The sequence below is a fragment of the Streptomyces sp. NPDC101110 genome, from assembly GCF_044759525.1.
GTDB lineage: Bacteria > Actinomycetota > Actinomycetes > Streptomycetales > Streptomycetaceae > Streptomyces.
Genome location: NZ_JBIVZM010000012.1, coordinates 115,344 through 227,623, shown reverse-complemented (window position 1 = coordinate 227,623; position 112,280 = coordinate 115,344). Strand labels below are relative to the sequence as shown.

At 70.8% G+C, this 112,280-nt stretch carries 109 protein-coding genes, 5 tRNA genes, 1 pseudogene and 1 riboswitch (2 of these 116 cut by a window edge); of the genes and pseudogenes, 34 read left to right on the top strand and 81 right to left on the bottom strand.

Features of this window, described 5'->3' with window-relative positions; genetic code table 11:
• Positions 1–364 carry the 3' portion of a 4-aminobutyrate--2-oxoglutarate transaminase gene (gene gabT, locus ACIQU3_RS26915; RefSeq protein WP_403928105.1) on the top strand. It extends 971 nt beyond the left edge of the window, so 364 of the gene's 1,335 nt are visible here — the last part of the coding sequence; its start codon lies beyond the left edge, outside the window; it ends in the stop codon at positions 362–364.
• 555 nt (positions 365–919) lie between these two features.
• Positions 920–1,591 carry a phosphatase PAP2 family protein gene (locus tag ACIQU3_RS26910; protein ID WP_403928102.1) on the top strand — a complete coding sequence of 224 codons (672 nt, stop codon included), beginning with the start codon at positions 920–922 and terminating at the stop codon, positions 1,589–1,591.
• On the opposite strand, the gene ACIQU3_RS26905 is transcribed toward ACIQU3_RS26910, so the two are convergent.
• The 7 genes from ACIQU3_RS26905 to ACIQU3_RS26875 form a co-directional block, all read right to left on the bottom strand.
• Positions 1,573–2,043: a hypothetical protein gene (locus tag ACIQU3_RS26905; protein ID WP_403736481.1), complete on the bottom strand. Its 471-nt coding sequence runs from the start codon at positions 2,041–2,043 to the stop codon at positions 1,573–1,575. The two genes, ACIQU3_RS26910 and ACIQU3_RS26905, sit on opposite strands and share 19 nt — an antisense overlap.
• Before the next feature lie 141 nt (positions 2,044–2,184).
• A complete protein-coding gene (locus ACIQU3_RS26900) occupies positions 2,185–3,603 on the bottom strand; it encodes an NAD(P)/FAD-dependent oxidoreductase (protein WP_403928100.1) in 1,419 nt (472 codons plus the stop codon).
• 18 nt (positions 3,604–3,621) lie between these two features.
• Positions 3,622–4,422, bottom strand: a complete 801-nt coding sequence (locus tag ACIQU3_RS26895) for an ABC transporter permease (RefSeq protein ID WP_403736487.1) — start codon at positions 4,420–4,422, stop codon at positions 3,622–3,624.
• The gene (locus ACIQU3_RS26890; RefSeq protein WP_403736490.1) at positions 4,423–5,352 is read right to left on the bottom strand and encodes an ABC transporter permease; all 930 of its coding nucleotides are present in this window, start codon (positions 5,350–5,352) and stop codon (positions 4,423–4,425) included.
• Positions 5,352–6,497, bottom strand: a complete 1,146-nt coding sequence (locus tag ACIQU3_RS26885) for an ABC transporter ATP-binding protein (RefSeq protein WP_403928134.1) — start codon at positions 6,495–6,497, stop codon at positions 5,352–5,354. Before ACIQU3_RS26885 ends, ACIQU3_RS26890 begins: the two co-directional genes overlap by 1 nt.
• Before the next feature lie 5 nt (positions 6,498–6,502).
• Positions 6,503–7,750 carry a spermidine/putrescine ABC transporter substrate-binding protein gene (locus tag ACIQU3_RS26880; RefSeq protein ID WP_403736493.1) on the bottom strand — a complete coding sequence of 416 codons (1,248 nt, stop codon included), beginning with the start codon at positions 7,748–7,750 and terminating at the stop codon, positions 6,503–6,505.
• Positions 7,751–7,806: 56 nt separating this feature from the next.
• Complete coding sequence (locus ACIQU3_RS26875) at positions 7,807–9,342, bottom strand: gamma-aminobutyraldehyde dehydrogenase (RefSeq protein ID WP_403736496.1); 1,536 nt, start codon at positions 9,340–9,342, stop codon at positions 7,807–7,809.
• A 199-nt stretch (positions 9,343–9,541) separates the two neighbouring features.
• On the opposite strand from ACIQU3_RS26875, the gene ACIQU3_RS26870 reads away from it, so the two are divergent.
• A complete protein-coding gene (locus tag ACIQU3_RS26870; protein ID WP_403736499.1) occupies positions 9,542–10,117 on the top strand; it encodes an NADAR family protein in 576 nt (191 codons plus the stop codon).
• A gap of 45 nt (positions 10,118–10,162) precedes the next feature.
• On the opposite strand, the gene ACIQU3_RS26865 is transcribed toward ACIQU3_RS26870, so the two are convergent.
• Together ACIQU3_RS26865 and ACIQU3_RS26860 are read right to left on the bottom strand one after the other, a co-directional pair.
• Positions 10,163–10,639 carry a DUF4190 domain-containing protein gene (locus ACIQU3_RS26865; RefSeq protein ID WP_403736502.1) on the bottom strand — a complete coding sequence of 159 codons (477 nt, stop codon included), beginning with the start codon at positions 10,637–10,639 and terminating at the stop codon, positions 10,163–10,165.
• Between the two features lie 69 nt (positions 10,640–10,708).
• A complete protein-coding gene (locus ACIQU3_RS26860; protein ID WP_403736505.1) occupies positions 10,709–11,353 on the bottom strand; it encodes a DUF4190 domain-containing protein in 645 nt (214 codons plus the stop codon).
• Positions 11,354–11,567: 214 nt separating this feature from the next.
• Here ACIQU3_RS26860 and ACIQU3_RS26855 point away from each other — a divergent pair, with 214 nt between their 5' ends.
• Together ACIQU3_RS26855 and ACIQU3_RS26850 are read left to right on the top strand one after the other, a co-directional pair.
• The gene (locus ACIQU3_RS26855; RefSeq protein WP_403736509.1) at positions 11,568–12,629 is read left to right on the top strand and encodes an adenosine deaminase; all 1,062 of its coding nucleotides are present in this window, start codon (positions 11,568–11,570) and stop codon (positions 12,627–12,629) included.
• Positions 12,626–13,348 (top strand): glycerophosphodiester phosphodiesterase, encoded by a 723-nt coding sequence (locus tag ACIQU3_RS26850; protein WP_403736513.1) that lies wholly within the window; start codon positions 12,626–12,628, stop codon positions 13,346–13,348. Before ACIQU3_RS26855 ends, ACIQU3_RS26850 begins: the two co-directional genes overlap by 4 nt.
• A 191-nt stretch (positions 13,349–13,539) precedes the next feature.
• Here ACIQU3_RS26850 and ACIQU3_RS26845 read toward each other — a convergent pair.
• The 3 genes and pseudogenes from ACIQU3_RS26845 to ACIQU3_RS26835 all read right to left on the bottom strand — a co-directional run.
• Positions 13,540–14,077: pseudogene (locus ACIQU3_RS26845) on the bottom strand (RNA polymerase sigma factor); the annotation flags it as partial.
• Between the two features lie 125 nt (positions 14,078–14,202).
• On the bottom strand, positions 14,203–14,727 hold the full coding sequence (locus ACIQU3_RS26840; protein ID WP_403736520.1) for a hypothetical protein: 525 nt from the start codon (positions 14,725–14,727) through the stop codon (positions 14,203–14,205).
• A 121-nt stretch (positions 14,728–14,848) separates the two neighbouring features.
• Positions 14,849–16,288, bottom strand: a complete 1,440-nt coding sequence (locus ACIQU3_RS26835) for a gamma-aminobutyraldehyde dehydrogenase (protein ID WP_403736523.1) — start codon at positions 16,286–16,288, stop codon at positions 14,849–14,851.
• A 163-nt stretch (positions 16,289–16,451) separates the two neighbouring features.
• On the opposite strand from ACIQU3_RS26835, the gene ACIQU3_RS26830 reads away from it, so the two are divergent.
• The 7 genes from ACIQU3_RS26830 to ACIQU3_RS26800 all read left to right on the top strand — a co-directional run bounded on the left by ACIQU3_RS26830 (position 16,452) and on the right by ACIQU3_RS26800 (position 23,474).
• Positions 16,452–16,991: an Lrp/AsnC family transcriptional regulator gene (locus ACIQU3_RS26830; protein WP_062929334.1), complete on the top strand. Its 540-nt coding sequence runs from the start codon at positions 16,452–16,454 to the stop codon at positions 16,989–16,991.
• Positions 16,992–17,010: 19 nt separating this feature from the next.
• The gene (locus ACIQU3_RS26825) at positions 17,011–18,372 is read left to right on the top strand and encodes an aspartate aminotransferase family protein (protein ID WP_403928098.1); all 1,362 of its coding nucleotides are present in this window, start codon (positions 17,011–17,013) and stop codon (positions 18,370–18,372) included.
• Positions 18,373–18,577: 205 nt separating this feature from the next.
• Positions 18,578–19,327, top strand: a complete 750-nt coding sequence (locus ACIQU3_RS26820; protein ID WP_403736533.1) for an ABC transporter ATP-binding protein — start codon at positions 18,578–18,580, stop codon at positions 19,325–19,327.
• Positions 19,309–20,943, top strand: a complete 1,635-nt coding sequence (locus ACIQU3_RS26815) for a hypothetical protein (RefSeq protein ID WP_403736535.1) — start codon at positions 19,309–19,311, stop codon at positions 20,941–20,943. Before ACIQU3_RS26820 ends, ACIQU3_RS26815 begins: the two co-directional genes overlap by 19 nt.
• Before the next feature lie 132 nt (positions 20,944–21,075).
• Entirely contained in the window at positions 21,076–21,483 is a 408-nt protein-coding gene (locus tag ACIQU3_RS26810) for a VOC family protein (protein WP_403736539.1), read from the top strand.
• Positions 21,484–21,507: 24 nt separating this feature from the next.
• The gene (locus ACIQU3_RS26805) at positions 21,508–22,629 is read left to right on the top strand and encodes an LOG family protein (RefSeq protein ID WP_403736542.1); all 1,122 of its coding nucleotides are present in this window, start codon (positions 21,508–21,510) and stop codon (positions 22,627–22,629) included.
• Positions 22,630–22,775: 146 nt separating this feature from the next.
• Positions 22,776–23,474, top strand: a complete 699-nt coding sequence (locus ACIQU3_RS26800; protein WP_403736547.1) for an LAETG motif-containing sortase-dependent surface protein — start codon at positions 22,776–22,778, stop codon at positions 23,472–23,474.
• 59 nt (positions 23,475–23,533) lie between these two features.
• Here the strand turns inward: ACIQU3_RS26800 and ACIQU3_RS26795 are convergent, their stop codons facing one another.
• The 7 genes from ACIQU3_RS26795 to ACIQU3_RS26765 form a co-directional block, all read right to left on the bottom strand.
• Positions 23,534–24,334, bottom strand: coding sequence for a maleylpyruvate isomerase family mycothiol-dependent enzyme (locus ACIQU3_RS26795; RefSeq protein ID WP_403736550.1), 801 nt, complete (start codon positions 24,332–24,334; stop codon positions 23,534–23,536).
• Positions 24,335–24,358: 24 nt separating this feature from the next.
• Positions 24,359–25,378 (bottom strand): ABC transporter ATP-binding protein, encoded by a 1,020-nt coding sequence (locus ACIQU3_RS26790; protein WP_403736553.1) that lies wholly within the window; start codon positions 25,376–25,378, stop codon positions 24,359–24,361.
• On the bottom strand, positions 25,379–26,995 hold the full coding sequence (locus ACIQU3_RS26785; protein ID WP_403928095.1) for an ABC transporter permease: 1,617 nt from the start codon (positions 26,993–26,995) through the stop codon (positions 25,379–25,381).
• Between the two features lie 23 nt (positions 26,996–27,018).
• Positions 27,019–28,083 (bottom strand): thiamine ABC transporter substrate binding subunit, encoded by a 1,065-nt coding sequence (locus ACIQU3_RS26780; RefSeq protein ID WP_403928131.1) that lies wholly within the window; start codon positions 28,081–28,083, stop codon positions 27,019–27,021.
• A 94-nt stretch (positions 28,084–28,177) separates the two neighbouring features.
• Positions 28,178–28,284: riboswitch (TPP riboswitch) on the bottom strand.
• A 67-nt stretch (positions 28,285–28,351) separates the two neighbouring features.
• The gene (gene rlmN / locus ACIQU3_RS26775; RefSeq protein WP_403928093.1) at positions 28,352–29,458 is read right to left on the bottom strand and encodes a 23S rRNA (adenine(2503)-C(2))-methyltransferase RlmN; all 1,107 of its coding nucleotides are present in this window, start codon (positions 29,456–29,458) and stop codon (positions 28,352–28,354) included.
• Positions 29,459–29,582: 124 nt separating this feature from the next.
• Entirely contained in the window at positions 29,583–29,900 is a 318-nt protein-coding gene (locus tag ACIQU3_RS26770; RefSeq protein ID WP_403928090.1) for a hypothetical protein, read from the bottom strand.
• 98 nt (positions 29,901–29,998) lie between these two features.
• On the bottom strand, positions 29,999–30,208 hold the full coding sequence (locus tag ACIQU3_RS26765; RefSeq protein WP_403928088.1) for an e9imm peptide: 210 nt from the start codon (positions 30,206–30,208) through the stop codon (positions 29,999–30,001).
• A 234-nt stretch (positions 30,209–30,442) separates the two neighbouring features.
• On the opposite strand from ACIQU3_RS26765, the gene ACIQU3_RS26760 reads away from it, so the two are divergent.
• On the top strand, positions 30,443–30,634 hold the full coding sequence (locus tag ACIQU3_RS26760; protein WP_403736578.1) for a hypothetical protein: 192 nt from the start codon (positions 30,443–30,445) through the stop codon (positions 30,632–30,634).
• 177 nt (positions 30,635–30,811) lie between these two features.
• Here ACIQU3_RS26760 and ACIQU3_RS26755 read toward each other — a convergent pair whose 3' ends face one another.
• The 6 genes from ACIQU3_RS26755 to rpsB form a co-directional block, all read right to left on the bottom strand.
• Entirely contained in the window at positions 30,812–31,261 is a 450-nt protein-coding gene (locus ACIQU3_RS26755; protein ID WP_403736584.1) for an SRPBCC family protein, read from the bottom strand.
• A 146-nt stretch (positions 31,262–31,407) separates the two neighbouring features.
• Positions 31,408–32,535 (bottom strand): phosphatidate cytidylyltransferase, encoded by a 1,128-nt coding sequence (locus ACIQU3_RS26750; RefSeq protein WP_403736587.1) that lies wholly within the window; start codon positions 32,533–32,535, stop codon positions 31,408–31,410.
• Positions 32,535–33,092, bottom strand: a complete 558-nt coding sequence (frr, locus tag ACIQU3_RS26745; RefSeq protein WP_006136598.1) for a ribosome recycling factor — start codon at positions 33,090–33,092, stop codon at positions 32,535–32,537. The genes ACIQU3_RS26750 and frr overlap by 1 nt, the downstream gene beginning before the upstream one ends.
• A gap of 162 nt (positions 33,093–33,254) precedes the next feature.
• Positions 33,255–34,013, bottom strand: a complete 759-nt coding sequence (gene pyrH, locus ACIQU3_RS26740; protein WP_234847494.1) for a UMP kinase — start codon at positions 34,011–34,013, stop codon at positions 33,255–33,257.
• Positions 34,014–34,197: 184 nt separating this feature from the next.
• On the bottom strand, positions 34,198–35,034 hold the full coding sequence (gene tsf, locus ACIQU3_RS26735; protein ID WP_403736590.1) for a translation elongation factor Ts: 837 nt from the start codon (positions 35,032–35,034) through the stop codon (positions 34,198–34,200).
• Between the two features lie 177 nt (positions 35,035–35,211).
• Positions 35,212–36,114, bottom strand: coding sequence for a 30S ribosomal protein S2 (gene rpsB / locus ACIQU3_RS26730; protein ID WP_403736593.1), 903 nt, complete (start codon positions 36,112–36,114; stop codon positions 35,212–35,214).
• Positions 36,115–36,387: 273 nt separating this feature from the next.
• Between rpsB and ACIQU3_RS26725 the strand changes: the two genes are divergently transcribed.
• A complete protein-coding gene (locus tag ACIQU3_RS26725) occupies positions 36,388–36,957 on the top strand; it encodes a murein hydrolase activator EnvC family protein (protein ID WP_403736597.1) in 570 nt (189 codons plus the stop codon).
• A 177-nt stretch (positions 36,958–37,134) separates the two neighbouring features.
• On the opposite strand, the gene ACIQU3_RS26720 is transcribed toward ACIQU3_RS26725, so the two are convergent.
• The 18 genes from ACIQU3_RS26720 to proS form a co-directional block, all read right to left on the bottom strand.
• Positions 37,135–37,692: a TetR/AcrR family transcriptional regulator gene (locus ACIQU3_RS26720; protein ID WP_403737100.1), complete on the bottom strand. Its 558-nt coding sequence runs from the start codon at positions 37,690–37,692 to the stop codon at positions 37,135–37,137.
• Positions 37,693–37,785: 93 nt separating this feature from the next.
• A complete protein-coding gene (gene whiG / locus ACIQU3_RS26715; RefSeq protein ID WP_403736600.1) occupies positions 37,786–38,628 on the bottom strand; it encodes an RNA polymerase sigma factor WhiG in 843 nt (280 codons plus the stop codon).
• A 273-nt stretch (positions 38,629–38,901) separates the two neighbouring features.
• On the bottom strand, positions 38,902–40,047 hold the full coding sequence (gene dprA / locus ACIQU3_RS26710) for a DNA-processing protein DprA (protein WP_403736603.1): 1,146 nt from the start codon (positions 40,045–40,047) through the stop codon (positions 38,902–38,904).
• The gene (locus ACIQU3_RS26705; protein ID WP_403736606.1) at positions 40,044–41,648 is read right to left on the bottom strand and encodes a YifB family Mg chelatase-like AAA ATPase; all 1,605 of its coding nucleotides are present in this window, start codon (positions 41,646–41,648) and stop codon (positions 40,044–40,046) included. The genes dprA and ACIQU3_RS26705 overlap by 4 nt, the downstream gene beginning before the upstream one ends.
• A complete protein-coding gene (locus ACIQU3_RS26700; RefSeq protein WP_403736608.1) occupies positions 41,649–42,050 on the bottom strand; it encodes a YraN family protein in 402 nt (133 codons plus the stop codon).
• A 76-nt stretch (positions 42,051–42,126) separates the two neighbouring features.
• The gene (locus ACIQU3_RS26695) at positions 42,127–42,435 is read right to left on the bottom strand and encodes a DUF2469 domain-containing protein (protein ID WP_003993268.1); all 309 of its coding nucleotides are present in this window, start codon (positions 42,433–42,435) and stop codon (positions 42,127–42,129) included.
• Positions 42,436–42,491: 56 nt separating this feature from the next.
• A complete protein-coding gene (locus ACIQU3_RS26690; RefSeq protein WP_403736612.1) occupies positions 42,492–43,016 on the bottom strand; it encodes an NUDIX hydrolase in 525 nt (174 codons plus the stop codon).
• Entirely contained in the window at positions 43,006–43,785 is a 780-nt protein-coding gene (lepB, locus tag ACIQU3_RS26685) for a signal peptidase I (protein WP_403736617.1), read from the bottom strand. The genes ACIQU3_RS26690 and lepB (ACIQU3_RS26685) overlap by 11 nt, the downstream gene beginning before the upstream one ends.
• Positions 43,786–43,836: 51 nt before the next feature.
• Positions 43,837–44,799 (bottom strand): signal peptidase I, encoded by a 963-nt coding sequence (gene lepB, locus ACIQU3_RS26680; protein ID WP_403928085.1) that lies wholly within the window; start codon positions 44,797–44,799, stop codon positions 43,837–43,839.
• Positions 44,687–45,781: a signal peptidase I gene (gene lepB / locus ACIQU3_RS26675; protein ID WP_403736624.1), complete on the bottom strand. Its 1,095-nt coding sequence runs from the start codon at positions 45,779–45,781 to the stop codon at positions 44,687–44,689. The genes lepB (ACIQU3_RS26680) and lepB (ACIQU3_RS26675) overlap by 113 nt, the downstream gene beginning before the upstream one ends.
• Entirely contained in the window at positions 45,774–46,496 is a 723-nt protein-coding gene (gene lepB, locus ACIQU3_RS26670) for a signal peptidase I (RefSeq protein WP_403928083.1), read from the bottom strand. Before lepB (ACIQU3_RS26670) ends, lepB (ACIQU3_RS26675) begins: the two co-directional genes overlap by 8 nt.
• A gap of 45 nt (positions 46,497–46,541) precedes the next feature.
• Positions 46,542–46,892 carry a 50S ribosomal protein L19 gene (rplS, locus tag ACIQU3_RS26665; protein ID WP_053668736.1) on the bottom strand — a complete coding sequence of 117 codons (351 nt, stop codon included), beginning with the start codon at positions 46,890–46,892 and terminating at the stop codon, positions 46,542–46,544.
• Positions 46,893–47,027: 135 nt separating this feature from the next.
• Entirely contained in the window at positions 47,028–47,861 is an 834-nt protein-coding gene (gene trmD, locus ACIQU3_RS26660; protein WP_403928081.1) for a tRNA (guanosine(37)-N1)-methyltransferase TrmD, read from the bottom strand.
• Positions 47,861–48,403, bottom strand: a complete 543-nt coding sequence (gene rimM / locus ACIQU3_RS26655) for a ribosome maturation factor RimM (RefSeq protein ID WP_403736636.1) — start codon at positions 48,401–48,403, stop codon at positions 47,861–47,863. The genes trmD and rimM overlap by 1 nt, the downstream gene beginning before the upstream one ends.
• A gap of 84 nt (positions 48,404–48,487) precedes the next feature.
• Positions 48,488–48,727, bottom strand: a complete 240-nt coding sequence (locus ACIQU3_RS26650; RefSeq protein WP_003973401.1) for an RNA-binding protein — start codon at positions 48,725–48,727, stop codon at positions 48,488–48,490.
• Positions 48,728–48,729: 2 nt separating this feature from the next.
• Positions 48,730–49,146 (bottom strand): 30S ribosomal protein S16, encoded by a 417-nt coding sequence (gene rpsP / locus ACIQU3_RS26645; protein WP_234847509.1) that lies wholly within the window; start codon positions 49,144–49,146, stop codon positions 48,730–48,732.
• A 292-nt stretch (positions 49,147–49,438) separates the two neighbouring features.
• The gene (locus tag ACIQU3_RS26640; RefSeq protein WP_104781425.1) at positions 49,439–50,041 is read right to left on the bottom strand and encodes a hypothetical protein; all 603 of its coding nucleotides are present in this window, start codon (positions 50,039–50,041) and stop codon (positions 49,439–49,441) included.
• Between the two features lie 299 nt (positions 50,042–50,340).
• Positions 50,341–51,756 (bottom strand): proline--tRNA ligase, encoded by a 1,416-nt coding sequence (gene proS / locus ACIQU3_RS26635; RefSeq protein WP_403736646.1) that lies wholly within the window; start codon positions 51,754–51,756, stop codon positions 50,341–50,343.
• Between the two features lie 199 nt (positions 51,757–51,955).
• On the opposite strand from proS, the gene ACIQU3_RS26630 reads away from it, so the two are divergent.
• Positions 51,956–52,810 (top strand): class I SAM-dependent methyltransferase, encoded by an 855-nt coding sequence (locus ACIQU3_RS26630; protein ID WP_403736649.1) that lies wholly within the window; start codon positions 51,956–51,958, stop codon positions 52,808–52,810.
• Between the two features lie 136 nt (positions 52,811–52,946).
• Entirely contained in the window at positions 52,947–53,549 is a 603-nt protein-coding gene (locus ACIQU3_RS26625) for a hypothetical protein (protein WP_403928078.1), read from the top strand.
• A 76-nt stretch (positions 53,550–53,625) separates the two neighbouring features.
• Here ACIQU3_RS26625 and ffh read toward each other — a convergent pair whose 3' ends face one another.
• From ffh to ACIQU3_RS26600, 5 genes are all read right to left on the bottom strand, one after another.
• A complete protein-coding gene (ffh, locus tag ACIQU3_RS26620) occupies positions 53,626–55,176 on the bottom strand; it encodes a signal recognition particle protein (RefSeq protein ID WP_389973782.1) in 1,551 nt (516 codons plus the stop codon).
• An 81-nt stretch (positions 55,177–55,257) separates the two neighbouring features.
• Complete coding sequence (locus ACIQU3_RS26615; RefSeq protein ID WP_403928075.1) at positions 55,258–57,705, bottom strand: [protein-PII] uridylyltransferase; 2,448 nt, start codon at positions 57,703–57,705, stop codon at positions 55,258–55,260.
• A gap of 23 nt (positions 57,706–57,728) precedes the next feature.
• Positions 57,729–58,067 carry a P-II family nitrogen regulator gene (locus tag ACIQU3_RS26610; RefSeq protein ID WP_102907163.1) on the bottom strand — a complete coding sequence of 113 codons (339 nt, stop codon included), beginning with the start codon at positions 58,065–58,067 and terminating at the stop codon, positions 57,729–57,731.
• Positions 58,064–59,404, bottom strand: coding sequence for an ammonium transporter (locus tag ACIQU3_RS26605; protein ID WP_403736668.1), 1,341 nt, complete (start codon positions 59,402–59,404; stop codon positions 58,064–58,066). The genes ACIQU3_RS26610 and ACIQU3_RS26605 overlap by 4 nt, the downstream gene beginning before the upstream one ends.
• A gap of 340 nt (positions 59,405–59,744) precedes the next feature.
• Positions 59,745–61,241 carry a hypothetical protein gene (locus ACIQU3_RS26600; RefSeq protein ID WP_403736672.1) on the bottom strand — a complete coding sequence of 499 codons (1,497 nt, stop codon included), beginning with the start codon at positions 61,239–61,241 and terminating at the stop codon, positions 59,745–59,747.
• 444 nt (positions 61,242–61,685) lie between these two features.
• On the opposite strand from ACIQU3_RS26600, the gene ACIQU3_RS26595 reads away from it, so the two are divergent.
• Positions 61,686–62,348 (top strand): bifunctional DNA primase/polymerase, encoded by a 663-nt coding sequence (locus ACIQU3_RS26595; RefSeq protein ID WP_403928073.1) that lies wholly within the window; start codon positions 61,686–61,688, stop codon positions 62,346–62,348.
• A 126-nt stretch (positions 62,349–62,474) separates the two neighbouring features.
• Here ACIQU3_RS26595 and ftsY read toward each other — a convergent pair whose 3' ends face one another.
• Complete coding sequence (gene ftsY, locus ACIQU3_RS26590; RefSeq protein WP_403736682.1) at positions 62,475–63,674, bottom strand: signal recognition particle-docking protein FtsY; 1,200 nt, start codon at positions 63,672–63,674, stop codon at positions 62,475–62,477.
• A gap of 150 nt (positions 63,675–63,824) precedes the next feature.
• Here ftsY and ACIQU3_RS26585 point away from each other — a divergent pair, with 150 nt between their 5' ends.
• On the top strand, positions 63,825–64,796 hold the full coding sequence (locus ACIQU3_RS26585; RefSeq protein ID WP_403736685.1) for an LLM class flavin-dependent oxidoreductase: 972 nt from the start codon (positions 63,825–63,827) through the stop codon (positions 64,794–64,796).
• Positions 64,797–64,932: 136 nt separating this feature from the next.
• Here ACIQU3_RS26585 and ACIQU3_RS26580 read toward each other — a convergent pair whose 3' ends face one another.
• The 4 genes from ACIQU3_RS26580 to ACIQU3_RS26565 all read right to left on the bottom strand — a co-directional run bounded on the left by ACIQU3_RS26580 (position 64,933) and on the right by ACIQU3_RS26565 (position 71,228).
• Positions 64,933–66,351, bottom strand: a complete 1,419-nt coding sequence (locus ACIQU3_RS26580) for a sugar porter family MFS transporter (RefSeq protein ID WP_403736689.1) — start codon at positions 66,349–66,351, stop codon at positions 64,933–64,935.
• A 222-nt stretch (positions 66,352–66,573) separates the two neighbouring features.
• A complete protein-coding gene (smc, locus tag ACIQU3_RS26575) occupies positions 66,574–70,152 on the bottom strand; it encodes a chromosome segregation protein SMC (protein WP_403928070.1) in 3,579 nt (1,192 codons plus the stop codon).
• Between the two features lie 212 nt (positions 70,153–70,364).
• Positions 70,365–70,568: a hypothetical protein gene (locus ACIQU3_RS26570; RefSeq protein ID WP_030852030.1), complete on the bottom strand. Its 204-nt coding sequence runs from the start codon at positions 70,566–70,568 to the stop codon at positions 70,365–70,367.
• 378 nt (positions 70,569–70,946) lie between these two features.
• Complete coding sequence (locus ACIQU3_RS26565) at positions 70,947–71,228, bottom strand: acylphosphatase (protein WP_234847521.1); 282 nt, start codon at positions 71,226–71,228, stop codon at positions 70,947–70,949.
• A 161-nt stretch (positions 71,229–71,389) separates the two neighbouring features.
• Between ACIQU3_RS26565 and ACIQU3_RS26560 the strand changes: the two genes are divergently transcribed.
• Positions 71,390–72,529, top strand: coding sequence for a CAP domain-containing protein (locus ACIQU3_RS26560; protein ID WP_403736702.1), 1,140 nt, complete (start codon positions 71,390–71,392; stop codon positions 72,527–72,529).
• Between the two features lie 383 nt (positions 72,530–72,912).
• Complete coding sequence (locus ACIQU3_RS26555; protein ID WP_403736705.1) at positions 72,913–73,269, top strand: carboxymuconolactone decarboxylase; 357 nt, start codon at positions 72,913–72,915, stop codon at positions 73,267–73,269.
• Positions 73,270–73,501: 232 nt separating this feature from the next.
• On the opposite strand, the gene ACIQU3_RS26550 is transcribed toward ACIQU3_RS26555, so the two are convergent.
• Positions 73,502–74,086 (bottom strand): flavodoxin family protein, encoded by a 585-nt coding sequence (locus ACIQU3_RS26550; protein ID WP_403736708.1) that lies wholly within the window; start codon positions 74,084–74,086, stop codon positions 73,502–73,504.
• A 107-nt stretch (positions 74,087–74,193) separates the two neighbouring features.
• Here ACIQU3_RS26550 and ACIQU3_RS26545 point away from each other — a divergent pair, with 107 nt between their 5' ends.
• The gene (locus ACIQU3_RS26545; protein ID WP_403736711.1) at positions 74,194–74,592 is read left to right on the top strand and encodes a winged helix-turn-helix transcriptional regulator; all 399 of its coding nucleotides are present in this window, start codon (positions 74,194–74,196) and stop codon (positions 74,590–74,592) included.
• On the opposite strand, the gene mutM is transcribed toward ACIQU3_RS26545, so the two are convergent.
• From mutM to recG, 8 genes are all read right to left on the bottom strand, one after another.
• Positions 74,582–75,442 (bottom strand): bifunctional DNA-formamidopyrimidine glycosylase/DNA-(apurinic or apyrimidinic site) lyase, encoded by an 861-nt coding sequence (gene mutM, locus ACIQU3_RS26540; RefSeq protein ID WP_234847526.1) that lies wholly within the window; start codon positions 75,440–75,442, stop codon positions 74,582–74,584. The two genes, ACIQU3_RS26545 and mutM, sit on opposite strands and share 11 nt — an antisense overlap.
• 102 nt (positions 75,443–75,544) lie before the next feature.
• On the bottom strand, positions 75,545–76,393 hold the full coding sequence (gene rnc, locus ACIQU3_RS26535; RefSeq protein WP_403928067.1) for a ribonuclease III: 849 nt from the start codon (positions 76,391–76,393) through the stop codon (positions 75,545–75,547).
• A gap of 7 nt (positions 76,394–76,400) precedes the next feature.
• A complete protein-coding gene (rpmF, locus tag ACIQU3_RS26530; RefSeq protein WP_003951102.1) occupies positions 76,401–76,574 on the bottom strand; it encodes a 50S ribosomal protein L32 in 174 nt (57 codons plus the stop codon).
• Positions 76,575–76,576: 2 nt separating this feature from the next.
• Entirely contained in the window at positions 76,577–77,227 is a 651-nt protein-coding gene (locus ACIQU3_RS26525) for a YceD family protein (RefSeq protein WP_403928065.1), read from the bottom strand.
• 127 nt (positions 77,228–77,354) lie between these two features.
• Entirely contained in the window at positions 77,355–78,470 is a 1,116-nt protein-coding gene (locus ACIQU3_RS26520; RefSeq protein WP_403928062.1) for a cell division initiation protein, read from the bottom strand.
• Between the two features lie 121 nt (positions 78,471–78,591).
• Positions 78,592–79,071 (bottom strand): pantetheine-phosphate adenylyltransferase, encoded by a 480-nt coding sequence (coaD, locus tag ACIQU3_RS26515; protein ID WP_234847533.1) that lies wholly within the window; start codon positions 79,069–79,071, stop codon positions 78,592–78,594.
• A 26-nt stretch (positions 79,072–79,097) separates the two neighbouring features.
• Positions 79,098–79,685 carry a 16S rRNA (guanine(966)-N(2))-methyltransferase RsmD gene (rsmD, locus tag ACIQU3_RS26510; protein WP_403736730.1) on the bottom strand — a complete coding sequence of 196 codons (588 nt, stop codon included), beginning with the start codon at positions 79,683–79,685 and terminating at the stop codon, positions 79,098–79,100.
• A 108-nt stretch (positions 79,686–79,793) separates the two neighbouring features.
• Positions 79,794–82,013, bottom strand: coding sequence for an ATP-dependent DNA helicase RecG (recG, locus tag ACIQU3_RS26505; protein WP_403928061.1), 2,220 nt, complete (start codon positions 82,011–82,013; stop codon positions 79,794–79,796).
• Between the two features lie 186 nt (positions 82,014–82,199).
• On the opposite strand from recG, the gene ACIQU3_RS26500 reads away from it, so the two are divergent.
• Positions 82,200–84,038 carry an HSP90 family protein gene (locus ACIQU3_RS26500; protein ID WP_403928128.1) on the top strand — a complete coding sequence of 613 codons (1,839 nt, stop codon included), beginning with the start codon at positions 82,200–82,202 and terminating at the stop codon, positions 84,036–84,038.
• Positions 84,035–86,974: a tetratricopeptide repeat protein gene (locus ACIQU3_RS26495; protein ID WP_403928059.1), complete on the top strand. Its 2,940-nt coding sequence runs from the start codon at positions 84,035–84,037 to the stop codon at positions 86,972–86,974. Before ACIQU3_RS26500 ends, ACIQU3_RS26495 begins: the two co-directional genes overlap by 4 nt.
• A gap of 225 nt (positions 86,975–87,199) precedes the next feature.
• Here ACIQU3_RS26495 and ACIQU3_RS26490 read toward each other — a convergent pair whose 3' ends face one another.
• Positions 87,200–88,999: a DAK2 domain-containing protein gene (locus ACIQU3_RS26490; RefSeq protein ID WP_403928058.1), complete on the bottom strand. Its 1,800-nt coding sequence runs from the start codon at positions 88,997–88,999 to the stop codon at positions 87,200–87,202.
• 269 nt (positions 89,000–89,268) lie between these two features.
• Here ACIQU3_RS26490 and rpmB point away from each other — a divergent pair, with 269 nt between their 5' ends.
• Complete coding sequence (gene rpmB, locus ACIQU3_RS26485; RefSeq protein WP_003993230.1) at positions 89,269–89,454, top strand: 50S ribosomal protein L28; 186 nt, start codon at positions 89,269–89,271, stop codon at positions 89,452–89,454.
• A 244-nt stretch (positions 89,455–89,698) separates the two neighbouring features.
• Here rpmB and thiD read toward each other — a convergent pair whose 3' ends face one another.
• Together thiD and ACIQU3_RS26475 are read right to left on the bottom strand one after the other, a co-directional pair.
• Entirely contained in the window at positions 89,699–90,496 is a 798-nt protein-coding gene (thiD, locus tag ACIQU3_RS26480) for a bifunctional hydroxymethylpyrimidine kinase/phosphomethylpyrimidine kinase (RefSeq protein WP_403736744.1), read from the bottom strand.
• Positions 90,493–91,458 (bottom strand): thiamine-phosphate kinase, encoded by a 966-nt coding sequence (locus ACIQU3_RS26475; RefSeq protein WP_366711291.1) that lies wholly within the window; start codon positions 91,456–91,458, stop codon positions 90,493–90,495. The genes thiD and ACIQU3_RS26475 overlap by 4 nt, the downstream gene beginning before the upstream one ends.
• Positions 91,459–91,664: 206 nt before the next feature.
• On the opposite strand from ACIQU3_RS26475, the gene ACIQU3_RS26470 reads away from it, so the two are divergent.
• Both ACIQU3_RS26470 and ACIQU3_RS26465 read left to right on the top strand, forming a co-directional pair.
• Complete coding sequence (locus tag ACIQU3_RS26470) at positions 91,665–91,898, top strand: Lrp/AsnC family transcriptional regulator (protein WP_298559621.1); 234 nt, start codon at positions 91,665–91,667, stop codon at positions 91,896–91,898.
• A gap of 20 nt (positions 91,899–91,918) precedes the next feature.
• Positions 91,919–92,437: a DUF3515 domain-containing protein gene (locus ACIQU3_RS26465; RefSeq protein ID WP_403736752.1), complete on the top strand. Its 519-nt coding sequence runs from the start codon at positions 91,919–91,921 to the stop codon at positions 92,435–92,437.
• Between the two features lie 21 nt (positions 92,438–92,458).
• On the opposite strand, the gene ACIQU3_RS26460 is transcribed toward ACIQU3_RS26465, so the two are convergent.
• The 3 genes from ACIQU3_RS26460 to ACIQU3_RS26450 are packed head-to-tail and all read right to left on the bottom strand — an operon-like array spanning position 92,459 to position 95,473.
• On the bottom strand, positions 92,459–93,616 hold the full coding sequence (locus tag ACIQU3_RS26460; RefSeq protein WP_403928055.1) for a D-alanine--D-alanine ligase family protein: 1,158 nt from the start codon (positions 93,614–93,616) through the stop codon (positions 92,459–92,461).
• A 58-nt stretch (positions 93,617–93,674) separates the two neighbouring features.
• Positions 93,675–94,685 (bottom strand): NAD(P)H-dependent glycerol-3-phosphate dehydrogenase, encoded by a 1,011-nt coding sequence (locus ACIQU3_RS26455; protein WP_366711296.1) that lies wholly within the window; start codon positions 94,683–94,685, stop codon positions 93,675–93,677.
• Entirely contained in the window at positions 94,682–95,473 is a 792-nt protein-coding gene (locus tag ACIQU3_RS26450) for a lysophospholipid acyltransferase family protein (RefSeq protein ID WP_403736759.1), read from the bottom strand. The genes ACIQU3_RS26455 and ACIQU3_RS26450 overlap by 4 nt, the downstream gene beginning before the upstream one ends.
• A gap of 158 nt (positions 95,474–95,631) precedes the next feature.
• On the opposite strand from ACIQU3_RS26450, the gene cofC reads away from it, so the two are divergent.
• Both cofC and ACIQU3_RS26440 read left to right on the top strand, forming a co-directional pair.
• Positions 95,632–96,270: a 2-phospho-L-lactate guanylyltransferase gene (gene cofC / locus ACIQU3_RS26445; protein ID WP_403928052.1), complete on the top strand. Its 639-nt coding sequence runs from the start codon at positions 95,632–95,634 to the stop codon at positions 96,268–96,270.
• Between the two features lie 9 nt (positions 96,271–96,279).
• Positions 96,280–96,483, top strand: coding sequence for a hypothetical protein (locus ACIQU3_RS26440; RefSeq protein ID WP_033313194.1), 204 nt, complete (start codon positions 96,280–96,282; stop codon positions 96,481–96,483).
• Positions 96,484–96,554: 71 nt separating this feature from the next.
• Here ACIQU3_RS26440 and ACIQU3_RS26435 read toward each other — a convergent pair whose 3' ends face one another.
• The 4 genes from ACIQU3_RS26435 to leuC all read right to left on the bottom strand — a co-directional run bounded on the left by ACIQU3_RS26435 (position 96,555) and on the right by leuC (position 99,867).
• Positions 96,555–97,196, bottom strand: a complete 642-nt coding sequence (locus ACIQU3_RS26435) for an HU family DNA-binding protein (RefSeq protein WP_030851950.1) — start codon at positions 97,194–97,196, stop codon at positions 96,555–96,557.
• 136 nt (positions 97,197–97,332) lie between these two features.
• Positions 97,333–97,563, bottom strand: a complete 231-nt coding sequence (locus tag ACIQU3_RS26430) for a hypothetical protein (protein WP_234848395.1) — start codon at positions 97,561–97,563, stop codon at positions 97,333–97,335.
• 276 nt (positions 97,564–97,839) lie between these two features.
• Entirely contained in the window at positions 97,840–98,433 is a 594-nt protein-coding gene (leuD, locus tag ACIQU3_RS26425) for a 3-isopropylmalate dehydratase small subunit (RefSeq protein WP_403736769.1), read from the bottom strand.
• 6 nt (positions 98,434–98,439) lie between these two features.
• A complete protein-coding gene (gene leuC / locus ACIQU3_RS26420; RefSeq protein ID WP_403736772.1) occupies positions 98,440–99,867 on the bottom strand; it encodes a 3-isopropylmalate dehydratase large subunit in 1,428 nt (475 codons plus the stop codon).
• Positions 99,868–100,062: 195 nt separating this feature from the next.
• Between leuC and ndgR the strand changes: the two genes are divergently transcribed.
• Entirely contained in the window at positions 100,063–100,779 is a 717-nt protein-coding gene (ndgR, locus tag ACIQU3_RS26415) for an IclR family transcriptional regulator NdgR (protein WP_403736778.1), read from the top strand.
• Positions 100,780–100,962: 183 nt separating this feature from the next.
• On the opposite strand, the gene ACIQU3_RS26410 is transcribed toward ndgR, so the two are convergent.
• From ACIQU3_RS26410 to ACIQU3_RS26370, 9 genes are all read right to left on the bottom strand, one after another.
• Positions 100,963–101,035, bottom strand: a tRNA-Glu gene (locus ACIQU3_RS26410).
• A gap of 28 nt (positions 101,036–101,063) precedes the next feature.
• A tRNA-Gln gene (locus ACIQU3_RS26405) sits at positions 101,064–101,135 on the bottom strand.
• 20 nt (positions 101,136–101,155) lie between these two features.
• Positions 101,156–101,228 (bottom strand) — tRNA-Glu (locus ACIQU3_RS26400).
• A 47-nt stretch (positions 101,229–101,275) separates the two neighbouring features.
• Positions 101,276–101,348, bottom strand: a tRNA-Glu gene (locus tag ACIQU3_RS26395).
• A 21-nt stretch (positions 101,349–101,369) separates the two neighbouring features.
• Positions 101,370–101,441: transfer RNA gene (locus ACIQU3_RS26390), tRNA-Gln, on the bottom strand.
• Positions 101,442–101,531: 90 nt separating this feature from the next.
• Positions 101,532–102,263, bottom strand: coding sequence for an HAD family hydrolase (locus ACIQU3_RS26385; protein WP_403736781.1), 732 nt, complete (start codon positions 102,261–102,263; stop codon positions 101,532–101,534).
• A 389-nt stretch (positions 102,264–102,652) separates the two neighbouring features.
• Positions 102,653–104,137: a glutamate--tRNA ligase gene (gene gltX / locus ACIQU3_RS26380; protein WP_403736784.1), complete on the bottom strand. Its 1,485-nt coding sequence runs from the start codon at positions 104,135–104,137 to the stop codon at positions 102,653–102,655.
• Positions 104,130–104,906, bottom strand: a complete 777-nt coding sequence (locus tag ACIQU3_RS26375; RefSeq protein ID WP_403736787.1) for a fumarylacetoacetate hydrolase family protein — start codon at positions 104,904–104,906, stop codon at positions 104,130–104,132. The genes gltX and ACIQU3_RS26375 overlap by 8 nt, the downstream gene beginning before the upstream one ends.
• A gap of 217 nt (positions 104,907–105,123) precedes the next feature.
• Positions 105,124–105,315 (bottom strand): hypothetical protein, encoded by a 192-nt coding sequence (locus ACIQU3_RS26370; protein ID WP_403737109.1) that lies wholly within the window; start codon positions 105,313–105,315, stop codon positions 105,124–105,126.
• Positions 105,316–105,921: 606 nt separating this feature from the next.
• Between ACIQU3_RS26370 and ACIQU3_RS26365 the strand changes: the two genes are divergently transcribed.
• The 5 genes from ACIQU3_RS26365 to ACIQU3_RS26345 all read left to right on the top strand — a co-directional run.
• Positions 105,922–109,749 carry a nitrate- and nitrite sensing domain-containing protein gene (locus ACIQU3_RS26365; protein ID WP_403736790.1) on the top strand — a complete coding sequence of 1,276 codons (3,828 nt, stop codon included), beginning with the start codon at positions 105,922–105,924 and terminating at the stop codon, positions 109,747–109,749.
• 9 nt (positions 109,750–109,758) lie between these two features.
• Entirely contained in the window at positions 109,759–110,172 is a 414-nt protein-coding gene (locus tag ACIQU3_RS26360; protein ID WP_031138073.1) for a roadblock/LC7 domain-containing protein, read from the top strand.
• 110 nt (positions 110,173–110,282) lie between these two features.
• Positions 110,283–110,678: a DUF742 domain-containing protein gene (locus ACIQU3_RS26355; protein WP_030851927.1), complete on the top strand. Its 396-nt coding sequence runs from the start codon at positions 110,283–110,285 to the stop codon at positions 110,676–110,678.
• Positions 110,659–111,234 carry an ATP/GTP-binding protein gene (locus ACIQU3_RS26350; RefSeq protein WP_352096868.1) on the top strand — a complete coding sequence of 192 codons (576 nt, stop codon included), beginning with the start codon at positions 110,659–110,661 and terminating at the stop codon, positions 111,232–111,234. Before ACIQU3_RS26355 ends, ACIQU3_RS26350 begins: the two co-directional genes overlap by 20 nt.
• A 376-nt stretch (positions 111,235–111,610) precedes the next feature.
• A protein-coding gene (locus ACIQU3_RS26345; protein ID WP_403928049.1) for a nitrate- and nitrite sensing domain-containing protein crosses the window boundary here: on the top strand, positions 111,611–112,280 show its 5' end (the start). Its footprint extends 2,627 nt past the window's final position; the window shows 670 of its 3,297 coding nt (coding positions 1–670); its start codon is at positions 111,611–111,613; its stop codon lies beyond the right edge, outside the window.

The following is a 112,280-nucleotide window of genomic DNA, read 5'->3' as shown; positions in this document are numbered from 1 at the left end:
CTGCGCGGGTGCGCTGGGCTCGATCGAGACGATGAAGGAGCTCGACCTCAACGCCAAGGCGAAGAACATCGAGGCGGTCATGAAGGCCCGCCTCGGTGCCATGGCCGAGAAGTTCGAGATCATCGGCGACGTCCGCGGCCGGGGCGCCATGATCGCCATCGAGCTGGTCAAGGACCGCGCCACCAAGGAGCCGAACCCGGAGGCGACCGCCGCGCTCGCCAAGGCGTGCCACGCCGAGGGCCTGCTGGTCCTGACCTGTGGCACCTACGGCAACGTGCTCCGCTTCCTGCCCCCGCTGGTCATCGGGGACGACCTGCTGAACGAGGGCCTCGACATCATCGAGCAGGCGTTCCCCCGCGTCTGAGCGCTCGGCACGCGCATCCGGGCCGCCGTCCGGGCAGGTGCGCCGCCCCGGTTCCGCTACCGGGGCGGTCGGCGGCAGAGCGTGTGAAGAAGGTGTGCGAGGTGCATGGCAGGGGGCCCCACGGTCTGTCCTGCACCCCGCCCCTGCCGTAGGTTCTACCCAGATGAGAGATACACCCCGCCCGCAGGGGACTGTGGGTGACATCAGGCCGGGGCCTCCCCAGCTTCGACCTGGTCGTGCCCTCGCGCACACAACCGGAGCCTGACGCTCCGGATCTCCTCACCGATCGGACGGTCGCCCGCCCCAAACCCCCCGGGGCGCGCGACGTTCCGGTCCTGACGGCCGCCCCGGAACTCCCCCCCCTGTTCCGGGGCGGCCGTCTTCCCTCTTCTCACCCCTGTGTCTCACCCCTGTACGACTTCGCGAGTCGCGGTCAGCCCGGCGTGCGGGGCGCGGGCTCCGTGGGGTGGATCCCCCGCGGACGGCAGCCCCGGGCGTCGGCCAGGCCGAGCAGGGCCGCGAGCGGGTGTTCGTGCTCGTGCCAAGCTGGGCCCCATGCCGATCTCCGCGAACCGGGGCCGCACCGTTCTCCCGGGCTCCGCCGCTCCCCTGCTCGCCGTTCCGGCTCTCCTGTTCGCCCTGATCACCTGGCAGGTCGTCACCGGCGGACCGCTGGTCCGGCTCGACGAACGCCTCAGCCGCGTCCTGGTGAATCCGGACCGCTGCTCCGAACTCCTCGCCGATCTGGGCAATGTCCAGGTCGCGGTCCCGCTCCTCGCCGTCGCGCTCGGGTACGTCGCCGTCCGTGGCCGGCGCGCCGGCGCGGACCGCTGGTGGCTGCCCGTCGCCGCGGTCGTCCTGCTCATGGTCCTGGTCCCGGCGCTGGTCGTCCCCCTGAAGGCGCTCATGGCCCGCCCGGGCACCCCGGCCGAACCGCCCGGCACCGGCTACTACCCCTCGGGCCACACCGCCACCGCCACCGTCGCCTACGGCTCCGCGGCCCTGCTCCTGTTCCCCTGGCTCCGCACCGCCCCGGCCCGCGGCGCCCTGCTCGCCCTCTGCGCCGCGCTCGTCCTCGGCACGAGCTACGGCCTGGTCCGCCGCGGCTACCACTGGCCCCTGGACGTGGTGGGCAGCTGGTGCCTGTGCACGGTGCTGCTCACGTCCCTGTGGCTTTTCGTCCGGACGGTGACGACGACGGATCGGTCTCAACGGCCAGGGCCCTGACCGCCGTTCCCCGTCACCAGCCCCGCCGCCGCCTCGTGCATCGCCAGTTCAAGCAGCGCCGGGTCCGTCAGCGTGCCCGAGCCGTCGGGCGGTACGAGCCAGCGGACGCCGCCGGGTGAGGAACGGCCCGGGTACGGCACGACGATCCAGGTCCCGGCGCCCGCCGTACGGATGCCCGTGCCGAGCCAGCGGGCCGCGGTGCCCGGCGCCACGAAGAACCCCATGCGGGCGTCGCCGAAGTCGACGAGGACGGGGCCGGGCCGGCCGAGGACACGGGTGAGCACGTCGAGCGTGGCGTACCCCAGTTCGCCGGGCAGGATGAGCACGTCCCAGGCACGGCCGGCCGGCAGCAGCGCGACGCCGAGCGGATTGCGCTCCCACTCCCAGCGGCACGCCTCGGGATCGGGTGTCACGGATGCGAGCCACTCGACCGCCGTCTTCGCACCGGTCATCGGAAAGACCCCCTTCTCTCTCGCGGACCTCGCGAACGCGCGGGGCGTCCGTGAGGGCATCACGAGGGAGAAGGGGGTGTCCCCCCGGCATTACGCGGGTTCCGGCACCCCGTTGGAGTGAACCGGATCACAGCCGGTCGGTCAGCTGTCGAATCCCAGCCCCAACCGGTCCATCGTGCGCAGCCACAGGTTGCGGCGGCCGCCCTGGGCGTCCGCGCGGGCCAGTGACCACTTGGTGAGGGCGATGCCGGTCCAGGCGAACGGCTCGGGCGGGAACGGCAGCGGCTTCTTGCGGACCATCTCCAGTTCCGTGCGCTCGGTGCGCTCCCCCGCCAGCAGGTCCAGCATCACGTCGGCGCCGAAGCGCGTGGCGCCGACCCCGAGCCCGGTGTATCCGGCCGCGTAGGCCACCTTGCCCTGGTGGGCGGTGCCGAAGAACGCCGAGAAGCGGGAGCAGGTGTCGATCGCGCCGCCCCACGCGTGGCTGAAGCGCACGCCCTCCAGCTGCGGGAAGCAGGTGAAGAAGTGCCCGGCGAGCTTGGCGTAGGTCTCGGGCCGGTCGTCGTACTCGGCGCGGACGCGGCCGCCGTAGGGGTAGATCGCGTCGTAGCCGCCCCAGAGGATCCGGTTGTCGGCGGACAGCCGGAAGTAGTGGAACTGGTTGGCGCTGTCGCCGAGGCCCTGGCGGTTCTTCCAGCCGATCGAGGCGAGCTGCTCGGCGGTGAGCGGCTCCGTCATCAGGGCGTAGTCGTAGACCGGGACGGTGTACGAGCGGACCCGCCGGACCAGGTTCGGGAAGATGTTGGTGCCGAGGGCGACCTGCCGGGCGCGGATCCGGCCGTAGGGGGTGCGGACGGCCATGCCGGCGCCGAAGGGCTTCAAGGTCAGGGCCGGGGTGTTCTCGTAGACGCGCACGCCCAGCTCCCGGCAGGCCCGCTTCAGGCCCCAGGCGAGCTTGGCGGGGTGCAGCATGGCGACGCCCCTGCGGTCCCACAGGCCGGCCTGGAAGGTGGGTGAGTCCACCTGCTCCCGCACGGCGTCGGCGTCCAGGAACTCGACGCCGTCGGCCAGGCCCCGGCGGGAGATCTCCTCGTGCCATTCACGCAGTTCGCGCGCCTGGTACGGCTCGGTGGCGACGTCGATCTCGCCGGTGCGCTCGAAGTCGCAGTCGAGGGAGTGCCGGGCGACGGCGGCCTCGATGGCGTCGAGGTTGCGGTCGCCCAGCTGCTGGAGGGTGTGGATCTCGTCGGGCCAGCGGGCGAGTCCGTTGGGCAGGCCGTGGGTGAGGGAGGCGGCGCAGAAACCTCCGTTGCGGCCGGAGGCCGCCCAGCCGACCTCGCGGCCCTCCACCAGCACCACGTCCCGCTGCGGATCGCGTTCCTTGGCGATCAGCGCCGTCCACAGCCCGCTGTAGCCGCCCCCGACGACCAGCAGGTCGCAGGTCTCGGAGATGGTGAGGGCGGGCTGGGGACGGGGCCTGCCGGGGTCGTCCAGCCAGTACGGGACCGGCTGGGCGTCGGAAAGCGAACGGGTCCACTGATTCATGGCGCTCGGGGCCATGATGTCAACTCCCTACGGTTATGCCTTTTGTCTGGTGCGACGGTTTCCGACGATCATGGAAACCAGCACGAACAGTACGGCGACGACGAACATGGTCGTGCCGATGACATTGATCTGAACGGGCGTTCCGCGCTGCGCCGACCCCCATACGAACATCGGGAAGGTGACGGTCGAGCCGGCGTTGAAATTGGTGATGATGAAGTCGTCGAAGGAGAGTGCGAAGGCGAGCAGTGCGCCCGCCGCGATTCCGGGTGCCGCGATCGGCAGCGTGACCCGGACGAAGGTCTGGAACGGGCCCGCGTACAGGTCCCGTGCCGCCTCCTCCAATTTCGGGTCCATCGACATCACACGCGCCTTGACGGCCGTGACGACGAAGCTCAGGCAGAACATGATGTGGGCGATGAGGATCGTCCAGAAGCCCAGCTGAGCGCCCATGTTGAGGAACAGGGTGAGCAGCGAGGCGGCCATGACGACCTCGGGCATCGCCATCGGCAGGAAGATCAGTGAGTTCACGGCGCCGCGGGCGCGGAACCGGTAGCGGACCAGGGCGAAGGCGATCAGAGTGCCGAGGAGGGTGGCGCCGAGGGTCGCCCAGACCGCGATCTGGAGGCTGAGCGACAGCGACCCGCACAGCCCGGAGACCCCGCACGGGTCCTTCCAGGCGTCCAGGGAGAACTGCTGCCACTCGTAGTTGAAGCGCCCCTTCGGTTTGTTGAAGGAGAACACCGTCACGACGACGTTCGGCAGGAGCAGATAACCGAGGGTCAGCAGTCCCGCGAGGACGACGAGATTTCTCCTGAGCCAGTTGACGAAAGGCATTTAGACCAGATCCTCCGTCCCCGACCTGCGGATGTAGAGGGTGACCATGAGGAGGATGGCCGCCATGAGGATGAAGGAGAGCGCCGCGGCCGTCGGATAGTCGAGGACTCTCAGGAACTGCGTCTGGATGACGTTTCCGACCATGCGGGTGTCGGTGGAGCCGAGCAGATCGGCGTTCACGTAGTCACCGGCGGCCGGAATGAAGGTCAGCAGCGTGCCGGAGACGACACCCGGCATCGACAGCGGGAAGGTGACCTTGCGGAACGTCGTCCAGGGCCTTGCGTACAGATCTCCCGCGGCTTCGTGGAGCCGTCCGTCGATGCGCTCCAGCGAGGTGTAGAGCGGAAGGATCATGAACGGCAGGAAGTTGTACGTCAGACCGCACACCACCGCGAGCGGGGTGGCGAGGACGCGGTCGCCGGCGGTCATGCCGAGCCAGTTGGTGACGTCCAGGACGTGCAGCGTGTTGAGGGCGCCGACGACCGGTCCGCCGTCCGCGAGGATCGTCTTCCAGGCCAGGGTGCGGATCAGGAAGCTGGTGAAGAACGGCGCGATCACCAGGATCATGATCAGGTTCTTCCAGCGGCCGGCGCGGAAGGCGATCAGATAGGCCAGCGGGTAGCCGAGCAGCAGGCACAGGATCGTCGCCGTGCCCGCGTAGAGCACCGAGCGGACGAACTGCGGCCAGTACGCGGACAGCGCGTCCCAGTACGTGGCGAAGTGCCAGGTGACCTTGTAGCCCTGCTCCAGGGAGCCCGTCTGCACGGACGTGGAGGCCTGGTAGATCATCGGCAGCGCGAAGAAGACGACCAGCCAAAGGATGCCGGGCAGCAGCAGCCAGTACGGCGTGAAGCGGCCCCGGCGCTTCGGGGGCTTGGACTCGGGCGCTGGCGGCGCGAGGGGCGGTGGCGCCTCGGTGAGTGTCGACATCAGGCCGCCTCTTCCACGCCCGCGTCGGCGTCCTGGGCGGCGTCCAGGCCGAAGGTGTGGGCCGGATTCCAGTGCAGGACGACCTCGGCGCCGGGGACCAGGCGGGGGTCGCGGTCGATGTTCTGGGCGTAGACCTCGAAGTCGGAGCAGACCGGGCTGTCGACGACGTACTGCGTGGAGACGCCGATGAAGCTGGAGTCGGCGATCCGGCCGGTGATGCGGTTGCGGCCCTCGGCTATCTCCCCGGCGTCGTCCGCGTGGGTGAGGGAGATCTTCTCGGGGCGCACGCCGACCAGCACCTTGCCGCCGGTTGTCGTGGGGGCGGAACATCGTGCCCCGGGCAGGACGAGCTTGCCACCGCCCGCCTTCAGCACGATCTCCTCGCCGCTCCTGGAGTCGACCTCGGCCTCGATGAAGTTGGAGGTGCCGAGGAAGTTCGCGACGAACGTGGTGCGCGGGTTCTCGTAGAGCTCGGTGGGCGCGCCCAGTTGCTCGACACGGCCACCGTTCATCACGGCGACCGTGTCGGCCATGGTCATGGCCTCCTCCTGGTCGTGGGTGACGTGGATGAAGGTGATGCCGACCTCGGTCTGGATGCGCTTGAGCTCCAGCTGCATCTGGCGGCGCAGCTTGAGGTCGAGGGCGCCGAGCGGCTCGTCGAGCAGGAGCACCTTGGGGTGGTTGATCAGGGCGCGGGCGACGGCGACGCGCTGCTGCTGGCCGCCGGAGAGCTGGTGCGGCTTCTTGCGGGCCTGCTCGCCGAGCTGCACGAGCTCCAGCATCTCCTCGACCTGCTTCTTCACCGACTTCAGACCGCGCCTGCGCAGGCCGAACGCGACGTTCTCGAAGATGTCGAGGTGCGGGAAGAGGGCGTAGGACTGGAAGACCGTGTTCACCGGCCGCTTGTACGGCGGGAGGGCGGTCACGTCCTGGTCACCCAGGTGCACGGTGCCGGCGGAGGGTTCCTCCAGGCCGGCGATCATGCGCAGGGTGGTGGTCTTGCCGCAGCCGGAGGCGCCGAGCAGGGCGAAGAACGAGCCCTGCGGCACGGTCAGGTCGAGCGGGTGGACGGCGGTGAAGGCGCCGTAGGTCTTGGCTATGCCCGTCAGGCGGACGTCGCCGCTGGGGTCGGTCTTGTTCGTCATGGTGGTCACGCCCCCGTCAGCTTCGCGAACTTCGCTTCGAACTCGGTCTCTTCCTTCGAGCTCAGCGAGCGGAAGGCATGGGACTTGGCGGCCATGGCCTTGTCGGGAATGATCAGCGGGTTGTTCGCCGCGTCCTCGTCGATCTTGGCGAGTTCGGCCTTCACGCCGTCGACCGGGCACACGTAGTTGATGTACGCGGCGAGTTCGGCGGCGGCCTTCGGCTCGTAGTAGAAGTCGATGAGCCGTTCGGCGTTGGTCTTGTGCCGGGCCTTGTTGGGGATCAGCAGGTTGTCGGTGGACGTCACGTAGCCGCTGTCCGGGATGAGGAAGTCGATGTCGGGACTGTCCGCCTTGAGCTGGACGACGTCCCCGGCCCAGGCGACACAGGCCGCGAAGTCGCCGCTGGTCAGGTCCGAGGTGTAGTCGTTGCCGGTGAAGCGGCGGATCTGGCCCTTGTCGACGGCCTTCTGCAGGCGGGCGATGGCCGCGTCGTAGTCGTCGGCGGTGAAGTCGGCCGGGTCCTTGCCCATGTCGAGCAGCGTCATGCCGATGCTGTCGCGCATCTCCGACAGGAAGCCCACCCGGCCCTTGAGCTTGGGGTTGTCGAGCAGGTCGGACACCGACTTCACCTCGACGCCGTCGAGGGCCTTCTTGTTGTACGCGATGACGGTCGAGATGCCCTGCCAGACGTACGAGTAGGCGCGGCCCGGGTCCCAGTCGGGGCTGCGGAACTGGCTGGACAGGTTGGCGTAGGCGTGCGGCAGGTTGCTCGGGTCGAGCTTCTGCGCCCAGCCGAGGCGGATGAGGCGGGCGGCCAGCCAGTCGGTGAGGACGATCAGGTCGCGGCCGGTGTCCTGGCCCGCGGCGAGCTGCGGCTTGATCTTGCCGAAGAACTCGTTGTTGTCGTTGATGTCCTCGGTGTACTTGACCTTGATGCCGGTCCGCTGGGCGAACCGGTCCAGGGTGGGGTGGTGCTTCCCGCTGTCGTCGACGTCCATGTACTCGGTCCAGTTGGAGAAGTTCACCGTCTTCTCCTTGGCCGAGTGGTCCTCTGCCGAGACGCCGCCCTGCGTCTGTCCGGCGGCGGGGATGCCGCAGGCGCTCAGCGTGCCGAGTCCGCCGGCCGCGAGCGCCCCGCCCGCCGAGGCGCGCAGCAGGGACCGCCGGGTGAGGGAGGCCCTGCCGTTCTTGAAACTGCGCCTCATGGCGGCCACTTGGGCCGCGGACAGGCGGTCGGGCTCGTACTGCTCCATGCGCGTGGTGCCCTTTCCGAGGGTGGACGGCCGTTGGTCAGGCGGCCTGCATACGGCTATCGATCCCCGAACACGGTGCGGTGCCAGTCCTTGGCGGCGACCGCGGTGTTGTCGAACATGACGTGCTTGATCTGGGTGTACTCCTCGAACGAGTACGCGGACATGTCCTTGCCGTAGCCGGAGGACTTGTAGCCGCCGTGCGGCATCTCGCTGATGATCGGGATGTGGTCGTTGATCCAGACGCAGCCGGCCTTGATCTCGCGCGTGGCCCGGTTGGCCCGGTACACGTCCCTGCTCCAGGCGGAGGCGGCCAGGCCGTAGGGGGTGTCGTTGGCGAGCGCGAGGCCCTCGTCGTCGGTGTCGAAGGGAAGCACGACCAGGACCGGGCCGAAGATCTCCGACTGGACGATCTCGCTGTCCTGGGCCGCGTCGGCGATCAGGGTGGGCCGGTAGTAGGCGCCCTTGGCGAGCTCTCCCTCGGGCGCCTCGCCGCCGGTGACCACGCGCGCGTAGGCCCGCGCCCGGTCCACGAACCCGGCGACCCGGTCGCGCTGCACGTGCGAGATCAGCGGGCCGAGGTCGGTTCCGGCGGCGAAGGGGTCGCCGAGCCGGACGCTCTCCATGAGCGCCGCGGTCCGCTCCACGAAGGCCTCGTACAGCGGCCGCTGCACGTACGCGCGCGTGGCGGCCGTGCAGTCCTGCCCGGTGTTGATGAGGGAACCCGCGACCGCGCCGTGGGCGGCGGCCTCCAGGTCGGCGTCGTCGAAGACCACGAAGGGCGCCTTGCCGCCGAGCTCCAGGTGGAGGCGCTTGACGGTGGCGGTGGCGACCTCGGCGACGCGCTTGCCGACCGCGGTGGAGCCGGTGAAGGAGGTCATGGCCACGTCGGGGTGGCCGACGAGGTGCTCGCCGGCCTCCTTGCCGGTGCCGGTGACGATGTTGATCACGCCGTCCGGGATCCCGGCATCGGTGGCCGCCTGCGCGAAGAGCAGCGAGGTCAGCGGGGTGAGCTCGGCGGGCTTCAGGACGATGGTGTTGCCCGCGGCGATCGCCGGGAGGATCTTCCAGGCGGCCATCTGGAGGGGGTAGTTCCAGGGCGCGATCGAGCCGACGACGCCGATGGGTTCGCGCCGGACGTAGGAGGTGTGGTCGCCGGAGTACTCACCGGCCGACTGGCCCTGCAGGTGCCGCGCGGCACCGGCGAAGAAGGCGGTGTTGTCGATGGTCCCGGGGACGTCGAACTCGCGGGTCAGTTTCAGCGGCTTGCCGCACTGGAGCGACTCGGCGCGGGCGAAGTCCTCGGCCCGGTCGGCGAGGACAGCGGCGAACCGGTGCAGGGCGTCGGACCGCTCGCCGGGGGTGGCTCCCGCCCAGCCGGGGAAGGCCGCGCGGGCGGCGGCGACGGCCCGGTCGACGTCGGCCGTGCCGGCCAGTTCGTAGGTGAGGACCTCCTCGCCCGACGCCGGGTCGACGACCGCGTGCGTGCGGCCGGAGGTGCCCCTGGTCAGGCGCCCCGCGATGAACTGCGCGCCCTCCGCGAAGCGCTCCTCGGCCGGAAATCGGTCCGGGGTGGCAATGCCCGGGTTGTGCATGTCGCTCTCCTCCGTGTCCCCTGACGGGGCCGGCGTGGCTCAGGCTCGATTTGAGTGCCGATCCTGACAGAGGTATGGGACTGCAACAAGTGATTCCGTTGTTGATTTTTGGTTACGCGACGGAATCTGTCGACCAGGTGTCGAGTTCGCCGCGAAAAGGCGGGACGCTGTGTCAGTGGTGCGTGCCAGACTCGCGTGCATGGAGAAGATCACGGGGGCGGTCGGCTCGCAGGAGGCCCTGATCAGGGCGGTCCGCGAGGGCGCGAAGATCAAGTATCTGCACTTCTGGGGGCACCGGCCGCGGTCGGACGGCCGGATCGGGGCGAGCTGTCTGAGCCAGTGGTGGCCGGCGCCGTTCACGGTCGGCGGCGTCGGCTACGCGACGGCCGAGCACTGGATGATGGCGGGCAAGGCGCGGCTCTTCGAGGATGCGGCGGCGGAGCGGACCGTGCTGGCCGCGGAGCATCCCGCCGAGGCGAAGAAGGCCGGGCGGCTGGTGCGCGGGTTCGACGAGGCGGTGTGGGCGCGGGAGCGGTTCCGGATCGTCGTGGAGGGCAGTGTCCACAAGTTCGGCGCGCACCCCGAGCTGCTGGGGTACCTGCTGGGCACGGGCGACCGGGTGCTGGTGGAGGCGAGCCCCGTGGACCGGGTGTGGGGCATCGGGCTGGCCGCGGACGACGAGGCGGCGGGTGATCCGCAGCGGTGGCGGGGGCCGAATCTGCTGGGGTTCGCGCTGATGGAGGCGCGGGAGCTGCTGCGTACGGCGGGAGCATGACGAAGGGGCCGCTCCCTCAGGACCGGCCCCGTCGCACCGCTTCGTTCAGGAGGCCGCGCCGAGTCCGCCCATGATGCTGGCGAACAGCAGGAACCCCAGCAGGGGGAGGATCACGGTGGCGATGATGCCGCAGACCAGTCCCGCGGTCGCCGCGCCCTTGTTGGTGGCCTCACCGCGGGTGGCCCTGCCGCGGCCGATGGCCCCGAAGATGATCGCGAGAATGCCCAGGATCACGCCGAAGAACCACATGATGAACGTCACGCTGCACACCACGCCGATGATGCCCAGCACCAGTCCCGTGGTGCCCATGCCGTTGCTCGGCTGTGCGGGCATCCCGTATCCGGGCGCCTGCGGGTAGCCCACGGGCGGCGCGGCCGGGTAGCCGGGACCGCCCTGGGGGTAGCCGTAGCCGGGGCCCGCGGGGGGCTGCTGCGGATAGCCGTAGCCGGGGGTGCCCGGGGGCTGCTGCGGGGGCTGCGCCGGCGGGCCGAAGCCACCGGGAGGCGGGTTGCTGTGGGACATGGACGTTCTCCCCTCCGTTGTCAGACCAAGGCATCGTAGTGGCCAAGTAGGCCTGGTAGAGCCTGAGTTTCAGCGGAGGGACGGGGCGGTGGCCACCGGACCGAGGGTGCCGTAGTACGGGTCGTCGTCGGAGCTGTCGCTGTTGATCGCGGCCGTGATGCCGACGGCGATCAGGACGATCACCACGATGCCGAGGATGATCCCGATGATGCCCATGATCAGACCGGCCTGTGCCTGCCCGTGGTTGGTGGCCACCCCGGCCTCGGCCCGCTTGCGGCCCTTGATGCCGAAGACCACGGCGAGGATGCCCGTGACCAGGGAGACCACGCCGTAGAGGCAGAAGAGGGTGCAGGAGATGATGCCGAGCACCATCGCGGCGACGCCCATGCCGTTCTGCGGGGCCGCGGGCATACCGGGCCAGCCGTAGCCTGCCTGGGTGTATCCGGACTGCGGGTAGCCGGGGTAGCCGTAGCCGCCGGTCGCTCCCGGGCCGGTGGGGGCCACGGGCGGGGGCGGGACGGCGCCGGTGCCGGAGCCGGACGGGTCGTACTGCGGCGTGCCCGTCGGCGGTGTGAAACCCGGCATGGAGGTGACCGTGGCCTGGTCGTGGACGGACGGCGGCTGCGGTGCCGGGTCCTTGTCGAGCGAGGGCCTGCTCTCCGGAGGCGCCCACGGGTCGTGGCTGCCTCCGTCGGGCTGCGTCGCGTCCGTCATCCTGCGGTCCCCCCTGGGTCGATCGTGCCGTCATGCTACGGGGCCGGTCGGTGCGTGCCACCGCGCGGGTGCGCCGAAGCCCGGCCGGGCGGTTCCCCGCGCCCCCCGAAGGGGCTTCGCCGCCACCGCATACGATGAAACCGAGTCATCGATCAGCCGATCACCCGCGCCCGCCCGCCCTGTGCCGGCCGGGGCGCCGTTCCGGGGAGGAACCTTGACCCAGCACCTCGTCGACCCCCACGCCCCGCGCGACCTCACGGCGTTCATCGCGGAACTGCCCAAAGCCGAACTGCACGTGCACCACGTGGGCTCCGCCTCTCCCCGGATCGTCTCCGAACTGGCCGCGCGGCACCCGGACTCGAAGGTGCCGACCGATCCCGAGGCCCTGGCCGACTACTTCACCTTCACCGACTTCGCGCACTTCATCGACGTGTACCTGTCGGTCGTGGACCTCGTCCGCACCCCCGAGGACGTCCGGCTGCTGACCTACGAGGTGGCCCGGGAGCTGGCGCGCCAGCGGGTGCGGTACGCCGAGCTGACGATCACCCCCTTCTCGTCCACCCGGCGCGGCATCGACGAACGCGCCTTCATGGACGCGATCGAGGACGCCCGCAAGGCCGCCGAGGCCGAGTTCGGGACCCTGCTGCGCTGGTGCTTCGACATCCCCGGCGAGGCGGGCCTGGAGGCCGCCGAGGAGACGACCCGGCTCGCCACCGACGACCGGCTGCGCCCGGAGGGCCTGGTCTCCTTCGGTCTCGGCGGTCCCGAGGTCGGCGTCGGGCGGCCGCAGTTCAAGCCTTACTTCGACCGGGCGATCGCCGCCGGGCTGCGCTCCGTACCGCACGCCGGCGAGACGACCGGCCCGCAGACGGTGTGGGACGCGCTGACCCACCTGCGGGCCGAGCGCATCGGGCACGGCACCAGCTCCGCGCAGGACCCGAAGCTGCTCGCGCACCTCGCCGAGCACCGGATCCCGCTGGAGGTGTGCCCGACCTCGAACATCGCCACCCGCGCGGTCCGCACCCTCGACGAGCACCCGATCAAGGAGTTCGTGCGCGCCGGGGTCCTCGTGACCGTCAACTCCGACGACCCGCCGATGTTCGGCACCGACCTCGCCAACGAGTACGCGGTCGCCGCCCGGCTCCTGGACCTCGACGAGCGGGGCCTGGCCGAACTGGCGAAGAACGCCGTCGAGGCGTCCTTCCTCGACGCGGCGGGCAAGGCCCGCATCGCCGGTGAGATCGACGCGTACACCGCGCAGTGGCTCGCCCGGTGACGTCCTCCCCTGTCGCCGTCGCCCACCGCGGCGACCCCTACCGGGTCCGCGAGAACACCGTCGCCTCGCTGCGTTCCGCCCTGCGCCGGGGCGCGGACGCGGTGGAGATCGACGTACGGCTCACCCGTGACGGCGTGCCGGTGCTGCTGCACGACGGGACGCTGAAGCGGCTGTGGGAGCACGAACGTCCGGTGTCGGCCCTGTCCTGCGAGGAGGTGCGCGGGCTGACCGGCGGCGGGGTGCCGACGCTGGCCGAGGCACTGGGGGCGACGGCGGGCCACCGGGTGATGGTCGACCTGCCCGGATCGCCCGACGTGCGGGCGGTGCGCCGGATCATGGACGTCGTGGCCGAGGCCGGGGCGGCGGAACGCGTCTACTACTGCGCGGGCGCCGACGCCATGCTCGCCGTGCGCGCGGCGGACCCCGGCGCCGAGATCGCCCTCACCTGGACGACGCTGGCCCCGCCCCGGCCGGTGCTGCTGGAGGCGATCCGCCCGCGCTGGCTGAACTACCGCTTCTCCCTGGTGGACCGGCCTCTCGCCGACCGCGTGCACCGCGACGGCCACCTGCTCTCCGTCTGGACTCCCGACACCCGCCGCTCCATGCGGCGGCTGCTGGAGGCGGGCGTGGACTCGATCACCACGAACCGTGTCGACGTGCTGTGCGCAACACGCGCGAGCGCTGCGGCACCGTCGCCGGATCCGGGGTCGCGCGCGTGAGGTACTGCGGCACCGGCGCGCCGTCCGTGCCGGTGTCGCGGACCAGCCCGTAGCGGATGGCCCCTCGGGGCGGGCCCTGGTCGATGTCCTCGACCACGGCGCCCCGGTCCGTCGGGAAGACGATGAGGCCGTAGTCGCAGCCGCGCTCGTTCTGGGTGAGGGTGGCTCGCCCGTCGAGGTAGAAGTACTCGTGCGCCGTCCAGGGCGCGGACGATGCCGCGCGAGGTCTCCAGGCGCTCCTTCATCCGCTGGACCGCACGGCGGCGTGCTGCCGGGTGATGCCGACGGCGGCGGCCAGTTCGCGCCGGGTCAGTTCGCCCGCCACCTCCAGCCACCGCAGGGACAGCAGGTGGCGGTCCTCCTCGTCGAGCCACCGGACCGCCTCGGCGGCCTCGCGCCGCTGCCCCTCCAACCGGAGCCGCAGCACGGTCAGTCCGCGGCCTCCGCCAGGCGCTCCGGTGTCCGGCGCCGGGCCCGGTCGCGGACCTGCCGCATGGCGATCGCCACCAGCCAGGACCCGAAGCTGTCGGGGGCGCGCAGGGAGTCGAGCCGGCCGACCGCGCGCAGCATGCTCTCCTGCACGACGTCGTCGACGTCGGCGTGCCCGTTCAGGGCCCGGCCCACGATGTTGTAGACCAGCGGCAGCCAGCCCGCGACCAGTTCGTCCAGCGCCCGCCGGTCGCCGGCCTGGGCCGCGGTGACGACGGCACGCCAGTGCTGACTGTCCACGGTGGCTCTTCACGCCTGTCACTGATGTTCCGCACGCGCCCTCTCAGCCGGTCCCGGGGTTCTCGCCATGTCGGGGGTCACACGCGAGGAGACGACGTGAAGGTTCTCCGGACAGCAGTTTCTCCTCAGACGCCCGGCACGGGCACGGCCACCGGCGCGGTCAGCGCCTCCAGCCGCTTGATCCGCTGCCGTACGACGTACAGCGGGATGACGCCGAACACGCCGAAGGCCATGTCGATCACCGACCACCAGAAGGGGATGCCGCGGATGGGCCCGCAGATCAGGGCGAGCGGGATGATGCCGGCGCAGGCGATCATCCCGAACTCGACGACCCAGATGTTGCGGACCGGGTCGCGGTAGGGCCCGTAGAAGGCGACCGCGATCACCAGGTGCGCGAAGGCCAGCCAGTCCGTGCCGTAGAGCAGGAAGGGGTGTTCGGCGTCGGTCTCGTCGAGACCGGCCCGCACCCGCCCGATCCAGTCCGTCAGTCCCGGCAGGTGGTCGCCGACGGACAGCGCCCGCAACAGGTCCTCGGTCCACCGCAGTTCGTGGACCAGGGGGAAGGCGGTGGCGCCGCTGAGCACCAGACACACCACGAAGAAGACCAGCCACGCACGGATGCCCTTCAGCAGGGCGGCTCTGTCGCTCATGAGGCGCACTCTACGCCCATTATTGAACACGTTCAAAAATGGAGGGCGGGAAGTCCCCCCGTACACGGACGGCCCCGGACGGAGAGGAACCGTCCGGGGCCGTTCAGCGGTGCGGAAAGGGCTACGCGTCCAGCGACGTCATCACGTGCTTGATCCGCGTGTAGTCCTCGAAGCCGTAGCCCGAGAGGTCCTTGCCGTAGCCGGACTTCTTGAAGCCGCCGTGCGGCATCTCGGCGACCAGCGGGATGTGGGTGTTGATCCACACGCAGCCGAAGTCGAGCTTCTTCGACATCCGCATGGCGCGACCGTGGTCCTTGGTCCACACGGAGGAGGCCAGCGCGTACTCGACGTCGTTGGCCCACTCCACGGCCTGCTCCTCGTCGGAGAAGGACTGGACGGTGATGACCGGCCCGAAGACCTCCTTCTGGATGATCTCGTCGGTCTGCTTCAGGCCCGAGACGACGGTCGGCGCATAGAAGTAGCCCTTGTCCCCGACCCGCTTGCCGCCGGCCTCCACGCGCGCGTGCGCGGGCAGCCGGTCGATGAAGCCCTCGACCTGCTTGAGCTGGTTCGGGTTGTTGAGCGGGCCGAACAGCACGTCCTCGTCGTCCGGCTGCCCGGTCTTGGTCTCGGAGGCGGCCTTCGCCAGCGCGGAGACGAACTCGTCGTGGATGGACTCGTGCACGAGCACGCGCGTGGCGGCGGTGCAGTCCTGGCCGGCGTTGAAGTAGCCCGCGACCGAGATGTCCTCGACGGCCTTGGCGATGTCGGTGTCCTCGAAGACGACGACCGGCGCCTTGCCACCCAGCTCCAGGTGCACGCGCTTGACGTCCTTGGAGGCGGACTCCGCGACCTGGATGCCGGCGCGCACCGAACCGGTGATGGAGGCCATCGCCGGCGTCTCGTGCTCGACCATCATGCGGCCGGTCTCGCGGTCGCCGCAGATGACGTTGAAGACACCCTTGGGGACGATCGAGCCGATGATCTCGGCGAGGAGGACCGTCGAGGCCGGGGTGGTGTCGGACGGCTTCAGCACGACGGTGTTGCCCGCCGCGATCGCCGGGGCGAACTTCCACACGGCCATCATCATCGGGTAGTTCCACGGCGCGACCTGCGCGCAGACGCCGACCGGCTCCCGGCGCACGATGGAGGTCAGGCCCTCCATGTACTCACCGGCCGAGCGGCCCTCCAGCATCCGCGCCGCACCCGCGAAGAAGCGGATCTGGTCGACCATCGGCGGGATCTCCTCGGAGCGGGTCAGCCCGGTCGGCTTGCCCGTGTTCTCCACCTCGGCCGCGATCAGCTCCTCGGCGCGCTCCTCGAAGGCGTCCGCGATCTTCAGCAGGGCCTTCTGGCGTTCGGCGGGCGTGGTGTCGCGCCAGCCGGGGAAGGCCTCGGCGGCCGCCGCCATGGCGGCGTCCACGTCGGCCTGCCCGGACAGCGGAGCGGTCGCGTACGCCTCGCCCGTCGCGGGATTGACCACCTCGGTGGTCCGTCCGTCGGCGGCGTCCCGGAACTCACCGCCGATGTAGTTGCGCAGACGACGCAGCTCGGTGCTCACTGCCGGCCCTCCAGTTCGGATGTCCATTACTTGAGACACCACCCTAGTCGGCGGGCCCACGTTTTCAACACCCCCGCTCCCTTCGATCGTGCGGAATCCGCAGGCTCAGGGCACTGAAACAACGAATTTCATCGATTGAGGCTTGCGGAAGTGTCGAGACCTCGTGCACAGTGACCTCGTGGCCAGTCGAAGCGCAGACCAGAAGGGCTCGCGGGAGCACCGCGAGCCCTCCCGCGAGTCCAGGAACGGCAGCTCGCCGCAGCTGGACGCCGTGTCCCTCGCCATCATCGAGCAGCTCCAGGAGGACGGCCGCCGGCCGTACGCCGCCATCGGCAAGGCCGTCGGCCTGTCCGAGGCGGCCGTGCGCCAGCGCGTCCAGAAGCTGCTCGACCAGGGCGTGATGCAGATCGTCGCCGTCACGGACCCGCTCACCGTGGGCTTCCGCAGACAGGCGATGGTCGGCGTCAACGTCGAGGGCGACGTGGAGGCGGTCGCGGACGCGCTGTCGGCCATGTCCGAGTGCGAGTACGTGGTGATGACCGCAGGCTCGTTCGACCTGATGGTGGAGATCGTCTGCGAGGACGACGACCACCTTCTGGACGTCATCAACAAACGCATACGGGCCGTGCCCGGAGTGCGCTCCACCGAGAGCTTCGTCTACCTCAAGCTCAAGAAGCAGACCTACATGTGGGGAACCCGATAACCGTGAGGACCCGATAGCCGTGAGCAAGGACCTCTCCCAGTCCGCGTACGACCACCTGTGGATGCACTTCACGCGCATGTCGTCGTACGAGAAGGCCCCCGTCCCCACCATCGTCCGGGGCGAGGGCACGTACATCTACGACGACCAGGGCAGGCGCTACCTGGACGGCCTCGCCGGCCTCTTCGTGGTGCAGGCCGGACACGGCCGGGTCGAGCTCGCCGATGCCGCCTTCAAGCAGGCGCAGGAGCTCGCGTTCTTCCCGGTGTGGTCCTACGCCCACCCCAAGGCGGTCGAGCTGGCCGAGCGCCTCGCCCACCACGCCCCGGGCGACCTGAACAAGGTCTTCTTCACCACCGGCGGCGGCGAGGCGGTCGAGACCGCCTGGAAGCTCGCCAAGCAGTACTTCAAGCTGACCGGCAAGCCCACCAAGCACAAGGTCATCTCCCGCGCGGTCGCCTACCACGGCACCCCGCAGGGCGCCCTGTCCATCACCGGCCTGCCGGCCCTGAAGGCCCCCTTCGAGCCGCTGGTGCCGGGCGCGCACAAGGTGCCCAACACCAACATCTACCGCGCCCCGATCTTCGGTGACGACCCGGAGGCCTTCGGCCGCTGGGCCGCCGACCAGATCGAGCAGCAGATCCTGTTCGAGGGCCCGGACACCGTCGCCGCGGTCTTCCTGGAGCCGGTGCAGAACGCCGGCGGCTGCTTCCCGCCTCCGCCCGGCTACTTCCAGCGGGTCCGCGAGATATGCGACCAGTACGACGTGCTGCTCGTCTCGGACGAGGTCATCTGCGCCTTCGGCCGTCTGGGCACGTACTTCGCCTGCGACAAGTTCGACTACGTGCCGGACATGATCACCTGCGCCAAGGGCATGACCTCGGGCTACTCCCCGATCGGCGCCTGCATCATCTCCGACCGCCTGGCCGAGCCGTTCTACAAGGGCGACAACACCTTCCTGCACGGCTACACCTTCGGCGGTCACCCGGTCTCCGCCGCCGTGGGCCTGGCCAACCTCGACCTGTTCGAGCGCGAGAACCTCAACCAGCACGTCCTGGACAACGAGGGCAACTTCCGCTCCACCCTGGAGAAGCTCCACGACCTGCCGATCGTCGGCGACGTCCGCGGCAACGGCTTCTTCTACGGCATCGAACTCGTCAAGGACAAGGCCACCAAGGAGTCCTTCAACGCCGACGAGACCGAGCGCGTCCTGTACGGCTTCCTCTCCAAGAAGCTGTACGAGAACGGCCTGTACTGCCGGGCCGACGACCGCGGCGACCCGGTCGTCCAGCTGGCGCCGCCGCTGATCTCCGACCAGTCGACGTTCGACGAGATCGAGCAGATCCTGCGCGCCACCCTCACGGAGGCCTGGACCAAGCTCTGACCCGCGTCGCTCCGATCGTCTGCCTGGATGATCAACACCGGCCCTGGTGCCGCCCGTTCGAGTGAGAAACGGCGGCCCGGGGCCGCGTGCTGTCCGGCGTCCCGCCGCCTTCTGCCTAGCGTGCCCAGTGACCGATCGGCCCTGCCTTCGTTCCCCCGCACGGGGGATGGCACGGGAACTACGGATCTGAACGAGGTGTACGCGCATGGAGGCACCGCCGGACAACGACGTGCTCTGGGCACGCGCCCTGCACTTCCAGCACGACGACGGCTCACCCGCGCTGTGCGGCATCTCGCTCGGCGTGCGCGAGGGCGAGATCCTCGCCATCGGCGGCCCGCGCGGCAGCGGCAAGACGACCCTGCTGCGGTGTCTGTCCGGTCTGGTGCCCGTGCAGCGCGGCGAGGTCTGGTTCAACAGCGTGCCCGTGCACACCATGGGCCCCCTCACCCGCGAGCGGCTGCGCCGCGACCGCTTCGGCTGGATCGACCCGGCCCCCTCCCTGGTCCCGGAGCTCAACGTCTGGGAGAACACCGCCCTGCCGCTGATGCTGCGCGGCACCGGCCGGCGTCGCGCCAAGACGGCGGCCCTGGAGTGGCTGGAGCGTCTCGACATCGGGGACAGCGCCCGCAAACGGCCGCACCAGCTGGTCCAGGCCGAGCGCCAGCGAGTCTGCATCGCCCGCGCGCTGGCCCCCGCGCCCTCGGTGCTGTTCGCCGACGAGCCCACGGCGCCCCTGCACCGCGCCGACCGTGCCCATGTGCTGCGCACCCTCACCACGGCGGCCCGCTCGCACCGCATCACGGTCGTCCTGGCCACCCATGACGCGGAGACCGCGGCCCTCGCCGACCGCACGGTCTCCCTGCTCGACGGGCGCCGCGTGCAGACGGTGCACCTCCCGCCGGTCGCCGAGACCAGCGAGCCGGAAGGCCGGGCCGCGTGCTCGCTCTCCGTCTGACCCGCGGCGCCCACCCGGCCGTCCAGCTGCGCCGTCTGCTGGTCGCGGCGGCCTCGGCGGGCACGGGCTTCCTGCTGCTCTGCGCCCTCGGCTACGCGCTGGGCCACCCCGGCTCCCCCGGTTCCGCCACGCTGCGACTGGCCTGGTGCGCGGCCCCGCTGGCCGCCACGGTGTATTTCGCGGTCGCGGTCGCCCGTACCGATCCCGCCACCACGCCACGCGCCGCTCTCTCGGCCATCGGTCTCGGCCCGGTGCGCATGATGGCCGTCTCGGCGACGACGACGGCCCTTTCCTGCACGCTCGGCTCGATGCTGGCCCTGCTCGTCTTCCTGCATCTGCGGGGCGACCTGACCGGCATGCCCTTCGACGGCGCCGCCGCCGAGTCCCTCGCCGCGGGCCGGTCCCTGCCGATGCCGGGCGCGCTGACCCTGCTGGCGCTCGTGCCCGTCGGCGCGTCGGTGGCGGCGGCAGTGGCCCTGCGGCCGCACGAGACGGGGCGGGGCAGACCCCGGGCGGCCCGGGCGTACGGCCGCTTCGGTGCGTACGGGCGCGCCGGCACCCGCGAGACCTTCTGGGTGTACGGCAGGTTCGGCCGGCAGATCGCGCGGCCCACGGACGGTGCGGACGCCGAGCCCGCCGGGAAAAGCGGCCCGCCCGCGGCCCGGACAAGCGAGTCGGCCTCGCCGGCGGTCGCCGCCTCCGGCGCAACGGTGAGCGCGGTCGCGGACCCCGCCCGGCCACAGGCGACGCCCCCGGGCGCCACGGCCCCGGCCTCGCCGCAGGCCGCTGCCGTGGATGCCGCCCCGGCGCACCCGGGCAGCACCCACCCGGCCTCACGGGAAGCGGGTGCCGCCCCGGCCGGCGATCCCGCCCAGTGGCTCAGCCCGCGCGCGGCGGAGCCGGACGCCGCCGGTGCCATCAGCCCGGCCGGTGCCCTGGCCATGCACCCGGACGCGCACACCGCGGCCCCCGGCCCCGACGGCTTCACCGCCCCCGACGCCGCCCTGCCGGACACCATCGCCGCCCCCTCCGGTCTGCCCTGGGGCATCACCTTGCTGGCCGCGGGTCTGGCCGTGGAGAGCTACACCAGCCGTACCTCCCCCACGCCCCCCGACCTCTCCTTCTCCGGTGCCGCCCCCGGTGTGATGGCGGGCTGGGCCCTGGCCGTCGTCGGCCTGGCCCTGGCCGGTCCGGGCCTGACCCACCTGTGCGGACGGCTGCTCCAGTCGGCCCGCCCGGGCGCCCTGCGGCTCCTGGCCGGCCGCATCCTCATGGCGGAGTCCTTGCGCATCGGACGTCCCCTGGGCGTCGTCTGTGCGGTGCTGTCCGCCGCGTGGGCCATGGCGCTGCTGCACGCCCCGGACGGGCTCGCGCTCGGACCGCTCACCGCCCTCGGTGTGGTCCTCGTGACCGGCTGCACCACGGCGACGCTCCTCACGGCCGCCGTCGAGGCCCGTCAGGCCCGCGCCACCACCACCGCCGCGCTGCTGCGCCTCGGCGCGCCCGCCACCATGCTGCGCAGCGCGGCCGCCCTGCGCGCGGGCGCGCTGCTCGCCCTGTTCGGCCCGCTGGCCCTGACGGTCGCCGAACTGGCGGCGCTGCCCCTGGCGCGCTGAGCTCCGCAGCCCGCTGAGCTTCGAGGCCCGCTGAAAACTCGTACGAGAAAAAATCTCCGTACGGCGATGAGTTCCGGACCGGCCCCCGGTCTATCCGGCGTAACGACACGGACTTGATGGGAGCGACCTCGCATGTACCAGCAGATGATCTTCGTGAACCTGTGCACCGGCGACCTCGGCGCCTCGAAGAAGTTCTTCACGGACCTGGGCTTCACGCTCAACGAGCAGTTCAGCGACGACACGACCGCCTCCGTCGTGATCAGCGAGACCATCGTGGTGATGGTGCACACCCCGGAGAAGTACTCCCAGTTCACCAAGAAGGAGATCGCGGACTCGACGAGGACCAGCGAGGTGCTGCTGGCGCTGAGCGCCGAGAGTCGCGAGAAGGTGGACGAGCTGGTCGAGAAGGCGGTCGCGGCGGGCGGTTCCGTCTCGGGCGAGACCCAGGACCACGGCTTCATGTACGGCCGCGCCTTCGACGACGTGGACGGCCACACCTTCGAGGTCGTGTGGATGGACCCCGCGGCCGTCCAGGGCTGAGGTGCGCTGTGCCAGCATGGGCGGGTGCAGACGATGCCCGCCCATGCGGCCCACCATGACGACCGTGAGATAGAGACCCTCGAGGAGTTCGACGCGACCGTGTCGGCGCGCGGCACGCTCGCCGGACACCGCGTCCAGGGGGTCGATCTGACGGACCGTACGCGGGAGTTGCTCACCACGGACACGTCGGGTGCGGTCTTCCTCGGCTGTGCGATGCGCGAGGACGTGGCGGCCAAGGTCCGCGCGGACGGCGCCCTGGTCTTCCCGCCGGTCCCGGACCTGCCGTTCGACCCGTACCGGGGCCTGGTCTACTCCCCGGACGAACTGTTCGCGTCGCTGGCCGACGGCTACGAGGCCACGCCCGACGCCCTCGCCTACGCCTGGTTCCAGCGCACCAAGACCGACCGGGACATCTACGCGTCCATGCTGCGCTCGGTCCACGACGACTCCGTCTCGGACGCACTCGACGAACTCCTGTCCGGCGCCCGGGTCGTGGGCGTCATGGGCGGCCACGCGATGGCCCGCGGCACCGAGGAGTACGCGGGCGCCGCACGGCTCGGCAGGGAACTGGCCCGCGCCGGCTTCACCATCGCCACCGGTGGTGGCCCGGGCGCCATGGAGGCGGCCAACCTCGGCGCGTACTCCGCCCCCTTCGACGACGAGATGCTCACTGAGTCGCTCGAACTCCTCGGCAAGGCACCACACTTCACTCCGTCGATCACCCAGTGGGCCTCGGCCGCCTTCGAGATACGCGCCCGCTGGCCCCGGGGCGGCCGCTCGGTGGGCATCCCCACCTGGTTCTACGGCCACGAGCCGCCGAACGCCTTCGCCTCCCACATCGCCAAGTACTTCGCCAACGCCACCCGCGAGGACGGCCTGCTGGCCCGGTCCAACGCGGGTGTGGTGTTCCTGCCGGGCGCCGCCGGGACGTTGCAGGAGATCTTCGACAACGCGACGCCCAACTACTACGAGTCGCGCGGCGAGCCGACCCCGATGGTGCTGGTGAACCGTGTGCACTGGACGGAGAAGCTGCCCGCGTGGCCGCTGCTGCGGTCGCTGGCCGCCGGGCGCTCCATGGAAACGCGGATCGCGCTCGTGGACCGGATCGAGGAGGCGCCGGAGGCGTTGAAACGTCTCGGTGGTTAATGAGAAGGCAAAGCAACTGCTTGCCGTCTGCATATGCGTTGACACTACTTATGCAGCGCTTATAGACCTGTGAGTCTCACGGTAGTGCTGATGTCCCGTCAGCACGGCCTCAGCCCCCCGCTTCAGCAATCCCGCAAAGGACAAACGTGGCAGTTCTGTCCGTATCCCTCCGCGCGCGTACCGTGCGCGTCCTCGGTGTCGTCTCCGCCTCGGCCGCGCTCGCGCTCGGCACCGCCGGCAACGCACTCGCCTGCGACATCAGCGAGTTCTCCGCCGAGGCGAAGTGTGACGGCGCCAAGGGCGTCATCACCGTCACCGACGTGGACCCCGCCGGCATCCCGGCGACGGTCACCGTGTACCTGGAGAACAACGGCGCCGACGTGAAGAAGGTCGGCGAGCAGGTGGTGAAGGGCTCGCGCGAGGGCACCACCGTCACCTTCGCCGAGAAGTGGAAGCCGAACGCCGAGTACCGCATCCACGTCAAGGCCGCCGGTTACGTCGACGAGGACATCAAGCCGAACCTCGTCACCCCGGCGACCGCCTGCAAGAAGAAGGAGGAAGAGGAGGAGCCCCCGGCTTCGACTCCCCCGGCGACTCCGAGCCCGTCGGCGTCCCCGTCCAAGCCCGCCGAGGAGAGCGCCAGCCCCGCTCCGGAGCCGTCGGAGAGCCAGAGCAGCTCGCCGGCCGGCAACGCGCCCGCCCCGGCCGGTGACTCCAACCTCGCCGAGACCGGTGCCAACTCCAACACCGGCCTCATCGTCGGCATCGCGGCGGCCCTGGTCGCCGTCGGTGGCGCTGCGGTGTTCTTCGGCATGCGCCGCCGCGGAACGAACAGCGACAGCTGACGCCCCCGCACCTCGTGACGTGGCCCGTCCCCCCACCCGGGGGCGGGCCACGTCCCGTCTCACCCGAAGGTCGCCCGCTCCAGCCAGAACTCCAGCAGCTCCCGCTCGCCCAGCACCTCCAGCTCAGGCGCGTCCAGCGGTAGTCGGCGGTAGAACGCCAGCAGGACGGAGGTGAGCGGCCCGCGCAGAGCCACGGTCGCCCTGCGATGGCCCCGGCGCCAGGCGACGCCGCCCTCGGTGAGTTCGACGAGCCACTCGGCGTTCACCTCCGGCCCGGTGTCGGTGGCGTGGAGATGGATGCTGCGGCCGGAGCCACGCAGTTCCCTCGCCGCGTCGTGGGGCATCGTCCGCTGCACGTACTCCACGATCTGCAGCCACTCGTCGATCGCGTCGGCGGCCACCTCGGGCGCGACCTCGTAGGGCAGCCCGGCCGCGAGCGTGGCGTCGGCACGGTGCACGGTGATCTCGTGCGTCATCCGGCGGGCCCAGAACCCCGCGTTGAGGATCCCCGCCCAGCTCCACATCTTCGTGTCCGGCCCGGCCTCCCGCAGGGCGGCGACGACCTGCTCGCCGCCCTGCGCCAGCCAGGCGTCCAGGACGGCGGCGTCCCCCCGGGTGCCGGGCCCGGCGAGACCCGGCACCCGCTCCTCGGGCACCTCCTCGTCGGCCCGGGTCCGCACGATGAACTCCACCCAGCGCAGGGCGCCGCCCATGTGCCGGACGAGGTCCTCCAGCGACCAGTCCGGGCAGGTCGGCACGGTGCCGGACAGATCGGCGCCGGAGGTCACCACGGACCTCAACAGGCCCACTTGGTGGGCGATCTCGTCGCAGTAGCGGTCGTGTGCGAGTAACGGCGTCATGCCCCGCACCCTAGGCGGCGGACATCAGCCGAGCACCACGATTTCGGTGGCGTCGAACTCCACTCCGACCTCGGTGCCGGTCTCCGGTGCGTCCCGCAGCGCGCATGCCGCCTCCAGGCGTGGGGCGTCCGGGGGCTGGAGGTGCACGGCGACATGGGTGCCCCGGAAGGTGCGCGCGGCCACGGTGCAGCGCAGGCCCGTGTCGGCGGGCACCAGCCGCACTCCGGCGGGCCGCACGAGCAGCGTGTGGGTGCCCTGCGGAGCGCCCTCCGGCACCGGCACCTTGCCCCAGGGCGTGTCCGCCGCCTCCGCCCCGACGGTCGCCTCGGCCACGTTCTCGAAGCCGAGGAAACGCGCGACGAAGGCGTCGGCGGGCCGCTGCCACACCTCGAGGGGCGTGCCGGACTGGGCGATCCGCCCGTCCCGCATCACCACGACCCGGTCGGCCAGCGCGAAGGCCTCCCCCTGGTCGTGCGTCACGGCGAGCACGGTCGTACCCAACCGGCCGAACAGTTCCTTCAGTTCGACGACCAGCCGCTCCCGCAGCGACCGGTCGAGCTGCCCCAGCGGCTCGTCCAGCATCAGCAGCCGAGGGCTCGGCGCGAGGGCCCGGGCCAGCGCCACCCGCTGCTGCTCCCCGCCGGACAGCGCGGCGACGGCCCTGCGGCCCGCGCCCGGCAGCCCCACGAGGTCCAGCAACTCCTGGACCCGTTCGGCCCGTTGCGGCTTCGACTCGCCACGCATCCGCAGCCCGAACGCCACGTTGGCGTCCACGTCCCGCTGCGGGAACAGCTGATGGTCCTGGAACATCAGCCCGACGCCCCGCCGGTGCGCGGGCACGCCCGCCTGGTCACGCCCGTCGAGCACCACCCGACCGGCGTCGAGCGGTTGCAGCCCGGCGACCGCCCGCAGCAGGGTCGACTTGCCGCTGCCGCTCGGCCCGAGCACACACACGATCTCGTGCTCGGCGACCTGCAGATCGACGGCGTCCAGCACGGCACGCCCGCCGAAACGGACCGTCGCAGCCTCCAGGCTCAGCAGCATCTAGAACTCCCCCGTCCGGTCCGTCCGCAGCCTCTCCAGCACCAGCAGGGCCACCGCGCACACCAGCATCAGCATCGTCGAAAGGGCCATCGCCTGGCCGTAGTTGAGATCACCGGGCCGCCCGAGGAGCCGGGCCACGGCCACCGGCAGGGTCGGCCGGTCGGGCCGTGCGATGAAGACCGTCGCGCCGAACTCCCCGAGGGACACGGCGAAGGCGAATCCGGCCGCGATCAGCAGCGCCCGCCGCACCATCGGCAGGTCCACCTCCCGCCACACCCGCCAGGGCGAGGCCCCGAGCACCGAGGCCGCCTCCCGCAGCCGCGCGTCCACCGCCCGCAGCACGGGCAGCATGGTCCGCACCACGAAGGGCACCCCGACCAGGGCCTGCGCGAGCGGCACCAGGATCCACGAGGACCTGAGGTCCAGCGGCGGCTCGTCGAGGGAGATCAGGAACCCGAAGCCGACGGTCACCGCGGACACCCCGAGCGGCAGCATCAGCAGTGCGTCGAAGCCGCGCACCAGCCGTCCGGCGTCCCGGCGGGTCAGCGCGGCCGCGGCGAGCCCGCCGATCAGCACGGCGATGAGCGTGGCGGCGACGGCATACGACAGGGAGTTGCCGATCGCCTCGATCGGCGGGACCAGGAACACTCCCCCGTCCTGCCTGGTCAGTGCCCGGTAGTAACCGAAGCCCGGGGCGTCCAGGGACCGCTGCACCAGCACGGCCAGCGGCAGCACGAGCAGCAGGGCCACGCTGGCGAGCACCCCGCCGAGCAGCACCCACTGTCCCGCGCCGCGCGGCCTGCGCGCCGTCACGGACGCGTCCACCAGCCGCAGCGCTGTCTCCCGCCGCCGCACGGTCCAGGCGTGCACGGCGAGGATCGCGCCCACCGCGACGAACTGGATGAGCGTCAGCACGGCCGCCGTGGACAGGTCGAAGATCTCCGACGTCTGCCGGTAGATCTCCACCTCCAGGGTGGAGAAGGTGGGCCCGCCGAGGATCTGCACGACACCGAAGGAGGTGAAGGTGAACAGGAAGACCATGAGCGCGGCGGCGGCCACGGCCGGGGCGAGGGCGGGCAGCGTGACCCGCCGCCAGGCCCGCAGCGGGGACGCCCCGAGCATCCGCGCCGCCTCCTCCTGCCGCGGGTCGAGCTGCGCCCAGAGCCCGCCGACGGTCCGGACGACGACCGCGTAGTTGAAGAAGACGTGTGCGAGCAGGATCGCCCACACGGTGGTGTCCAGCCGTACGCCCCACAGCTCGTCGAGCAGCCCGCCCCGGCCGACCAGGGCCAGGAACGCCGTGCCGACGACGACCGTGGGCAGCACGAACGGGACGGTCACGACCGCTCGCAGGACCTGTTTGCCGGGGAAGTCGAAGCGGGCGAAGACGTACGCGCCGGGGAGCGCGACCAGCAGGGTGAGCGTGGTGGAGACCAGCGCCTGCCAGGTGGTGAACCACAGGACGTGCCGGACGTCGGACTGACCCAGCACCTCCCCGATCCGCCCGAGATGCCAGACCCCGCCGGCCTTCAGACCGCGCGCGACGATCGCGGCGACGGGGTAGGCGAAGAAGACGGCGAAGAACGCGACGGGCACGGCCAGCAGACCGAGCCGCACCGCGCTCCCGCGCCTCCTGCGGGCTACTTCAGTACGAGTGAGGTCCACGACTTGACCCACTGGTCGCGGTGACCGGCGATCTTCGCCGGATCCATGGTCTCGGGGTCCTTCACCTGCGGCCCGTACTTCACGAACTCCGGCGGCACCTGCGCGCCCTCGGTCACCGGGTACACGAACATGTTGAGCGGCATGTCCTCCTGGAACTTCCTGCTGACGAGGAAGTCGAGGAATGCCTTGCCGCCCTTGGCGTTCTTGGCGTTGGCGAGCAGCCCCGCGTACTCGACCTGCCGGAAGCAGGTGCCCTCGGCGACGCCGGTCGGGGCCGTGCTCGGCTTCGGTTCGGCGTAGAGGACCTCGGCGGGCGGCGAGGAGGCGTACGACACGACGAGCGGCCGGTCCCCCTTGGCCTTCCTGCCGCTGGACGAACCGGAGAACTCCTGGTTGTAGGCCTGCTCCCAGCCGTCGACGACCTTCACGCCGTTGGCCTTGAGCTTCTTCCAGTAGCCCTCCCAGTCCCCGTCGCCGTACTCGGCGGCGGTGCCGAGCAGGAAGCCGAGCCCGGGCGAGGAGGACGAGGCGTTCTCGGTGACGAGCAGGTTCTTGTACTGCGGCTTGACGAGATCGTCGAAGCTGCGCGGCGGCTGGAGCTTGTGATCGGCGAAGTACTTCTTGTCGTAGTTGACGCAGATGTCGCCGGTGTCGACGGGCGTGACCCGGTGCTTGTCCCGGTCGACGCGGTACTCGGCCTTGACCTGGTCGGCCCCCTTCGCCTCGTACGACTGGAACAGGCCGTTGTCGAGGGCGCGGGACAGCAGGGTGTTGTCGACGCCGAAGAAGACGTCGCCCTGCGGGTTGTCCTTGGTCAGGATGGCCTTGTTCACGGCCTGGCCGGCGTCGCCGTCCTTCAGGACGTTCACCTTGTAGCCGGACTGCTTCTCGAAGGCCGCGATGACGTCCTCGGACGCGGCCCACGAGTCGTGGCTGACGAGGGTCACGGTCTTGGGGTCACCGGACCCCTGACCGCCGCCGGACGACCCGCAGCCGGCGAGCGTGCCGACCAGGCCGAGCCCGACGACCGCCGCCGTCATCCGCTTCTTGTTGTTGCTCACTGGATTCCTCCTGGAGGACCAGGAGAAGACGCGGCCCTGCCCGGGACTCCGGGTCCCGGGCAGGGCGCAACAGCTCGAGTGGTGACCGATCTCCCTACCCAGAATGACCTGGGCCAGGTTCGGAGGGTCTGCGGCCGTGTGCCGCACTCTCAGCGCTGTGGCGCTCCCCTGTCGGAATATGCAGGTGTGGATGTGAAGGTGCCGATTATGAAGCTGTACTTATGAAGCCGTACTGACGACAGTCAGACTACCGTTCGGTGGCGGCGAGCTGACCACACGCCCCGTCGATCTCCTGACCACGGGTGTCCCGGATCGTCACCGGCACACCATGGGCGGCGATGGCCTCCACGAACGCCTTCTCGTCCTCGGGCCGCGAGGCGGTCCACTTCGACCCGGGCGTCGGGTTCAGCGGGATGAGGTTGACGTGCACGGGCTTGCCCTTGAGCAGCCGCCCGAGCCGGTCACCGCGCCAGGCCTGGTCGTTGATGTCCCGGATCAGCGCGTACTCGATGGACAGCCGGCGCCCGGACTTGGCGCTGTACTCGAACCCGGCATCCAGCACCTCGCGCACCTGCCACCGGGTGTTCACCGGTACGAGGGTGTCGCGCAGCTCGTCGTCGGGGGCGTGCAGGGAGATCGCCAGCCGGCACTTGAGGCCCTCGTCGGCGAACCGGTGGATGGCCGGGACGAGTCCGACCGTCGAGACGGTGATGCCCCGCTGGGACAGGCCGAGGCCGTCGGGCTCGGGGTCGGTGAGCCGCCGGATGGAGCCGATGACCCGGTTGTAGTTCGCGAGGGGCTCGCCCATGCCCATGAAGACGATGTTGCTGAGCCGCGCGGGACCTCCGGGTACTTCTCCGTCCCGCAGCGCCCGCATACCGTCCACGATCTGGTGCACGATCTCGGCGGTGGACAGATTCCGGTCCAGTCCGGCCTGCCCGGTCGCACAGAACGGACAGTTCATCCCGCAGCCGGCCTGCGAGCTGATGCACATGGTCACCCGGTCCGGGTAGCGCATCAGCACGGATTCGACGAGCGTCCCGTCGAACAGCCGCCACAGGGTCTTGCGGGTGGTGCCCTGGTCGGTCGACAGATGCCGCACGACGGTCATCAGCTCGGGCAGCAGCGCTTCCCGGAGCTTGCCCCGGGCACCGGCCGGAATGTCCGTCCACTGCTCCGGATCATGCGCGTACCGCGCGAAGTAGTGCTGCGAGAGCTGCTTGGCACGAAACGGCTTCTCCCCGACGGCCGCGACGGCCTCCTTGCGCTCGGCAGGAGTGAGATCGGCAAGATGCCGCGGCGGCTTCTTGGCTCCGCGGGGGGCGACGAAAGTGAGTTCTCCGGGCTTAGGCATGGCCGTACCAGTGTCGCAGATCAACCGCGGCAGCCAGGGCCGGAGTGGGGTGGGGGCGGTCACCCTGCGGGTGGTACCCGTCGCCGCCGGTCGGCCTGGGACGACTCGGGGACGCCCCGCTCGATCACCCGTCTGCTCCCTGCCACTCGTCCAGCCGGACCCTGACCTGGTGGTTGCGGTCGTCGTGCCAGTAGACCTCACCAGCGGCCAAGGCTCCGAGGACCGGAAGCTCCATCCCCAGCGGCATGCGCGTGATCTCCGCCAGCGCTATGGCATCCGGCACGCCGTCTATCCGTATGAAGACCCCGAAAGGCCGGCGCCCGGTGACCGTTCCCGTGAGCCGGCTCCCCACAGGCACGGCCGCGACGGTCGCCGCCCAGCCCGCCCGCACCGCCTCCGCGGCCGGCATTCCGGGGTTCTCGGCCCATCCGTACTCGTCCATCGTCAGATCATGACGCAGCAAGCGCGCAGAAGACGCGGGCACGTCGTGACCTCGATGGACGCAGGGGACTCTCACCCGCAGCGGGGTCGCCTGTGTGTTTACAGGGCGAACGGCTCGTAGGACAGGGCTCGGTCGACGACCTTCTCCGGCGTCGGCTGAGGGTCGTGGTCCCAGAAGACGTAGTCGGTGATGTGTGGGCAGCCGAGTCCGCCTGCAAGTGCTGTGACGATCTCGTCGGCTTCGGCCTCGTCGGCGTACTCGGCGTTCAGGAGCCGCCGGACGAGGTGGACACCCTCCGCTCGGCTCATGTTGCGGCGCGTGCTCACCATCTCGCCTGCTGTCCGGTCGGCGTCATGCGGCCGAGGGTACTCAACTCGGGCTGCTGACCTTGAGCTGCGGCTGGCGTAGGCCTCTCGGCCACCCGCCCCGAGGGACGTGGGATGACGCGCCGGCCGCTCATGCGAGCCCAACTGCGCAACCGTCGCCCTGGGGAGTCCGCCTGACAGGATGGGGCGGACCATCACAAGAAGCGGGGGTCGAGCATGCTCGTGCTCATACTGTCGGTTGTCGTCCTGCTCGTCATCGGCGGCTGTGTCTGCGTGTACTGGACCGCCCGGGGCGACGCCCCGCGTTGGGCACGGGGCGTGGCCAGGGCGACGCTGCTCGGCAGTGAGATCGCCCGCAGTGCGAGCCGGAGTTCCCGCTCGCGGCAGCAGAGCAGCGGCGACGACTAGACGTTCCGCCGCGCCAACTCAGACGGCCCGCGCGAGCCCGCCCCCTGGCGGCGCTGAGCCAGCCATGGGAGCGAGGGGGCCGAACCCCCTACTCGGCCGCGTGCTCAACCGGTCCTTGAGGAGCTGCTCGTTCTACGCGGTCGTGTGCTCCAACCGGTCCTTGAGGAGCTGCTCGTTCTACGCGGTCGTGTGCTCCAACCGGTCCTTGAGGAGCTGCTCGTTGCGCGGGAGTTCCTTGCGGACCTGGGGGCGTACGACGAGCGGGACCAGGACCTTCCCCATGCCGTGGCCCTCGAAGTCGATGTCGATCGTGACGTGTGAGCGCCGGCCCTCGTCGTAGGGCTCGACCGCGCCGTGCACCTGCGCCCGGACCGGACCGTCCACACCGCGCATGCCCCAGCTGTGCGGCGGGTCGTACTCGGTGACCTCCATGGTCATCGGCATGACGCGACGGCCGACGTGCCGGGTCACCCGGACCTTGCTGCCGATGCCGACGGGCCCCTCGTCCAGGCGCTCCGCGGACACGGCGCTCAGCTGCCACTCCGGCATGTGGCCGGCGTCCATGACGTACTGGTAGACCTCCTCGGGACGGCAGTCGACGTCGATGCTCTCTCGGATGATGGCCATGATGGCCTCCTTTGGGAGGTACATCTGCATCGTCCCACTTCAGGCCCCCGGCTGCGCCCCGAGAACCTGCCCGGGACGGGACGGGCCCGAGACGCCAGGGAGCCCCCGCCCGGTCGGGCGGGGGCTCCCTGGCGAAGCCGGTCTTCTCAGCCGGATCCGACGAACAGCACGAACAGCAGCCACACCACCGGAGCCGTGGGCAGCAACGAGTCGAGCCGGTCCATGATGCCGCCGTGTCCCGGCAGCAGCGTGCCCATGTCCTTGATGCCGAGGTCCCGCTTGATCATGGACTCGCCGAGGTCGCCCAGCGTGGCCGTGACCGCGACCGCGAGACCCAGCACCAGCCCCTGCCACCAGGCACCGCCGTCGATGAGGAACTGCATGCACAGCGCTCCCGCGACCATGGCGAAGGACACCGCGCCCAGCAGACCCTCACGGGTCTTGCCGGGGCTGATGCGCGGGGCGAGCTTGTGCCGGCCGAACCGCCAGCCGACGGCGTAGGCACCGGTGTCGCTGACGACCGTCAGCAGCAGGAAGGTGAGTACCCGCTGCGGCCCGTCGTCCGCGGTCAGCATCATCGCGACGAAGGTCGCCAGGAACGGCACGTAGAACGCCGCGAAGACGCCGGCCGTGACGTCCCTGAGGTAGTTCTCGGGCGGTTCGGTCATGCGCCAGACGAGCACCGCCAGCGCCGTGAGCGCCATCGCCACCCACGCGCCCTCGGCGCCCCGGACGTACCCGGCGACGACCATCGCGGCACCGCCGAGCGCGAGCGGTACGAGCGGCGCCCGGATGCCCTTGCGTTCCTCCAGCCGCTTCGTCAGCTCCCACAGGCCCACCACCACGGCCACCGCGACGACGCCGACGAACACGGCCTTGACGACGAACAGCGACGCGACGATCACCGCGCCGAGCCCGACACCGACCCCTATCGCGGCACTCAGGTCGCGACCCGCGCTCTTCTTCGGCGGCTTGGGTGCCGGCTGCGAGGCGTCGGGCATGGGCTCCGGATTCGTGTCGTTTCGGACCGGGGCGCCGCTCAGCCGAGCTGCCCCCCGGTCGTCATCCTGGTTTCCGCCGAATTCGGTCACGTCGGGCACGATGGGCATGGGGCGAGTCTGAGGCGCTTCATACGCATCGTATGCGGGACCCGCCGGAGCGGCCCCCTGGACGTGCCCGTGGCCCGTGCCCTGGATCTGCCCGTGACCATGCCCTTGGTCGGTGGGCTCCCAGTACCCGGCCTGTGGCGGCGCCCCCCAGGAAGAGTCGTTCATCAGACCTCGAGCAGCTCCGCTTCCTTGTGCTTCAGGAGCTCGTCCACCTGCGCGACGTACTTCGCGGTGGTGTCGTCGAGCTCCTTCTCCGCACGGCGGCCCTCGTCCTCGCCGACCTCGCCGTCCTTGATCAGCTTGTCGATGGCTTCCTTGGCCTTGCGGCGCACGGAGCGGATCGAGATCTTCGCGTCCTCGCCCTTGCCCTTGGCCACCTTGATGTACTCGCGGCGGCGCTCCTCGGTGAGCTCGGGGAACACCACCCGGATGATGTTGCCGTCGTTGCTCGGGTTGACGCCCAGGTCGGAGTCGCGGATCGCCTGCTCGATGTTGCGCAGCGCGCTCTTGTCGAACGGGGTCACCACGGCCATGCGCGGCTCGGGCACGGAGAACGAGGCCAGCTGGTTGATCGGCGTCGGCGCGCCGTAGTAGTCGGCCACGATCTTGTTGAACATCGCCGGGTGCGCACGGCCGGTGCGGATCGCGGCGAAGTCCTCCTTGGCGACCACGACGGCCTTCTCCATCTTCTCCTCGGCCTCGAGGAGGGTCTCTTCGATCACCACTTGCTCCTGCGTGTGAGTAGGCCCGGCTGCGGTTCCATGTGGGGCGGCGGCCGGCTGCGTCGCGTCTTCTTCCTGCACGGTTCCCGACCGGCGGGACATTGTCCATCCCCCGGCCCGGCTCCGTCCCGTCCGTCCCCCGGACGGGGTTGTTCTCGGGTCTCAGTCCCGGCTGCCGGGGTCCCCCACCAGCGTGCCGATCTTCTCACCCTTGACGGCGCGCCCGATGTTGCCCTCCGCCAGCAGCTCGAAGACCACGATCGGGAGCTTGTTGTCGCGGCACAGGGTCACGGCCGTGGCGTCGGCGACCTTCAGATCGCGCGTGATGACCTCGCCGTAGCCGAGGTGGTCGAACTTCACCGCGTCCGGGTTGGTCTTGGGGTCCGAGTCGTAGACCCCGTCCACGCCGTTCTTGCCCATCAGCAGCGCCTCGGCGTCGATCTCCAGGGCGCGCTGCGCGGCGGTGGTGTCGGTGGAGAAGTACGGCATGCCCATGCCGGCGCCGAAGATGACCACGCGGCCCTTCTCCAGGTGCCGTACGGCGCGCAGCGGGATGTACGGCTCCGCGACCTGGCCCATGGTGATGGCGGTCTGCACCCGGCAGTCCACGCCCACCTTCTCCAGGAAGTCCTGGAGGGCGAGGCAGTTCATGACCGTGCCGAGCATGCCCATGTAGTCGGAGCGGGCCCGGTCCATGCCGCGCTGCTGCAGTTCGGCACCGCGGAAGAAGTTGCCGCCGCCGATGACGACCGCGATCTGGGCGCCGTCGCGCACGACGGCCGCGATCTCGCGGGCGATCTTGTGGACCACGTCGGGGTCGACGCCCAGGCCGCCGCCACCGGAGAAGGCCTCTCCGGACAGCTTCAGCAGAAACCGGCCGCTCACTTTGCCGTCGTCACTCTTCTGGGCCTTGGTGGTCATGGGGGATCCCGCCTCTTTCACGTGTTGCACATACCAAGAAGGCCATTGCCGGTGGGGCGTGTTTCGCATCCCATACGGCAATGGCCTCCTCGTCAGATCTGCTGTCGTCCGCCACTGGTGTGACGGCGTACGCGGACGACTGCTGTCGACCCTATAGGGGTCGGGCGTCGAGCGCGGTACGGACTCAGATGCCGACCTTGATGCGCGTGAAGCGCTTCAGGGTGACACCGGCCTCGTCCAGGATCTTCTGGACGGACTTCTTGTTGTCGAGCGCGTACGGCTGACCCAGCAGCGTGGCGTCCTTGAAGAAGCCGTTGAGGCGACCCTCGACGATCTTCGGCAGGGCGGCCTCGGGCTTGCCCTCGGCGCGGGTGGTCTCCTCGGCGACGCGGCGCTCGGACTCGACGACCTCGGCCGGCACGTCCTCCTTGGAGAGGTACTTCGGCGCGAAGGCGGCGATGTGCTGGGCGACACCCTTGGCGATCTCCGCGTTCGGCTTGTCCAGCTCGACGAGGACACCGATCTGCGGGGGCAGGTCGGGCATCGTGCGGTGCATGTACGCCGTCACGTAGCCGTCGGCGAACTGCGCGAAGCGGTCCAGGACGATCTTCTCGCCCAGGTTGGCGTTGGCCTCGTCGACGAACGCCTGGACGGTCTTGCCGGCCTCGATCTCGGAGGCGAGCAGGGCCTCGAGGTCGGCCGGGGAGGTCTTGGCGACGTGCTGGGCGATCTGGTTGGCGACAGCCTGGAACTTCTCGCCCTTGGCGACGAAGTCCGTCTCGCACTTCAGCTCGACGATGACGCCGGAGGAGTTGTCGTCGGCGATGATCGAGACCACGGCGCCGTTCTCGGCGGAGCGGCCCTCGCGCTTGGCGACGCCCTTCTGGCCCTTGATGCGGAGCGCCTCGACGGCCTTCTCGACGTTGCCCTCGGCCTCGTCCAGCGCCTTCTTGCAGTCCATCATGCCGGCGCCCGTGAGCTCACGGAGCTTCTTGACGTCGGCGGCGGTGTAGTTCGCCATGAGTCTGTGAATCTCTCTCGAAGTCTGGAAGATCGAAGATCTGCGGATGCGCTCCATGGAGCAGGAGCGCGCTGTCCTTCCGCTGACCTACGGGTGAACGGCGGGAGCGGACTTCACCGCGCCGAGGGCGCTGGTGCAAGCAGTACCGCTCCCGCCGTCACCACGGGACTGACGGGGTCAGGCCTGCTCGGCCTCGGCCGGCTTGTCGCCCTCGGCCGGCTTCTCGGCCTCGGCGGCGGGGGCCTCAGCCGGAGCGGCCTCGGCGGCAGGGGCGGCCTCGGCGGCGGGGGCGGCCTCGTCGGCCTTCTTCTCGCCCTCGAGCAGGTCGCGCTCCCACTCGGCCAGCGGCTCGCCCGCGGCCTTCTCGCCCTTGCCCTCGGTGGCGACACCGCTGCGGGCGATGAGGCCCTCGGCGACGGCGTCGGCGATGACGCGGGTGAGCAGGGTGACGGAGCGGATCGCGTCGTCGTTGCCCGGGATCTTGTAGTCGACCTCGTCGGGGTCGCAGTTGGTGTCGAGGATCGCGACGACCGGGATGTTCAGCTTCCGGGCCTCACCAACGGCGATGTGCTCCTTCTTGGTGTCCACGATCCAGACGGCGCTGGGCACCTTCTGCATCTCGCGGATACCGCCGAGGGTCTTCTCCAGCTTGGCCTTCTCGCGCGAGAGCACGAGAAGCTCCTTCTTGGTCAGACCGGACGCGGCGACGTCCTCGAAGTCGATCTGCTCGAGCTCCTTGAGGCGCTGCAGACGCTTGTAGACGGTCGAGAAGTTGGTGAGCATGCCGCCCAGCCAGCGCTGGTTGACGTAGGGCATGCCGACGCGGGTGGCCTGCTCGGCGATGGCCTCCTGCGCCTGCTTCTTCGTGCCGACGAACATGACCGTGCCGCCGTGGGCGACGGTCTCCTTGACGAACTCGTAGGCGCGGTCGATGTACGACAGCGACTGGAGCAGGTCGATGATGTAGATGCCGTTGCGCTCCGTGAAGATGAAGCGCTTCATCTTCGGGTTCCAACGACGGGTCTGGTGACCGAAGTGGACGCCGCTCTCCAGCAGCTCCCGCATCGTGACGACGGCCATGGCCGTATCTCCTTGAGTTTCTCGGTTGTGCCGCGGATGCCGGACGGCTTCCGCGCCTGACGCCCACTGCGCGCCGTTCCACGAGGGACCGAGGGGCGCTGACACGGGCCCGTTGCCGGGGTTCGTGTCGGGGCGTGCGAAGTCGACCCGACGGCTCGGGTCGCCACCAGAAGTGTACGGGACCCGCGGGGTGCCGGGTGACGCCGTCGTCCACAACCGGCGGATGATCCACAACCGGGGACGGCGAAGGGGATGATCCGGGACTCTTTCCCCATGCGAGTGAACCGATGTGTCCGTGTCTGTGTGCGTCTGATCCTGCTGCTGCTCCTCACCGCGTGGGTCCTCCTGGCCCCGCCCCCGCGACTGCTCGCGGCGGACGCACCCCTCGCGGACGACGCCGTGCCGGTGGTCGGACGCGCATGGCCCGTCGGCCTGCGTCCCGCGGTGCTGCGCGGCTGGGAGCCCCCGGCCACGGTCTACGGCCGGGGCCACCGGGGCGTGGATCTGGCGGCGGCTCCGGGAACGCCGGTGCGGGCGGTGGCGGCCGGCACGGTCTCGTTCGCGGGACGGGTGGCCGGAAAGGGAGTGGTCGCGCTGGAGCTCACCGGCACCGGCGACCCACCCCTGCGCACGACCTACGAACCGGTGACGGCGTCGGTGGAGAGGGGCGACGAGGTGGCACCGGGCGAGGTGATCGGCACGGTGGACGCGACCGGCTCGCACTGCGCGGCTGCGTGCGTGCACTGGGGTCTGCGCCGTGGGGAGGCCTACCTGAACCCACTGTCGCTCCTGCCCCCGTGGCTGCTCGGTCGAGGGCCGTCCAGACTGCTGCCGGTGTACTGACCAGCCGTGGGCAGTCGTGCCGCTTGGGGCGATGGGGGTCCCCCTGCTCGAACGCAGCCGAGAGCCGGGGGGAGGGTAGGCGGTGGGGGCACCTCCCTGATCGAGCGAAGCCGAAGGCCGGGGGGAGGCACTCCGCACCGCCGGGCTGCGGACGTCCGAGGCAGGACGCCCACGCCCTCAGCCCCGCACACCCCGCAGCGCCATTCCCACTGCCGCATCCGCGATAACCGCCGGGTCCTCCGCCGCCCCCAGCTCGATCCTCCGCACGGCCGTGTCCACGACGCCCTGCAGCAGCATCGCCGCCAGCCGGGGCTGCTCGTGCCCCAGCTCGCCCAGCGCCTCGACGATCATCGCGACCAGCCCGCCGTGTGCCGCCCGGATCTTCTCCCGGGCCCCAGGGTCGAGCTCGCTCGCGGAGATCGCTACCACGGCCCGGTGCCGCCGGTCCCCGACCAGCTCCAACTGCTGCCGCACATACGCCTCGATCTTTGCCTCGGCCGTCTCCGCCCGCTCCATCGCAGCCGACACGTCAGCCGCCCAGACCGGGAAGTCGACCTCGCACAACTCCTCGACCACGGCCGCCCGTGACCGGAAGTACTCGTAGACGGACGAGCGCGCGAGGCCCGTCCGCTCGGCGAGAGCCGGGAAGGTCAGCGCCTCCGTACCGCCCTCGGACAACAAGGAACGAGCCGCGTCCAGCAGGGCGGCTCGCTGCATCGACCGGTGCTCGGCCACGGAGGCCGCTCGAATCCTTGGCACGTCAACACTGTACGGACGCGCTCCGCCGGACGGGAGTGGTTGCCTCAGGTCCGGCGGCGTCCGGTCAGGTCAACGGCCGAAGCTCGCCAGTTTCGCTCTCAGCTGGAGCACGGATTTGGTGTGGATCTGACTGACCCGGCTCTCGGTCACTCCCAGGACGTTTCCGATCTCGGCCAGGGTGAGGCCCTCGTAGTAGTACAGCGTGACCACGGTCTTCTCCCGGTCGGGCAGTGTGTTGATCGCCCGCGCCAGGAACCTCCGCAGCTCCCGGTCCTCGGCGACCTCGACGGGGTTGTCGGCGGCGGTGTCCTCCAGCGTGTCCATGACGCTGAGCCCGTCACCGCCGTCACCGCTCCCGTGCAGCAGCTCCTCCAGGGCCACCACGTTGGCCAGCGACAACTGGCTGAAAACCCCGTGGAGTTCCTCGACGGCGATGCCCATCTCGGCGGCCACCTCGCCCTCCGTCGGGGTCCGCCGCAGCCGCGCCTCCAGCGTGGCGTACGCCCGCTCCACGTTGCGCGCCTTCTGCCGCACCGAGCGGGGGATCCAGTCCAGTGCCCGCAGCTCGTCGATCATCGCGCCGCGGATCCTGGTGATCGCGTAGGTCTCGAACTTGATCTCCCGGTCGAGGTCGAACTTCTCGATCGCGTCGATCAGCCCGAACACCCCGGAGGAGACGAAGTCCGCCTGCTCCACGTTGGGCGGCAGGCCCACGCTGACCCGTCCCGCGACGTACTTCACGAGTGGCGAGTAGTGCAGGATCAGTTGCTCCCGCAGCCGTTCGTCCCCCGTCGCCTTGTACGACCGCCACAGCTCGTCGAGCGTGGAGGGAGCGGGCGGTCGCACGCTGCCACCGTCACGGGCGGCTGGGGGGATCGCCGCCCGGTCGGACCCGGAGGTGTGCTGGGGCATTCGTCGCCTTGTGCCGTTCTGCTGCGGAGTGGTGCTGCCAGGGTGAGCTGTCTGTCTGATGTCGAGTTGCCTGTCCGTGTCGGGATCCTCGTGAGCGTAGCGTGACTGGGGTGTCGCGGTGCGCGAAGGGCGAAGGCCGGAGCGGCCGCAGATACGTTCCTCAGGACGCCCTGTCAGGGATGCACGGTCGCTCGGTGTGATCACCGGAGGGCCTCAACTGGGCGCAATTCCAAGGGTTGTCGGGGGTTCCCCCGGACGGCCGAACACACACCGTCAGCACGGACCGCGGGCGTCGCGGACCGACATCACCGCCTGGCGTGTCAACTTCCAGCCGTCGCCGTGTCGTTCGACGTAACCGAGTGCTCGGAGTTCGTACAGTCTCGCGATCGCGTCGTCCGGTGCGGTCTGTGCGGCGCGCGCGATCTCGTCCGGCTCGGCGGTCCCTCGTCCCGGCAGTGCGTCGAGGACCTGCCGGGCGACCGGCGCCAGCAGGTCCCGGGGCAGGACGGGGCCTCGCCGGTCGGGTGCCAGCTCGCCGATGTCGCCGACCAGTTCCACCACGTCCGCGACGTCGGTGACCAGGACGGCCTCCCCGCGCAGCAGATCGTGCACTCCGGCGGAGAGGGCGCTGGTGGCCGGGCCCGGCACGCCCATCGTGTGCCGGCCGAGGCGCTGTGCCGCCCGCGCGGTGACCAGGGAGCCGCTGCGGTGGGCCGCCTCCACGACCACCGTGCCGCGGGTGAGTGCGGCGATCACTCTGTTCCGCAGGATGAACCGGCTCGGTGTGGGGTGATCTCCGGGTGGCAACTCCCCGATCACCAGGCCCTGTTCGGCGATCCTGCCGATCAGCTGGGTGTGGCCGCGGGGGTAGGGCCGGTCGACGCCGCAGGCGAGGACGGCGACGGTGGCGCCGCCGGCTCCGAGGGCTCCGCGGTGGGCGGCGCCGTCGACTCCGTAGGCGCCGCCCGACACCACGACCCACCCCTGCTCGGCCAGACCGGCGGCGAGGGTGGCTGCCATGTGGGCTCCGTACTCGGTGCAGGCACGGGCGCCGACCACGGCGACCGACTTCAGCGCCCACATCCGCAGGCCGGGCCGCCCGCGCACCCACAGCCCGAGGGGGCGGGCGTCCCCGAGATCGTCGAGCTGCGCCGGCCACTCCGCGTCCCCCGGCGACACGAACCGCACGCCGGCGTCCCGGGCTGCCGCGAGATCCTGCCGGGGCCGGGCGGCCTCGGCCCTGGCCACCAGCCCGGCCCACCGCTTCCCGCTCACCCCCGGCAGAGCGGTCCCGCCCTCCTTCAGCCGCCGCACCACTCCCCCGACCCCGAACTCCCGCACCCACCGCCCACCGACCTCGTCCCCGGGCTCGATGACACGGGTGAGCAGGATGCGGGCGAGCAGCTTCTCGTCCGTCATGTGCGGAGCCCTTCCAGGACGGCTCCCCGACGCACGCCGGTGCGCAGTTCCAGCGCCCAGTTCACATCGTTGGCCGACGGCCTGTCGCGCCCTCCCAGGTCGGCCAGAGTCCAGGCGACGCGGAGCACCCGGTCCAGCCCCCGTGCGGTCAGGAGACCCCGGTCCAGGTCCTGCTCGGCTTTGGCCAGAGCCCCGGACTGGACATGCCATCGGGTACGGAGTTCGTGTCCGGGCACCTCGCTGTTGGTCCGCCAGGGCGTCCCCTCGTAGCGTCGTGCGGCGCGTTCACGCGCCGTCTTGACGCGTGCCGCCACGGTCGCCGAGGTTTCGGCGCCCGTGTGGAGTTGCAGCAGTTCTGCCCTGGAGACCGGTTCCACCGTCACGCGCAGATCGACGCGGTCCATCAGGGGACCGGACAGGCGTGCGCGGTATCGCTTGATGGTGGAGGGCCGGCACTCGCAGATGTCATCGCCCCTGCCGTGCCGCCCACAGGGGCACGGATTGGCGGCGAGAACCATGAGGAACCGCGCGGGCATCCGCAGCATGCCGGCCGCACGAGCGATCACGACATGGCCTGATTCCAGCGGCTGACGCAAGGCGTCAAGCACGCTGCTGTGGAACTCCGCGGCCTCGTCGAGAAACAGCACGCCGTGGTGTGCGAGCGAGACTGCTCCGGGCCTGGGGAGCCCGTTTCCGCCGCCGACGAGCGAGGCCATGGTGGCCGAGTGGTGGGGAGCGCAGTACGACGGCCTGTCGACCAGCGGATGACCCGGCGGCAGAACTCCTGCCACGGAGTGGACAGCCGTGACCTCCAGGGACTCCTGCCGGCTCAGCTCGGGGAGCAGACCCGGCAGTCGTTCGGCCAGCATGGTCTTGCCTGCGCCCGGAGGCCCCTTGAAGAAGACGTGGTGCCTGCCTGCCGCGGCCACCTCCAGTGCCGCCCTTGCCATGTGCTGTCCGGCCACGTCGGCCAGGTCAGGGGTGTGATCACTGGTCACGGCGCCCAGCCCGGTACCCGGAAGGGCCAGCCCCGCCAGGAAGGGGTCGGGACGGGTCTCCCCGGACACGGGCTCCTCCTCAGGCACCGGCTCGTCGGTGAGCACCGCGATGAGCTGACGCAGGCTGCGGACGCCGAGCACCGACACACCCGGCACCAGGGAGGCCTCGGGTACCGCACACTCCGGCACCACCACCTGCTCATACCCCGCATCCGCAGCCGCCAGCACCGCCGGCAGCACCCCCCGCACCGGTCGCACGCGTCCGTCCAGCCCCAGTTCGCCGATCATCACGATGTCGGCCAGGACCCTCGGGTCGATGCGTTCCGCCGCGCCGAGGACCGCCGCCGCGACGGCCAGGTCGAAGCCGCTGCCCGACTTCGGTACCGAGGCCGGGCTGAGGCCGACCGTGAGCTTCTTCTGGGGCCAGGCCGCACCCGAATTGACGACCGCCGCGCGCACCCGGTCCCGGCTCTCCGTGAGGCTCTTGTCAGGCAGTCCCACCAGCGTGAACGCGGCGACGCCGGGTTCGAGGTCGGCCTGGACCTCGACGACCACGCCTTCGACACCCACCAGCGCCACCGAACACGTACGGGCGAATGCCATTCAGGCCACCCCCCGCACATGCTCGACCACGGCGGCTCCGCGTGCGGGCAGCAGCACGCCGATCAGGTCGATGCGGACGCCGCCGGGCGGTGCGCCCCCGTGTGACTGGATCCACCGCTCGGCCAGACCCCGCAGCCGCTCCGCCTTCAGCGGGGTCACGGCCGCCATCGGATGCTGGAAGGGACCTTCCCGGCGGGTCTTCACCTCGCAGACCACCAGGACGTCCCCGTCCCGGGCCACGATGTCGATCTCGCCGGTCCGGCCGGAGCGCCAGTTGCGCTCCAGGATCGTCAGACCGGCTTCCACCAGCCGTCGTGCGGCCAGAGTCTCCCCGTACTTGCCCATGGCACTGCGTGCCAGATGTGCGGTCATGTCGGCACCACCTCCGGCGCCAACGATCACGCGCCCGCCACCACGAAGTGGATCTTGGTGGACGGCTCAGCGGCTGTGGACAACTCCGTCACCCACACGAGGAACCTCAGCCGCTCGGCAGCTCCAGGTCGCTCTTGTTCAGCTCCTCGATGTTCACGTCCTTGAACGTGAGGACCCGGACCTGCTTCACGAACCTCGCCGGCCGGTACATGTCCCAGACCCAGGCGTCGGCCATGGAAACTTCGAAGAACACCTCACCCTGGACCGAGTGCACCTGCATCTCGTAGTCATTGGTGAGGTAGAAGCGCCGCTCGGTCTCGATCACATATTTGAACAGACCGACGACATCGCGGTACTCCCGGTAGAGCTTCAGCTCCATCTCGGTCTCGTACTTCTCGAGGTCCTCGGCGCTCATGGCATGTTCCCCTTCAGCCGTGCGATCCCCCCATTGTGCGCCAGTCCCGCGAGCCCCTAGACGATTTCCGGGTCAAGGATCACAGGCCTGGCCGGGGGACCTTCGTCGAGCAGCGTGCGCAGCAGCCCGGCGAGTCTGGTCGGATACACCGTCTCATGTGCCCGGCTCAGTTCCGGACACGTCCACCAGCGCGCTCCGGCGACACTGCGCCGTTCCAGTTCGGTCAGTGCGGTGGCGGCCACCGCCGTGCGCTCGGTGCGCGCGAGGTAGTACCACTCGTCCTGGTCCCAGCGGCGGCCCGCGAACGGGAAGGAGCATCTGCGCCGCCACAGCACCGGCCCGAGCTCGACGTCGGTGATGCCCGTCTCCTCGGCGAGTTCCCGCAGGGCGGCCTGTTCACGGGTCTCCTCGCCCTCCACCCCTCCTCCGGGGGTGAACCACCAGTCGTCGGCCGGGTCGTCCGGCTCGTGCCCGTGCAGCAGCAGAATCCGGTCCGCGGGGTCCAGCAGCACGACCCGGGCGACCCTGCGCAGGCCGCCCGCGTAGGTGTCCTGGCCCGCTCCCACGGCCTCAGCGGGCACGCGCGGGCTCCGCGCTCTCCCGGCGGGCCCGGGAGGCGCCCGCACGCTTGGCGATGGGCCCGTAGGCGCCTCCGCCCAGGACGAGCACGGCGCCGGCGATCACGAGGAGGACGATCGTCCGCAGCGGTCCGGGTGAGGAGAGGGCGTTGAGCGGCTCGAAGCCGGTGGGGCGCTCCAGCATGCCCTTCATGGGCCACACGACGGCGTCGACGCGGGCGTCCACGGCGGAGCGTGCCACCGTGCCGCTGGCGGCGTCGGTGAGGTGGGCCGTGGAGTCCACGGAGTTGCCCCGCTCGTCGCCGAGCAGGAAGAGACGGCCCTTGGGGACGGTCACGGTCGGGAAATTGCTCATCTCGGCCGGTGTTCCCTCGGGCAGGTACGTTTCGTCGATCTCCTTGCCGTTGACCTTCAGCTTGCCGTCCTGGCAGCAGGAGACCGTGTCGCCGCCGACGGCGACCACGCGCTTGACCATCGGGGCATTGGCCCAGGTCGCGTCCTTGAAGACGACGACGTCACCGCGGCGCACCTCGTCGCCGTCGACACGCTGCGCCATGATCCGGTCGCCCGCGTCGATCGTCGGTGTCATCGAACTCGTGGGCACGGTGTACGGCCGGTAGACCACCGCTCCCCAGGCGAAACCGCCGAGAAACAGCACGAGGCCCAGTGCGACGGCCAGCCCGGACAGTCGCTGTCCGGTCCGGCTGCCCACCGGGCCCGTGCCCGGGCCGCCGCTGCGCGGGGCCGTGTGCGTCATGCTCTCGCCACCCATGGGTCCGCACCCTACCCGGGGGTACGGTCCGGGGTCAGCCCATGGCCGGGATCACTGCTTCCGGCGGCGCCAGAGCACCACCGGCACCACACCGAGGAGCGCGATCCCCTGCGGCGCGACCGCCGGACCGGCGGCGGCCGGCTGGGCGTTCAGCCCGGGCTGGTCGAAGGTGTCCGGGACCGGCAGGTTGGCCCAGCGGGTGACCGGCCACGCGACGACGACGGCGCGGCCGACGACGTCCTTCACCGGGACCATGCCGTGGTTCTTGTCGGCCTGGTTGTAGCGGGAGTCCCGCGAGTTCTGCCGGTGGTCGCCCATGACCCAGACGTAACCCTCGGGGACCTTCACCTTGAACTGGCCGCCCTGGTCGTCCACGCTGCACGGGGTGTTGCCGGCGTAGACGTAGTCCTGCTCGTTCAGCGCCTTGCCGTTGACCGTGAGCGGGCCGGTGTTCTTGCACTCGATCGTGTCGCCGCCGACACCGATGACACGCTTGATCAGGTCCTTCTCCTCCGCTGACGGCATGAGGCCGATCCAGCTGAGGAAGGTCTGCAGGGCGTTCGGGTCCGTGGTCGGCTCGCCCGCCAGCCAGTTGTCCGGGTCGTGGAAGACGACGACCTCGCCGCGCTCGGGCTCGGAACCGAACCAGGGCGTGAGTTTGTCGACCAGGACGCGGTCACCCTGCTGGAGGGTGTTCTGCATCGAGTCGGAGGGGATCGAGAACGCCTGCACCAGGAAGGTCTTGATCAGCAGCGCCAGCACCAGCGCGATACCGACCAGGATCGGCAACTCCTTCCAGAAGGAGCGCGGCTTCCTCGGTGTCCTCGCCGTGCCGCCCGGCCCCTGGCCCTCGGCCGTCGTCTGCTCGCCCGTCACCCTGCCATCCTCGGCTGTCCCGGAGTCACTCCCGGAGGTCACGGCGCTGTCCGCGGCCGGGACGGCGGATTCCGCGGGGCGTCCGCGGTGCTCCTCGCCGTCGTGCCCGGACCGTGCGCCAACCGCCACATCCCCCACGCCAACTCCTCACTCTGTGCCTCCGCCTGCCCCATACGCGGCGCAGGCCCACCACTCCCATAACGAGCGGGAGTTCCGCAGGGGTCGGGAGCTGGATCGTTCCGTTCGCATCGTAGGTGGCAACCCTATGCGACAGTTCGGGAGCAGCGGCCGACCCGGTGGCCGAGTCGGACACGGAGGCGTAGGTATTCGGCTCCTCCAGCATGTTCCAGTGGCCGAAGGGCCAGGCGATGACCATGGCGCGGCCCACCACCTCGTCCTCGGAGACCGTGCCCCCGTAGTCGGTGTCCTGGTGGGCGCGGGAGTCCGCGGAGTTGTTGCGGTGGTCGCCCATCACCCACAGCCGGCCCTGGGGGACCGTGATGTCGAACGGCGTGTCGGAGGGGGCGGCACCGGGGTAGAGGTAGTCCTCGTCGAGCGGTACGTCGTTGACGGTGACCCGCCCCTGCGTGTCGCAGCACTTGACGCGGTCGCCGCCGACGCCGACGACCCGCTTGATGAGGTCCTTCTCGTTCTCGGACGGCAGCAGGCCGATGAAGGTGAGCCCTTCCTTGACCTGCTTGATGACGACGGGGTCGGCCTTCTGCGTGGTGGGCTGCTCGTCCTGGAGCCAGCCGCCGGGGTCCTTGAAGACGACGACGTCGCCGCGCTGCGGTGTCGAGCCGAACCACGGGGTGAGCTTGTCGACCAGGACGCGGTCGCCGATCTGGATCGTCTGCTCCATGGAGCCGGACGGGATGACGAACGCCTGGACGAGGAACGTCTTCAGCACCAGCGCTATCAGCACGGCCACGCCCACGAGGAGTGGTATCTCCTTGACCGCACCGCGCCTGCGCCGTCGTTTGACCTTGCGCTGGAGCTTGCGGCGCTCGGCACGCGTACGGCCGCCGCCGGACGGGCCGGCGGCGCGCCGGGCGCCGGTGGGCAGCAGGTTCTCCGCGGGGCCCGCAGGGACGCCGCGCGGTTTGCCGCGGTTACCCATGGGCGCCCGCCTTGCCGGCGTCGGACACACCCGCGTAGGCGTCGGGCCGGTGCAGCCGGGTGGCGTGGGCGAAGGGCCAGACGATCCCGTCGGCACGGCCGATCACGTCGCCGACGGGGATCATGCCGCCGCCCGGCGAGCCGAGGTGGTCGCGTGAGTCGCTGGAGTCGCTGCGGTGGTCACCGAGGACGAACAGGGTGCCGTCGGGCACGACGACGTCGAAGGGCACCTCGGACGGGCTGTCGCCGGGATGCAGGAAGCCCGATTCGTCGACCGGCCGGCCGTTCACCTGGATCCTCCCCTCCCTGTCGCAGCAGACCACGCGGTCTCCCCCCACACCGACAACGCGCTTGATGTAGTCCGCGTGCCCGAAGTACCCGGTTCCGTCGAACACGACGATGTCTCCCCGCTGCGGCACGGCACCGAAACGGTACGCCAACTTATTTACGAGAACCCGGTCCCCGATCCTCAATCCGGGTTCCATGGATCCGCTGGGGATCTGGAAGGGCCGCAGGACGAACGTGCTGAGCGACAGCAGGAACACCAGGCAGAGCAGCAGGGTGAGGGTGATGCGGCCGCCCGGGACCCAGGAGCCGGCACGCGCCGCGAACGCGAAACGCGACCGTTCCTCCGGCCCGGCGGGTTCCGAGGTGGTCTCGGAACCGGAAGGGCGGGAGGAGCGGTCGCGTTTCGTCGGCTGTGCTTCGGTGTCCATCGGAGCCAGATGCTATCCGGCCCCGAGGTGAACCCCTCAGAGCGCTCAGCTCTCGCGCTTCTCCTTGATCTTCGCGGCCTTGCCGCGCAGCTCGCGCAGGTAGTACAGCTTGGCGCGGCGGACGTCACCCTTGGTGACGAGCTCGATCTTCTCGACGATCGGGGTGTGCACCGGGAAGGTGCGCTCGACGCCGACGGAGAAGGAGACCTTGCGGACCGTGAAGGTCTCGCGCACGCCGGCACCCTGGCGACGGATCACGACGCCCTTGAACTGCTGCACACGGGAGCGGTTGCCCTCGATGACACGGACGTGCACGTTGACGGTGTCGCCCGGGCGGAAGGCGGGGACGTCGCTGCGCAGCGACGCGGAGTCGACGGTGTCGAGCAGGTGAGACATTTCGTCTGCTTTCCTCGCTGATGCCACAGGTCATCAACGGAAACTAGGTGTTTCGGGATCAGGTGTGTGCGGTCGGGGCGGACGTCGTCTCCCCCTGTGGCAGGGGCGCACGCCGGACGGACGCACAACAGCTGGCTATTCTTCCACGCCGTCGGTCCTGCGCCAAAATCGGCCGTACGGCTCCCCCGCCGGGTCCGGTGCCCAGCCCAGGATGGAGAGCATCTCGCGGTCCTTCTTGTCGAAGGCCTTGGGGTCGCACCGCTCGATGAGGTCGGGCCGGTGGGCGGTGGTGCGCTTGAGGGCTTCGTCGCGGCGCCAGCGGGCGATCTTCCCGTGGTGGCCGCTGAGCAGCACATTGGGGATGTCCCGGCCGCGCCACTCGGGAGGCTTGGTGTAGACGGGCCCTTCGAGCAGGTTCGCCATGGCGCCGGGCGCGAAGGAGTCGTCCCGGTGGGACTCGGCGTTGCCCAGGACGCCCGGCAGAAGCCGCGCCACGGCCTCGGTGACGACGAGGACGGCCGCCTCGCCGCCGGCCAGGACGTAGTCGCCGATGGACACCTCGTACACCGGCATCCGCGTGGCGTACTCGTCGACCACGCGGCGGTCGATGCCTTCGTAGCGGGCCGGCGTGAAGATCAGCCAGGGTCGCTCGGAGAGGTGGACGGCGAGTTCCTGGGTGAAGGGCCGGCCGCTGGGCGTGGGCACGATGAGGGCGGGTGCCCGGGAGCCCGTCTCGTAACCGTCGGCCAGGACGGAGTCCAGTGCGTCCCCCCACGGCTCGGTCTTCATGACCATGCCGGGGCCGCCGCCGTAGGGGGTGTCGTCGACCGTGTTGTGACGGTCGTAGGTCCAGGAGCGCAGGTCGTGGACGTGCACGTCGAGCTGTCCGCGCGCGCGTGCCTTGCCGACGAGGGAGACGTTCAGCGGTTCCAGGTACTCGGGGAAGATCGTGACGACGTCGAGGCGCATTACGCCTCGTCCCGGCTGGACGCGATCTCGGCGCGGTCGTCGATCAGGCCCGGGGGCGGGGTGATGACGGCCTTCTGCTCCTCCAGGTCGATCTCGGTGACGATCTCCTCGACGAAGGGGATCATCACCTCGCTGCCGTCGGGCCGCTCCACGATGAACAGGTCCTGGGTGGGCAGGTGCGAGATCTCCGTGATGCGGCCGACCTCGGTGCCGTCGGCGGTGACCACGTCGAGGTCGATGAGCTGGTGGTCGTAGTACTCGTCCTCGCCCTCGGGCAGTTCCTCCGGGTCGATCTCGGCGATCAGGAGGGTGTTGCGCAGGGCCTCGGCGCCGGTGCGGTCGCTGACGCCCTCGAAGCGCAGCAGGAGACGGCCGCTGTGGACGCGGCCCGTCTCGATGGTGAGCGGTCCCGCGGATGCGGGGTCGGTGGTGAGTACGGCACCGGGGCCGAGCCTCAGCTCCGGCTCGTCGGTCCGCACCTCGACGGTGACCTCACCCTTGATGCCATGGGCACGGCCGATCCGTGCGACTACCAGCTGCACGTGTCCATTCTCCTGTCATACGACTGCGGGCCGGGGACGGCCCAGTGGCCCTCCCCGGCCCGAGCCGGTGCTGCTGCGAAAGCGTCAGCGGACGTGGTCCACGTCGACAAGGTCGACGCGGACGCCGCGACCGCCGATGGCGCCCACGACGGTACGCAGGGCGCGTGCGGTGCGGCCGTTGCGGCCGATCACCTTACCGAGGTCGTCCGGGTGGACCCGGACCTCGAGCACGCGGCCGCGGCGCAGGTTGCGCGAGGCGACCTGCACATCGTCGGGGTTGTCGACGATGCCCTTCACGAGGTGCTCGAGAGCCTCCTCGAGCATGCTCAGGCCTCGGTCGAAGCGGACTCGGCGGCCTCGTCCTTCTTCTCAGCCTTCTTCTTCTGGGTGATCGCCTCACCCTTGCCCTCGTCGTCGCCGCCGATGGCCTCGAACGACGGACGCGCGGCCTTCTCGGGCTGCGTCAGCAGCGGCGCCGGGGCGGGCTCGCCCTTGAACTTCTGCCAGTCGCCGGTCTTCTTCAGGATGGCGAGCACGGGCTCGGTCGGCTGCGCGCCGACACCCAGCCAGTACGCGACACGGTCCGCGTCGACCTCGATGACCGACGGGTTGTACGTCGGGTGGTACTTGCCGATCTCCTCGATCGCACGGCCGTCACGACGGGTACGGGAGTCGGCGACGACGATGCGGTAGTGAGGCGAACGGATCTTGCCCAGACGCTTCAGCTTGATCTTGACTGCCACGGGAGTGGATTCTCCTGGATTTGACGTGGTTGGGCACGGCGAGAATGCCGCGTGGGGTTGCGGTACCCGAGTGCCCGATGGACGCGTCAGCCGGAGGAGAGAGGGGTCCTGTGCGACTGTCGAGTACAGCTAGCCATTGTGCCACACGCGGCGGGTCGCTCCGGGCCGGGGGCCGGATCCGCCGTGCGGGCATGCCGATGGCGCACCCGGCGTGAGAGGTGAGTACGCCGGGTGCGCCATCGGCCCGAGCCCTGCGCCGAGACCGGCAGCCACGAGATGCCGGTGCCGGGCGTCAGCTCGCTACCGCTCCCACGATGTCCGGGATCCGGAACGGCTTGCCGCAGCCGCCGCAGACGATCGGGGCCTGGGCGAGTACGGACGGGACGACCCGGACGTTGCGCCCGCAGTCGCAGACCGCCTTGACGCGGACACCGCCACCCGAGGAACCGTGCCGGGCGGCCGGCCCCCGGAAGGTGCGGGACGTGTCTGAGGAGGTCGCGGCGGTGTGGGCCTTCAGGGCGCGCTGGAGACGCTCCATCGTCGGGCGGTAGCGCCGCTTCGCCTCGGGGGTGAGCGTGACCAGGGAGAAGCCGCTGCTGGGATGCGGTTCCTCGGGGTGGTCCAGGCCCAGCTCCTCGGCGATCGCGAGGAATCTGCGGTTGTGGTAGCGGCCGGCACGGGAGGTGTCGCGGACGCCGCGTGAAGCGGCGATGCCATGGACTGCCTCATGGAGCAGTCGCTCGAAGGAGAGCTCGTGACCGCACGCGGACGACGACTCCCCGATCAGGGACTCTGGCGCGGCAAGGTCGGGCAACTCGGGGTGGTACCGCTGAATATCGGCCCACGCCTGTGCCAGCTCTGCGGCGAGAACAGGTGGTGTCTGTGTCGTGCTCACGTAATGACAACGAGCCGGGGTGCCCCAGTGTTCCGATTCCGGGCCATCCCAAATAATTTGCACTTACCCGTCAGTTGCCTCTGATGCGTCCCGACGAGGGCGGGTGCGCCGATCTGTGGAGAAGCCTCACAGCTCACCACAAGGTGGTGCGTAGTTCCGTATACGTCCGCCCGTCTCCCGCCACCACCCTCAACCGAGGCCCTTCCGGCCACCTGGGGCGGCGCCTGGCAGAACCCGCGCGCTGGGGAGCCAGGCGTCCGAGAAAACGCAAGAGATGTTTCGGTCGCCTTGCGCCTCACTCAGTAAGCGCGCGCGACGACCGCGACGTTACCCGGTGCGTCACCTTCCTCCGGGACCGACCCGTCCTCGGCGACCAGACACCGTACGGTCACCGCGTGATCGGCGAGCTTGGCCTCGCCCTCCTCGCCCAGGACGGCCCAGGGGATGCGTGCCCAGCCGCCCGCAGTCGCCGCCTCGACCGCCTCCGCGAAGGTGGAAACCTCGGCCGTCCGGGACTCGCGGCGCTCACGGGACTGCTCCAGAAGCAGCGCCTGGTCCTCTTCCAGGACCTTCGGCAGCAGCCCGACCAGATCGTCAAGCCCGACCGGCTCCTTGCCCCCGGGGATGCGGCGGGCCAGCATCGCCGTGCCGTTCTCCAGGTCGCGCGGGCCGATCTCGATCCGGACCGGCACACCCTTGAGCTCCCAGTCGACCGCGCGGCGGCCGAAGGGGGTGTCGGTGCGGTCGTCGACGTGCACGCGGACACCGGCCGCCTTCAGCCGGTCGCCGAGCTCGCGAACCTTGGCCAGAACCGCCTCGTCGCCCTTGATCGCGAGCACGACGGCCTGGATCTGTGCCAGCCGCGGCGGGACGCGCAGGCCGTCGTCGTCGCCGTGCATCATCACCAGGGCGCCGATCATGCGGGTGGTGGAGCCCCAGGAGGTCTGCCAGACCAGCTCCTGCCGGCCGTCCTTCGAGAGGTAGCCGGTATTGAAGGCCTTCGCGAAGTTCTGGCCGAGTTCGTGGCTCGTGGCCATCTGCAGGGCCTTGCCGTCGCCCATCATGCCTTCGAGCGTGAGGGTGTTGATCGCACCGGCGAACCGCTCCTTGACGGTCTTGCGGCCGGGGACGACGTCCATGGCCAGGACGTTCAGCATGAAGTCCTCGTAGACCTGCCGGTGGATGTGCGCGGCGAAGTCGCGTGCCTCCTCGTACGTGGCGTGCGCCGTGTGGCCCTCCTGCCAGAGGAACTCGGAGGTCCGCAGGAACAGCCGGGGCCGCAGCTCCCAGCGCACGACGTTCGCCCACTGGTTGATGAGCAGCGGAAGGTCGCGGTAGCTCTGCACCCACTTCGAGAAGTACTCGTTGATGATCATCTCGGAGGTGGGGCGGACCACGGCCGGCTCTTCGAGCTCCTTGCCGCCGCCGTGGGTGACGACGGCCAGCTCGGGCGCGAAGCCCTCCACGTGGTCGGCCTCCCTGGCGAGGTACGACTCGGGGATGAGCAGGGGGAAGTAGGCGTTCTGGGTGCCCGTCTCCTTGATGCGGGCGTCCATCTCCGCCTGCATCCGCTCCCACAGCCCGTACCCGTACGGGCGGATGACCATGGTGCCGCGCACCGGACCGTTGTCGGCGAGTTCCGCTTTGGTGATCAAGTCCTGGTACCAGCGCGGGAAATCGTCCGCCCGGGGGGTGAGAACAGGTGCCTTCGCCATGGCGAGATGGTACGGGCCCACGTTGCCGGAATGTGAAATCTCGCCATAGGCACATGACAACTCACAAGCCCTGCCGCATTCCACTGGACGACGGGTCGAGGGGGGAGTTTCCTGGCATACGGGGGTAGTGCGAGCGCACTGTCACGGGGGCCATGGAATCGGGCAAGAGGCAACTCTCGGCGGATTGGGGCGCTTACTTATGACACCTACGCTCGTGCGGCAGCACCTGCCTCACGCGGGGGCCGCACCCCGCGTGGACCTGCGTGCACGCGCGCGTGACTGGTCCGAGATCCAGGAGCGGATGCTCGTACCGCTCTACGAGGCCGTCTACGAGCGACTGGAAGTGGGTCCCGCGACGCGGCTGCTCGGTCTCGGCTGCGGTTCCGGGCTCTCCCTGCTGATGGCCGCCGCCCGGGGAGCGGCGGTCACCGGTGTCGACGCTTCCCCGGAGAGAATGGCCCTGGCGCGGGAGCGGCTGCTCCCGGAGGCGTCGGGGACACGGGCGCGTCCGGACACCCGGCTGGTCGACGGCTCGCCCCGGGACGCCGCGGAGCCTGGCGCTCCCGGCTTCACCCTGGTGACCGCCTTCGAGCCGATCGGGTGCCTGGCGGGCGACTCGGAGGGGCTCAGCGGACTGCTCGCGGAGGCGACGCCGCTCGCCCGGCGCGGTGCGGCCGTGGTGCTGGCGGGCTGGGGTCCGCCGGAGCGCTGCGCCACGGCGTCGGTGATGCGGGTGGCCACGAAGCTGGCGGAACCGCTGCGCAACTCGGGCGCATGGCGTCCCGCCTGCCGCGACGACCTGGAGGACGTCGCCCAGCGGGCCGGGCTGAGGCCGGACGGTTCGGGGCGGGTGGCGTGCCCCTTCGGCTACGCAGACGTGGACAGCGCGGTACGCGGCCTGAAATCGACGGGTCTGTTCGACGCGGCGATGAGGGCGACGGACCAGGTGCAGGTCGACAAGGAGCTGGCCGAGGCCCTGCATCCGCACCAGCGTCAGGACGGCACGGTGTGGATGCCGAACGTGTTCCGCTATCTGATCGCCCGGACACCGTGACGAACGAGTTTCCGATGCAGGTGTGAACAGTGTGAAGAAAGCACCACGGAGTGCTTTTGGTTCCACCAAGTGGATCATGAACGCTTAATGTGATCCACCGCCAGGGGGACCTACACATCTGCATACAGGAGCTGTTGTGCCGCACCACCAGACCGCGCTGCGCCTCGTCGCGTCCGTCGCCGTCCTCGCCCTGACGCTCACCGCCTGCGGGGGCGGCGACGACACCGCCGACGCGAAGAGCACGGGCACCGCCCAGGCCAAGGCCTCGCCGTCGCCGGAGCCCACCTCCGGCGGTGAGTTGGCGGTCGGCGAGAGCGCCACCGGCAAGGTCGCGGAGGACCCGGGCGAGGTCACCTATGAGGTCCTGGCGCAGAAGGTCGACCTGGGCACCGAGGCCGAGGCGGCGAAGGCGGTGTCCGAGCCGGACAAGGTCAAGGGCAAGGTGCTGGCCGTCGCTCATGTGAAGTACACGCACAAGAGCGGGCCCGCCCTCACCGAGGGCTCCGACGTGCACGACGGCACGACGGTCTTCGCCGACGGGCAGCGCGGCTCGGTCCTCATCGGCGCCACCGAGGACGCGACCGGCTGCGAGGACCCCTACGACGTCGACAGCTGGAAGCAGGGCGAGAGCCATGTCTTCTGCGAGACGTACGTGATCCCGGCGAACGCCAAGAGTGTCGAGGTCCACTGGGCCGAGGAGGACGGCGAGCCGTTCGTCTGGAAGTTCCCGAACGGCTGACCGGCGAGCCGCCGACACACCGCTGAGGGCGCCCTCCGGACAAGGGGGGCGCCCTCAGTGCGGTTCGGACGAGCCGTCAGCCCATGAACTTCTTGAACTCGTCGGGGAGTTCGAAGTCCTTGCCGCCCTGCTGCGGCAGCCCGAAGGCGCTGCCGCCCTCGGCCGCGGCGGCCCGGCGGGCGGCCTCCTCCTGCTCCTGCTGCTTGCGCTTCATCGGGTTGCCGGAGCGCTGCTTGCCCTTGGCCTGCTTCTGCTTCTTCTTCGTACGGCCGGGGCCGCCACCCATGCCCGGCATCCCGGGCATCCCCGGCATGCCGCCGCCCTGGGCCATGCGGGACATCATCTTGCGGGCCTCGAAGAACCGCTCCACCAGGTTCTTGACCGCGCTGACCTCGACGCCGGAGCCCTTGGCGATACGGGCGCGGCGCGAGCCGTTGATGATCGTCGGCTCCTGGCGCTCGGCCGGGGTCATCGACTTGATGATGGCGGCCGTGCGGTCGACGTCCCGCTCGTCCAGGTTGTTGATCTGGTCCTTCATCTGGCCCATGCCCGGCAGCATGCCGAGCAGCTTGGAGATGGAGCCCATCTTGCGGACCTGCTCCATCTGGGCCAGGAAGTCGTCCAGGGTGAAGTCCTGGCCCTTCTTGGACGCCAGCTTGGAGGCCATCTTCTCGGCCTCTTCCTGGCTGAACGTCTTCTCCGCCTGCTCGATCAGGGTGAGGAGGTCACCCATGTCGAGGATGCGGGAGGCCATCCGGTCAGGGTGGAAGGCGTCGAAGTCGTCGAGCTTCTCGCCGTTGGAGGCGAACATGATCGGCTTGCCGGTGATCTGCCGGATCGACAGGGCCGCACCACCGCGGGCGTCACCGTCGAGCTTGGAGAGCACCACGCCGTCGAAGCCGACGCCGTCGCGGAAGGCCTCGGCGGTGTTGACGGCGTCCTGGCCGATCATCGCGTCGACGACGAAAAGGATCTCGTCCGGGGAGACGGCGTCGCGGATGTCCGCGGCCTGCTGCATCATCTCCTGGTCGATGCCGAGGCGGCCGGCGGTGTCCACGATCACGATGTCGTGGACCTTGGACTTGGCGTGCTCGATGGAGTCCTTGGCGACCTTGACCGGGTCACCGACGCCGTTGCCCGGCTCCGGCGCGTAGACGCTGACGCCGGCGCGCTCGGCGACGACGCTGAGCTGGTTCACGGCGTTGGGGCGCTGGAGGTCACAGGCGACCAGCAGCGGCGAGTGGCCCTGCTCCTTCAGCCAGCGGCCGAGCTTGCCCGCGAGGGTGGTCTTACCGGCACCCTGCAGACCCGCCAGCATGATCACGGTGGGGGGCTGCTTGGCGAAGCGCAGACGCCGGGTCTCGCCGCCGAGGATGGTGACCAGTTCCTCGTTGACGATCTTGAGGACCTGCTGGGCCGGGTTCAGCGCCTTGCTGACCTCGGCACCCAGGGCGCGCTCCTTGACGTTCTTGATGAACGCCCGGACGACGGGAAGCGCCACGTCCGCCTCGAGCAGCGCGATCCGGATCTCGCGTGCCGTGGCGTCGATGTCCGCCTCGGAGAGCCGTCCCTTGCCGCGCAGGTTCTTGAAGGTCGCTGAGAGGCGATCGGAAAGAGTATCGAACACGGCGCTCGCGGTCCTCGGGGTCGGTGGCTACAGGGAATCGCCCTCCAGGGTATCCCGGCGTGACAAGTCGCCGGGTCGCCCTCACCCCCGCAGTGTCTCCTCCAGCTTCCGCGCCACCGCCGCCGCCTCGTCCCCGGGCAGGGGTGCGCCTTCCGGGCCGGTCACGTAGAAGGCGTCGACGGCGTTGGCGCCGAGGGTCGAGACGTGCGCGCTGCGCACCCGCACGCTCGCGTCCTCCAGGGCGCGTCCGATGCGGAACAGCAGGCCCGGGGCGTCCTGGGAGCGGACCTCGATGACCGTGGCCAGCCGGGAGGCGGCCGGGTGGACCGACACCCGGGCCGCAGGGGCGACGACGCCCCGGCGGCGCGGATAGGCCGCGTCCCGTTCGGCGAGGCGGCCGGCGATGTCCAGGGAGCCGTCCAGGGCCCGGACCAGGTCCGAGCGCAGCCGGGCGGCCTGCGGCAGGGAGCCGTACTCGGCCGCCACGCGCCAGTCCAGCAGCAGGACGGAGCCGTCCACACCGGCCGGGAGGTGCAGGGAGCGCAGCTCGGCGGTGCGTACGGTCAGCCGGTGCATGGCGAGGACGCCGGCCACCGCGGGCAGCACCCCGGGCTGGTCGGGTACGGCGATGAGCAGCTCCACCCCGAGCGGCTCGGGGTCGCCCGACGGCTCCTGCCCGGCGGGCGGCTCGGTCTGGGCACGCAGGGAGAGCACCGGGCTGCCCGTCGCGGCCGCCTCCAGGGCGAGCCGCTCCTGCTCGGCGGTCGGCGCGGCCTCCTCGGGGTCGTCCGGGGCATCCCCGGCGAGCACCGCCGAGGCCCGTTTGACCAGGTCGGCGACGAGCGAGCCGCGCCAGGACGACCAGGCGGCCGGGCCGGTCGCGAGGGCGTCGGCCTCGGTGAGCGCGTGCAGCAGCTCCAGGGTGCCCTCGGACCCGACGGCCTCGGCGACGGACCGCACGGTGGCCGGGTCCTCCAGGTCGCGCCGGGTGGCGGTGTCGATGAGCAGCAGATGATGCCGTACGAGGGTGGCGATGACCGTCACGTCGTTGCGGTCGAAGCCGATCCGGGTGGCCACGTCCTTGGCGATGATCTCGCCCGCCACGGAGTGGTCGCCCGGCCAGCCCTTGCCGATGTCGTGCAGCAGCGCGGCGACCAGCAGCAGGTCGGGGCGGCTGACCCGGCGGGTGAACTCGGAGGCGCGCACCGCGGTCTCGATGAGGTGCCGGTCGACGGTCCACAGGTGCACGGCGTTGCGCTGCGGGCGGCAGCGGACCCGCTCCCAGTCGGGCAGCAGCCGGGTGACCAGCCCTTCCGCCTCCAGCGCCTCCCAGACGTCAATGGTGGGGCGGCCGGAGCCGAGCAAGGTGACGAGCTGTTCGCGAGCCTCGGCGGGCCAGGGGGTGGACAGCGGGCGCACGGTGGCCGCCAGGCGCCGCACGGCGTGCAGCGAGAGCGGGAGTCCGGCCTGCGCGGCGGCTGCCGCCGCGCGCAGCGGCAGCACGGGGTCGCGTTCGGGGCGCGCGGCGCGGGCGAGCACCACCTCGCCGTCCTGCTCCACCACGCCCTCGGCCAGCGGGGACCGCTCGGCGGTCGGCTTCCCGCCGCCGAGCATGGCGCGCAGCCGGGGCCGGACGGCTCGCGATCGCAGGACGCGCCCCACCTCGCGCCAGGTGACGTCGCTGGCGTACGAGATGATCCGGGCCGCCTCGTACACCTGGCGCAGCAGGGTGTCCGCGTCGAGCAGGCCGAGTTCGGCGGCCACTTGGTCCTGCTCCTGGAGGGCGAGCCGGTCGGTGGCGCGCCCGGTGGCCAGGTGCAGGGCGTCCCGGACGTCGAGGAGCCGGCGCCGGGCGTCGGCGAGGCCCTCGCGGGGTGCGTCCGCGAGCCAGGAGGCGGCGACGGCCCGCAGCGCGGTGGCGTCCCGCAGCCCGCCGCGGGCCTCCTTCAGGTCGGGCTCCAGCAGGTATTGCAGCTCGCCCTGCCGCTCGGCGCGTTCGGCGCACAGTTCCTGGAGTTCGGGCAGGCGCTTGGGAGCCTGGTTGCGCCAGTCGGCGAGGACGGCGGTGCGCAGGGAGGCGGTGAGGCCGAGGTCTCCGGCGACGTGCCGGGCGTCCAGCAGGCCGAGCTGCACCTTGAGGTCCTCACCGGCGGTCTTGCGGGCCTCGTCGGGGGTGCGCACGGAGTGGTCCAGGTCCAGGCCCAGGTCCCAGACGGGATACCAGAGCCGGTCGGCGAGGGCGGCGACGGCCTTGGTGTCGCCGCCGTCGTGCAGCAGGAGCAGGTCGAGGTCGCTGCGCGGGGACAGCTCTCCGCGTCCGTAGCCGCCGACGGCGACCAGGGACGCGCCGCGCAGCCCCTCCGCACCCGCGGCGAACAGGCCGCCGAGCCAGTCGTCGGTGAGTTCGGCCAGGGCCGCACGACGCGGCGGCCCGGACCGCGCCTCCTCGGTGAGGAGACGCAGCCGGGCCGCCGCGTAGCCGCCGGGTCCCGAGTCCTCTGCTTCGTTCTGCACGTTCGTACCCGTCACCCGGCGACTCCTGTTCTTCTGTGTCAGAGCGCGTCCGGACCGCGCTCGCCGGTCCGGACCCGTACGGCGGTGTCGACCGGGATGGACCAGACCTTGCCGTCACCGATCTTGCCGGTGCGGGCGGCCTTCACGACGACCTCGATGAGCTGTTCGGCGTCGTCGTCCTCGACCAGGACCTCGATGCGGATCTTGGGGACCAGGTCGACGGTGTACTCGGCGCCCCGGTAGACCTCGGTGTGTCCCCGCTGACGACCGTAGCCGCTGGCCTCGGTGACCGTCAGGCCGTGCACGCCGAAGGCCTGCAGGGCCTCCTTGATCTCGTCGAGCCGGTGCGGCTTCACGACGGCGGTGATGAGCTTCATGCGTCCACCTTCTTGCTCGCGGTTGCGGCGACCGGGGCCGTGACGGCCGTCTTGGCGGCGCCGCCACCGGCGCCGCTGAAGTCGTATGCGGTCTCGGCGTGCTCGGCCTGGTCGATGCCGGCGACCTCGTCGTCCTCGGGGACCCGCATACCCATGGTCTTGTCGAGGATGAAGGCGAGGACCGCGGAGACGACCAGGGAGTAGCCGAGCACCGCGAAGACACCGGCGCACTGCTTCCAGAACTGGGTGAGGCCGCCGCCGTAGAAGAGGCCCTCGACGGTGGACTGGCCCTTGCCGCTGGCGAAGAGGCCGATCAGCAGGGAGCCGGCGACACCGCCGACCAGGTGGACGCCGACGACGTCCAGGGAGTCGTCGTAGCCGAACTTGTACTTCAGGCCGACGGCCATGGCGCACAGCACACCGGCGATGGCGCCGACGGCGATCGCGCCGAGCGGGGTGACCGCGCCACCGGCCGGGGTGATGGCGACCAGGCCCGCGACGGCGCCGGAGGCGGCACCGAGCGTGGTGAACGCGCCGTGGCGGATCTTCTCGTAGATGAGCCAGGCGAGCATGGCGGCGGCGGTGGCGACCTGCGTGTTGACGAACATCAGCGCGCCGACGCCGTCGTCGTTGCCGAGCCAGGAGCCGGCGTTGAAGCCGAACCAGCCGAACCACAGCAGACCGGCGCCGAGCATGACCAGCGGCAGGCTGTGCGGGCGCATCGGGTCCTTCTTGAAGCCCACGCGCTTGCCGATGACGAGGATCACGCCGAGGGCCGCGGCACCGGCGTTGATGTGGACCGCCGTACCGCCGGCGAAGTCGATGACGCCCAGCTCGAAGGCCCAGCCGCCGGTGCCCCAGACCCAGTGCGCGACCGGGAAGTAGACGACCGTGGCCCACAGGGCGATGAACAGCGCCCACGCGCTGAACTTCACCCGGTCCGCGAGGGCGCCGCTGATCAGGGCGGGCGTGATGATCGCGAACATCAGCTGGAAGACCAGGAACACGAACACCGGAATGGTGTAGCCGGGCCACAGCTCCGTCAGGCCGATGTTGCCGAGTCCGACCCAGTCGGAGTTCCAGCCGATGAGGCTGCCGGAGTCGGTGCCGAACGCCATGGAGAACCCGTACAGCACCCACAGGATGGTGACGATCCCGAGGCTGATGAAGCTCATCATCAGCATGTTCAGGGTGCTCTTGACGCGGACCATGCCTCCGTAGAAGAAGGCCAGGCCCGGCGTCATGAGCATCACCAGGGCGGAACAGATGAGCATGAACCCTGTGTTCGCGGCAGAGAGCTTGGGCGCCTCTGCGGCAAGGGTGATGGCTGGTGCCATCGGCGTCTCCTCGTCATTGGTACGGCCCCGTGCGGGCGAAGCCTCGAAGCGGAATGAGGGGTGGGCCGGTTATGCGCCACGAGATTGGCGCAGCGCGGTTTCGGTCGAAGCCCCTCGTTGTTTCGCGACCGTGACGAAGGCGCGTTCTGTGTTACGCGTCGATGAACTGCCCGATTGCGGGCGAGCCGATCGTTATCGTGGCGCAACCTTCGGCTTTCAGGCAGCCGTGGGCGCATGGAACCGGCCGCGGTCGGCCTTCCGATGACCTGGCATGGGGGAGCCGAGTCGGGCAGTTCGGGAGGGCCGGCCGCGGCCGGGGTTCAGGGGGTCCTGCCGCTCCTCAGACGGCCTCGGCGGTCTCGGGCAGCTCGGCCGCGAGCCGCTCGGTGAGGTCGACGACCTCACCGAGGTCGCCGAAGTCGCGCGCTGCGGTGTCGACCGTCTTTCGGATACGGGTGTTGACCCGCTCGGAGCGGACCTTCTTGGCGACCAGCATGGCCTCGGTGGCGAAGCCCGTGCTCCGCTCGGGCTCGCGCTGAAGGAGGTGGACCGTGGCCATGCCGATGAGGTTCAGCGCGTAGGAGCGCTGGTGCTCGCCGTCCTTGGCGAAGAGCTCCACGGCCCGGTCCATCAGGGGCTCGGCCAGTGAGGCGTAGGTGGGACTGCGGCCGGCGACGTAGGCCAGGTCGCGGTACGAGTGGGAGTTCTCGCCGTACAGCTCGGCCTCGGAGAAGAAGCGGATCCAGTCGGGGTCCGGCTCGTCCCACTCGTCGGCCTCGGCGAAGGTGTCCTCGGCCATCCGCACCGCCCGCTTGCACTTGCCGGGCTGCCCCATGTTGGCGTAGGCGCGGGCCTCCATCGCATACAGCATCGACTGGGTGCGCGGGCCGGCGCAGTCCCGGCTGCCGTACTGCGCGAGGTGGATCAGCTCCAGCGCGTCGTCGGGCCGGCCCAGGTGGATCATCTGGCGACTCATGCTGGACAGCACGTACGACCCGAGCGGCCGGTCACCGGCCTCCTTGGCGGCGTGCAGCGCGAGGACGAAGTACTTCTGCGCGGTCGGCTGGAGCCCGATGTCGTACGACATCCAGCCGGCCAGTTCGGCCAGTTCGGCGGCGACCTTGAACAGGCGCCGGGTCGTGGACTCCGGCTGGGGCTCCTGGAGGAGGTCCGTCACCTCGTGCAGCTGCCCGACGACCGCCTTGCGGCGCAGGCCCCCGCCGCACTGGGCGTCCCACTGCCGGAACATCACCGTCGTGGACTCCAGGAGGTCCAGCTCCGGCTTGGAGAGACGGCCGCGGGCGCGCCCGGAGCCGCCCGCGGACCCGGGCTCGGAGCGCGGGGCCGGGGGCGAGGGGACGAGCCAGCGCTGCATGGGCTCGATGAGGGCCGGGCCCGCGGACAGGGCCAGCGAGCTCCCGAGGAAGCCGCGCCGCGCCAGCATCAGGTCGCTGCGCGAGAACTCGCTGAGCAGGGCCACTGTCTGCGGGCCCGTCCACGGCAGGTCGACGCCGGTCGCCGAGGGTGACTGTCGCGCGGTGCGCAGGCCCAGGTCCTCGACGGAGACGACGACGCCGAAGCGCTCGGAGAACAGTTCGGACAGGATCCTGGGGATGGGCTCACGGGGGTTCTCGCCGTCGAGCCAGCGGCGCACGCGCGAGGTGTCCGTGGAGATGTGGCTGGCGCCCAACTGCCGTGCCCTGCGGTTGACCTGGCGGGCGAGCTCGCCCTTGGACCAGCCGCTGCGCACGAACCAGGAGGTGAGCAGCTCGTTCGAGCGCTTGTCGGCGTGCGTCGCGCTCGCAGCGTTCGTTCCGCTTCCGCCGTTGCCGCTCACTGGAACGCCCCCATCCCTGAGACCACTTGTCGCCGAGTGCGCCAAGCCCTATCAGCATGCCGGTTCACACCACCGCCCGTCCGGCCCTTGTCACCCTTCGAACGGAATGACGACTTGCCTCCGGCATACCCACGAGCGCATGTGCCCCCAGGACTCGTGCACACAAAGTAATCCTACGATCACCCGTCCAGCCACGGCTCACACGGAAACGCCACCATTCGCCACCCCTTCGAATGAACTCACGTACACCCAGGCGCGATTCACTTGACACAGCACGACCAAGAGCGGGTGCAGCGATGCATTCGGGGGCGCGCGTCGCCGGGCGTACCACCCTGGACACGTCCGGGCGCCGAGTGGAGCGACCGCCACCGGGAAGGCGGAAACAGAGAGTCACGCACCGCGCCCGCTGCGTAACCGCCGGGCGTCGGACCCGTTGGAGGGGGCATGGGCTTCACGATCGGCATCAACCGTGGCATGCGCGACATCCGGTCCGGCTCACGCCGCCGCCGCACGTCGGACGGCACCGCCGTCGCCGAGTACACCGGACTGTGGGGCTGGGACGTGGTGCCGGGGGCCCGGGCCTCGGCGGGCGCCTGCTCCTGCGGCCGCGGCGACTGCACCGCGCCGGGCGCGCACCCGCTCGACTTCGCGCCGGTGCTCCCGGCCGGAGCGACCCTGGACGCCGTGACCGGGACGTGGGCCGAGTTCCCCGGCGCCTCGGTGATGCTGCCGGTCGGCGGGGCGTTCGACGTCATCGAGGTGGCCGAGCCCGCCGGCTGCCGCGCACTGGCCCGGCTGGAGCGCATGGGCCTGCCCGTCGGCCCGGTCGCCGTGACCCCGGACGGCCGCGCGCACTTCTTCGTCGCCCCCGGCGCAGCCGCCGACCTCCCCGGGCTGCTCTACCGGATGGGCTGGGACGACCCGGACGCGCTCGACCTGCGCGGCCTCGGTCCGGGCACGCACATCACGGCACCGCCCTCCGACCGCGGTGGCCTGGGCCCGGTGCGGTGGCTGCGCCCCCCCGCTCTGGACTCGGCGTCCCGCCCGCCGGAGGCCCGCCTGGTGCTGGGCACTCTGGCATACGTGGCCCACCGGTCGTGGGCCTAGTCACGGCGCGGCCCACAGGCGGACGGACACACACGGCGAAGCGCCCGGCCCCGACCGGATCCCGGGGGGCGGGCGCTTCGCCGTGCGATACGGCTTTCGTGGGTGAATCCTCGGTGAGTGCCGGGCTCACTCTCCGATAAGGGCGTCAACGAACGCCTCCGGCTCGAACGGCGCCAGGTCGTCCGCTCCCTCGCCGAGTCCGACGAGCTTGACCGGGACGCCCAGCTCGCGCTGGACCGCGACCACGATGCCGCCCTTGGCCGTGCCGTCGAGCTTGGTGAGCACGATGCCGGTGATGTCGACGACCTCGGAGAAGACCCGGGCCTGGACCAGGCCGTTCTGGCCGGTGGTGGCGTCCAGGACGAGCAGCACCTCGTCGACCGGAGCCTGCTTCTCGACGACCCGCTTGACCTTGCCGAGCTCGTCCATGAGGCCGGTCTTGGTGTGCAGGCGGCCGGCGGTGTCGATGAGTACGACGTTCGCACCCATCTCCTTGCCCTCCTTGACCGCGTCGAAGGCCACGGAGGCCGGGTCGCCACCCTCCGGTCCGCGCACGGTGTGGGCGCCCACGCGCTCGCCCCAGGTCTGGAGCTGATCGGCGGCGGCGGCACGGAAGGTGTCGGCGGCGCCGAGCACGACGCTCTGCCCGTCGGCCACCAGGACGCGGGCGAGCTTGCCGGTGGTGGTGGTCTTGCCGGTGCCGTTGACGCCGACCACCATCACGATGCCCGGCTTGCGGTCCTCCGGCTCGGTCTTCACCACGCGGTCCATGTCGCGGCCGACCAGCGTGACCAGTTCCTCGCGGAGCAGGGTGCGCAGCTCCTCCGGGGTGCGGGTGCCGAGCACCTTCACGCGCTCACGCAGCCGCTCGACCAGCTCCTGGGTGGGCTGCACTCCGACGTCGGCGGTGAGCAGCGTGTCCTCGATCTCCTCCCAGGTGTCCTCGTCGAGGTGCTCGCGCGACAGCAGCGTGAGCAGCCCCTTGCCGAGGGCGTTCTGCGAGCGGGAGAGCCTGGTCCGCAGCCGGACCAGGCGGCCGGCGGTGGGTTCCGGGATCTCGATCTCGGGAGCTTCGGCGGGCGGCTCCTCGACTACGACCGGAGCCGAGCCGTCCGGGAGATCCACCTCCTCTATGGTGCGCCGCGGTTCCTCCCGCGGCGTCTCGGCCTCGTCGCCGACGTGCGGCTCGGCCGGTGGGGCGGTGATGTCGGGCGCCGCGGGCGGGGGCGGAGGCAGCTGCTTCTTGCGCCGGCTGCCGACGATGAGCCCGCCGAGCGCGCCGATCACGACCACGGCGATGACTACAGCAAGGATGACGATGTCCATAACGGGTCCAGTATCAGTCATGGGCCCCCGGGTCACCCCGCTCGCGCCGCCCCTCGGGGCCGGGTGCCGCCGGATCTCCACACCCCTGGATGTCTGACGCCTCGTCAGCTAACGTCCCCCGGACACCCGCCCGGCGGAGGGAGACGCCCCATGCCCGTCACGGTCGCACGTTTCAACCTCGTCGCCCCCGGGGCCGGCCCCGCCGAGCTCGGCGCCCGCTACCGGGCGGCCCTGGAGATGGCCGCGTACGCCGACGACCGGGGCGTGAGCACGGTGCAGACGGAGGAGCACCACGGGGCGGACAACAACTGGCTGCCGTCACCGTTCGCCTTCGCGGGGGCCGTCTTCGGTGCGACGCGGCGTGTCGCGGTCACCGTCTCCGCGATCATCGGCCCGCTGCACGACCCGCTGCGACTGGCCGAGGAGATCGCCGTGCTGGACCTGCTGAGCGGCGGCCGGCTGGTGACCGTCGCCGGGATCGGGTACCGGCCGGCGGAGTACGAGCAGTTCGGCGTGGACTTCACCCGGCGCGGCGCCCTCCAGGACGAGCTGCTGGAGACACTGCTGGCGGCTTGGACGGGTGAGCCCTTCTCCTACCGCGGCCGCACGGTCCGCGTCACACCACGCCCCTTCACCGAACCGCACCCGCTGCTCCTGGTCGGCGGTTCGTCCCGGGCGGCGGCCCGCCGCGCCGCCCGGCTCGGCCTGCCGTTCTTCCCGAGCGCGCACCTGCCGGAGCTGGAGGCGTACTACAAGGAGCGGCTCGCCGAGTACGGCACCGAGGGCTGGGTGATGATGCCCGCCGCCGAGACGCCTCTGCTGCACGTGGCGGAGGACCCGGACCGGGCCTGGGCGCAGTACGGTCGGCACTTTCTGCACGAGGCCCGGACATACGCCGCCTGGCAGCCGGGCGGGATGCGCTCGGCGGTGAAGTCGGCCGCGTCGACGGTCGAGGAGCTGCGCGCCGAGGGCGTCTATCGGATCCTCACCCCGCAGGCGTGCGTGGCGCTGGGGCTGGATTCCTACGTCCTGCATCCGCTGGCGGGCGGGATGCCGGTGGAAGAGGGATGGCGGAGCCTGCAGCTGTTCTGCGAACGGGTGCTGCCGGAGCTGGACCGCTGACGCTGCCGGAGGCCCGGGTCCGGTGCACGACGGACCGCCGCCCCGGCTCGGGCAGTGGCCGAACCGGGGCGGCGGCGGGTTACGGGGAGAGGGGCAGCGGGGACTTGGCCCCTTCTCCCCGAGTCGCGGGGCGGCTCTAGCCCATCTCCTCCAGAGCCTTGCCCTTCGTCTCCTTGACGAACTTCAGGACGAACGGGATCGAGAGCGCGGCGAACGCGGTGTAGATCACGTAGGTCGCGGAGAGATTCCAGTCGGCCAGGGACGGGAAGCTCGCGGTGATGGCCCAGTTGGCGATCCACTGCGCGGCGGCGGCCACGCCCAGGGCGGCGGCACGGATCCGGTTCGGGAACATCTCGCCGAGCATGACCCAGACGACCACACCCCAGGACAGGGCGAAGAAGAGAACGAAGACGTGCGCGGCGATCAGGGCGATCCAGCCCTGCGTGGCCGGCAGCTTGCCGTCGACGAGGTGGTAGGAGAAGGCCCAGGCCTCCAGCGCGAGGCCGACCACCATGCCGACCGAGCCGATGATCGCGAGCGGCCGGCGGCCGATGCGGTCGACGAAGATCATCGCGATGACGGTGCCGACGATGTTGATGATCGACGTGGTGAAGGAGTAGAAGAACGAGTCGGCGGGGTCGACGCCGACCGACTGCCACAGCGTCGCGGAGTAGTAGAACGCGACGTTGATGCCGACGAACTGCTGGAAGACCGACAGACCGATGCCGACCCAGACGATCGGCTTGAAGAAGAAGCCGCCGCCGAGCAGGTCCTTGAAGCTCGACTTGTGCTCGCTCTTCATGGCGCCCTCGATCTCGGCGACACGGGCGTTCAGATCGATGTCCTTGCCCTCGACCTCGGCGAGGATCTCCCGGGCGCGCTCGTGCTTGCCGACGGAGATGAGGAAGCGCGGGGACTCGGGGATGGCGAAGGAGAGCAGCCCGTAGAGGACGGCCGGCACGACCATGACGCCGAGCATGACCTGCCAGGCTTCCAGGCCCATCAGCTTGCCGCGCTGGTCACCGTCGGCCGCGTTCAGCAGACCCCAGTTGACCAGCTGCGACACGGCGATGCCGATGACGATGGCGGCCTGCTGGAAGGAGCCGAGCCGGCCGCGGTAGGCGGGCGGGGCGACCTCGGCGATGTAGGCCGGGCCGATCACGGAGGCCATGCCGATGGCGAAGCCGCCGACGACCCGCCAGAAGGCGAGGTCCCACAGCGCGAAGGGCAGCGCGGAGCCGACGGCGCTGATCGTGAAGAGGACCGCGGCGATCTGCATGCACCGGATGCGCCCGATGCGGTCGGCTATGCGGCCGGCGGTGGCGGCGCCGACGGCGCAGCCGATGAGGGCGATGGCGATGACCTGGGCGAGGGCCGCGGAGCCGACGTCGTAGCGGTCACGGATGGCCTCGACGGCGCCGTTGATCACGGAGCTGTCGTAGCCGAAGAGGAAACCGCCCATCGCGGCCGCCGCCGCGATGAAGATGACGTGCCCGAGATGATCGGGGTGAGCCGTCCTGGCTCCTGACTTGGGTGCCTGCGCTGTGCTGGTCACGTGTACTCCTCGGGCCACCGGCAGCGCTGCCGGAGGGGATCAGCCCTTCGAGGTCCACCTGAAGGTACCTGAAGGTAAAAGGAACGTTGCCGAGACTATGCCTTCAAGTTTCGAAGTCAATAGGGCAGTCACTTTGGATCTGAGGCGGGAGTGTGGCGACTGTGTGTTCAAGTGTTGAAGTAGTGAAGGATCGCAGGTGAGACCGATGTATAGGGCATCTATCTAGCGGAGCCGCTGGCTGATGACCTTCGACACACCGTCGCCCTGCATGGAGACGCCGTAGAGCGCGTCGGCGACCTCCATCGTGCGCTTCTGGTGCGTGATCACGATCAGCTGGGAGGCTTCCTGGAGCTCCTGCATGATCCGGATGAGCCGCTGGAGGTTGGTGTCGTCGAGGGCGGCCTCGACCTCGTCCATGACGTAGAACGGGCTGGGCCGCGCCTTGAAGATCGACACGAGCAGCGCCACCGCGGTCAGCGACCGCTCCCCGCCCGAGAGCAGCGACAAGCGCTTGACCTTCTTGCCCGGCGGACGCGCCTCGACGTCCACGCCCGTGGTGAGCATGTTGTCGGGGTCGGTCAGCACCAGCCGCCCCTCACCGCCGGGGAACAGTCGGCTGAAGACGCCCTCGAACTCCCGGGCCGTGTCGCGGTACGCCTCGGTGAAGACCTGCTCGACGCGCTCGTCGACCTCCTTCACCACCTGGAGGAGGTCCGCCCGCGTCTTCTTCAGGTCCTCGAGCTGCTCGCTGAGGAACTGGTGGCGTTCCTCCAGTGCCGCGAACTCCTCCAGGGCGAGCGGGTTCACCTTGCCGAGCTGCTGATAGGCACGCTCAGCGGCCTTCAGGCGCTTCTCCTGCTCGGCCCGGAGATACGGCCGGGGCCGGTTGCGCGGGTGCTCAGGGTCCTCCGGCAGCTCCTCGCCCTCGGCGGGGGGCGAGGGCGGCACGAGCTGGTGCGGTCCGTACTCCGCCACCAGCCCGGCCGGTTCGACACCCAGTTCCTCCAGCGCCTTGGTCTCCAACTGCTCGATGCGCAGCCGCTTCTCGGCGCCGAGTACCTCGCCGCGGTGGACCGAATCCGTCAACTTGTCGAGCTCGGCCTTGAGATCGCGCCCCTCGGTGCGGGCGCGGGCCAGTTCCTGCTCGCGGCGGGCCTTGGCGGCCTCGGCGACGGTGCGCTCCTCGTCGGCGCGGGCCAGGGAGACCTCGACGTGCGCGAGCAGCTGCCGCGCACCCGCCCCGACGGCCTCGGCGACAGCCGCCTCGTGGCGCAGCCGGGCCCGCCGCTGCTCGGCGCGCGCGCGTGCCTCGCGTTCCGCACGGGCGGCCCGGTCCAGGGAGTCGGCCCGTCCGGCCAGACCCTTGACGCGTTCCTCGTGCGTACGGGCCTGGAGCCGGGCCTCCATCTCGGTCTGGCGGGCGTTGGCGCCGTCGGCGGCGAGCCGGTCCCGTGCGGAGGTGTCGGGCTCCTCGTCGATCGGCATCTCCTCGGCGACGGCGAGCCGCTCGGCGAGTTCCTCGACCTCTTCGAGCGCCCGGTCGAGGGCCTCCTGCGCCCGGGCCGCGGCGGCGCTGGACCGCTCGGCCTCCCCCGCGGCGCCCCGTGCCTGCCCGGCGAGGCGGCCGAGCTGCTGGGCGACGGCCGACTTCTCCCGGTCGGCCGCCCGGCGACGCTCGCCCAGCTCCTCGACCAGAGCGGCACATTCCTTGCGCCTCTCGACCGCCGCGTGCTGCGTCTCGGTGAGCTCCTCGCAGCGGACGGCCAGCTCTTCCAGCTCGGCGGCGGCCTCGTCGACGGAGGCCTGGACCTCGAGGAGGCTGGGGGCGCCGGCGGAGCCGCCGTGGGCGAAGTGGGCGCCCAGGAGGTCGCCTTCGGCGGTGACCGCGGTGAGGTCGGGGTGGGCGTATACGAGGTCCTCGGCGTCTTCGAGGGTGCCGACGACGACGATGCCGTGCAGCAGCCGGCGGACGGCCGGCATCAGGTCGGAGGGGCCGCGTACCAGGTCTGCGGCATAGGTGTGGCGGGCGTCCGCGGGGCCGTTGTGGCTGGTCGCGCAGTTTCCCGCGTCCCTGAGGGCGTCATCTCCTGCCAGGAGCAGGGTGGCCCGGCCTCCGTCCTGTTTGCGCAGGAGTCGGATCGCGTCGGCCGCCGAGGCCGGGGTCGTGACGGCGATCGCGTCCGCCGCCGCTCCGAACGCGGCGGCGACGGCGACCTCGTGGCCGGGGGTCACCGTCAGGAGTTCCGCCGCCGGGCCCAGCAGGCCGGAGAGGCGGTCCTTCGCCGCGAGCAGTATTCCGGTGCCGTCCTTGCGGCGCAGGCCGAGGGCCAGGGCCTCGTGGCGGGCCTGGGTCGCGGCGCGTTTGCGTTCCGCCGCGGTGGCGGCCTCCCGGGCGGCCGTGAGCGCGGCCTCGGCGTCGGCCAGCTGCTGCTTGGCCGACTCGTGCTGCCCGGCGAGTTCCACGTCGCCCGCGTCGAGGCCGTCGACCTCGGCCTTGAGGGCCTCGTACTCCTCCTGGGCGGCGACGGCACGTTCCTGCGCCTCGTCACGGGCGGCGGCCAGGCGTTCGATCTCGGCCTGGGCGGAGGCCGCGCGGGAGCGGGCGGCGTTGACCTGGCCGCTGAGGCGGGCCAGTCCCTCACGCCGGTCGGCGATGGCACGCGCGGCGTCCTTCAGACGCCGTTCCTCCTCGACGAGTGCGCGTTCCAGCTCGGCACGGTGGGCGACCGTGTCCTCCAGGGCGCGTTCGGCCGCCTCCAGGGCCGCTTCCAGCTCGGCCTCCTGCTCACGGATGCGGGCGGCCTCGCGCTCCATGTCCTCGGGGTCGCGGCCGCGTCGCTCCTCGGGGGGAGCGGAGGTGGCGCTCTTCACCCGGGCGTCGGCCAGTGAGATCGTGCCGCGCACCCGTTCGGCGAGCTGGGAGAGCTCGTACCAGGTCTGCTGGGCGCGCTGGAGGCGTGGCGTGAGCTGCCGGACCTCGTCCTCCAGGAGGGCCTCGCGCTGTTGCGCCCTGCGCAGGTCCTGCTCGGCGGACTCCTTGCGCTCCTTCAGCGCGGCCTCGTCGGCGACCTCGGCCTTGAGCGCTTCCTGGAGCCGTACGAGGTCGTCGGCCAGCAGGCGCAGGCGGGCGTCGCGCAGGTCGGCCTGGATGACGGCGGCCCGGCGGGCGACGGCGGCCTGGCGGCCGAGGGGCTTGAGCTGACGTCTGAGTTCGTCGGTGAGGTCCTGCACGCGGGCGAGGTTGGCCTGCATCGCGTCCAGCTTGCGCAGCGCCTTCTCCTTGCGCTTGCGGTGCTTGAGGACGCCTGCGGCCTCCTCGATGAAGGCCCGCCGGCCCATGGGGTCGGCGTGCAGCACGGAGTCGAGCTGGCCCTGCCCGACGATCACGTGCATCTCGCGGCCGATGCCGGAGTCGGAGAGGAGGTCCTGGATGTCGAGGAGGCGGCAGGTGTCACCGTTGATCTGGTACTCGCTGCCGCCGTTGCGGAACATGATCCGCGTGATGGTGACCTCGGCGTACTCGATGGGCAGGGCCCCGTCGGAGTTGTCGATGGTCAGGGACACCTCGGCCCGGCCCAGCGGGGGGCGGCCGGTGGTGCCGGCGAAGATGACGTCCTCCATCTTGCCGCCGCGCAGCGACTTGGCACCCTGCTCGCCCATGACCCAGCTGAGCGCGTCGACGACGTTGGACTTGCCCGAGCCGTTCGGTCCGACGACGCACGTGATCCCCGGCTCGAACCGGAGGGTGGTCGCGGAGGCGAACGACTTGAACCCGCGGAGGGTCAGGGCCTTGAGGTGCACGCCGCCGGACTCTACCGCCCGGGTCGGTCTCACTCCATGAACCCACGGTTTCACCGCTGAACGCGCAGGGCACATCAGACGTTAAAGACGGTGAAAGGATGCGGGGGCAAGAAAGAAGGGACGCCGGCGGGGCGTCCCTTGCACTTCTGACAACTAGGCGGTTGTGACGGGCGGCCCAACCACTGCTGTACCGATGTGGAGCGGTGCAGTGATCAGGTGAGCGCAGGCTCCGCCTGGTGTGCGTCAACGCTCTCCATGATCCTGTCGTGAGAAGCGGCAGCCGTCAGCGCTTCGTTCTCCGCCTGGATCCGTCCGAGCTCGGATTCCAGGTCCTGGACGCGCTGCTGGAGCCGTCGCATCTCGGCGAGGAGTCGCGGGTCGGAGCCGCCGACGTAACCGAGAAGCGCCTTTGCCATGATGGATGGTCCTCCACAATGCGTGACCGACCGCTGCGGTGTGGGTCGTGAGGGATTCGCACCCGCGGTCTTGGCAGGGCCTGGAGTTGTACTGCCGTTCAGCCATGCCAAACAGCTAAGGTGCGCGGGGCTTTCAGCGTCTCACCAAAAAGTTTGACGGTCAACACGATCACGCCCCGTATCAAGGGGCGGCCCGGGCACGCGCGGCCTGGAACGGCCGTACCGCGGCTTCTGCGGGGCCCTCGGGGCGTGGCGATCATCCTTGCGTGCGGAGCGCGTCAAGGCAAGCGGTTCCGGCAATCACCAGCAAGTTTCCGCTCCGGGCGGTCGCCCGGCCCCCGTTCGCGGGCGGCTCGCGGGGCCGCCCGGCGGGTCTGGTCAGCGGATGGCGAAGCCCTCGTAGCCGCCGCGGGGTGTGTCCCAGATCTCGGTGACGCCGTCCACGCGGCCGGGCGTGTCGTCGCCCTGCAGCCACTCCAGAAGGCCCTCGCACCCCTCGCGCCCGCCCTCGGCGACCACCTGGACCCGCCCGTCGCCCAAATTGAGAGCAAAGCCACTCAGGCCGCCGATCTCCAATGCCTTGGCCCGCGTGAACCAGCGGAAACCCACACCTTGGACGCGTCCCCGCACCCAGGCGACCAGTCGCACATCTTCGCTCATGACTGCAACCTAACCGCCCAAACTCTCTCCGGGCACTTCCTCCACTTGCGTCATGCGGTACCGTCCCCCCTCAACGAATCTCATATGAAACTCACACGATCGAGTGAGTTTGGTGTTGATCTCGAGGACGAGTCGACCCCCAGGACGAGGAAGGCCAGGACATGGGACGCCACCGACGCTCCGACGCCGGCCGCGCCGCCACGGGCCGCGCCACGGGAATCACCCACCCCGACGGCTTCGCAGAGGGCCACGATCCGCTGTACACCGCGGACGGCGCCCCGACGATGGGCATCGCGCCCTATCTGAACCCGGAGGCGTACGCCGAGACCAGCGCCAGGAGCGAGGCGTATCTGTTCGGCGCGGAGACCTCCGCGGCCGGTGACCGCTTCACGGACACGGCCGTGTTCGCGAGCGACGGTTTCGGCTCCGACGGTTTCACCCCCGACAGCGGCACCCGCCGCGCGGGCGCGCACCGCCGCCGCAAGAAGGCCGCCCGGCCGATGCGCACCGGCCTGCTCGGCGTCTCCGCCGCCGTCGCCCTCGGCACCGTCGCGGTCGCCACGGGGGCCGTGCCCGGCCTCGACAACTACAAGCTCGGCGGGGGCGGCGGGGCCGACAACGTCCAGGCCGGCAACACGCCCACGAACACCCCGATCGAGCAGGGCGGCACGTCCGGCAGCGCCGACAGCCGGGGCGAGACGTCCACCAGCCGGGGCGCCGAGCGGTCCGGCTCGCCGTCGCCGTCGGCCTCGAAGACCTCGGCCGCGCCGACGAAGACGCCGGAGAAGCCCGAGAAGACGCCGGAGAAGACCCCGGAGAAGAAGAAGCCGACGGCCACTCCCAGCGAGAAGCCGGAGAGCAAGCCCTCCCGGACGGCCACGAAGGCGCCCCGGACGCCCGGCGCCTCCGCCGCCCTGTCCGGGGAGTCCGCCGCCGCGGCCCAGGTGCTGAGCCTCGTGAACGAGGAGCGGGCCAAGGTGGGCTGCAGCCCGGTCGCCGCCAACAGCGCGCTGACCGAGCTGGCCCAGAACTACAGCGAGGAAATGGCCGCGCGGGGCTTCTTCGACCACACCGACCCGGACGGCCGCACGCCGTGGGACCGGGCCGAGAAGGCCGGGATAGCCAACCTCGGCGGTGAGAACATCGCCCGCGGCCAGGCGGACGCCGCGGCCGTGATGGACGCCTGGATGAACAGTCCCGGCCACCGCGCGAACATACTGAACTGCGACTTCAAGACCCTGGGCGTCGGTGTCGAGCTCGGCTCGGGCGGCCCGTGGTGGACGCAGAACTTCGGTTACTGAGGTAATCGCGGGTCAGGGCGCTAGGAGACCTCGGGGGCCGTCTGGGGGCCGCCTCCCGAGGAGTCCACTTCCTCGAAGACGCGATCAACGGCGGCCCGCACCGACGCGCAGAGGGCCGCAAGGCATGCATGCCGTTGCTGCGATGAGCGTCGACGCCCGGCGTCCGGAGAGCCGGCCGCCGCACGCGGTCATTGAAGCGTTGCGGCACGGGACACAGGGCCGGCAGTCGACGCAGACCGGCACGCTCGCTGCGACGGTCGTGGCTCGACGCGCGCGACGACCCACGGGTGCCTACTCTTGACTCGCAGACGCCAGGCGTGCAGGGGGATTCCCGCGTTGAGCGGGTGCGGTCCGACTTCCCAAGCACAAGAAGGGGTCCCACAGTGGCTACTGCACCTGAAACTCCAGTGCTCGACACGATCGCCGCCATGACGATCGACTCCATCGAGCGCTGCCACATGGACGAGCGGACGCTCATCCTCGCCCGCATTTCCGCACTCGTGGCCATGGACGCGCCGGCCATCTCCTACCTCGCCCACATCAACCCGGCGATCAAGGCCGAGTTCACGGTCGAGCAGCTGCAAGACCTGCTCGTCGCGATCGCTCCCGTCGTGGGGACGGCGCGCGTCATGTCGGCCGCAGGCCACATCGCCCAGGCGTTCGGTGTCGCGCTCGCGCTTGCCGAGAGCGAAGCCGAAGCCATCGCTCAGGCGGAAGCGGACAGCCGCAACGCCTCCTAGGACAACCCCGAAGCAGCAGGGATTGTCATCGGTCCACGCGTGTGGCGCCCTTCGGGCCGAATCGGGGCTGTCGAAGGGCACCCCAACGATGACCAATGCTGACAACCGTGGACGGCAAATCGCAGGTCGCAGCATTAGTCGATTACGGATCCGCAGGTCAGAGACCCAACCCTGCACTTCTTCGGTCGCTCAGGCACCGGCAGGGCCCGGCCACCGGGCCCTGCCGGTGCGCTCAGGCGGCGGCCAGGCCCCTGCGGAACACCCTGGCCGTCTCCGCCACCCTGCGGCCCAGCACCTCGGCCGTGGCGATGTCGGTCTTGTGGACCGCCTCGGGGCCCTCGTCCGCGTTGGTCTGAGCGGCCGCGCCGGCGAAGACGCCGAGGCGGTTGAGGTCCTGCTCGGATCCGGTGCTGCTGTTCCAGCCGGGGAGCAGGCCCAGGTTCACCCAGTGCATGCCGAGCTGTGCGGCGAGGATCTGGAAGTACTGCAGGGTGTGCAGCTTGTCGCCGCTCTTGGAGGCGGAGTTGGTGAAGCCCGCGGCCAGCTTGTCCTTCCAGGCCTGGGTCGCCCAGCGCTTCGACGTGGCCTCCGCGAAGACGTGGAAGGCGCCGGACGCGGTGCCCATGTAGGTCGGCGATCCGAACACGATGGCGTCCGAGCGGTCGAGGACCGCCCACTGCTCCTCCGTGATCTCGTCGACGTTGATCAGGTGCACCTCGGCACCGGCTTCGACGGCACCGGCCCGGACCGCCTCGGCGATGACGGCGGTGTGTCCGTAGCCCGAGTGGTAGGCGAGGGAGACGACAGGGGTGGTCATGTGAGTACTCCTGAAATAGGCAGGTCGCTAACGGTGAGCAAAGGTAAGCACTAACTTTTGGTTAGTGCAACCTGTCGGTTAGCGCTGCGCTGGCGTACTCTGGTCACATGACCACCACCCAGGAGCTCTCGGAGGGCCTCGACGACCTTCCGTTCAACGTGTTCGCCAAGGCCTGCCCGTCACGCGGCACGCTGGAGCACGTCACGGGCCGCTGGGGCGGCCTCGCGCTCGGCGCCCTGTACGAGGGTTCGCTGCGCTTCAACGAGCTGCGCCGGCGCGTCGACGGGGTGAGCGAGAAGATGCTGTCCCAGACGCTGCACGCCCTCGAGCGCGACGGCCTGGTGCACCGTGAGGCCCAGCCGACCAATCCGCCCCGCGTGGACTACGAACTGACGCCGCTGGGACGCGACGTGGCCGAGCGGCTGCTCGCCCTCATCCACTGCGTGGAGGGCAGCATGGAACAGGTCCTGGCCGCACGCGAGCGGTACGACTCCGCTAAGGCGTGATCCTCGGCGGCCGCTGGCACTTGGGGCAGTAGTAGCTCGACCGGTTCATCCAGGGCCGCCGGCGCATCGGAGTGCCGCAGCGCCGACAGGGCAGGCCCTCGCGCCCGTACGCGTCGAGTGAGCGGTCGAAGTAGCCCGACTCGCCGTTGACGTTGACGTAGAGGCTGTCGAAGCTGGTGCCGCCCACCGCGAGGGCCGCGTTCATCACGTCCCGCACGTGGCCCAGGAGCATCAGGGTGCGGGGGCGTGTGAAGGTCGCGGTCGGGCGCTCGTAGTGGATGCGGGCCCGCCACAGCGCCTCGTCGGCGTAGATGTTGCCGACCCCGCTGATCAGTGACTGGTCGAGCAGGGCCCGCTTGATCGTGGACCGCTTGCGGCGCAGCGCACGGTGGAAGGCCTCGTCGTCGAAGAGCTCGTCGAGCGGGTCGCGGGCGATGTGCGCGATGACGTCCGGCAGCCCCTCGGCCGTGTTGTCGTGCAGCGAGAGACCGCCGAAGGTGCGCTGGTCGACGAAGCGGAGTTCGGTCTCCAGGGCGTCGGTGAAACGGACGCGGATGCGCAGGTGCTTCTCGTCCGGAGCGGTGTGCGGCTGCACCAGGAGCTGGCCGCTCATGCCGAGGTGGGCGAGGATCGACTGGTCCGTGTCCTCCAGAGGCAGCCACAGGTACTTGCCGCGGCGGCTGGGGACGCCGATGCGGTGACCCTTGAGCCGGTGCGCGAAGTCGTCGGCACCGGCGAGGTGGCGGCGCACCGCACGCGGGTGCAGCACCTCGGCCTCGGCGACGGTCCGGTGGGCGACCCACCGCTCGAGACCGCGCCGTACGACCTCGACCTCGGGCAACTCGGGCATGGACTCCCCCGTCACGGACCTGTGGATGACGCGAGCGCCCGCCCCGGGCAGGGGCGGGCGCTCGGGTGCGCGGTGTGCCGCCCGGGTGCGGGCGGCGGCGGGTCAGCCGCCGGCGCTGCCGTCGGTGACCGTCTGGGCGGCCTGAGCGGCTGCCGTCTGCGTCGCCTCGGCGTCCTTCGCCGCCTTGGCACGCTCGTCCGCCGCGGCCCGGATGGACCGCCATGCGGACTCGGCGGCCTGCTGCTCCGCCTCCTTCTTGCTGCGGCCGGTGCCGGTGCCGTACGAGACGCCTCCGACGCGGGCGGCAGCAGTGAAGGTCTTCTCGTGGTCGGGGCCGGTCTCCGTGACCAGGTACTCGGGAACGCCGAGTCCCTCGGTCGCGGTGAGTTCCTGGAGACTGGTCTTCCAGTCCAGGCCGGCTCCGAGGTTCGAGGACTTCTCGATCAGGGGGTCGAACAGGCGGTGCACGAGCTCCGCCGCCGAGTCCAGTCCCTGGTCGAGGTAGACCGCGCCGATCACCGCTTCGAGGGTGTCGGCGAGGATGGACGCCTTGTCCCGGCCGCCCGTGCCCTCTTCACCCCGGCCGAGCCGGATGAAGGAGCCCAGGTCGAGCCCGCGGCCCACTTCGGCGAGCGCACGCGAGTTCACCACCGCGGCCCGCAGCTTGGCCAGTTGGCCTTCTGGGAGGTCGGGGTGGGTGCGGTACAGCGTGTCCGTGACCACGAGGCCGAGGACGGAGTCCCCGAGGAACTCCAGGCGCTCGTTGGTCGGCAGACCGCCGTTCTCGTATGCGTACGACCGGTGGGTCAGTGCGCGCACCAGAAGGGCGGACTCGAGCTTGTAGCCGAGCCGCCCTTCCAGAAGCGTGTGGGACGAGGCCTGGTTGTCCGCCGGAGCACTCCCGCTCACACGGGAAGACTTGTTCTTAGGCGTGGACACAGTGCCTCTCACCAGCCGCTCAGACCTCGAGGACCTGGCGCTTGTTGTAGGTGCCGCACGACGGGCACGCGATGTGCTGCTGCTTGGGCTCGTGGCAGCGCTCGCACGCAACCAGGGTGGGGACCGCAGCCTTCCACTGCGACCGGCGGTGGCGCGTGTTGCTGCGCGACATCTTCCGCTTCGGAACAGCCACGGCTACTTCTCCTGCTTCTCGTCGACGCCCGCTTCCGCGTCAGCGCCGCTCATCTCGTCCTTCTCGCCGTCCTTCATGGTGCCGGCGAGTCCCTGCAATGCCGCCCAACGGATGTCGACGGCGTCATGGTGGTGGTCCGGGTCGTCCGCCAGCCGCGCGCCGCACTCGGCGCACAGCCCGGGGCAGTCTTCCCGGCACACCGGCTGCATCGGCAGTGCGAGCACCACCGCATCACGCAGCACGGGCTCGAGGTCGAACAAGCCGTCCTCGAGGAAGAGCCTGTCCTCGTCGTCCTCGGCGTCGTCGCCCGGTTCCGCGATCACGCGGCCCCGGTCGTCGGCGTCAGGGTACGAGAACATCTCCTGGAACTCCGCTTCGAGCTCCTGCTCGAGCGGCTCCAGACACCTTACGCACTCCCCTTCGGCCGCGGCACGGGCGGTGCCTGTGACGAGCACCCCTTCCATGACCGACTCCAGGCGGAGTTCGAGCTCCACCGGGGCGCCTTCCGGCACTCCGATGACCCCCTTGATACCGAAGTCCGTGGGGGCGTCGACCGCGCGGGTCAGGCGCTGCAGCGCACCAGGCCGCCGTCCCAGCTCGTGTGTGTCGAACACGAGGGGGTTGCGGTGGTCGAGGCGGGCGTTCAGGGCCATTCCAACTTTCGGTCTGCCGAGCTCGGGGACGCCGCCCTTCGTCGTTCCCGGGCAGCGGTGATCGCGGACGTACGCGCGACCGAAGAGCCAGGATACTGGACCTTTCGCTCTCGGCCCAATCCGGGGCTCAGCCCTGACCGCGGCCCTGCTCGTAGGCCCGCAGCTGCTCCGCGCTGATCATGCCGGTGTCGAAGAGGCTGGTCTCGTCGAGGGCGTAGCCCTGCTGGGGCTGGTGCCCCTGCTGGGCCTGGTGCCCCTGTTGCGGCTGCTGCTGGGGCTGGGGCCGGCCGGGGTCGTAGCCGCCGTGCTGGGCGTCGTAGCCCTGGTAGGCGTAGGGGTCGGCGTGCTGGTAGCCGTAGGGGTCCTGCTGAGCGGCGTAGGCCTGCTGCGGGTAGCCGCCGTAGGGGTCGGGCTGCTGGACGGAGGCGTCTCCCGCCGGGGCGTAGCCGGCGGTCGGGGCGTACGCCGGCTGCGACTGCGCGTAGTCCTGCTGCTGTGCGGGCTGCCCTGCCGGGGGCTTCTGGTCGGCGAGGGCGGCCAGGTCGGCAAGGTAGTCGGCGTCGCTGGAGTGCTGGACGGTGCTCGCGTCGTCGGCGAGAGCGCCCAGGTCGTCGGTGGCGATCCGGCCGTGCAGCTTCTGCCGGCCGCGGCCGACGGCCTCCAGGGTCTTGGCGAGGACTGCCTCGAAGGCGCCCAGCTTCACGTCGACGTACTCGTCGGCGCTGCGGCGCTGGGTCTGCGGGTCGTGGCTGCGCTCGGGGGCGTCCTCGTCCTCGTAGCCCTGCTCGTCGACACCGGGGCCGGTGCCCAGCAGCTTCTCGCGGCCGCGGCCGACGGAGCCCAGGGTCTTGGTGAGGACGACCTCGAAGTTGGCGAGCTTGGAGTCGACGTACTCGTCGGCCTCGGCGCGGATCTCCTCGGCCTCCTGGCGGGCCTCGGTGAGGATCCGGTCGGCCTCGGCCTGGGAGCGGCGGGCGACCTCGGTGCCGGAGATCAGGGAGCCGCGCTCGGCGTGCGCGCTCTCGATGATCTGCTGGGCCTCCTGGCGGGCCTGCTCGACCATCTGCTCGCGCCCGCCGATCAGCTCCTGGGCCTGGGCGAGGGAGTCGGGCAGCGCCGCGCGCACCTCTTCCAGCATCGCGAGCAGCTCGGCGCGGTTGACCACGCACGAGGCCGACATGGGCATGGACCGGGCGCCGGAGACCGCGGAGACGATCTCGTCGAGCTTCTTCTGCACGTCCACCGTGTGCTCGCCACTCTCTACAGATGCGTTGGAGACGGACGGGACGACTGTACGGCCATGGGGGCGCGCCGGAACACCGGGTGACGGGCAGTCAGCCCCCCGGGAAGCCTCCGGGGCCGGTTCAGTCCCTCTTCAGGCGCTCGGTGAGGACCTGGAGGACCTCGGCGGGCACCAGGTGGGAGACGTCGCCGCCCCAGGTCGCGACCTCCTTGACCAGGGAGGACGACAGGAAGCTGTAGGTGGGGTTGGTGGGGATGAAGAGGGTCTCCACGCCCGAGAGGCCGTTGTTCATCTGGGCCATCTGCAGCTCGTAGTCGAAGTCGCTGACCGCGCGCAGGCCCTTGACGATGGCGGGGATGTCGCGCTGCTTGCAGAAGTCGACGAGCAGGCCGTGGAAGGCCTCCACGCGGACGTTGCCGTACTCGGCGGTGACCCGGCGGATCAGGTCGATCCGCTCCTCGATCTCGAACAGGCCCTTCTTGGCCTGGTTGATCATCACCGCGACGTAGACCTCGTCGTACAGCCTGGAGGCGCGCGAGATGATGTCGAGGTGTCCGTTGGTGATCGGGTCGAACGACCCGGGACAGACGGCGCGGCGCACTTGTGATCCCTCGCTCTCCGGTCCGGTCATCGTGCGTCTTCGCACGTAGAGGCGGCGCGACCGTACCAAAACGTTCCCTCGCCGTAGCGACGGGCCCGGAGGGGTTCGAAACCCTCGGGCCACCGGAATTCACCGCCTCTGGTGCTGCGCTCCACGGTGACGAGGGCTTCCTCGGCGAGCCAGCCTTCTGTGCGGAGTGTGAGGAGGATCTCCCGAAGATCGTCGTCCGTGACGGCGTAGGGCGGGTCGAGGAAGACGAGGTCGTACGGAGTGCCGGGGGGTGCTGTGCGGATGATCTGTTCCGCTTTGCCTGATCTGACGTCGGCGCCCGGGAGGCCGAGGTTCTTGACGTTCTCCCGGACCGTTCGGACGGCTTTGGCGTCGGCTTCGACGAGGAGGGTGTGACCGGCGCCCCGGGAGAGGGCTTCCAGGCCCACGGCTCCCGATCCCGCGTAGAGGTCGAGGACGCGTTCGCCGTCCAGGGGGCCGCCGAGGAGGGATTGCCAGGTGGAGAAGAGGCCTTCGCGTGCGCGGTCTGAGGTGGGGCGGGTGCCGGTGCCTGGGGGTACGGCGAGTCGACGTCCGCCGGCTGCGCCGGCGATCACGCGGGTCATCTTCGGTCCTTGGTCGTGGACGGGTTCAGGTTCATTGTGGCTGGTCGCGCCCGCGCGGCGGTAGCCGCATACGGATTACAGCCCCGCGCCCCTTGAGAACGACAACGATCAGCCCTTCTCCAGGTACTGCTCCCTCTCCTCGTCCAAGAGGGCGTCCAGAGCCGTACGCAGTGCGGGCAGGTGGGTCAGGTCCGGGTCGGTCGCCACCACCGCTGCCGCCTCCTCCCGGGCCTCGGCGATGATCTCCTCGTCCTCGATGACCGCGAGGACCTTCAGGGAGGTCCTGGCGCCCGACTGGGCCTGGCCCAGGACATCGCCCTCGCGGCGCTGTTCCAGGTCGATGCGGGAGAGCTCGAAGCCGTCGAGGGTGGAGGCGACGGCGTTGAGGCGCTGGCGGGCCGCGCTCGCCTCGGGCATCTCGGTCACCAGCAGGCACAGGCCGGGTGCCGAGCCACGGCCGACGCGGCCGCGCAGCTGGTGGAGCTGGGAGACGCCGAAGCGGTCGGCGTCCATGATCACCATGGCGGTGGCGTTGGGGACGTTGACGCCGACCTCGATGACCGTCGTGGCGACCAGGACGTCGGTGTCGCCGGCGGCGAAGCGGCGCATGACGGCGTCCTTGTCGTCGGGGTGCATGCGGCCGTGCAGGACCTCCACGCGCAGGCTCTGGAGAGGGCCCTTGGCCAGCTGGTCCGCCACGTCGAGCACGGCGAGGGGCGGGCGCTTCTCCGCCTCGTCCTCGGGGGACTTCTTCTTGGCGGACTTCTTGGGGTCGTCCTCCTCGTCGCCGATGCGGGGGCAGACGACGTACGCCTGGTGGCCGTTCTCCACTTCCTCGCGGACCCTTTCCCACGCGCGGGACAGGAAGTGGGGTTTGTCGGCGGCCGGGACCACGTGGCTGGCGATCGGCGAGCGGCCGGCCGGCAGCTGGTCGAGGACGGACGTCTCCAGGTCGCCGAAGACCGTCATGGCGACCGTGCGCGGGATGGGCGTGGCGGTCATGACCAGTAGATGCGGGGGTTGTTTGCCCTTGCCGCGCAGGGCGTCACGCTGCTCGACGCCGAAGCGGTGCTGTTCGTCGACCACGACCAGGCCCAGGTCGTGGAACTGCACCTTGTCCTCGATCAGCGCGTGCGTGCCGATGACGATGCCGGCCTCGCCGGTGGTGAGATCGAGCAGGGCGTGCCGCCGGGCGGCCGCTCCCATGGAACCGGTCAGCAGCACGACCTTGGTGGCCTGCTCGGCGCCGCCCAGCATGCCGCCCTCGGCCAGCTCGCCCATCATCTCGACGATGGACCGGTGGTGCTGCTGGGCGAGGACCTCGGTGGGCGCGAGCATGGCGGCCTGCCCACCGGCGTCGACCACGGCGAGCATGGCGCGCAGGGCGACCATGGTTTTCCCGGAACCCACTTCCCCCTGCAGCAGCCGGTGCATCGGGTGGGCGGTGGCCAGGTCGTCGAAGATCTCTCTCGAGACGCGCTGCTGGCCGTCGGTGAGGGTGAAGGGGAGGCGGGCGTCGAAGGCGGTGAGGAGGCCGTCGGGGGCCGGTTTGCGCGGGACGGCGGGGAGTTGGGCGTCCGCGTGGCGGCGGCGGGCCAGGGCGACCTGGAGGACGAAGGCCTCGTCCCACTTGAGGCGGGAGCGGGCGTCCTCGATGTCGGCCTTGGTGTGCGGGCGGTGGATCTTGAGGAGGGCTTCGGGGAGCGGGACCAGGCCACGGCCCTCACGCAGGGTGTCCGGGAGCGGATCGACGGCCTCCCGGGCGGTGGGCAGGACCGTCTGGATCGCCTTGCCGATCTTCCAGGACTCCAGCTTGGCGGTGGCGGGGTAGATCGGGATCAGGGCGCCCGCCCAGGTCTCGACGGACTCCTCCGGATCGCCCCGCAGCAACTCGTACGCCGGATGCGCGAGTTGGAGGCGGCGGTTGAAGACGGAGACCTTGCCGGCGAACATCGCGCGGGTGCCCGGCAGGAGTTCCTTGTGGGGCTTGTGGACGCCCGCGCCGAAGAAGACCAGTTGGAGCCGGCCGCTGCCGTCGGTGATCGTGACCTCCAGGCGCTGGCCCTTGCCACGGGGCGCCTTGGCGGAGGCGAAGGTGTGCAGACGGGCGTCGGCGACCTGCGCGACCACCGTGACGTGTTCGTCCATGGGCAGGTCGGCGAGGTGGGTGAGCTGGCCGCGCTCCTCGTATCTGCGCGGGTAGTGGTGCAGGAGGTCGCCGACGGTGAGCAGGCCGAGGTGCTCGGCCATCACCTTCGCGGTGGCGGGGCCGAGCACCGACTTCAGCGGTTGTCGCAGGGGTTCTTCCAGTGCGGGCACGAGATCCATTGCACACCACGCCACTGACATTGGCCCGGGGCCGCGGCGAGATCGCCGTAAAGATCCCGGAAACCCCTGGTCAGGCGGCTGGTTCGGGCCTTAGGATGACGCGCTCCCGGCCCTCTTTCGCGGTCACCGCCCCACCGGGACCGCCCGACCCCGCGCCGTCGCGAGTCCCCCACCGGCGCCGTGATGATGGACTCCCAGACCTCACAGCCGTCCCAGGCACCCCATTCGCCCCCGTCACCTCATACGTTCCAGGTCGACCTGCGTGGTCTGGTGGACCTGCTCTCCCACCACCTCTACTCCAGTCCGAAGGTGTATCTGCGGGAGCTGCTGCAGAACGCCGTCGACGCCATCACGGCCAGACGCGCGACGGAACCCGGCGCTCCGGCCCGGGTCCGGCTGTCCGCCGAGGGCGGTGCCCTGCGCGTCGAGGACACCGGCGTGGGGCTCACCGAGACGGACGTGCACAACCTGCTGGCCACGATCGGGCGCAGTTCGAAGCGGGCCGAGGGGCTTCAGGAGGTCCGGTCGGACTTCCTCGGGCAGTTCGGCATCGGGCTGCTGGCCTGTTTCGTCGTCGCCGAGCGGATCCGGGTGGTCAGCCGCAGCGCCCGCACGCCCGGGGCCCCGCCGGTGGAGTGGACGGCCTCCGACGACGGTTCGTACACCGTGCGGACGCTGCCGGACGCCGAGCGGCCCGAGCCGGGCACCACCGTGCACCTGGTGGCCCGGGCCGGTTCCGCGGAGTGGCTCGCGCCCGGGCGGGTCGCGGCGCTGGCCCGGGACTTCGGGTCGCTGCTGCCGTACGACGTCCGGATCGGCGACGAGGCGGTCACCGACCTCCCGGCGCCCTGGGACCGCCCGTATCCGGGCCCGGCCGCCCGCCGGGTCGCCCTGGCCCGGCACTGCCACGACCTGTTCGGCTTCACCCCGCTGGACACGATCGACCTTTCCGTGCCGCTGGCCGGCGTGCGCGGGGTTGCGTACGTGCTGCCGTCGGCGGTGAGCCCGGTCCGGCGGGCGGGGCACCGGGTGCACCTGAAGGGCATGCTGCTGACCGAGCGGGCCGAACAGCTGCTGCCCGACTGGGCGTTCTTCGTGCGCTGTGTGCTCGACACGGACAGTCTGCGGCCCACGGCGTCGCGCGAGGCGCTGTACGAGGACGAGACGCTGGCCGGTGTGCGCGAGGCGCTGGGCGAGCGGATCCGCGCCTGGCTGACGGGGCTGGCGGCCGGCGATCCCGAGCGGCTGGCCGCGTTCCTCGCGGTGCACCACCTGGGCGTGAAGTCGCTGGCCCGGCACGACCGGGAGATGCTGCGCACGATGCTGCCGTGGCTGCCGTTCGAGACGACCGACGGTCGGCTGTCGCTGGAGGAGTTCGCACAGCGGCACCCGGTGGTGCACTTCACACGGACCGTCGAGGAGTACCGGCAGGTCGCGCCGATCGCCTCCGCTCAGGGCATCGGCGTGGTCAACGGCGGCTACACGTACGACACCGAGCTGGTGGAGGCACTGCCCTCGGTGCGGCCGGGCACCGTGGTCGCCGAACTGGACGCGGAGACGGTCACCGCGCATCTGGACGCGGTCGACCCGGCCGAGGAGCTGGCCCTGTCGGGCTTCCTGGCGGCGGCCCGGGCCCGGCTCGACCCGCTGGGCTGCGACGTCGTGCTGCGGGCCTTCCACCCGCTGTCGGTGCCCGCGCTGCACCTCGACGACCGGGACGTCCGGCACGAGCAGGCCCGGGCGGACGCCGAGGCGCAGGCCGACGACCTGTGGGCGGGCATCCTCGGCTCCCTGCGGGGCGGCGCACCCCGCGCGCGGCTGGTGCTCAACCACCTCAACCCGCTCGTGCGGCGGATCAGCGCGCTGCCCGACCCGGAACTCATCGGCACCGCCACGGAGTCGCTGTACGGGCAGGCGCTGCTGATGGCGCAGCGGCCGCTGAGGCCGGCCGACTCGGCACTGCTCAACCGCGCGTTCATCGGCCTCCTGGAGTGGGCCACACACAGCGAGGACGGCCCGGCATGACGGAGATCGCGGACTTCGACACCCTGCGCGCGGCGATGGCGGAGAACTCCGGGCAGCCGGAGGGGCCGGCCCGCAACGCGCGTGCGGAGCAGCTGCTGACGGCGGCCGAGAAGCTGGACATCCCGCTGGCCGTGATCGAGGCGCTCGGGCACCAGCTGAAGGTCTACAACTACAGCTCCGAGAAGGGGAAGATGTTCGTCCCCTTCGCGCGCCTGCTGCGCATGTGGGACGAACGGCCCGAGGACTTCGACGAGTACGAGACCCACTCCCTGCACTGGGTCTTCAAGTGGGTCTCGGCAGGCATGCTCGACCAGCCCCACATCCCGCTCGCGTCGATCGAGAAGTGGCTCGGCGAGATGGAGCACCGCTACCGGCTCGCCGGGCATTCCGAACGGGCCGTGCGCAGCGCCGAGCACAGTGTGGCCGCGCACGTCGGGGACGTGGCGCGGGCCGAGCGGGCGTACGCGGCGTGGCTGGCCGCCGACCGGGACACCATGGCCGACTGCCACGCCTGCGAGCTGCACGGGCAGGGCTGGTGGCAGGCGGAGCAGGGGCGGGACTCCGAGGCTCTGGAGCTGTGGCGGCCGGTGCTGGAGGGTGAGTACGCCTGCGCCCACGAGCCGCACACGGTCCTCGCGTCCTCCCTGGTGCCGCTGCTGCGACTGGGCCGCCTTGACGAGGCCCGGGCGAACCACCTGCGGGGCTTCCGGCTCGTCCGGGCCATGGAGAGCATGCGCGGCGCGTACGCGGACCACGTGGAGTTCTGCGCGCTGACCGGCAACGAGGCGCGGGGCCTGGAGCTGCTCGCGGAGCGCCCGGCGTACTTCACCGACGACGGGCATCCGCGGAGCAGGCTCGACTTCATGAGTGTGGTGGCCCTGCTCATGGACCGGCTGACCGCGCTCGGGCTGGGTGCGCGGCAGGTGCCGGGCCCGGCCGGCCGGGAGTGGACCGCGAGTGAACTCGCCGCACACGCGCGCGGGGAGGCCCTCGCCCTGGCGGCGCGCTTCGACGCACGCAACGGCACTGGGCACGTGAGCGAGCGGGCACGCGCGCGCATGGCGTGCCGGCCGCTGGCGGAGCGGCTGCCGCTGGGTGTGCGGTCGGTACGGCCGGCTCCCGTGCCCGGTCCCGCCGAGGCTCCGGTCCCCGTCACCGGGCAGCCGGACCCGGCCGCCCTGCTGGCCGAGGCACGGCGGCTGTCGGACACCCTGCGGCCGAACGCCGTGGAGGCGTGGGCGGCCGCCGCCGAGGCCGCGGACGGCGCCGGGCTGGACCCGCGCGACCGTGCCGAGATGGTGGACCACGAGGCGATGTCCCTCGGCCCCGAGGGCGCCGGGCTCTTCGAGCAGGCAGCGGAGCTGTACGCGGAGGCGGGCGACCCGGGCGAGGCACTCGCGGCACGCGCGCGTGGGGCGTACGTCCGGGCACTCGCGGGTGACGTGGACGGGGCGGTCGCGGCGGTCGCGGGCCTGTACGACGAGGTTCTCGCGCTGTACGCCGCGGAGGGCACGGGGATGCGGCAGACGGCGTCCGTCGTGATGAGCCGGGCGCGGATCCTGACGCGGCGGGCGCACGAGACCGACGGTGACACGGCCGCCCTCGCCGAGGCCGGGTCAGCCGTCCGTGAGGTCCTGGCGCTCGTCGACGGCCGGACCGGCGAGGACGTACGGCTGGCCGCGCGGGTCGCCGAGTCGCAGGCGATGCTCGGGGAGCTGGCGGGTCTGGCCGGGGACCTGGAGACGGCCGCGGAGCTGTTCGCGCGGGGCGCGGCGGCGTTCGTCGCGGCGGGGCTGCCCTGGTTCGCGGTGGAGTACGAGGCCCGTCTGGCCTCCCTCGCCCATCACCTCGGCGACACGGCGGAGACCGAGCGGGCGCTGCGGGCGGCCCTGGAGCACGGTGGAGGGCAGCTGGAGGCGCCCGGAAGGGCCCGGCTGCACCTTCAGCTCGCCGAGGTCGTCGGTGGCCGGGGCGACGCCGGGGAGGCCGCCGAGCACGCCCTGGAGGCCGCCCACTGGGCCGACGAGGCGGGTGAATCGGCGACGTTGGGTGCCTGGGCTCGGCAGCAGCTCGGCGGGTTCCTGCTGCGGCAGGGGCGGTGGGCCGAGGCAGCGGAGGTGCTGGAGTCGGCGCTGCCCGACCTGACCGCCGAGACGCACGGCGACGGGGCGGTCGTGCAGACGCAGTGGTGGCTCGGCGACTGCCTGAGCGAGCTCGGTGAGCACCGCGCGGCGGCGGAACGGCGTCTGCAGGCCGCCGAGATCGCCCGGCACTGGCCCGAGCAGCACGACCACGCGACCCTCGCCCACCTGGCCGGGGAGTCCCTCGGGCAGGCCGGACTGCCCGCCGAGGCGGACCGGGCCTACGCCCGCGCGGGCGATCTGTGGCGCGCACTCGGCGACGCCCACGGCCTGGTCCGCTCCCTGCGCGCCCGTGCCTGGCTGGCGCTGGAGACCGCGGGTGGGCCGGAGGCGGCACGCGCCCTGATGGCGGACGCGGTCCGCGCCTGCGAGACGGCACGGGACACAGCAGGCGACGAGGAGTCCCGGCAGCGGCTCGTCGCCGAACTCGGCCACACGCACGGACAGTTCGGCGACCTGCTGGCCCGTTCCGCCGTCGGGGACGCCGAAGGAGCGCCGGACCGGGACCTGTTCGAGGAGGCGCTGACCCAAGTGGTCCGGTCCGCAGAGGTGTTCGCCTCCCTCGGGGACGGCGCCCTGCACAGCCGCACCGGCGCGGAACTCGCCGCGGGCCGGCTGGAGGCCGAACTGGACCGCCGCGCCGACGCGGTGGCACGCGCGCGTGCGGTGCTGGCGGCGTACGAGGGGCACGACGGCGTGGTGACGGGCGCCGGGGACGGCGAGGCCGAGGCGGGGCGGGTCCGCCGTGCGGAGGCGGAGCAGCTGCTCCGGCTGCTGACGGAGCGACCGGACTGAGGAGGCCCCGCCCTGCCGCACACCCGGCCGGAAGGTCCGCCCTGCCGCACACCCGGTCCGGAAGCCCCGCCCTGCCGCACACCCGGCGCGGAAGGACCCGGCCTGTGCACGCCCCGTCCGGAAGGCCCCGCCCTGCCGCACACCCGGCGCGGAAGGACCCGGCCTGTGCACGCCCCGTCCGGAAGGCCCCGCCCTGCCGTACGCCCGGTCCGGAAGGGCCCCGGCCTACTCCACGCCGATGAGGAGCAGCGACCCCTGCCGTCCGCCCCGGTACAGAACCGTGTCGACGGCGAGGTAGCCCTCGCGGACCCGGCCCTCCAGGTGCTCGGCAACGGTGTCGGGGACGTCGTCGCCGAGGACCAGGGTGACCATCTCGCCGCCGGCCGAGAGCATGCGGTCCAGGACGGCCTCGGCGATGACCGTGACGTCCGAGCCGATCACGGCCACGTCCCCGTCGATCAGGCCCAGGACGTCGCCGGCCTGGCAGATGCCGGCCATCGTCCAGGACTGCCGTTCGGCGATGGTGACCTCGGCGTAGCGGGTGGCCCCGGCGGCCGAGGTCATGGACACGACATCCTCGTCGAAGCGGCGGTCCGGCTCGTGCACGGCCAGCGCCGCGATGCCCTGGACCGCCGAGCGGGTCGGGATCAGGGCCACCCGGACGCCCTCCGTGCGGACCTGCTCTGCGGCCGCCGCCGCGGTGTGCCGCAGGTCGGCGTCGTTGGGCAGCAGCACGACCTCGCGCGCGTGGGCCCGCCGTACGGCCTGGACGAGCTCACCGCTCGCGGGCGGCTCCCCGGGGCGGGCGAGCACGGTCGTCGCACCGGCCTCCGTGTACAGCCCCGCCAGCCCCTCACCGGGCACGACGGCCACGATCGCGCGCTCGGCACGCTCCCGTGGCGGCCGCTCGGCGCCGGTGGTGTGCACGTCACCGGCACCGAAGTGCGTGATGCGGATGCGGTGGGGCCGCCCGGCCTCGATGCCAGCCTCGACGGCGGCACCCGCGTCGTCGACATGGACGTGGACGTTCCACAGCCCGTCGCCGCCGACGACGACCAGGGAGTCCCCGAGGGCGTCGAGCCGCTCCCGCAGCCGCTCCACGGCCGTGTCATCGGCCTCCAGGAGGTAGATCACCTCGAAGGCGGGCCCCTCCTCGCCGGGCACTGCGGCGGTGCCGTCGCCGCACTCGCCCGGGGCGCCGTCGCCGCACTCTCCGGGGCCGCCTTCGACAGACGCGGTGCCGGCGGAGGAAGCCGTGCCGGCGGAGAAACCCGTGCCCGCGGAGGAACCGGTGGCCGAACTGTCCACCACCCCTCGCGCCCTCTCCCCCGTGAACGTCTGCACCAGCGCCCCAAGCACCGCAACCAGCCCCCGTCCACCTGCGTCGACCACCCCGGCGCGCCCCAGGACGGGCAGCTGGCCGGGGGTCGCGGCGAGGGCGGTGCGGGCCCCCTCGTAGGCCGCCCGGGCCACGGCCCCGCAGTCGCCCTCGGCGACGTCCGCGGCGTTCGCGGCGTCGGCGGCCGCCGAGGCGACGGTGAGGACGGTGCCTTCGACGGGGTGGGCGACGGCCCGGCGGGCGGAGTCGGCGGCGTGGCGCAGGGCGAGCCGCAGGCCACGGCCGTCGGCGGGGGCGTCGTCGTCGGCCAGTACCTGGGCCATGCCGCGCAGCAGCTGGGCGAGGATCGTCCCGGAGTTCCCGCGGGCGCCGATGAGCGCCCCGTGCGCCATCGCCCGGGCGGCGTCGGCGAGCGCCGGACCCTCGGAGCCCGGGGCGCCGGACCCGGCGGAGCCCGGACCCGTCGCGGTCACGGGTCCCGCCGCGTGCCCCGCGAACACCGCCTCGACCGCCGCGACCGCCGACTCCACGGTCAGGTACAGGTTGGTGCCCGTGTCGCCGTCCGCCACCGGGTAGACGTTGATCGCGTCGATCTCCTCGCGCGCCCGCCCCAGTGTCTCCAGCGCGAGACCGCACCAGGTGCGCACCGCGAGAGCATCGAAGAATGTCTGCGGCACCTGCGCCACTGCGCCTCCTTGAGCTGCTGGACGTGGCACGCAGCGTAGACCCCGGGGCGGTGTCCACCGGAAGCGGGAGGGGACCGGGCCCCTGAGCTGCCATGGTAGTTTCGCTCCACGGGTGCAGCCGTTGTATGCTGCTCCGGTTGCCCGATCTGATCGGGCCTTCCCCCTGGCAACGCCACTCAGATTTCGACCGGCTGTTTCACAGCCCGAGAATCTTGATCCCGGCCTGCCGGGATCAACCGTAAGTGCATCTGAAGTCTTTGGAGTGACCCGTGGCTGCCAACTGCGACGTCTGCGGCAAGGGGCCGGGCTTCGGCAACAACATCTCGCACTCGCACCGCCGTACGTCCCGCCGCTGGAACCCGAACATCCAGCGTGTGCGTACCGTGGTGGGCGGGACGCCGAAGCGCGTGAACGCTTGCACCTCGTGCATCAAGGCCGGCAAGGTCTCGCGCTGACGCTCAGCTAGCGCGCGGCCACTGCTGGTTCGCTGCAGAGCCGGTCCACCTCTGGTGGGCCGGCTCTTTGCCGTGCCCGATCGCCGTCGGCTGTGTGCGGTGGCCGATCGTGGCCGGCTCCGGGCCGTACCTGATCTTCGTCGGCACAGCGTCGTACTTGATCGTCGGCGCACCGCGCCGTACCTGCTCGTCGGCGGCACCGCGCCGTACCTGCTCGTCGCCGGCTTCGCGCCGTGCCCGGCCGTCAGCGTTCGGGGCCGGCCCGGAAGCGCCAGCCGTGGTCCACCGGGCCGATGCCACCGCCGAGCGCGAACCCGGCGGCGACGGCGCCCGTCACGTACTCCTTGGCCGCCGCCACCGCCTCGGGCACGGACCGCCCCTTGGCGAGCTCGGAGGCGATCGCGGAGGCGAGGGTGCAGCCGGTGCCGTGGGTGTGGCGGTTGTCATGCCGCGGCGCCCGCAGCCAGTGCTCCTCGGAGCCGTCCGTGAGCAGATCGACGGCGTCCCCGGGCAGGTGCCCGCCCTTGATCAGCACCCAGCGCGGCCCGTGGGCGAGGACGGCCGCCGCGGCCTGCCGCATGTCCCCCTCCGACGCGACCCGTACGCCCGCGATCTGGGCCACCTCGTCGAGATTCGGGGTGGCGACCGTCGCCACCGGCAGCAGCTTCGTACGGACGGAGTCCAGCGCGGAGGCGGCGAGCAGGGCGTCACCGTGCTTGGAGACACCCACCGGGTCGACGACCGCCGGGGCGTCCGTCCCGGCGATCAACTCGGCGACCGCCTCCACGAGTTCCGCGGAGGCCAGCATCCCCGTCTTGACCGCCTGGACGCCGATGTCGTCGACGACACTGCGGTACTGGGCCCGCACGGCCTCCACGGGCAGTTCCCAAGCCCCCTGCACGCCGAGGGAGTTCTGCGCGGTCACCGCGGTCACGACGCTCATGCCGTGCACCCCGAGCGCGAGCATCGTCTTGAGGTCGGCCTGGATGCCCGCGCCGCCGCCCGAGTCGGAGCCCGCCACCGTCAGGACGTTGGGGATCACGACTCCACGTCTCCGAAGTGGTCCCAGCCGCCCTTGCTGGTCCACGGCGCCCCGTCGACCGTCACCTGGGGCAGCGCCGAGGGGTTGAGGACCTCGCCGATGACCTTCCAGCGGGCGGGCAGCTTCACGTCCGGCGGGAAGGTCGCCACGATCGCATGGTCCTCTCCCCCGGTCAGCACCCACTGCATGGGGTCGACCCCGACGGCCTGCCCGATGTCGTTCATCTGGGACGGGATGTCGATCGCCCCGGAGCGGATGTCGATCCGCACCTTGCTGGCCTCGGCGATGTGCCCGAGGTCCGCGATCAGCCCGTCGCTCACGTCGCACATCGCGGTCGCCCCGAGCCCCGCGGCGGCCGGACCCGCGTGATACGGCGGCTCCGGGCGCCGGTGGGCCTCCACGAACGCCCGCGGCGAGCGGAACCCCCGGGACAGCACCGCGTACCCGGCCGCCGACCAGCCCAGCCAGCCGGTCACCGCGACGCGGTCGCCGGGCTGGGCACCCGCCCGCGTCACCGGCTCCTGGTTGCGCAGATCCCCGAGGGCGGTGATCGACACCATGATCGAGTCGCCGCGCACGACGTCTCCGCCGACCACGGCGGCACCCGCCACCTGGCATTCGTCGCGCAGGCCGTCCATCAGCTCGCTCGGCCAGGTCACCGGCAGCTCGGCCGGGACGACCAGGCCGAGCAGCAGCGCGGTCGGCACGGCACCCATGGCGGCGATGTCGGCGAGGTTCTGCGCGGCCGCCTTGCGGCCCACGTCGTAGGCCGTCGACCAGTCGCGCCGGAAGTGCCGGCCCTCCACCAGGATGTCCGTGCTCGCCACGACCCTGCGGTCGGGTGCGGCCACCACGGCGGCGTCGTCGCCGGGGCCGACCCGCACCGCCGGGGTGGTGGTCAGACGGGAGGTGAGCTCCCTGATGAGCCCGAACTCACCGAGCTCACCAACAGTGCCCTTCATTGCCCTTTCTCCCCTTCTGTCCCTGTCCGTTCCCGGTCGCGAGGCATCTCGGTCCTCGCTACGGTCGAAGTGACCGTCAAGTTCTGCCGGACCTGCACCCCGGCGCGCACAACCCGGTCCCCGCGGGTCTCCCCGTGGCGAGCGGCGACGCGATACCGTGGCGTTCCTTTTCCCCACATGATCCTCGTGGCCGCCCTGGAGGTTCCGTGGTACAGGCGTACATCCTGATCCAGACCGAGGTCGGGAAGGCCTCGGTCGTCGCCGAGACGATCGGCAAGATCCCTGGAGTCATCCAGGCCGAGGACGTGACGGGACCCTACGACGTCATCGTGCGGGCCCAGGCCGACACCGTCGACGATCTCGGCCGCATGGTGGTCGCCAAGGTCCAGCAGGTGGACGGCATCACCCGCACCCTGACCTGCCCGGTCGTCCATCTGTAGCCCCCGTCTACCCTGTGCCGGTGAACTCTTTCCGTCACCGGCACCGTTGTGTCTTCCGCGTGTTCCGCCTGCCCGCTGTCGCACTGTTGATCACTGTCGCGGGCTGCTCCTCAGCAGACGACAGCGCGTCGGCGGCGGTTCCCAGTCCGGACGCGAAGGTCGCGGGACTGTGCCGGAACCTGGACAAGGTACTGCCCGCGACGGTGGACGGTGAGCGCCGTGAGGATCCCGCGCCCGCGTCGGCGCTGACGGCGGGCTGGGGCAGCCCGGCGATCATACTGCGCTGCGGTGTGCCGCAGCCGCCGAAGATGGTCGATCCGAAGGTCGCCGAGGGACGGGATCCCGATGCCGTCGCCGGGGGCGTGAACGGGGTCGACTGGCTGATGGAGGAGCAGGACGACGGGGGGCACCGGTTCACCACCGCCAACCGGGAGGCCTACGTCGAGGTCCGGGCACCGGAGGGCGTGGACAGCTCGGGCGTTCTGATCGATCTGGCCGCGGCAGTGAAGAAGGCGATCCCCAAGGGGATCGCCTCCTGAGCACCGCGTTTCAGAGCGGGTTCACCGCAGGCCCGTGGACCTGCGCAGCGCCGCCTGCACCAGCCGGTCGATGAGCTCCGGGTAGCTCACCCCGCTCGCCTGCCACATCTGCGGGTACATCGAGATGGGCGTGAAGCCGGGCATCGTGTTGATCTCGTTGATCACGAACTCGCCGTCCTCGGTGAGGAAGAAGTCCGCACGCACCAGGCCCTCGCAGGACGCCGCCTCGAACGCGTCGACCGCCAGGCGCTGGACGTCGGCCGTCTCCTCGGGGGTGAGGGGCGCCGGGACGAGACCCGGGGTGGAGTCGATGTACTTGGCCTCGAAGTCGTAGTACGCCTGCGCCTCGGGCGGGGGGATCTCCGCGGGCAGGGAGGCCCGGGGGCCGTCCTCGAACTCCAGGACGCCGCACTCGATCTCACGGCCGCGCAGCGCGGCCTCCACGAGGATCTTCGGGTCGTGCCGCTGAGCCTCGGCGACGGCCTCGTCGAGGCCGGAGAGGTCGTCGACCTTGGTGATGCCGATCGAGGATCCGGCCCTCGAGGGCTTCACGAACAGCGGCCAGCCGTGCTCGCCGGCGAAGTCGACGATCTTCTTGCGGGCGGCCGCCTGATCCTGCTCCCACTCACGCGGACGCACCACCACGTAGGGGCCGACCTTCAGCCCGAACGAGGTGAACACCCGCTTCATGTACTCCTTGTCCTGGCCCACGGCCGAGGCGAGCACACCCGAACCCACGTACGGGACGCCGGAGAGCTCCAGGAGGCCCTGGAGGGTGCCGTCCTCGCCGTACGGACCGTGCAGCACCGGGAAGACCACGTCGACCTCGCCGAGCGCCTTGGGGACCGATCCCGGCTCGCTGTAGACGACTTCGCGGTTGGCGGGGTCGACCGGGAGGATCACTCCGCCCTCGGTGGACTCGGCGAGGGCGTCGACGCTCGGCGGGCGCCGGTCGACGATCGCCATCCGCTCCGGTTCGTCCGCCGTGAGCGCCCAACGCCCGTCCTGGGTGATGCCGATCGGGAGGACGTCGTACTTCGTCCGGTCGATGGCCTTGAGGACGGCGCCGGCCGTGACCACGGAGATCCCGTGTTCGGAGCTGCGCCCGCCGAACACGACGGCCACACGCGGCTTGCGAGGCGGCTGCTCGGGGCTCTGGGGGAGGTTCTCGGTGCTCATATCGCGTTGAGAGTACCCGTTGGTAGGGCCGCTAGTAAGCGCCGCCGCCTCGCGTCGCTCAGCGTCGTTCGGGCTTCGCGCTGCGCGACATCAGCTCCTTGAGAGCGACCACCGGGGGCTTGCCCTCGTGCACGATGCCGACGACCGTCTCCGTGATCGGCATGTCGACGCCGTGCCGGCGGGCCAGGTCGAGCACCGACTCGCAGGACTTGACGCCCTCCGCGGTCTGCTTGGTGACCGCGATGGTCTCCTGGAGGGTCATGCCCTTGCCGAGGTTGGTGCCGAAGGTGTGGTTGCGCGACAGCGGTGAGGAGCAGGTGGCCACCAGGTCGCCCAGGCCCGCGAGTCCGGAGAAGGTCAGCGGATCGGCGCCGAGGGCCATGCCGAGCCGGGTGGTCTCGGCGAGGCCGCGGGTGATGAGGGAGCCCTTGGCGTTGTCGCCGAGTCCCATGCCGTCCGCGATGCCGACGGCGAGGCCGATGACGTTCTTCACGGCTCCGCCCAGTTCGCAACCCACCACGTCCGTATTGGTGTACGGGCGGAAGTACGGCGTGTGGCAGGCGGCCTGGAGCCGCTGGGCGACGGCCTCGTCGGTGCAGGCGACCACGGCCGCGGCGGGCATCCGTGCGGCGATCTCCCGCGCCAGGTTGGGCCCCGTGACCACGGCGATCCGTTCCGGGCCGACCTTGGCGACGTCGTCGATGACCTCGCTCATCCGCATCGCGGAGCCGAGTTCGACGCCCTTCATCAGCGACACCAGGACCGTGTCGGGGGCCAGCAGCGGGCTCCACTCGGCGAGGTTGCCACGCAGGGTCTGCGAGGGGACCGACAGCACCGTGAAGTCGGCGTCCGCCGCGGCCTCGGCGGGATCGGTGGTGGCCCGGACGTTCTCCGGGAGCTCGACGCCCGGGAAGTAGTCGGGATTGGTCCGCGTGGAGTTGATCGCCTCCACGACTTCCGGGCGGCGCCCCCACAGGGTCACCTCGCACCCCGCGTCGGCGAGCACCATGCCGAAGGCCGTGCCCCACGAACCGGCGCTCAGGACCGCCGCCTTGACCGGCTTGCTCACTTGCCCAGCCCCTCTTCCTGCACGGTCTGCCCGGGCCTCTGGTGCGTCTGCGTCTGTGCCTGTGTGCGGCGCCGCTGCTCGATCCGCTCGCGGCGCGGGTCGTACGGCGTCTCGGGCGCCTTCTCGCCGCGGATCTGCTCCAGCTGGGCGGTGACGGCGGCCATGATGACCTCCGTGGCCTCCTTCAGCAGCTCCGCGGTCATCTCCCGGTCGTAGAACCGCGCGAGGTCCACGGGCGGCCCGGCGAGCACCCGGTGCGTCTTGCGCGGCAGCAGATGCGGCTTCTTCGCGTACGGCGGCAGCAACTCGTTGCAGCCCCACTGCGCCACGGGGATCACCGGGCACTTGGTCTGCAGGGCGACGCGCGCGGCCCCGGTCTTGGCGGTCATGGGCCAGCCGTCCGGGTCGCGGGTGAGGGTGCCCTCCGGGTAGAAGGCGACGCATTCCCCGCGGTCCACGGCCTCGATCGCGGCCCGGAAGGCGCTCAGCGCGTCCGTGCTCTCGCGGTAGACGGGGATCTGCCCGGTGCCCCGCATCGCGGCCCCGACGAATCCCTTCTTGAAAAGCCCGCTCTTCGCGAGGAATCGAGGGACACGCCCGGTGTTGTACTGAAAATGCGCATAAGCGAAGGGGTCGATGTGCGAATTGTGGTTCACCGCGGTGATAAATCCACCCTCTGCCGGAATGTGCTCCATTCCACGCCAGTCCCGCTTGAGCAGAACCACCAGCGGCGGTTTGCAGATCACCGCGGCGAAGCGGTACCAGAAGCCGATTCTGCGGCGGGGCACGCGGACACCTTCCTCTAGGGCCTGAAGCCGGGGCCACGGGGGGCCGCACAAGTGTCGCCCCAGGCCGCCGGTCTGTCGAGAACACCGTACGCCCCGGCACGCCGCCCGCCCGATGCCCCGGGTGACAATGACCGCGACAAGAGGAGGGCGGAACCCCCGTGCAGTGGACCCTGGTCGTACCCCTGAAGCCCCTGGCCAAGGCCAAGAGCAGGCTTGCGGACACCGCGGACGACGGGCTGCGGCCGGACCTGGCGCTGGCCTTCGCACAGGACACGGTGGCGGCCGCACTGGCCTGCCCGGGGGTGGGGGATGTGGCAGTCGTCACGGACGACGCCCGGGCGGGCCGTGAGCTGGCCGCACTGGGCGCGGGGATCATCCCCGACGAGCCGGGCGGCGGTCTCAACGCCGCCCTCGCACACGCGACGCGGTCGGTACGGTCCGTCCGCCCGGCCCGGGCGGTGGCCGCACTGAACGCCGATCTGCCGGCTCTGCGCCCCGCGGAATTGTCCCGGGTACTCGATGCCGCCGCCGAATTCCCGCGCGCTTTTCTCCCGGACGCGGCCGCAATCGGCACGACCTTGCTGGCCGCCGCCCCGGGCCGGGAATTGCGCCCGGCCTTCGGCGCGGACTCCAGGGCCCGGCACCGCGCGTCGGGAGCCGTGGAACTGTCCCTCTCCGCGGTGGATTCCGTACGCCAGGACGTGGACACCGGCGACGACCTGCGCAGCGCGCTGGCCCTGGGGGTGGGCCCTCATACGGCCGCGGCCGCCGCGCGGTTGCTGATTCCCGGGCAGTAGGCTGCGGCCATGCAGGCGACCGCGTACACGTACGACCCCGAGAGCCGCAGTGGGCAGGTGCTCCTGGACGACGGCACCCCGGTGCCCTTCGACGCGGCGGCGTTCGACGCGGGGGGGCTCAGACTGCTGCGCCCGGGCCAGCGGGTCCGCATCGAGGTGGAGGGCGCCAAGGATGCGCCGAGGATCACTCTGGTGACCCTCCAGACCCTCTGAGCACACGCTGAACACGCCGCGGGCCGGACTCCGTGCGGAGTCCGGCCCGGCGCGTGAATACCCCAGTGCCCCTACTTCTTGCGGGCGGTGGTCTTCTTGGCGGTGGTCTTGCGCGCCGTCGACTTCTTGGCGGGGGCCTTCTTGGCCGTGGCCTTCTTCGCCGGGGCCTTCTTCGCGGTCGTCTTCTTCGCGGCGGTGGTCTTGGACGTCGCCGTGGTCTTCTTGGCGGGCGCCTTCTTCGCGGTGGTCTTCTTCGCTGCCGCGGTCTTCGTCGTGGCCTTCTTCGCCGTCGTCTTCTTCGCGGTGGTCTTCTTCGCGGCGGCCGACTTGGTGGTCGCCTTCTTCGCGGCGGCCTTCTTGACCGTCGCACCGGCACCGCCGGTCAGGCTGCCCTTCGGCGCCTTCTTGACGGAGACCTCGCCGCCTCGCGGCAGCTTCTTCGAGCCGCTGACCAGGTCCTTGAAGCCCTGACCGGCGCGGAAGCGCGGAACGGAGGTCTTCTTGACCCGAACCCTCTCGCCCGTCTGGGGGTTACGGGCGTACCGGGCGGGGCGGTCGACCTTCTCGAACGAACCGAAGCCGGTGACCGAGACCCGCTCACCCGAGACGACCGCGCGGACGATGGCGTCCAGGACATGGTCGACAGCGTCGGCGGCCTGCTGGCGGCCGCCCATCTTGTCGGCAATCGCTTCTACGAGCTGCGCCTTGTTCACGTCTTCCCCTTCGGAGACATCGCCAGAACGAAAGTGTTCAAGCTTTTTCGCACGTTAGGCAGATATATACCGCAAATCAAACACGAAACGGGCTTATCACCCTTGTGCCGCAACGAACTCGACGGTGTCGAAGGGTTCAGCGTTCCTCGTCGGGGAGACGTCCCTCGTCGAGGTCCGCATTGAACCGCTCCAGCCGTCTTGCCGCGTCGGCGAGATCGTGCTTGGCCGCGGCCGTAATGACCAGCAGCTTCCGGGTCAGCGCCATCCGTACGCCCTCCGGGACTTGCAGTGCGCGCACTCTTGTGTGCGCTTCCTTGAGTTGGTCCGCGACTGCCGCATAGAGCTCGAGTTGGCCGTCGTGTTCCATGCACAGATTGTGCCATCTGGGGCGAGTTGTCGCCTGCGCAGGGGACAACTGCCGCCTCTGACGGCCTTCCCGGCATACGTGGAAGTCACGGCTGTACCCCTCGCGTACCCCAGCAACCACCTGCTTAACGTGGGAAGTTGGCAGCTGAACAGCGGGTCGGCAGGGCCGTTCGGGTGCAGACACGGCTGTACCCCCGATCGGGCTGATCGGGGGTACAGAGGGGGTGTTGCGGTGGCCGAAAGTCGCCTTGTTCTCAGGCAGCCGACCGTGCCCGGGTCAGACCGGGAGCGTCCGCGGCTTGAACGCGGGGCGCTTCGCCTCGTACGCGGCGATGTCCGCCTCGCTCTGCAGGGTGATCGAGATGTCGTCGAGGCCGTTCAGCAGCCGCCAGCGGGAGTTCTCGTCCAGCTCGAAGGCGGCGGTGATGCCCTCCGCGCGCACCTCGCGGCTCTCCAGGTCGACGGTGATCTCGGCCTGCGGGTCCTTCTCGGTGAGCTCCCACAGCGCGTCCACGGTCTCCTGCTCCAGAACGACCGTGAGCAGGCCGTTCTTGAGCGAGTTGCCGCGGAAGATGTCGGCGAAGCGGGAGGAGATCACGGCCTTGAAGCCGTAGTTCTGCAGCGCCCAGACGGCGTGCTCACGGGAGGACCCGGTGCCGAAGTCGGGGCCCGCGACCAGCACGGTCGCGCCCTGCCGTTCGGGCTGGTTGAGCACGAACGACGCGTCCTTGCGCCAGGCCTCGAACAGCCCGTCCTCGAACCCGTCGCGCGTGACCTTCTTGAGCCAGTGGGCGGGGATGATCTGGTCGGTGTCCACGTTGCTGCGGCGCAGCGGGACGGCCCGGCCGGTGTGGGTGGTGAAGGCTTCCATGACTGATCAGACTCCAGCGGGCGTGACGGCGTCGGCGGACAGGTCGGCCGGGGAGGCCAGGTGACCCAGGACGGCGGTGGCGGCGGCGACCTGCGGGGAGACCAGGTGGGTGCGGCCGCCCTTGCCCTGCCGGCCTTCGAAGTTGCGGTTGGAGGTGGACGCCGAGCGCTCACCGGGGGCGAGCTGGTCGGGGTTCATGCCCAGGCACATCGAGCAGCCCGCGTGCCGCCATTCGGCGCCTGCCTCCTTGAACACCACGTCCAGGCCCTCGGAGACGGCCTGCAGACCCACCCGCGCCGAGCCGGGCACGACCAGCATCCGTACCCCGTCGGCGACTTTGCGGCCCTTCAGCAGCTCCGCGGCGGCGCGCAGGTCCTCGATACGGCCGTTGGTGCACGAGCCTACGAAGACGGTGTCCACCGTGATGGAACGCAGCGGCTGGCCGGCCTCCAACCCCATGTACTCCAGGGCCTTTTCGGCGGCGTAGCGCTCCGATGCGTCTTCGTACGAAGCAGGATCGGGGACGTTCGCCGAAAGCGGCGCGCCCTGCCCCGGGTTGGTGCCCCAGGTCACGAACGGCGACAGCTCACCGGCCTCGATGACCACCTCGGCGTCGAACTCGGCGTCCTCGTCCGTGCGCAGGGTCTTCCAATAGGCGACGGCGGCGTCCCAGTCGGCGCCCTCGGGGGCGTGCGGGCGGCCCTGGAGGTAGGCGAAGGTGGTCTCGTCGGGGGCGATCATGCCCGCGCGGGCACCGGCCTCGATCGACATGTTGCAGATGGTCATCCGCGCTTCCATCGACAGCTTCTCGATGGCCTCACCGCGGTACTCCAGGACGTAGCCCTGACCGCCGCCGGTGCCGATCCTCGCGATGATCGCCAGGATCAGGTCCTTGGCGGTGACGCCCTCGGGCAGTTCGCCGTTGACCGTGATCGCCATGGTCTTGGGCCGGGTCATCGGCAGCGTCTGGGTGGCCAGGACGTGCTCGACCTGCGAGGTGCCGATGCCGAACGCCAGCGCGCCGAACGCGCCGTGGGTGGAGGTGTGCGAGTCGCCGCACACCACCGTGGTGCCGGGCTGGGTCAGGCCCAGCTGCGGGCCCACCACGTGCACCACGCCCTGCTCGACGTCGCCCAGCGGGTGCAGACGCACCCCGAAATCGGCGGCGTTCTTGCGCAGCGTCTCCAGCTGCACCCGCGACACCGGATCCGCGATCGGCTTGTCGATGTCGAGGGTGGGGGTGTTGTGGTCCTCGGTCGCGATGGTCAGGTCCAGCCGCCGCACCGTACGGCCGCTCTTGCGCAGCCCGTCGAACGCCTGCGGGCTGGTCACCTCGTGCAGCAGGTGCAGATCGATGAAGAGAAGGTCGGGCTCGCCCTCCGCGCGCCGGACGACGTGGTCGTCCCAGACTTTCTCCGCGAGTGTCCTACCCATCGCTGTTCCCTCCGGCCGACGACGATCCGCCGGCCCAACTAGAGATCTTGAGGAGGCGATGCCCGTACCCCTGATTCCGGGCACACACCGCCAGGCCCTTACGTCACGGGCCGTTGTGACTTCGTGATTCCAGGGTGGCGCGTTCCACGGAAAATTGAACTTGCGTTTCACAGAGTGAGACGGGAGTATCGTTTCATGGACAACAGTAGCGGCGTCGGCGTTCTGGACAAGGCGGCCCTCGTCCTGAGCGCTCTGGAGTCCGGTCCGGCCACCCTCGCGGGTCTGGTCGGTGCCACCGGACTGGCACGACCCACGGCCCACCGCCTGGCCGTGGCCTTGGAACACCACCGCATGGTGGCGCGCGACATGCAGGGCCGTTTCATTCTCGGCCCTCGCCTGTCCGAGCTCGCCGCGGCCGCGGGTGAGGACCGTCTCCTCGCCACCGCCGGCCCGGTGCTCACACATCTCCGGGACATCACGGGCGAGAGCGCACAGCTCTATCGCCGCCAGGGCGACATGCGCATCTGTGTCGCCGCGGCGGAGCGTCTGTCCGGCCTTCGGGACACCGTCCCGGTCGGTTCCACGCTCACGATGAAGGCCGGCTCCTCGGCGCAGATCCTGCTGGCCTGGGAGGAGCCGGAGCGGCTGCACCGGGGGTTGCAGGGGGCGCGCTTCACGGCGACGGCCCTGTCGGGTGTGCGGCGGCGTGGCTGGGCTCAGTCGATCGGCGAGCGGGAGCCGGGCGTCGCGTCCGTGTCGGCGCCGGTGCGGGGGCCGTCGAACCGGGTGGTTGCCGCGGTGTCGGTGTCCGGGCCGATCGAGCGGCTCACGCGTCATCCGGGGCGGATGCATGCGCAGGCTGTGATCGATGCGGCCGGGCGTCTGTCCGAGGCGTTGCGGCGCACCGGCTGAAGCGACCAGGTGTTTCGGGGAGGGCTCGCCTCAACGCCGCGGCAGGCCTTTCCCGAATCACACGCCATGGCACGGACGGTTTGATCGTCGCGTGCGGGCCGGCCGTGGTTGTTCGCGCAGTTCCCCGCACCCTCAAGGCATGCACGAAGGCCCCTCACCGAGGTGAGGGGCCTTCGTAGTGAGTACCCCCGACCGGATTCGAACCGGCGCTACCGCCTTGAGAGGGCGGCGTGCTAGGCCGCTACACAACGGGGGCCTGGACACTGCGTTTCCGCAGGTCCGAGCTGGTCTACCTGGACTCGAACCAAGACTAACTGAACCAGAATCAGTCGTGCTGCCAATTACACCATAGACCAATGTGGTTTAGACCAGTCAGTACCCCCGACCGGATTCGAACCGGCGCTACCGCCTTGAGAGGGCGGCGTGCTAGGCCGCTACACAACGGGGGCCCTAGCAGTCCCGAGCTGATCGTCGATCTGCCGATCTTCGGAACCAGTACCCCCGACCGGATTCGAACCGGCGCTACTGCCTTGAGAGGGCAGCGTGCTAGGCCGCTACACAACGGGGGCGATGCAGATGAGCTCTGCGAGCTGGCCTACCTGGACTCGAACCAAGACTAACTGAACCAGAATCAGTCGTGCTGCCAATTACACCATAGGCCACTGGAACGCAATCCCCCGAGGGGTTCGTGTTCTAGCTTTGCGCCTGGGGTTCCGGCCTTCCGGCCCGCTCCCCGCGGCGCAGGAAGAACATTACCCGAAGGTGGACGGGGCTCCAAAACGAGTATCGGAGCCCAGCAGAGACGGCAGTTCGGCGAGGGAGGCGATGCGGTGCGGCCCGACGGGCGGTTCGATCGTGGCGTACAGGCCGCCGCGGTCGATCCACACCGACAGCAGTCCCGCGTCGGCGGCGCCGCGTCCGTCGATCTCCGGATGGTCACCGACGTAGGCGACCTGGTGCGGCGGAAGCCCGAGGAATTCGCAGGCCGCGAGGAACGCCCCGGCCTCGGGCTTGGAGACGCCGAGCTCGGCCGCGCACAGGATGGTCTCGAAACGGTCGTGGACGCCGAGGGCGCGCAGCTTGCGGTCCTGGACGTGGAGGCTGGAGTTGGAGAGCACGGCGTGCCGGTGGCTGGCGGAGAGGACGTCGAGGACGGGCAGGACGTCCGGGAAAAGGGCCCAGACCGCCTCGTAGTGGGTGACGTACCGCTGGAACCAGGCGTCGGCCTGGGTGTCGGTGAGGTCCTGGTCCAGGAACGCCCGGACGCGGTCGCGCCGCTGGCCCTCGAAGGTGGTCTCGCCGGCCGAGAAACGCGCCCATTGCTGTTCGGTGGTCTTCCGCCAGTGATCGACGGCCTGCTCGGCGCTGTCGTAGCGGCCGAGCAGGCCCTCGGCCGTGAGGTGGGCGCGCATGCCGAGCCGGTCGGCGGTGGTGTAGTCGAAGAGGGTGTCGTCGACGTCCCAGACCACGGCGAGGATGCTCATGCTCCGACCGTACCCACCGCGTGCCGCTCTCAGCCCGGGCCCGGGGCGACGGAGAGCGCGGGGTGGGGCGCCGGTCGCCGCGGTGGTGAGGGCCGGGGTCCAGGCGGCGGATTCGTCCAGCTGCCCGACCGGCGCCCAGGGGAAGGACCTGCCGATCACGGACGGCGAGTGGAGCCGGGCCGTCAGCCGTGCCAGGGGCGAGGTGGGGACGCCTCTGAGGGCAGATCGAGAGCTCGCCCTACGTGCCGCCGAGGATGCACAGCAGGCATCCGACGTCCGCTTCTGATGGGCGAGTTGGCCGGACGGGTGAACTCCGGGTGAGACGGGGAGGACACGGCGAGGGCGGCGCCCGAAGCGGACGCCGCCCTCGCGGTGTGCGATGTCGCGCGTTACGCGGCCAGCTTCGCCAGTGCCGCGTCGATCCGGGCCAGGGTGGTCTCCTTGCCCAGGATCTCGAGGGACTCGAACAGCGGCAGACCGACCGTGCGGCCGGTGACGGCGACGCGCACGGGGGCCTGGGCCTTGCCGAGCTTCAGGCCGTGTGCTTCGCCGGCGGCCAGGACGGCCTCCTTGAGCGACTCGGCGGAGGTCCAGTCGGCGGCCTCGAGCTTCTCGCGGGCCGTGCGCAGCAGGGCGTCCGAGCCCTCCTTCATCGCCTTGGCCCAGGAGGCCTCGTCCTCGGCCGGCTCCGGCAGGAACAGGAAGTCGACGTTGTCGGTGATCTCGGAGAGGACCTTGAGGCGGGTCTGCGCGTGCGGCGCGACGGCCTGCCACTTCGCCTCGTCGAAGGCCTCCGGCGCCCAGGGGGCGAACGGGGCCTGGAGCCAGGGGCGGCAGCGCTCGGTGAAGTCCTTCACGTCCAGCAGGCGGATGTGATCGCCGTTGATGGCCTCGCACTTCTTCAGGTCGAAGCGGGCCGGGTTGGGCTGCACGTCGGAGATCTCGAACGCCGCGATCATCTCGTCGATCGAGAAGACGTCCTGGTCGGCCGAGAGGGACCAGCCGAGCAGCGAGAGGTAGTTGAGCAGGCCCTCGGGGAGGAAGCCGCGCTCCCGGTAGAGGTTGAGGGAGGACTGCGGGTCGCGCTTGGAGAGCTTCTTGTTGCCCTCGCCCATCACGTACGGCAGGTGGCCGAAGGACGGGATCTCCTTGGCGATGCCGAGTTCGATCAGCGCCTTGTAGAGGGCGATCTGGCGGGGGGTGGAGGAGAGCAGGTCCTCGCCGCGCAGGACGTGGGTGATCTCCATCAGGGCGTCGTCGACCGGGTTGACCAGCGTGTACAGCGGGGCGCCGTTGGCGCGGACGATGCCGTAGTCCGGGACGTTCTCCGGGGTGAAGGTCAGCTCGCCGCGAACCAGGTCGGTGAAGGTGATCGTCTCGTCGGGCATCCGGAAGCGGACGATCGGCTCGCGGCCCTGGGCCTTGTACTCCTCGACCTGGGCGTCGGACAGCGCACGGCAGTGGCCGTCGTAGCCGGACGGCTTGCCGGCGGCGCGGGCGGCCTCGCGGCGGGTGTCCAGCTCCTCCTGGGAGCAGTAGCAGCGGTAGGCGTGGCCGGCGTCGAGCAGCTTCTGGGCGACGTCCTTGTAGAGGTCCATGCGCTGCGACTGGCGGTACGGCGCGTGCGGGCCGCCGACCTCGGGGCCCTCGTCCCAGTCGAAGCCCAGCCAGCGCATCGAGTCGAGGAGCTGGGTGTAGGACTCCTCCGAGTCGCGGGCGGCGTCGGTGTCCTCGATGCGGAAGACCAGGGTGCCCTGGTGGTGCTTGGCGAACGCCCAGTTGAACAGGGCGGTGCGGACCAGGCCCACGTGGGGGTTACCGGTGGGCGAGGGACAGAAACGGACGCGTACTGGGGAGCCGGATGCGCTAGCCACGCTTGACAACCTTGTTGGTGAGAGTGCCGATGCCTTCGATGGTGACGGCGACCTCGTCGCCGACGTTCAGGGGGCCGACCCCAGCCGGGGTGCCCGTGAGGATCACGTCGCCGGGGAGCAGCGTCATGGCCTCGGAGATGTTGACGATCAGGTCCTCGATGGAGTGGATCATCTCGCTGGTGCGGCCGAGCTGGCGCTGCTGGCCGTTGACCGTGAGCTGGATGGTGAGGTCGCTCGCGTCCAGGTCCGTCTCCACCCAGGGGCCGAGCGGGCAGGAGCTGTCGAAGCCCTTCGCCCGGGCCCACTGCTTCTCGCGCTTCTGCACGTCGCGGGCGGTGATGTCGTTGGCGCAGGTGTAGCCGAAGATCACGTCCTTGACGCGTTCGCGCGGGACCTCGCGGCACATCCGGCCGATGACCACGGCCAGCTCGGCCTCGTGGTGGACCTCCTCGGAGAACGAGGGGTACTGGATCTCGTCGCCGGGGCCGATCACCGAGGTGGACGGCTTGAAGAAGGCGAAGGGGGCCTCGGGCACCTCGTTGCCCAGCTCGCGCGCGTGCTCCGCGTAGTTGCGGCCGAAGGCCACGACCTTGTTGGGGAGCACGGGCGGCAGCAGCCTGACCTTGCCGACCGGCACCTTCGTGCCGGAGAGCTCGAAGTCCGCGAACGGGATGCCCTTGATGATGTTCAGGACGAGTTCGTCCTGCTTGTCGCCCTCGATGGCGCCGAAGGCGACGTTCCCGTCGATGGAGAACCTGGCGATGCGCACGGGTTGCTTGGCCCCTTGACTGAAGCGGCTGGAGTCTGACGGTCCAGGCTAACGCGGGGAGGGGATCTCACCCCCGCGCAATATGCGGGGGCGCCCCGTCATGTCCGTGGGGGCGCCCCGTCACATACGAAGGGGCGCCCCCGCGCGGGGGCGCCCCTCGGAAAAACGGTTCCGGTCGCCATGAGCATCCGGCGGCCGGCACGCGTACTAGCGGATGTCACTCCGCGGCCGCGGCGGCCGCGACGGGGATCTCCATGAGGACGGTGCGCTTGGGGTTTGCGGTCTGGGCCGGCAGGTCGACGGGGTGCTCCTGCTGCTCCGGCGTCTGCAGTTCGTCGGCGTCGTTCAGGTGTGCCAGCGTCGTGCGTCGCGGGTTGGCGATCTTGTGGAACATCGTCGTCGTCTTCACTGTTTACTTGACCCTGTCCTGTGACGGGCGCCGGGAGGGTGTGTGTGAACCCCCGTACGGGCGCGGGTTGTCGATGGTGCCATCGCTGTAAAGCGTCAGGCTAAACATCCAATTCCCCGGCCCGGACGCGCAGAGGGCATGATCAGCATGTGAGTTTTCTCACGAATCAGAGGGCGAATCGGTCAATCCGGACTCGCGTCCCACCCCAACGAAACGGACATTGACCCCCTGAAGCCACCATTCCGCTCCTGATCATGGCGACTGGGACACCCGGCACAGCTCGGCGACTCGCGGAGTTACGCCCGATATGGGCGAACTCGCTTTCCACGAACGGTGATACGGCACTCACGTGGCGTCACCTACATCACGGGTCGGCCTACGGGCCTTGTTGGAGATCCTGTGCTGTGCTGGAATCTCACGGACCGCCGCAGGATCGAGCCGGCGCACAGGGGGCGCACAGTCGCGCCGAGTGGCGGCGAGAAGGGGGAGCCAGCGCCGGTCACTCACGACCACCACGGGGGCGTATTTCAGGGCGTCCCCAGAACGCCGACACCGTGCCCCGCCGTTTCAGGCGACGGGGTGCCTGGTCCAGAGGTTGCGACGCTAGTGCAGGGACGTTTCAAGAGGGATGGCAGCGCTTCGGCGGAGCCGGAGCCGCACGGCGGGACTGGCCCCGTGAAAGGCGGCCCCGCGCCCCAGCACGCCCAGAACCAGGGCCCGGCGGGTGACGGCGGTGAGCGCTCAGGGCGCCCCGGCGCATCGGCCTCCTCAGGGCCCGGAAGCCCTTCGCCGGCGCTGAAGCCGCCGACGGGGCCGACCGGCCCGGGGCCGCGAATAGCCCTGCGCAACTGGCGCATCTCCACGCGACTGGTGTCGCTGCTCGCCCTCCCGGTGGTCGCGGCCACCTCGCTGGGCGCGCTGCGTATCGACCAGTCCATGGACGACATCCAGCAGCTCGACAACATGAAGCTGCTGACCGACATGACGAAGCAGGCCACCGAGCTGTCGGCCGCGCTCCAGGAGGAGCGCGACCAGTCGGCCGGCCCGCTGGCGCACGGCGGCAAGGCGAGCGACTTCACGGTCAAGGGACTTCGCGAGAAGACCGACCGGGCGAGGAAGAACTTCCTCGACAGCTCCGAGGAGATCGACGGCGCCAGCAAGGACGGCAACCTCAAGGGCGTCCGCGAGTACCTCGTGCAGCTCGCCGGCGAGCTCGGCGACCTGGAGCAGATCCGCAAGGGCGCCTACGCCTCCGAGGGCAACTCCACGCAGACGATCGAGGCGTACCACCGTCTGATCGAGAACCTGATCGACCTCTCCCAGGACATGGCCGAGGCGACCAGCAACCCGGACATGATCCAGCGCACGCGTGCGCTCGCGGCGTTCTCCTCCGCCAAGGAGTACTCCTCGATCCAGCGCGCAGCCCTCGCGGCGGCACTGCCCGCGAGCAACACCACGACCGGCAAGCTCTCGTCGAACGACCGGCTCTACGCCGAGTCCGCCCTGGAGAGCCAGAAGTCCGAGATCCGCAGCTTCAAGAGCATCTACGGCGAGGACGCCGCGGCCGAGCTGCTGAAGCCCATCGAGGACGGCGGCAACTCCACGATCAAGGCGACCGACACCTACGCGGGCCGTGCCCTGGTCTCCGCGAGCGGTCTCGCCCAGCAGGACAAGCGGTCCTACCGCGACTGGCTGGACGACAGCTCCACCAAGATCCAGCAGATGAAGAACATCGAGCACACGCTGCTCGAGGAGATGGAACAGAAGGCCCGCGAGCTGCGCAGCGCCACCGAGCGCGACGCGATCATCTCCGGTGCCCTGATCCTGATCGTGCTCGGTGTGTCGCTGGTCGGCGCCTTCGTGGTGGCGCGGTCCATGATCCGCTCGCTGCGCCGCCTGGAGGACACCGCGACCAAGGTCGCCTCCGACCGTCTGCCCGAGCTGGTCAAGCAGCTGTCCGAGTCCGACCCGCAGGACGTCGACACGTCCGTGGAGTCGGTCGGTGTGCACTCCCGGGACGAGATCGGCCGGGTGGCCGCGGCCTTCGACGACGTGCACCGCGAGGCGGTCCGCCTCGCCGCCGAGCAGGCCCTGCTGCGGGGCAACGTCAACGCGATGTTCACCAACCTCTCGCGCCGCTCCCAGGGTCTGATCCAGCGCCAGCTGTCGCTGATCTCCGAGCTGGAGTCCCGCGAGGCCGACCCGGACCAGCTGTCCTCGCTGTTCAAGCTCGACCACCTCGCCACCCGCATGCGCCGTAACGGTGAGAACCTCCTCGTCCTCGCGGGTGAGGAGCCCGGCCGCCGCTGGACCCGCCCGGTCCCGCTGGTCGACGTGCTCCGCGCAGCGGCGTCCGAGGTGGAGCAGTACGAGCGCATCGAGCTGGCCTCGGTGCCGACCACCGAAGTGGCCGGCCGCGTGGTCAACGACCTCGTGCACCTGCTCGCCGAGCTGCTGGAGAACGCGACCTCCTTCTCGTCGCCGCAGACCAAGGTCAAGGTCACCGGTCACGCGCTGCCCGACGGCCGTGTGCTGATCGAGATCCACGACACCGGTATCGGCCTCTCGCCCGAGGACCTGGCCGCGATCAACGAGCGGCTCGCCTCTCCCCCGACGGTGGACGTCTCCGTCTCCCGCCGCATGGGTCTGTTCGTGGTCGGCCGGCTGTCCCAGCGGCACGGCATCCGCATCCAGCTGCGCCCGTCCGACTCCGGTGGTACGACCGCGCTGGTCATGCTGCCCGTCGACGTCGCCCAGGGCGGCCGCAAGCCCCAGCCCAAGCAGCCCGGTCAGCCGCCGTCCGGCGGCGGTCCGGCCGCCGCGCAGGCCGCCGCCGGTGCGGCCGCGGCGCGGCGTGCCGCGGGTGCCGGCCAGGGGGCCGGTGCCCTCGGGGCCGGTGCGTCCGGCGGTGCCTTCGGCGGCGGTGCGTCCGGCGGTGGCCGGCTAGGTTCCGGTCAGGGGCCGCGGGCCGCGCTGCCCGGACGTGACGCGGACGGCGGCCGTCCGGGAGCGCCCGGTGGGGCGCGTGGACCGCAGGGTCCCGGGACCTCGCCGTTCGAGCAGGATCCCTCGCAGGGCCGTTCCGCTCCCTCCGGTGGCGGGTTCGGCCAGCAGGCGCCGGGTGCCCCGCAGGGCATGCAGACAGCGGGCACCAACGGGCCGCAGGGCCAGGACGCCTTCGGCGGAGGCCGGAGCCGCAAGAAGCAGGGCCGTGACTCCGAGCAGGGCGCGGGCCGCAGGCCGCAGCTGCCGCCGCGTGGCGGTCCGCGGGCCGAGCTGCCCGGCGGTGACGCGCAGCAGCGCGTGCCGAGCTGGAGTGACGAGAACGCCCAGCCGCCGGCGCCGCGCGCCTCGCTGGACGCCCCGCGCGGGCACGAGGAGACGGACCTCTCCCGGACGTCGTCGCTGCCGCGCGTGGACGACCGTCAGGGTCCCGGCGCGACGGCGGAGATGCCGGCCGTGCCGCGCGACAACGACCGGCAGGGCCACGGCTCTCCGTCCGACTTCGGCGCTCCCCAGCACCAGGACCCGTTCGGCTCCGGCACGGACGCGTCGCAGGGCCAGGGCCCGTTCGTCCGCCCGGACGTCTTCGGCTCCTCCGCCGGTCAGCGCGACGCGTCGGCCACGTCGGGCCAGTACCCGGCGCCGCAGTCCTACGACAACGGCTCCACGGGTCAGTACCAGGCGCCCCGCCAGGACAACGGCAGCCAGTACCCGGCCCCGCGCCAGGACAACGGCTCCACCGGTCAGTACCCGGCGCCCCGCCAGGACAACGGCAGCCAGTACCCGGCCCAGCGGCAGGACAACGGCTCCGGACGGCCCGGCCTCCCGGGTCCGGCCACGTCGGCCGATCCCGCGGGCACGGGCCGGTTCGAGCGGTCGCAGGCCGGCAACGGCCGGGGTCCGGCCGACTTCGGCGCCCCGCGTCCGCCCGCCCCGCAGGCCCGTCCGGTCCGTCAGGAGCCCGAGGCCCTGCCGCCGGCGTCCGGTCCGGGCGACGGTCGTACGCCGCTGTACGACACGCTGGAGACCAACTGGTTCCACGGCCAGCAGGAGCAGCAGCCGCAGAACAACGGCTCCGCACCGGCCGCCCCGCAGCAGCCGCAGGGACCCACCGGTCCGCAGCGGTCCGCCGCCCCCGCCGGCTGGCGCACCTCGCCGAACGACGACCTCGTCCGCCAGGCCGAGCGCGTCCGCCAGCCCGCCGCGGGTGGTATCACCACCTCCGGCCTGCCGCGCCGGGTCCCCCGGGCCAACCTCGTCCCGGGAACGGCGCAGCAGCAAACCCACCAGAGCGGTCCGCAGGTCTCGCGTGCGCCCGATGACGTGCGCGGCCGGCTGACCAATCTCCGTCGGGGAATCGCACAGGGTCGTCAGGCCGGGTCCACCCAGACCGGCAGCCACCCACGGCCCACTCACCAGCAGGAGCGTTAGTTGAGTCCGATGAGCCAGGCGGCACAGAATCTCAACTGGTTGATCACCAACTTCGTGGACAACACCCCCGGGGTGTCCCACACCGTCGTCGTGTCCGCCGACGGTCTCCTCCTGGCGCTGTCGGAGGGCTTTCCGCGCGACCGCGCCGACCAGCTCGCGGCCGTCGCCTCGGGCCTGACGTCGCTGACGGCAGGCGCTTCCCGGATCTTCGAGGGGGGTGAGGTGGCGCAGACGGTGGTGGAGATGGAGCGGGGATTTCTCTTCCTCATGTCCGTCTCGGACGGCTCGTCCCTGGCCGTCCTCGCCCACCCGGAGTGCGACATCGGCCTCGTCGGCTACGAGATGGCCCTCCTGGTCGACCGCGCGGGCGCGGTCCTCACCCCCGACCTGCGGGCTGAGCTCCAAGGCAGTCTGCTCCACTGATCGGCCCCGGCACCACCCGTCTCACCACATCACCGTCCGGCCGCCACACACCCCACACAGGCCCCGTCAGACGGCTTGCTGACCGACTTGCTGTCCCGCCCGGAGGACCCATGACCCCGCCCACCGCCTCTCATGATCCGTACGCGGAGCCGTACGAGGACGAGGGCGACCAGCCGCTGGTAAGGCCCTACGCCATGACCGGTGGCCGGACGCGGCCGCGCTACCAGCTGGCCATCGAGGCACTGATCAGTACGACCGCGGACCCCGCCGCGCTCATGGGGCTGCTCCCGGAGCACCAGCGGATCTGCCACCTCTGCCGTGAGGTGAAGTCGGTGGCCGAGGTGTCGGCGCTGCTCAACATGCCGCTGGGTGTGGCCCGGATCCTGGTCGCGGACCTCGCCGAGGCCGGTCTCGTCGCGATCCACCAGCCGGGCGGCGACGATGCCACCGGCGCACCGGACGTGACACTGCTCGAAAGGGTGCTCAGTGGACTTCGCAAGCTCTGACGCGGGACGGTCCACCACCTCCGCGAAGATCGTGGTGGCCGGTGGCTTCGGCGTCGGCAAGACCACGTTCGTGGGTGCCGTCTCGGAGATCAACCCGCTGCGCACCGAGGCCGTCATGACGTCCGCTTCGGCCGGCATCGACGACCTCACCCACACCGGGGGCAAGACCACCACCACGGTGGCCATGGACTTCGGCCGTATCACCCTGGACCAGGACCTGATCCTGTACCTGTTCGGTACGCCCGGTCAGGACCGCTTCTGGTTCATGTGGGACGACCTGGTGCGCGGCGCCATCGGCGCGGTGGTGCTCGTGGACACCCGGCGCCTGGCCGACTGCTTCCCGGCCGTGGACTACTTCGAGAACAGCGGCCTGCCGTTCGTCGTCGCGCTCAACGGCTTCGACGGCCAGCAGCCCTACCAGCCCGAAGAGGTGCGGGAGGCACTGCAGATCGGTCCCGACACCCCGATCATCACGACGGACGCCCGGCACCGGGCCGATGCGAAGAGTGCCCTGATCACGCTGGTCGAGCACGCTTTGATGGCACGGCTGAGGTAGCACCCAAATCTGAGGCGCCATACGGCAGTTGTCGTAGATACACCGGAGCCGACTGTGTCTTTTGACACGGTCGGCCAAGGTGTTCATAACGTTTCGGCAGAGGAATCGGGTGGTACGGCCACGCGTCGCGCACATCCGGTCTCGCTGCGCGCACAATCGCCCCGCCTTTTGGCGGGGCTCGCTCTTTATGACCGTTTTATCTGGGGCTTACATCACCTCGATTCCCTGCCTCGGACTGTTTGGAAGAGCGCAGGTCGTCGTGCTGGAATGCCTGAACTGCCCAATAGTCAATGACGTACTCGTCCGTCGCCGGCGACTTGGGCTCTGAACACTGCGGCACAACGTTGGTGCCGACCGCCGAGAGGTTGTTGGTCGAGTGAGGCGAAGCAAGAACAGTCCCGAGCCGTCGGCCCGGGGCAACTTCACCCCGCCGCCGCGCACAGCGGCGCCCGCCCCCGTGCCCGGTTCGGAACCGACGGCCGCGCCCACCGAGAGCGGCGGCCGTCTCTCCCCGCGCAACTGGCGCGTGGCGACCAGGCTGAACGCGATCCTGCTCATACCCGTGGTGGTCGGCCTCGTCATGGGCGGCTTCCAGGTGAAGAGCTCGATCGACACCTGGCAGGAGGCCGAGGACGCGGAGAACACCGCGCGCCTGGTCCGCGCGTCGCTGCTCTACGCCAACGCCCTCTACAACGAACGCGACATCACCGCCGCCCCGCTGCTGCAGGGCAAGGGCCAGGACGACAAGACCGTCGTCGACGCCCGCAAGCTCACCGACGAGGCCGCCGACGAGTTCGACGCCGCGGCGCAGAACATGCCGGGCAAGCCCGGCCTGGAGCGCCGCCTGGACCTGTTCCGCAAGGCGGAGCCGAAGCTGGCCACCCTGCGCCAGGTCGCCTACAGCTCCAAGCTCAAGGGCGTACAGACCGAAGAGGGCTATGTCGAGGTCGCCCACCCGCTGACGGAGTTCGCCAACGAGCTCGGCCTCGGCACCGGCAACATCACCAGCTACGGCCGGACCGTGTACGCCATGGAGCTGACCAAGG

Excerpts from the sequence above, each read along its gene's own strand:
- ACIQU3_RS26910 (WP_403928102.1), top strand. The coding sequence starts at position 920 with ATGCCGATCTCCGCGAACCGGGGCCGCACCGTTCTCCCGGGCTCCGCC.
- ACIQU3_RS26905 (WP_403736481.1), bottom strand. The coding sequence starts at position 2,043 with ATGACCGGTGCGAAGACGGCGGTCGAGTGGCTCGCATCCGTGACACCC.
- ACIQU3_RS26900 (WP_403928100.1), bottom strand. The coding sequence starts at position 3,603 with ATGGCCCCGAGCGCCATGAATCAGTGGACCCGTTCGCTTTCCGACGCC.
- ACIQU3_RS26895 (WP_403736487.1), bottom strand. The coding sequence starts at position 4,422 with ATGCCTTTCGTCAACTGGCTCAGGAGAAATCTCGTCGTCCTCGCGGGA.
- ACIQU3_RS26890 (WP_403736490.1), bottom strand. The coding sequence starts at position 5,352 with ATGTCGACACTCACCGAGGCGCCACCGCCCCTCGCGCCGCCAGCGCCC.
- ACIQU3_RS26885 (WP_403928134.1), bottom strand. The coding sequence starts at position 6,497 with ATGACGAACAAGACCGACCCCAGCGGCGACGTCCGCCTGACGGGCATA.
- ACIQU3_RS26880 (WP_403736493.1), bottom strand. The coding sequence starts at position 7,750 with ATGGAGCAGTACGAGCCCGACCGCCTGTCCGCGGCCCAAGTGGCCGCC.
- ACIQU3_RS26875 (WP_403736496.1), bottom strand. The coding sequence starts at position 9,342 with ATGCACAACCCGGGCATTGCCACCCCGGACCGATTTCCGGCCGAGGAG.
- ACIQU3_RS26870 (WP_403736499.1), top strand. The coding sequence starts at position 9,542 with ATGGAGAAGATCACGGGGGCGGTCGGCTCGCAGGAGGCCCTGATCAGG.
- ACIQU3_RS26865 (WP_403736502.1), bottom strand. The coding sequence starts at position 10,639 with ATGTCCCACAGCAACCCGCCTCCCGGTGGCTTCGGCCCGCCGGCGCAG.
- ACIQU3_RS26860 (WP_403736505.1), bottom strand. The coding sequence starts at position 11,353 with ATGACGGACGCGACGCAGCCCGACGGAGGCAGCCACGACCCGTGGGCG.
- ACIQU3_RS26840 (WP_403736520.1), bottom strand. The coding sequence starts at position 14,727 with ATGAGCGACAGAGCCGCCCTGCTGAAGGGCATCCGTGCGTGGCTGGTC.
- ACIQU3_RS26820 (WP_403736533.1), top strand. The coding sequence starts at position 18,578 with ATGGAGGCACCGCCGGACAACGACGTGCTCTGGGCACGCGCCCTGCAC.
- ACIQU3_RS26810 (WP_403736539.1), top strand. The coding sequence starts at position 21,076 with ATGTACCAGCAGATGATCTTCGTGAACCTGTGCACCGGCGACCTCGGC.
- ACIQU3_RS26795 (WP_403736550.1), bottom strand. The coding sequence starts at position 24,334 with ATGACGCCGTTACTCGCACACGACCGCTACTGCGACGAGATCGCCCAC.
- ACIQU3_RS26790 (WP_403736553.1), bottom strand. The coding sequence starts at position 25,378 with ATGCTGCTGAGCCTGGAGGCTGCGACGGTCCGTTTCGGCGGGCGTGCC.
- ACIQU3_RS26780 (WP_403928131.1), bottom strand. The coding sequence starts at position 28,083 with ATGACGGCGGCGGTCGTCGGGCTCGGCCTGGTCGGCACGCTCGCCGGC.
- rlmN (WP_403928093.1), bottom strand. The coding sequence starts at position 29,458 with ATGCCTAAGCCCGGAGAACTCACTTTCGTCGCCCCCCGCGGAGCCAAG.
- ACIQU3_RS26770 (WP_403928090.1), bottom strand. The coding sequence starts at position 29,900 with ATGGACGAGTACGGATGGGCCGAGAACCCCGGAATGCCGGCCGCGGAG.
- ACIQU3_RS26765 (WP_403928088.1), bottom strand. The coding sequence starts at position 30,208 with ATGAGCCGAGCGGAGGGTGTCCACCTCGTCCGGCGGCTCCTGAACGCC.
- ACIQU3_RS26760 (WP_403736578.1), top strand. The coding sequence starts at position 30,443 with ATGCTCGTGCTCATACTGTCGGTTGTCGTCCTGCTCGTCATCGGCGGC.
- ACIQU3_RS26755 (WP_403736584.1), bottom strand. The coding sequence starts at position 31,261 with ATGGCCATCATCCGAGAGAGCATCGACGTCGACTGCCGTCCCGAGGAG.
- ACIQU3_RS26750 (WP_403736587.1), bottom strand. The coding sequence starts at position 32,535 with ATGAACGACTCTTCCTGGGGGGCGCCGCCACAGGCCGGGTACTGGGAG.
- pyrH (WP_234847494.1), bottom strand. The coding sequence starts at position 34,013 with ATGACCACCAAGGCCCAGAAGAGTGACGACGGCAAAGTGAGCGGCCGG.
- tsf (WP_403736590.1), bottom strand. The coding sequence starts at position 35,034 with ATGGCGAACTACACCGCCGCCGACGTCAAGAAGCTCCGTGAGCTCACG.
- rpsB (WP_403736593.1), bottom strand. The coding sequence starts at position 36,114 with ATGGCCGTCGTCACGATGCGGGAGCTGCTGGAGAGCGGCGTCCACTTC.
- ACIQU3_RS26725 (WP_403736597.1), top strand. The coding sequence starts at position 36,388 with ATGCGAGTGAACCGATGTGTCCGTGTCTGTGTGCGTCTGATCCTGCTG.
- whiG (WP_403736600.1), bottom strand. The coding sequence starts at position 38,628 with ATGCCCCAGCACACCTCCGGGTCCGACCGGGCGGCGATCCCCCCAGCC.
- dprA (WP_403736603.1), bottom strand. The coding sequence starts at position 40,047 with ATGACGGACGAGAAGCTGCTCGCCCGCATCCTGCTCACCCGTGTCATC.
- ACIQU3_RS26705 (WP_403736606.1), bottom strand. The coding sequence starts at position 41,648 with ATGGCATTCGCCCGTACGTGTTCGGTGGCGCTGGTGGGTGTCGAAGGC.
- ACIQU3_RS26695 (WP_003993268.1), bottom strand. The coding sequence starts at position 42,435 with ATGAGCGCCGAGGACCTCGAGAAGTACGAGACCGAGATGGAGCTGAAG.
- lepB (WP_403736617.1), bottom strand. The coding sequence starts at position 43,785 with ATGGGTGGCGAGAGCATGACGCACACGGCCCCGCGCAGCGGCGGCCCG.
- lepB (WP_403736624.1), bottom strand. The coding sequence starts at position 45,781 with ATGGGTAACCGCGGCAAACCGCGCGGCGTCCCTGCGGGCCCCGCGGAG.
- lepB (WP_403928083.1), bottom strand. The coding sequence starts at position 46,496 with ATGGACACCGAAGCACAGCCGACGAAACGCGACCGCTCCTCCCGCCCT.
- rplS (WP_053668736.1), bottom strand. The coding sequence starts at position 46,892 with ATGTCTCACCTGCTCGACACCGTCGACTCCGCGTCGCTGCGCAGCGAC.
- trmD (WP_403928081.1), bottom strand. The coding sequence starts at position 47,861 with ATGCGCCTCGACGTCGTCACGATCTTCCCCGAGTACCTGGAACCGCTG.
- ACIQU3_RS26650 (WP_003973401.1), bottom strand. The coding sequence starts at position 48,727 with ATGCTCGAGGAGGCTCTCGAGCACCTCGTGAAGGGCATCGTCGACAAC.
- proS (WP_403736646.1), bottom strand. The coding sequence starts at position 51,756 with ATGGCGAAGGCACCTGTTCTCACCCCCCGGGCGGACGATTTCCCGCGC.
- ACIQU3_RS26630 (WP_403736649.1), top strand. The coding sequence starts at position 51,956 with ATGACACCTACGCTCGTGCGGCAGCACCTGCCTCACGCGGGGGCCGCA.
- ACIQU3_RS26610 (WP_102907163.1), bottom strand. The coding sequence starts at position 58,067 with ATGAAGCTCATCACCGCCGTCGTGAAGCCGCACCGGCTCGACGAGATC.
- ACIQU3_RS26605 (WP_403736668.1), bottom strand. The coding sequence starts at position 59,404 with ATGGCACCAGCCATCACCCTTGCCGCAGAGGCGCCCAAGCTCTCTGCC.
- ACIQU3_RS26595 (WP_403928073.1), top strand. The coding sequence starts at position 61,686 with ATGGGCTTCACGATCGGCATCAACCGTGGCATGCGCGACATCCGGTCC.
- ftsY (WP_403736682.1), bottom strand. The coding sequence starts at position 63,674 with ATGGACATCGTCATCCTTGCTGTAGTCATCGCCGTGGTCGTGATCGGC.
- ACIQU3_RS26585 (WP_403736685.1), top strand. The coding sequence starts at position 63,825 with ATGCCCGTCACGGTCGCACGTTTCAACCTCGTCGCCCCCGGGGCCGGC.
- ACIQU3_RS26570 (WP_030852030.1), bottom strand. The coding sequence starts at position 70,568 with ATGGCAAAGGCGCTTCTCGGTTACGTCGGCGGCTCCGACCCGCGACTC.
- ACIQU3_RS26565 (WP_234847521.1), bottom strand. The coding sequence starts at position 71,228 with ATGAGCGAAGATGTGCGACTGGTCGCCTGGGTGCGGGGACGCGTCCAA.
- ACIQU3_RS26560 (WP_403736702.1), top strand. The coding sequence starts at position 71,390 with ATGGGACGCCACCGACGCTCCGACGCCGGCCGCGCCGCCACGGGCCGC.
- ACIQU3_RS26550 (WP_403736708.1), bottom strand. The coding sequence starts at position 74,086 with ATGACCACCCCTGTCGTCTCCCTCGCCTACCACTCGGGCTACGGACAC.
- ACIQU3_RS26545 (WP_403736711.1), top strand. The coding sequence starts at position 74,194 with ATGACCACCACCCAGGAGCTCTCGGAGGGCCTCGACGACCTTCCGTTC.
- mutM (WP_234847526.1), bottom strand. The coding sequence starts at position 75,442 with ATGCCCGAGTTGCCCGAGGTCGAGGTCGTACGGCGCGGTCTCGAGCGG.
- ACIQU3_RS26525 (WP_403928065.1), bottom strand. The coding sequence starts at position 77,227 with ATGGCCCTGAACGCCCGCCTCGACCACCGCAACCCCCTCGTGTTCGAC.
- rsmD (WP_403736730.1), bottom strand. The coding sequence starts at position 79,685 with ATGACCCGCGTGATCGCCGGCGCAGCCGGCGGACGTCGACTCGCCGTA.
- recG (WP_403928061.1), bottom strand. The coding sequence starts at position 82,013 with ATGGATCTCGTGCCCGCACTGGAAGAACCCCTGCGACAACCGCTGAAG.
- ACIQU3_RS26500 (WP_403928128.1), top strand. The coding sequence starts at position 82,200 with ATGGACTCCCAGACCTCACAGCCGTCCCAGGCACCCCATTCGCCCCCG.
- ACIQU3_RS26495 (WP_403928059.1), top strand. The coding sequence starts at position 84,035 with ATGACGGAGATCGCGGACTTCGACACCCTGCGCGCGGCGATGGCGGAG.
- ACIQU3_RS26475 (WP_366711291.1), bottom strand. The coding sequence starts at position 91,458 with ATGAAGGGCACTGTTGGTGAGCTCGGTGAGTTCGGGCTCATCAGGGAG.
- ACIQU3_RS26460 (WP_403928055.1), bottom strand. The coding sequence starts at position 93,616 with ATGAGCACCGAGAACCTCCCCCAGAGCCCCGAGCAGCCGCCTCGCAAG.
- ACIQU3_RS26440 (WP_033313194.1), top strand. The coding sequence starts at position 96,280 with ATGCAGGCGACCGCGTACACGTACGACCCCGAGAGCCGCAGTGGGCAG.
- ACIQU3_RS26430 (WP_234848395.1), bottom strand. The coding sequence starts at position 97,563 with ATGGAACACGACGGCCAACTCGAGCTCTATGCGGCAGTCGCGGACCAA.
- leuD (WP_403736769.1), bottom strand. The coding sequence starts at position 98,433 with ATGGAAGCCTTCACCACCCACACCGGCCGGGCCGTCCCGCTGCGCCGC.
- leuC (WP_403736772.1), bottom strand. The coding sequence starts at position 99,867 with ATGGGTAGGACACTCGCGGAGAAAGTCTGGGACGACCACGTCGTCCGG.
- ndgR (WP_403736778.1), top strand. The coding sequence starts at position 100,063 with ATGGACAACAGTAGCGGCGTCGGCGTTCTGGACAAGGCGGCCCTCGTC.
- ACIQU3_RS26385 (WP_403736781.1), bottom strand. The coding sequence starts at position 102,263 with ATGAGCATCCTCGCCGTGGTCTGGGACGTCGACGACACCCTCTTCGAC.
- ACIQU3_RS26360 (WP_031138073.1), top strand. The coding sequence starts at position 109,759 with ATGAGCCAGGCGGCACAGAATCTCAACTGGTTGATCACCAACTTCGTG.
- ACIQU3_RS26355 (WP_030851927.1), top strand. The coding sequence starts at position 110,283 with ATGACCCCGCCCACCGCCTCTCATGATCCGTACGCGGAGCCGTACGAG.